107 protein-coding genes, 2 tRNA genes, 1 pseudogene and 1 riboswitch (1 of these 111 running past the window's edge) are annotated in these 115,343 nt (G+C 40.2%); of the genes and pseudogenes, 88 read left to right on the top strand and 22 right to left on the bottom strand.

The annotated features are described in order from the left end of the window. Positions 1–74, top strand: partial view of a metal ABC transporter substrate-binding protein gene (locus DF216_RS00550; protein ID WP_129325604.1) — the 3' portion only. 844 nt of this gene lie to the left of the window's left edge; only the last 74 of its 918 coding nucleotides appear in the window; the start codon falls outside the window, past its left edge; its stop codon occupies positions 72–74. 13 nt (positions 75–87) lie between these two features. Continuing rightward, the gene (locus tag DF216_RS00545) at positions 88–3,135 is read left to right on the top strand and encodes a pneumococcal-type histidine triad protein (protein WP_129325603.1); all 3,048 of its coding nucleotides are present in this window, start codon (positions 88–90) and stop codon (positions 3,133–3,135) included. A gap of 36 nt (positions 3,136–3,171) precedes the next feature. On the opposite strand, the gene pepT is transcribed toward DF216_RS00545, so the two are convergent. After that, positions 3,172–4,395 (bottom strand): peptidase T, encoded by a 1,224-nt coding sequence (gene pepT / locus DF216_RS00540; protein ID WP_129325602.1) that lies wholly within the window; start codon positions 4,393–4,395, stop codon positions 3,172–3,174. A 154-nt stretch (positions 4,396–4,549) separates the two neighbouring features. On the opposite strand from pepT, the gene hemH reads away from it, so the two are divergent. Next, on the top strand, positions 4,550–5,644 hold the full coding sequence (hemH, locus tag DF216_RS00535; protein ID WP_129325601.1) for a ferrochelatase: 1,095 nt from the start codon (positions 4,550–4,552) through the stop codon (positions 5,642–5,644). A gap of 40 nt (positions 5,645–5,684) precedes the next feature. On the opposite strand, the gene mscL is transcribed toward hemH, so the two are convergent. After that, the gene (mscL, locus tag DF216_RS00530; RefSeq protein ID WP_129325858.1) at positions 5,685–6,065 is read right to left on the bottom strand and encodes a large conductance mechanosensitive channel protein MscL; all 381 of its coding nucleotides are present in this window, start codon (positions 6,063–6,065) and stop codon (positions 5,685–5,687) included. 79 nt (positions 6,066–6,144) lie between these two features. Continuing rightward, positions 6,145–6,582: a GtrA family protein gene (locus DF216_RS00525; RefSeq protein WP_129325857.1), complete on the bottom strand. Its 438-nt coding sequence runs from the start codon at positions 6,580–6,582 to the stop codon at positions 6,145–6,147. Positions 6,583–6,610: 28 nt separating this feature from the next. Beyond that, a riboswitch (PreQ1 riboswitch) is annotated at positions 6,611–6,707 on the top strand. Between DF216_RS00525 and DF216_RS00520 the strand changes: the two genes are divergently transcribed. The 4 genes from DF216_RS00520 to dapA all read left to right on the top strand — a co-directional run bounded on the left by DF216_RS00520 (position 6,705) and on the right by dapA (position 9,815). Beyond that, a complete protein-coding gene (locus tag DF216_RS00520; protein ID WP_129325600.1) occupies positions 6,705–7,214 on the top strand; it encodes a QueT transporter family protein in 510 nt (169 codons plus the stop codon). (Overlaps the previous riboswitch by 3 nt.) 105 nt (positions 7,215–7,319) lie before the next feature. Next, positions 7,320–7,392, top strand: a tRNA-Thr gene (locus tag DF216_RS00515). Positions 7,393–7,751: 359 nt separating this feature from the next. After that, positions 7,752–8,828, top strand: coding sequence for an aspartate-semialdehyde dehydrogenase (locus tag DF216_RS00510; protein ID WP_129325599.1), 1,077 nt, complete (start codon positions 7,752–7,754; stop codon positions 8,826–8,828). Between the two features lie 51 nt (positions 8,829–8,879). Further along, positions 8,880–9,815, top strand: a complete 936-nt coding sequence (dapA, locus tag DF216_RS00505) for a 4-hydroxy-tetrahydrodipicolinate synthase (protein WP_129325598.1) — start codon at positions 8,880–8,882, stop codon at positions 9,813–9,815. A 46-nt stretch (positions 9,816–9,861) separates the two neighbouring features. On the opposite strand, the gene mnmE is transcribed toward dapA, so the two are convergent. Both mnmE and DF216_RS00495 read right to left on the bottom strand, forming a co-directional pair. Beyond that, positions 9,862–11,235 (bottom strand): tRNA uridine-5-carboxymethylaminomethyl(34) synthesis GTPase MnmE, encoded by a 1,374-nt coding sequence (gene mnmE / locus DF216_RS00500; RefSeq protein WP_129325597.1) that lies wholly within the window; start codon positions 11,233–11,235, stop codon positions 9,862–9,864. 132 nt (positions 11,236–11,367) lie between these two features. After that, on the bottom strand, positions 11,368–11,550 hold the full coding sequence (locus DF216_RS00495; protein ID WP_001117401.1) for a 4-oxalocrotonate tautomerase: 183 nt from the start codon (positions 11,548–11,550) through the stop codon (positions 11,368–11,370). A gap of 122 nt (positions 11,551–11,672) precedes the next feature. Here DF216_RS00495 and DF216_RS00490 point away from each other — a divergent pair, with 122 nt between their 5' ends. The 16 genes from DF216_RS00490 to DF216_RS00415 all read left to right on the top strand — a co-directional run bounded on the left by DF216_RS00490 (position 11,673) and on the right by DF216_RS00415 (position 28,234). Further along, positions 11,673–12,263, top strand: a complete 591-nt coding sequence (locus DF216_RS00490; RefSeq protein WP_129325596.1) for a thymidine kinase — start codon at positions 11,673–11,675, stop codon at positions 12,261–12,263. Beyond that, positions 12,260–13,339 (top strand): peptide chain release factor 1, encoded by a 1,080-nt coding sequence (gene prfA, locus DF216_RS00485; RefSeq protein WP_001028815.1) that lies wholly within the window; start codon positions 12,260–12,262, stop codon positions 13,337–13,339. Before DF216_RS00490 ends, prfA begins: the two co-directional genes overlap by 4 nt. Beyond that, on the top strand, positions 13,339–14,175 hold the full coding sequence (gene prmC, locus DF216_RS00480; RefSeq protein WP_129325595.1) for a peptide chain release factor N(5)-glutamine methyltransferase: 837 nt from the start codon (positions 13,339–13,341) through the stop codon (positions 14,173–14,175). Before prfA ends, prmC begins: the two co-directional genes overlap by 1 nt. Continuing rightward, a complete protein-coding gene (locus tag DF216_RS00475) occupies positions 14,159–14,761 on the top strand; it encodes an L-threonylcarbamoyladenylate synthase (RefSeq protein WP_206280066.1) in 603 nt (200 codons plus the stop codon). Before prmC ends, DF216_RS00475 begins: the two co-directional genes overlap by 17 nt. A gap of 1 nt (position 14,762) precedes the next feature. Continuing rightward, entirely contained in the window at positions 14,763–15,194 is a 432-nt protein-coding gene (locus tag DF216_RS00470) for a GNAT family N-acetyltransferase (protein WP_129325594.1), read from the top strand. 60 nt (positions 15,195–15,254) lie between these two features. Continuing rightward, on the top strand, positions 15,255–16,511 hold the full coding sequence (gene glyA / locus DF216_RS00465) for a serine hydroxymethyltransferase (RefSeq protein ID WP_129325593.1): 1,257 nt from the start codon (positions 15,255–15,257) through the stop codon (positions 16,509–16,511). Positions 16,512–16,518: 7 nt separating this feature from the next. Next, complete coding sequence (locus DF216_RS00460) at positions 16,519–17,493, top strand: nucleoid-associated protein (RefSeq protein WP_164978975.1); 975 nt, start codon at positions 16,519–16,521, stop codon at positions 17,491–17,493. Further along, entirely contained in the window at positions 17,493–18,095 is a 603-nt protein-coding gene (locus DF216_RS00455; RefSeq protein ID WP_129325591.1) for a lysozyme family protein, read from the top strand. Before DF216_RS00460 ends, DF216_RS00455 begins: the two co-directional genes overlap by 1 nt. 86 nt (positions 18,096–18,181) lie before the next feature. Beyond that, positions 18,182–19,156: a DUF1002 domain-containing protein gene (locus DF216_RS00450; protein WP_049477734.1), complete on the top strand. Its 975-nt coding sequence runs from the start codon at positions 18,182–18,184 to the stop codon at positions 19,154–19,156. A gap of 74 nt (positions 19,157–19,230) precedes the next feature. Next, positions 19,231–20,862 (top strand): 23S rRNA (uracil(1939)-C(5))-methyltransferase RlmD, encoded by a 1,632-nt coding sequence (gene rlmD / locus DF216_RS00445; RefSeq protein ID WP_129325590.1) that lies wholly within the window; start codon positions 19,231–19,233, stop codon positions 20,860–20,862. 29 nt (positions 20,863–20,891) lie between these two features. Then, positions 20,892–24,626 (top strand): ATP-binding protein, encoded by a 3,735-nt coding sequence (locus DF216_RS00440; RefSeq protein WP_129325589.1) that lies wholly within the window; start codon positions 20,892–20,894, stop codon positions 24,624–24,626. A 330-nt stretch (positions 24,627–24,956) separates the two neighbouring features. Further along, positions 24,957–25,763, top strand: a complete 807-nt coding sequence (locus DF216_RS00435) for an alpha/beta fold hydrolase (protein WP_125844129.1) — start codon at positions 24,957–24,959, stop codon at positions 25,761–25,763. 11 nt (positions 25,764–25,774) lie between these two features. Beyond that, positions 25,775–25,903: an ADP-ribosylglycohydrolase gene (locus DF216_RS00430; RefSeq protein ID WP_096407254.1), complete on the top strand. Its 129-nt coding sequence runs from the start codon at positions 25,775–25,777 to the stop codon at positions 25,901–25,903. Positions 25,904–26,007: 104 nt separating this feature from the next. Then, entirely contained in the window at positions 26,008–26,634 is a 627-nt protein-coding gene (locus DF216_RS00425; protein ID WP_129325588.1) for an SAP domain-containing protein, read from the top strand. A 163-nt stretch (positions 26,635–26,797) separates the two neighbouring features. Continuing rightward, on the top strand, positions 26,798–27,679 hold the full coding sequence (locus tag DF216_RS00420; protein ID WP_129325587.1) for a diacylglycerol/lipid kinase family protein: 882 nt from the start codon (positions 26,798–26,800) through the stop codon (positions 27,677–27,679). A gap of 63 nt (positions 27,680–27,742) precedes the next feature. Then, positions 27,743–28,234, top strand: a complete 492-nt coding sequence (locus DF216_RS00415; RefSeq protein WP_129325586.1) for a phosphoribosylanthranilate isomerase — start codon at positions 27,743–27,745, stop codon at positions 28,232–28,234. Positions 28,235–28,448: 214 nt separating this feature from the next. Here the strand turns inward: DF216_RS00415 and DF216_RS00410 are convergent, their stop codons facing one another. Next, positions 28,449–29,435 carry an L-lactate dehydrogenase gene (locus DF216_RS00410; protein WP_070800159.1) on the bottom strand — a complete coding sequence of 329 codons (987 nt, stop codon included), beginning with the start codon at positions 29,433–29,435 and terminating at the stop codon, positions 28,449–28,451. A 193-nt stretch (positions 29,436–29,628) separates the two neighbouring features. On the opposite strand from DF216_RS00410, the gene gyrA reads away from it, so the two are divergent. The 48 genes from gyrA (at position 29,629) to DF216_RS00170 (ending at position 82,857) form a co-directional block, all read left to right on the top strand. Then, positions 29,629–32,097, top strand: a complete 2,469-nt coding sequence (gene gyrA / locus DF216_RS00405) for a DNA gyrase subunit A (RefSeq protein ID WP_129325585.1) — start codon at positions 29,629–29,631, stop codon at positions 32,095–32,097. Further along, positions 32,097–32,843, top strand: coding sequence for a class A sortase (locus DF216_RS00400; RefSeq protein WP_084972356.1), 747 nt, complete (start codon positions 32,097–32,099; stop codon positions 32,841–32,843). The genes gyrA and DF216_RS00400 overlap by 1 nt, the downstream gene beginning before the upstream one ends. A 199-nt stretch (positions 32,844–33,042) precedes the next feature. After that, positions 33,043–33,840: a formate/nitrite transporter family protein gene (locus tag DF216_RS00395; RefSeq protein ID WP_129325584.1), complete on the top strand. Its 798-nt coding sequence runs from the start codon at positions 33,043–33,045 to the stop codon at positions 33,838–33,840. 150 nt (positions 33,841–33,990) lie between these two features. Further along, positions 33,991–35,271, top strand: a complete 1,281-nt coding sequence (locus DF216_RS00390) for an O-acetylhomoserine aminocarboxypropyltransferase/cysteine synthase family protein (RefSeq protein ID WP_129325583.1) — start codon at positions 33,991–33,993, stop codon at positions 35,269–35,271. 94 nt (positions 35,272–35,365) lie between these two features. Then, the gene (locus DF216_RS00385; RefSeq protein WP_129325582.1) at positions 35,366–36,640 is read left to right on the top strand and encodes a DUF2130 domain-containing protein; all 1,275 of its coding nucleotides are present in this window, start codon (positions 35,366–35,368) and stop codon (positions 36,638–36,640) included. A gap of 10 nt (positions 36,641–36,650) precedes the next feature. Further along, a complete protein-coding gene (truB, locus tag DF216_RS00380; RefSeq protein WP_129325581.1) occupies positions 36,651–37,529 on the top strand; it encodes a tRNA pseudouridine(55) synthase TruB in 879 nt (292 codons plus the stop codon). 113 nt (positions 37,530–37,642) lie between these two features. Further along, positions 37,643–38,281 (top strand): uridine kinase, encoded by a 639-nt coding sequence (gene udk, locus DF216_RS00375; protein WP_033688753.1) that lies wholly within the window; start codon positions 37,643–37,645, stop codon positions 38,279–38,281. Positions 38,282–38,409: 128 nt separating this feature from the next. After that, the gene (xseA, locus tag DF216_RS00370) at positions 38,410–39,750 is read left to right on the top strand and encodes an exodeoxyribonuclease VII large subunit (RefSeq protein WP_129325580.1); all 1,341 of its coding nucleotides are present in this window, start codon (positions 38,410–38,412) and stop codon (positions 39,748–39,750) included. After that, positions 39,728–39,940: an exodeoxyribonuclease VII small subunit gene (locus tag DF216_RS00365; protein WP_000043226.1), complete on the top strand. Its 213-nt coding sequence runs from the start codon at positions 39,728–39,730 to the stop codon at positions 39,938–39,940. The genes xseA and DF216_RS00365 overlap by 23 nt, the downstream gene beginning before the upstream one ends. After that, a complete protein-coding gene (locus DF216_RS00360) occupies positions 39,937–40,812 on the top strand; it encodes a polyprenyl synthetase family protein (RefSeq protein ID WP_129325579.1) in 876 nt (291 codons plus the stop codon). Before DF216_RS00365 ends, DF216_RS00360 begins: the two co-directional genes overlap by 4 nt. Continuing rightward, entirely contained in the window at positions 40,805–41,620 is an 816-nt protein-coding gene (locus DF216_RS00355; protein ID WP_129325578.1) for a TlyA family RNA methyltransferase, read from the top strand. The genes DF216_RS00360 and DF216_RS00355 overlap by 8 nt, the downstream gene beginning before the upstream one ends. Next, positions 41,613–42,044 carry an arginine repressor gene (locus tag DF216_RS00350; protein WP_129325577.1) on the top strand — a complete coding sequence of 144 codons (432 nt, stop codon included), beginning with the start codon at positions 41,613–41,615 and terminating at the stop codon, positions 42,042–42,044. The genes DF216_RS00355 and DF216_RS00350 overlap by 8 nt, the downstream gene beginning before the upstream one ends. A gap of 6 nt (positions 42,045–42,050) precedes the next feature. After that, positions 42,051–43,718, top strand: coding sequence for a DNA repair protein RecN (recN, locus tag DF216_RS00345; protein WP_129325576.1), 1,668 nt, complete (start codon positions 42,051–42,053; stop codon positions 43,716–43,718). Next, positions 43,719–44,447 carry a metallophosphoesterase family protein gene (locus DF216_RS00340; protein WP_129325575.1) on the top strand — a complete coding sequence of 243 codons (729 nt, stop codon included), beginning with the start codon at positions 43,719–43,721 and terminating at the stop codon, positions 44,445–44,447. A gap of 78 nt (positions 44,448–44,525) precedes the next feature. Further along, positions 44,526–46,349: a translation elongation factor 4 gene (lepA, locus tag DF216_RS00335; RefSeq protein WP_129325574.1), complete on the top strand. Its 1,824-nt coding sequence runs from the start codon at positions 44,526–44,528 to the stop codon at positions 46,347–46,349. Positions 46,350–46,493: 144 nt separating this feature from the next. Next, positions 46,494–47,117, top strand: coding sequence for a hypothetical protein (locus DF216_RS00330; protein ID WP_129325573.1), 624 nt, complete (start codon positions 46,494–46,496; stop codon positions 47,115–47,117). 81 nt (positions 47,118–47,198) lie between these two features. Beyond that, a complete protein-coding gene (dprA, locus tag DF216_RS00325; RefSeq protein ID WP_129325572.1) occupies positions 47,199–48,047 on the top strand; it encodes a DNA-processing protein DprA in 849 nt (282 codons plus the stop codon). Positions 48,048–48,164: 117 nt separating this feature from the next. Beyond that, positions 48,165–50,252 (top strand): type I DNA topoisomerase, encoded by a 2,088-nt coding sequence (gene topA, locus DF216_RS00320; protein ID WP_129325571.1) that lies wholly within the window; start codon positions 48,165–48,167, stop codon positions 50,250–50,252. Positions 50,253–50,360: 108 nt separating this feature from the next. Then, positions 50,361–50,720, top strand: a complete 360-nt coding sequence (locus DF216_RS00315; RefSeq protein WP_061453612.1) for a YbaN family protein — start codon at positions 50,361–50,363, stop codon at positions 50,718–50,720. 91 nt (positions 50,721–50,811) lie between these two features. Continuing rightward, entirely contained in the window at positions 50,812–51,444 is a 633-nt protein-coding gene (locus DF216_RS00310; protein WP_129325570.1) for a copper homeostasis protein CutC, read from the top strand. A gap of 43 nt (positions 51,445–51,487) precedes the next feature. Continuing rightward, positions 51,488–52,144 (top strand): MmcQ/YjbR family DNA-binding protein, encoded by a 657-nt coding sequence (locus tag DF216_RS00305; RefSeq protein WP_129325569.1) that lies wholly within the window; start codon positions 51,488–51,490, stop codon positions 52,142–52,144. Positions 52,145–52,458: 314 nt separating this feature from the next. Continuing rightward, positions 52,459–54,021, top strand: a complete 1,563-nt coding sequence (locus tag DF216_RS00300) for a 2-isopropylmalate synthase (protein ID WP_129325568.1) — start codon at positions 52,459–52,461, stop codon at positions 54,019–54,021. A gap of 11 nt (positions 54,022–54,032) precedes the next feature. Continuing rightward, entirely contained in the window at positions 54,033–55,070 is a 1,038-nt protein-coding gene (leuB, locus tag DF216_RS00295; RefSeq protein ID WP_129325567.1) for a 3-isopropylmalate dehydrogenase, read from the top strand. Beyond that, positions 55,067–55,336, top strand: coding sequence for a DUF1294 domain-containing protein (locus DF216_RS00290; protein WP_129325566.1), 270 nt, complete (start codon positions 55,067–55,069; stop codon positions 55,334–55,336). The genes leuB and DF216_RS00290 overlap by 4 nt, the downstream gene beginning before the upstream one ends. A 3-nt stretch (positions 55,337–55,339) precedes the next feature. Continuing rightward, a complete protein-coding gene (gene leuC / locus DF216_RS00285) occupies positions 55,340–56,722 on the top strand; it encodes a 3-isopropylmalate dehydratase large subunit (RefSeq protein WP_129325565.1) in 1,383 nt (460 codons plus the stop codon). A 9-nt stretch (positions 56,723–56,731) separates the two neighbouring features. After that, positions 56,732–57,325: a 3-isopropylmalate dehydratase small subunit gene (gene leuD, locus DF216_RS00280; RefSeq protein ID WP_000410640.1), complete on the top strand. Its 594-nt coding sequence runs from the start codon at positions 56,732–56,734 to the stop codon at positions 57,323–57,325. A 26-nt stretch (positions 57,326–57,351) separates the two neighbouring features. After that, positions 57,352–58,131 (top strand): L-threonylcarbamoyladenylate synthase, encoded by a 780-nt coding sequence (locus DF216_RS00275; protein ID WP_129325564.1) that lies wholly within the window; start codon positions 57,352–57,354, stop codon positions 58,129–58,131. Positions 58,132–58,345: 214 nt separating this feature from the next. After that, the gene (locus tag DF216_RS00270) at positions 58,346–60,313 is read left to right on the top strand and encodes an McrB family protein (RefSeq protein WP_129325563.1); all 1,968 of its coding nucleotides are present in this window, start codon (positions 58,346–58,348) and stop codon (positions 60,311–60,313) included. Beyond that, positions 60,297–61,601, top strand: coding sequence for an McrC family protein (locus DF216_RS00265; protein ID WP_129325855.1), 1,305 nt, complete (start codon positions 60,297–60,299; stop codon positions 61,599–61,601). Before DF216_RS00270 ends, DF216_RS00265 begins: the two co-directional genes overlap by 17 nt. Positions 61,602–61,770: 169 nt before the next feature. Continuing rightward, positions 61,771–62,757, top strand: a complete 987-nt coding sequence (locus tag DF216_RS00260; RefSeq protein WP_129325562.1) for a GMP reductase — start codon at positions 61,771–61,773, stop codon at positions 62,755–62,757. Between the two features lie 67 nt (positions 62,758–62,824). Then, positions 62,825–62,896, top strand: a tRNA-Arg gene (locus tag DF216_RS00255). A 171-nt stretch (positions 62,897–63,067) separates the two neighbouring features. Next, positions 63,068–63,766, top strand: a complete 699-nt coding sequence (gene rnc, locus DF216_RS00250) for a ribonuclease III (protein WP_129325561.1) — start codon at positions 63,068–63,070, stop codon at positions 63,764–63,766. Continuing rightward, positions 63,757–67,296, top strand: coding sequence for a chromosome segregation protein SMC (gene smc / locus DF216_RS00245; RefSeq protein ID WP_129325560.1), 3,540 nt, complete (start codon positions 63,757–63,759; stop codon positions 67,294–67,296). Before rnc ends, smc begins: the two co-directional genes overlap by 10 nt. Positions 67,297–67,439: 143 nt before the next feature. Then, positions 67,440–68,390, top strand: a complete 951-nt coding sequence (locus tag DF216_RS00240) for a bifunctional riboflavin kinase/FAD synthetase (RefSeq protein WP_129325559.1) — start codon at positions 67,440–67,442, stop codon at positions 68,388–68,390. 136 nt (positions 68,391–68,526) lie between these two features. Then, entirely contained in the window at positions 68,527–69,297 is a 771-nt protein-coding gene (locus tag DF216_RS00235) for a nucleotidyltransferase domain-containing protein (RefSeq protein ID WP_129325558.1), read from the top strand. Positions 69,298–69,621: 324 nt separating this feature from the next. Continuing rightward, positions 69,622–70,497 (top strand): DUF4300 family protein, encoded by an 876-nt coding sequence (locus tag DF216_RS00230; RefSeq protein ID WP_129325557.1) that lies wholly within the window; start codon positions 69,622–69,624, stop codon positions 70,495–70,497. Between the two features lie 20 nt (positions 70,498–70,517). Beyond that, positions 70,518–70,733, top strand: a complete 216-nt coding sequence (locus tag DF216_RS00225; RefSeq protein WP_129325556.1) for a hypothetical protein — start codon at positions 70,518–70,520, stop codon at positions 70,731–70,733. Between the two features lie 92 nt (positions 70,734–70,825). Next, entirely contained in the window at positions 70,826–72,619 is a 1,794-nt protein-coding gene (locus DF216_RS00220; protein WP_129325555.1) for a KAP family P-loop NTPase fold protein, read from the top strand. A 143-nt stretch (positions 72,620–72,762) separates the two neighbouring features. After that, positions 72,763–73,074: a hypothetical protein gene (locus tag DF216_RS00215; protein ID WP_129325554.1), complete on the top strand. Its 312-nt coding sequence runs from the start codon at positions 72,763–72,765 to the stop codon at positions 73,072–73,074. Between the two features lie 546 nt (positions 73,075–73,620). Then, positions 73,621–75,081: an aminotransferase class I/II-fold pyridoxal phosphate-dependent enzyme gene (locus DF216_RS00210; RefSeq protein ID WP_129325553.1), complete on the top strand. Its 1,461-nt coding sequence runs from the start codon at positions 73,621–73,623 to the stop codon at positions 75,079–75,081. Further along, positions 75,082–75,942 (top strand): polyamine aminopropyltransferase, encoded by an 861-nt coding sequence (gene speE, locus DF216_RS00205; RefSeq protein WP_129325552.1) that lies wholly within the window; start codon positions 75,082–75,084, stop codon positions 75,940–75,942. It begins immediately after the preceding gene. Then, positions 75,939–77,198, top strand: coding sequence for a saccharopine dehydrogenase family protein (locus DF216_RS00200; protein ID WP_129325551.1), 1,260 nt, complete (start codon positions 75,939–75,941; stop codon positions 77,196–77,198). The genes speE and DF216_RS00200 overlap by 4 nt, the downstream gene beginning before the upstream one ends. Continuing rightward, the gene (gene nspC / locus DF216_RS00195) at positions 77,198–78,325 is read left to right on the top strand and encodes a carboxynorspermidine decarboxylase (protein ID WP_129325550.1); all 1,128 of its coding nucleotides are present in this window, start codon (positions 77,198–77,200) and stop codon (positions 78,323–78,325) included. Before DF216_RS00200 ends, nspC begins: the two co-directional genes overlap by 1 nt. Further along, positions 78,322–79,407, top strand: coding sequence for an agmatine deiminase (aguA, locus tag DF216_RS00190; protein WP_129325549.1), 1,086 nt, complete (start codon positions 78,322–78,324; stop codon positions 79,405–79,407). Before nspC ends, aguA begins: the two co-directional genes overlap by 4 nt. A 9-nt stretch (positions 79,408–79,416) precedes the next feature. Then, a complete protein-coding gene (gene aguB, locus DF216_RS00185; RefSeq protein WP_129325548.1) occupies positions 79,417–80,292 on the top strand; it encodes an N-carbamoylputrescine amidase in 876 nt (291 codons plus the stop codon). A gap of 144 nt (positions 80,293–80,436) precedes the next feature. Continuing rightward, positions 80,437–81,174 (top strand): TraX family protein, encoded by a 738-nt coding sequence (locus DF216_RS00180; protein WP_129325547.1) that lies wholly within the window; start codon positions 80,437–80,439, stop codon positions 81,172–81,174. A gap of 106 nt (positions 81,175–81,280) precedes the next feature. After that, the gene (locus DF216_RS00175) at positions 81,281–81,979 is read left to right on the top strand and encodes a response regulator transcription factor (protein ID WP_129325546.1); all 699 of its coding nucleotides are present in this window, start codon (positions 81,281–81,283) and stop codon (positions 81,977–81,979) included. Then, positions 81,979–82,857, top strand: coding sequence for a sensor histidine kinase (locus DF216_RS00170; protein WP_129325545.1), 879 nt, complete (start codon positions 81,979–81,981; stop codon positions 82,855–82,857). The genes DF216_RS00175 and DF216_RS00170 overlap by 1 nt, the downstream gene beginning before the upstream one ends. Before the next feature lie 39 nt (positions 82,858–82,896). Here the strand turns inward: DF216_RS00170 and DF216_RS00165 are convergent, their stop codons facing one another. From DF216_RS00165 to DF216_RS00155, 3 genes are all read right to left on the bottom strand, one after another. Next, on the bottom strand, positions 82,897–83,649 hold the full coding sequence (locus tag DF216_RS00165; RefSeq protein ID WP_129325544.1) for an ABC transporter permease: 753 nt from the start codon (positions 83,647–83,649) through the stop codon (positions 82,897–82,899). 10 nt (positions 83,650–83,659) lie between these two features. Continuing rightward, a complete protein-coding gene (locus DF216_RS00160) occupies positions 83,660–84,568 on the bottom strand; it encodes an ATP-binding cassette domain-containing protein (RefSeq protein ID WP_129325543.1) in 909 nt (302 codons plus the stop codon). Between the two features lie 144 nt (positions 84,569–84,712). Continuing rightward, positions 84,713–85,522, bottom strand: a complete 810-nt coding sequence (locus tag DF216_RS00155) for a Cof-type HAD-IIB family hydrolase (RefSeq protein ID WP_129325542.1) — start codon at positions 85,520–85,522, stop codon at positions 84,713–84,715. A gap of 146 nt (positions 85,523–85,668) precedes the next feature. On the opposite strand from DF216_RS00155, the gene DF216_RS00150 reads away from it, so the two are divergent. From DF216_RS00150 to DF216_RS00130, 5 genes are all read left to right on the top strand, one after another. After that, the gene (locus tag DF216_RS00150; protein ID WP_038805262.1) at positions 85,669–86,130 is read left to right on the top strand and encodes a MarR family winged helix-turn-helix transcriptional regulator; all 462 of its coding nucleotides are present in this window, start codon (positions 85,669–85,671) and stop codon (positions 86,128–86,130) included. Continuing rightward, positions 86,123–86,542, top strand: coding sequence for an EVE domain-containing protein (locus DF216_RS00145; protein WP_129325541.1), 420 nt, complete (start codon positions 86,123–86,125; stop codon positions 86,540–86,542). Before DF216_RS00150 ends, DF216_RS00145 begins: the two co-directional genes overlap by 8 nt. A 106-nt stretch (positions 86,543–86,648) precedes the next feature. After that, on the top strand, positions 86,649–89,924 hold the full coding sequence (rexB, locus tag DF216_RS00140; protein ID WP_129325540.1) for an ATP-dependent nuclease subunit B: 3,276 nt from the start codon (positions 86,649–86,651) through the stop codon (positions 89,922–89,924). Then, positions 89,921–93,574 carry a helicase-exonuclease AddAB subunit AddA gene (gene addA / locus DF216_RS00135; protein ID WP_129325539.1) on the top strand — a complete coding sequence of 1,218 codons (3,654 nt, stop codon included), beginning with the start codon at positions 89,921–89,923 and terminating at the stop codon, positions 93,572–93,574. The genes rexB and addA overlap by 4 nt, the downstream gene beginning before the upstream one ends. A 17-nt stretch (positions 93,575–93,591) precedes the next feature. Further along, positions 93,592–94,770 carry a hypothetical protein gene (locus DF216_RS00130; protein WP_129325538.1) on the top strand — a complete coding sequence of 393 codons (1,179 nt, stop codon included), beginning with the start codon at positions 93,592–93,594 and terminating at the stop codon, positions 94,768–94,770. 32 nt (positions 94,771–94,802) lie between these two features. Here the strand turns inward: DF216_RS00130 and DF216_RS00125 are convergent, their stop codons facing one another. Together DF216_RS00125 and mazE are read right to left on the bottom strand one after the other, a co-directional pair. Then, entirely contained in the window at positions 94,803–95,159 is a 357-nt protein-coding gene (locus DF216_RS00125) for a type II toxin-antitoxin system PemK/MazF family toxin (protein ID WP_084972400.1), read from the bottom strand. Next, the gene (gene mazE, locus DF216_RS00120) at positions 95,143–95,358 is read right to left on the bottom strand and encodes a type II toxin-antitoxin system PemI/MazE family antitoxin (RefSeq protein ID WP_084972401.1); all 216 of its coding nucleotides are present in this window, start codon (positions 95,356–95,358) and stop codon (positions 95,143–95,145) included. Before mazE ends, DF216_RS00125 begins: the two co-directional genes overlap by 17 nt. A 209-nt stretch (positions 95,359–95,567) precedes the next feature. On the opposite strand from mazE, the gene ylqF reads away from it, so the two are divergent. The 12 genes from ylqF (at position 95,568) to xerS (ending at position 104,352) form a co-directional block, all read left to right on the top strand. Then, the gene (ylqF, locus tag DF216_RS00115; RefSeq protein WP_129325537.1) at positions 95,568–96,419 is read left to right on the top strand and encodes a ribosome biogenesis GTPase YlqF; all 852 of its coding nucleotides are present in this window, start codon (positions 95,568–95,570) and stop codon (positions 96,417–96,419) included. Next, positions 96,406–97,185, top strand: coding sequence for a ribonuclease HII (locus tag DF216_RS00110; RefSeq protein WP_129325536.1), 780 nt, complete (start codon positions 96,406–96,408; stop codon positions 97,183–97,185). Before ylqF ends, DF216_RS00110 begins: the two co-directional genes overlap by 14 nt. A 16-nt stretch (positions 97,186–97,201) precedes the next feature. Next, positions 97,202–98,752, top strand: a complete 1,551-nt coding sequence (locus DF216_RS00105; RefSeq protein WP_129325535.1) for a ClC family H(+)/Cl(-) exchange transporter — start codon at positions 97,202–97,204, stop codon at positions 98,750–98,752. Positions 98,753–98,836: 84 nt separating this feature from the next. Beyond that, positions 98,837–99,280: a MepB family protein gene (locus DF216_RS00100; RefSeq protein ID WP_129325534.1), complete on the top strand. Its 444-nt coding sequence runs from the start codon at positions 98,837–98,839 to the stop codon at positions 99,278–99,280. A gap of 182 nt (positions 99,281–99,462) precedes the next feature. Next, complete coding sequence (locus DF216_RS00095) at positions 99,463–99,885, top strand: hypothetical protein (RefSeq protein ID WP_061453640.1); 423 nt, start codon at positions 99,463–99,465, stop codon at positions 99,883–99,885. A gap of 104 nt (positions 99,886–99,989) precedes the next feature. Continuing rightward, positions 99,990–100,433, top strand: a complete 444-nt coding sequence (locus DF216_RS00090; RefSeq protein WP_129325533.1) for a hypothetical protein — start codon at positions 99,990–99,992, stop codon at positions 100,431–100,433. Continuing rightward, positions 100,433–100,798, top strand: coding sequence for a hypothetical protein (locus DF216_RS00085; protein WP_129325532.1), 366 nt, complete (start codon positions 100,433–100,435; stop codon positions 100,796–100,798). Before DF216_RS00090 ends, DF216_RS00085 begins: the two co-directional genes overlap by 1 nt. A 23-nt stretch (positions 100,799–100,821) precedes the next feature. Next, positions 100,822–101,253 (top strand): hypothetical protein, encoded by a 432-nt coding sequence (locus DF216_RS00080; RefSeq protein WP_164978974.1) that lies wholly within the window; start codon positions 100,822–100,824, stop codon positions 101,251–101,253. Beyond that, a complete protein-coding gene (locus DF216_RS00075; RefSeq protein WP_129325531.1) occupies positions 101,253–102,497 on the top strand; it encodes a hypothetical protein in 1,245 nt (414 codons plus the stop codon). Before DF216_RS00080 ends, DF216_RS00075 begins: the two co-directional genes overlap by 1 nt. Beyond that, positions 102,479–102,871, top strand: a complete 393-nt coding sequence (locus DF216_RS00070; protein WP_129325530.1) for a hypothetical protein — start codon at positions 102,479–102,481, stop codon at positions 102,869–102,871. Before DF216_RS00075 ends, DF216_RS00070 begins: the two co-directional genes overlap by 19 nt. Beyond that, entirely contained in the window at positions 102,852–103,142 is a 291-nt protein-coding gene (locus DF216_RS00065; protein WP_001148767.1) for a hypothetical protein, read from the top strand. The genes DF216_RS00070 and DF216_RS00065 overlap by 20 nt, the downstream gene beginning before the upstream one ends. A 139-nt stretch (positions 103,143–103,281) precedes the next feature. Then, a complete protein-coding gene (gene xerS / locus DF216_RS00060; RefSeq protein WP_125828125.1) occupies positions 103,282–104,352 on the top strand; it encodes a tyrosine recombinase XerS in 1,071 nt (356 codons plus the stop codon). Positions 104,353–104,429: 77 nt separating this feature from the next. On the opposite strand, the gene DF216_RS00055 is transcribed toward xerS, so the two are convergent. From DF216_RS00055 to DF216_RS00005, 11 genes and pseudogenes are all read right to left on the bottom strand, one after another. After that, a complete protein-coding gene (locus DF216_RS00055; protein ID WP_129325529.1) occupies positions 104,430–105,419 on the bottom strand; it encodes a lipoate--protein ligase in 990 nt (329 codons plus the stop codon). A gap of 59 nt (positions 105,420–105,478) precedes the next feature. Beyond that, positions 105,479–107,182, bottom strand: coding sequence for a dihydrolipoyl dehydrogenase (gene lpdA, locus DF216_RS00050; RefSeq protein WP_084878281.1), 1,704 nt, complete (start codon positions 107,180–107,182; stop codon positions 105,479–105,481). A 41-nt stretch (positions 107,183–107,223) separates the two neighbouring features. Further along, positions 107,224–108,267, bottom strand: a complete 1,044-nt coding sequence (locus DF216_RS00045) for a dihydrolipoamide acetyltransferase (RefSeq protein ID WP_000752714.1) — start codon at positions 108,265–108,267, stop codon at positions 107,224–107,226. A 108-nt stretch (positions 108,268–108,375) separates the two neighbouring features. After that, the gene (locus DF216_RS00040; protein WP_008808674.1) at positions 108,376–109,368 is read right to left on the bottom strand and encodes an alpha-ketoacid dehydrogenase subunit beta; all 993 of its coding nucleotides are present in this window, start codon (positions 109,366–109,368) and stop codon (positions 108,376–108,378) included. A gap of 16 nt (positions 109,369–109,384) precedes the next feature. Beyond that, a complete protein-coding gene (locus DF216_RS00035) occupies positions 109,385–110,353 on the bottom strand; it encodes a thiamine pyrophosphate-dependent dehydrogenase E1 component subunit alpha (RefSeq protein ID WP_000105373.1) in 969 nt (322 codons plus the stop codon). 178 nt (positions 110,354–110,531) lie between these two features. Beyond that, positions 110,532–111,872: an MATE family efflux transporter gene (locus DF216_RS00030; protein ID WP_129325528.1), complete on the bottom strand. Its 1,341-nt coding sequence runs from the start codon at positions 111,870–111,872 to the stop codon at positions 110,532–110,534. A gap of 41 nt (positions 111,873–111,913) precedes the next feature. Continuing rightward, complete coding sequence (locus tag DF216_RS00025) at positions 111,914–113,182, bottom strand: dihydroorotase (protein ID WP_049505821.1); 1,269 nt, start codon at positions 113,180–113,182, stop codon at positions 111,914–111,916. Between the two features lie 12 nt (positions 113,183–113,194). Continuing rightward, complete coding sequence (locus tag DF216_RS00020; RefSeq protein ID WP_001135768.1) at positions 113,195–113,659, bottom strand: NUDIX hydrolase; 465 nt, start codon at positions 113,657–113,659, stop codon at positions 113,195–113,197. Between the two features lie 9 nt (positions 113,660–113,668). Next, positions 113,669–114,322: a uracil-DNA glycosylase gene (locus DF216_RS00015; RefSeq protein ID WP_001164853.1), complete on the bottom strand. Its 654-nt coding sequence runs from the start codon at positions 114,320–114,322 to the stop codon at positions 113,669–113,671. A gap of 61 nt (positions 114,323–114,383) precedes the next feature. Then, positions 114,384–115,076 carry a YjjG family noncanonical pyrimidine nucleotidase gene (locus DF216_RS00010; protein ID WP_001146400.1) on the bottom strand — a complete coding sequence of 231 codons (693 nt, stop codon included), beginning with the start codon at positions 115,074–115,076 and terminating at the stop codon, positions 114,384–114,386. A 131-nt stretch (positions 115,077–115,207) separates the two neighbouring features. After that, positions 115,208–115,343: pseudogene (locus DF216_RS00005) on the bottom strand (AI-2E family transporter); the annotation flags it as partial.

Genomic DNA, 115,343 nt, shown 5'->3' with positions numbered 1-115,343 from the left:
ACCCTGAAAATGACAAAACTTACTTAGAAAATCTAGAAGAAAATATGAATGTTCTTGCAGAAGAATTAAAATGAGGAGATTATGAAAATGAAGAAAAAGTATCTTGCGGCGGGCTCGGCTTTAGTCCTTTCCCTGAGTCTTTCCATCTATGCATTGAACCAACACCAGGTAGAAGGAAACAAAGATGATAACCGTGTGTCTTATGTCGACGGGAAGCAAGACTCTCAAAAAACAGAGACTCAGACACCAGATCAAGTTAGCAAAAAAGAAGATATTCAGGCAGAACAAATTGTTGTGAAAATTACCGATCAAGGTTATGTGACATCACACGGTAATCATTTCCATTATTACAATGGGAAAGTTCCTTTCGATGCGATTTTCAGTGAAGAACTTTTGATGAAAGATACCAATTATCAACTCAAAGACGCTGATATTGTTAATGAAATCAAAGGTGGCTACATTATCAAGGTTGATGGCAAGTATTATGTTTACCTTAAGGATGCGGCGCATGCAGATAACGTTCGTACGAAGGACGAAATTGAACGCCAAAAACAAGGTCATACGCACGATGCACCAACTTCTAACAGTGCAGTGACACTTGCACGATCACAAGGACGCTATACTACCGATGATGGATACATCTTTAATCCATCTGATATTATAGAGGATACTGGTGATGCTTATATTGTCCCTCATGGTGGACATTACCACTACATTCCAAAGAGTTCCTTGTCTGCCAGCGAATTGGCAGCTGCTCAAGCCTACCTCTCTGGAACTAGAAAACAACCGAGTGTAACTAACTATCGTCCAAGTCAAAATGGAACTAGTCAAACCACTAATCCTAGTCAACAAACTGAAAAACCAAGTAATTCAGACGAGAGCCTTCAAAATCTATTAAAACAGCTCTATGCACTTCCAAGTAATCAACGTTATGCAGAATCAGATGGCTTGATTTTTGACCCTGCTAAGATTTCAAGCAGAACACCAAGTGGCGTAGCGATTCCTCATGGAAATCACTATCATTTCATCCCATATACAAAGCTTTCTGCTTTGGAAGAAAAGATTGCGCGTATGATTCCTTTATCTAGCGACAGTGGGAAACCAACACCTTTGGAAAATCCAAGCAAACCAGCAGAGCATCCAGCTCAATCGGATCATCCTCATAACCAAGACGGTGACCATGGAAGTCAGGGGACCAAGCATAAAGATCATGACCACGATGGAGAGAACCATAATCACCATCATGACGAAGAGCATGATCACGACTTTGCAGCTGAACGCGTTGTCAGTGAAGATGAGCAAGGGTTTGTAGTTTCTCATGGAGATCACGCTCATTATTTCTTTAAGAAGGACTTGACTGCAGCACAAATCAAAGCTGCCCAAGATCACTTGAAAGAAAATCATCAGTCTGAGCACGTTCAACCACTTGCAAAGACTGTGGAAAGTTTCTCAAGAGATGCTAGCGATGAAGAAAAAATCAAGTATATCTCACAGACCTACGGAGTTCCGCTCGAAGCGATTCGCATTTCAAATGGATTCTTTGTCTTTGGAAATCCGGATCAAGCCTATGATCCAACCCATATCCATCCCTATGCTGTTCGAAAAGAACATGTTCGTATTCCTCTCCAAACTGGGAATCCAGAACTTGATTTCCTAAATGAACTTTATACAACTGCCCTACGTGATGGGGTGTCTCCTTATAGTTTACAGGTAGAAAGTGGTAGTTTTGTGATTCCTCACGGAGACCACAATCATTATATCAAGGTCCAAACTAAGGGCTATGAAGTGGCTTTGAAAAACAAGATTCCAGCCCTACAATCAAGCTATCAGCCTGGAGCTTTTGACGAGCAAACTGTTCTTTCTAAAGTGGATCAACTATTAGCAGATAGCAGAAGTCTCTACAAAGACAAACCTATCATGCAGAGACGGGTTGAACTTGCTTTGGGTCAATTTACCGAGAACATGAAAAAACTTGCGACAAACTCAACTGCTGGATACCTAGCAGCCTTGGATCTCTTTGATAAGCAATATATCCATGTGGATCACAGTGTGTCTCCAGTTGAAACATCACCTTTGGACAAGAAATACCAAGCCCTTGTAGATAAGATCAATACACTGGATACAGATACTTATGGTTTGCCTAAGAAGGATCTCTTGCTACATTTGCAGGATGCGAAGCTAGCACAAGATGAGACAGAGTTGGATGCGATTGAAGCGAAACTTCAAGCCTTGCAAGATTTCCGTGATCGGACAGGGGTTACGACAGTAGAGTACATTAAGTATTTCTACGAACATGTATCTGATGGCCGACTCAGAGAAGAACTACGTAACCGTGTTGCCAAGTTGACTTGGGAACTTTACCAGTCGCAATCTTTCCTCAAAGCGACCGACTTGAACAAGTTATTCCCAACTATTTACCAAACTAAACTAGAGGTGGAAGAAGCTCTAAAAGACGAACCCGTTTCTACAAAAGCTGGTAAGACTATTCTAGATACGGAAAAAGTAGATAGTCAAACCGCTAAGACAGCCATCTATGAATTCCTAAAAGAACTCTACGGTGATTTTATGCCAGAAGAGCGGGTTAGCCATGTTAAAAAGGAAGAAGTGGATGCTCTTCTAACAAAAGCTGCCCAACTCCTAGCACGTGTCAAAGAAGACGGTGTCAAACAATCCCTAGCTGAAGAAGCAGCCAATATCAAAGCAGCCACAGAAAAAGAAAATGCAGACTTTGATGAAGCCAAGACACAGCTTGAGGAACTTTTGAACCGTATTGCAGCAACTATCCAACGAGAGGAAAAACAGGCAGAACAAGATCCGCAAACGGTGATCATCTATCAAAAACTTTATAATGTCTTGCTCTCTCTTCACAAGTACCTTGAGGATAATAAGGGATTAGATGCAGACTTTGAGCGTGTTGATGCCCTATTTGATCAACTCGCAGCCAAAAGTAGTGATAAAGAAGGCCTCCTTACTCTAGCTAAAGAGATTATTAGCTTGAACCAAGAACTCCGTTCAAAATCAAGTGAAACTGCTAACCAATCTAAGTCTGAGAAAGATAGTGAAACAGCGACATCTCAAGCAAGCGAAAAGCAAGAGCAAAGTGAGTCTGACTCAAGTGCTCAACCAAACGAATAAAAAGAAAGGCGAAGTAGCTGAGCTACCTCGTCTTTTTTAGTCTTTATAGGATACAATACCAATGATGGTATCTACTGCGCGCTCCATGGTCTGAAGACTAACGTATTCAAAACGGCCGTGCATGTTTTCACCACCAGCAAAGATATTCGGAGTTGGAATACCCATAAAGGAAATCTTAGAACCGTCTGTCCCACCACGAATCGGTTCAATGATTGGCGTGATTCCAAGATCTTCCATAACGGCTTTGGCAATGGTAACGGGTGTCATGTCTTTCTCGATGACTTCTTTCATATTGTAGTACTGGTCTGTCAGACTCAAGGTTACTCTATTATTCCCAAGCTTTTGATTCATCTTATCAGCAATGTCCCGCATGGTTTCCTTACGAGCTTCAAAGGCATCTTTTTCAAAGTCTCGAATGATATAGCTTGCACGCGCCTCCTCGACACTACCTGACACATCCATAAGATGATAGAAACCTTGGTAACCATCTGTCAGCTCTGGTCGGTCATTCTCAGAAAGTTGATTATGAAAATCAATCGCCAGCTGAAGGGCATTGACCATCTGTCCTTTGGCAGTACCAGGGTGGACATTACGCCCTTGGAAATGGAGCTCAGCGCCAGCTGCTGAGAAAGTCTCGTACTGGAGTTCCCCTAGTGGTCCTCCGTCAACAGTGTAGGCGAAATCAACATCAAAATCTTTAGCATCGAATTTGTTAGCACCAACGCCAATTTCTTCATCTGGACCAAAACCAACTCGAATTTCACAATGCTTGATTTCGGGATGAGCAGTCAGGTATTCGATAGCAGTCATAATTTCAGCAATCCCAGACTTGTCATCAGCACCTAGCAAGGTCGTACCATCAGTTGTGATAAGCGTTTGGCCATGATATTTTTCAAGACTCTTGAAGTCAACAGGATCTAGTTTAAAGCCAGAAGTACCTAAGTCGATGGCTCCACCATCATAGTTTTCGATAACTTGCGGCTTCACACCTTCAGCATTAAAGTCAGCAGTATCCATGTGGGAGATGAAGCCAATTTTGCGAGTGAGATTTGGATCGTTAGCTGGTAAGGTACCAATAGCAAAACCATTTGGCAGATAGTAGACGTTTTGTAGACCAACACGTTTCATTTCAGGAATAAGAACGTTGATCGCAAAATCTACCTGACTTTGCGTACTTGGAGTAGTAGTAGAGTGTTCATCAGAACGTGTATTGACCTTAACGTAGCTCAAAAAACGTTCTAAAAGATTGGGATAAGTCATAAAAACTCCTTTATTATCATTTTTTTCATTGTATCATAGAATGGAGGGAAAGACAAAGAGGAGTAAATAAAAAAACAAAATTAATGAAAACGTTTATTTATTATATCTTTCATGGTACAATGGTAATTGAAAAAAACATCACAAGGATATATCAATGAAAAAAGCAATTTTAATGATGACATTCGGTTCACCAGAAGAGATTACCTTTGAGAGTGTAGCGGATTTTTTTACCAATATTCGTCGTGGGGTTAGACCCCAGGATCACGAGATTCAGACCCTCTATGATAACTATGTCCGTATAGGTGGAACACCGCTTCAGAAGATTACCCGTGAGGAAGTTGCTTTAGTAAGAGAGCGATTAGGAGAAGAGTATGGCATCTACTTTGCTAACAAATTTTCTCGCCCCTTTATCCCTGATGTGATCAAGCAGATGGAAGCTGATGGTGTTGAAGAATGTATCTGCTTGATTTTGGAACCTCATTATTCCTTTTACTCAGTTATGGGGTATGAGAAGTTTCTGGAAAGCAAGCAAATACGCTTTTTAGTCATTAAAGAGTGGTATCAGCAACAGTCTTTGCTAGACTTCTGGACAGGTGAGGTTGGTAAAATCTTGAGAGACGAAGTGGGAGAAGAGTCCTTCAAGGTGATCTTCTCAGCTCACAGTGTTCCAATATTTGCTCTGGACTATGGAGATCCATATATCGATCAGATTTTTGATAATAGCAAACTAATTGCCAAACAACTTGGCCTAACAGCAGATCAGTATACCAATACTTGGCAGAGCGAGAGTGACATTGGAATCCCTTGGATTAAGCCAGATGTACTCGAGTATTTGAGAGAACAGAAACAACATCCAGAGCATTATATTTTTGTCCCGATTAGTTTTATTAGTGAGCACATCGAAGTCTTGTTCGATAATGATGTAGAATGTTATGAGTTATGTCAAGAATTAGGGGTAAATTATCATCGCCCACCAATGCCAAATACAGATTCCCGTTTAATTGATGCTTTAGTTGATACTGTGAGGGACAATGAACAAAAAGAATTTAAGGAATTTCTCCCAGAAGAAGAAACCTTTGACGAATTAGCTCCCTCAGCAACCACTAAGGATATTATGGAGGAAACAGGCGATCTTCAAATGCCAGAATTTGTGAAAAAACTGATTGAGAAAAAAGGCCGTGAAAATGTGAAGATGCCTTACTTAATTAAAAAAATGCTAGAAAAGGCAGGTAAGTTGCCGAAAAACTAAAGAAAAAAGGATTTAGCATGAAGCTAGATCCTTTTTTGTCTTATTTTTTCTCAAGAAGGGCTTTGATTTCTTGAAGAACTTCTAGTTCAGTTGGAGTAGCAGGTGCTTCCTCAACCACTTCCTCTTTCTTACGAAGGTTTTGAGCTTTTTCAATACCTTTAATAACGAAGAAGAGAACAGTACCTACAACAAGGAAGTTGATAATAGCGCTCAAGAATTTACCATATGTAACACCATTCCATGCAAGCTCAGCGATGTTTTGTACTTGCGCAGCTTCCAAGGCTGGGTTCAATAGGAGTGGAGTGATGATATCATTAACAAATGAAGTAACGATAGCACCAAAAGCAGAGGCAATGATCACACCGACAGCAAGGTCAACAACATTACCACGAAGCAAAAATTCTTTAAGATCTTTTAACATTTTCATAAATTCCTTTCCTAATTTTCTAATTTATTATATCCTAAATTGTGACAAAAAGCAACTTGAACGCTTAAAGCGGTCAGTTGCCCCTTTTAAAAATATAGATTTTACTGGAAATATAGTTTAAAATGATGATCAAAATTTGTGCTAGGATAGTTTCAACCGTATTAACCCTATCTATATTCTGTTCAACAAACTGACCAATAATATTGGGATAAGATGTAACGAAAATATAAGTTAAAAGAACGTCCAAACCAAGAGTAGAGAACCGTGCTAAGAAAAATTTAGCCAGACGGATTGCCCAATTTTTTCTCTCTTGTTTAAAAACAAATGCATCATTAGTGATAAAGGTAAAAAGAATACCAATAATATTTGCGAGTATGGTTGCTAGGATTTCTTGATGGCTGATACGGTAGATAGCTAAACGTGATAAAATTGAGACCAGAGTAGTAGCACCACCAAAAAATAAGTAAGAGAGAATCTCGTTATCAAAGAAAGCTTTTATTTGATTTTTCATGATTTTAGTATAGCATAAAGTCATATATTGTGCTATACTGGTAAGGTTGATTCACTCAACCCTTGGTGCTTAGCTTCTTTCACCAAGCATATTTTACGCGGGAAACCGCCAAAGGAGAGAACATGAAAAATTTAACTGTTCGTGACATGGCAGATATTGCTATTGTTGCTGCTATCTATGTGGTTTTGACCATTACCCCACCACTAAATGCTATTAGCTACGGTGCTTACCAGTTCCGTATTTCTGAGATGATGAATTTTCTAGCCTTTTACAATCCTAAATATATCATCGGTGTGACGATTGGTTGTATGATTGCTAATTTCTTTAGCTTTGGTCTAATAGATGTCTTTGTCGGAGGAGGTTCTACTCTAGTTTTCCTTAGTCTGGGTGTTTGGCTCTTTAGCAAGTACAAGAAAGACTATTTGTTCAATGGTTTGATTCGAAAAGATCATTTTTTCTTTTCAATCCTCTTCTCTATTTCAATGATTACCATTGCAGCAGAACTTCATATCGTTGCTGAAGCTCCATTCTTCTTCACTTGGTTCTCTACAGGAGTTGGAGAGTTTGCATCACTTATCGTAGGTGCAATCCTAATCGGAAAACTGGGACAGCGAATCGACCTCACAAAATAAGAAGTTTATAAGCTAGATTCTTACTAAATCTAGCTTTTTTCATTCCATAAAATTAAAAGAGAGCACTTGACAAGAACATAGAACTATAGTATACTTTTTAGGTAAGCTGATTTAGCTCAGTTGGCAGAGCGCATCCATGGTAAGGATGAGGTCGCCGGTTCAATCCCGGCAATTAGCATTAAATAGACAGAAAAAACCTTGGGAAACCAAGGTTTTTCTTATAGACCTATGTAAATGAAACCAAGGAGTTTTGGCTGTTGACAAAAGTGACTCTCTTTAGTAGAATAGTAGGTGCGATGAGTCGATAGGTAGTCTTCGGACTACTATTGAGCATAAGGAGGTCAAAACGCAGGAGCGGACCTTGATGAGTTGTGTGAACCTGCTCATCACATGAAGATGCCTCTTAGTCCCTAGTCAATGGCTAGGGATTTTTTTATTTTCAGAAATTAGAACTCAAAAATACTTTTCAATTTTTAGAAAAAGTAGTATAATACTTCTATTATAGAAATTTTTAGAAAATTCCGAAAGAGGTTATTTATGGGATATACAGTTGCTGTAGTCGGCGCGACAGGTGCTGTCGGAGCTCAGATGATAAAAATGTTGGAAGAATCAACACTTCCTATCGATAAAATCCGTTACCTTGCTTCAGCACGTTCAGCAGGTAAGACTTTGAAATTTAAAGATCAAGATATTACGATTGAGGAAACGACTGAGACAGCTTTTGAAGGTGTTGATATTGCTCTCTTTTCAGCAGGTGGTTCTACATCAGCTAAGTATGCACCATACGCCGTTAAAGCTGGAGCGGTAGTGGTGGATAATACATCTTATTTCCGTCAAAATCCAGATGTTCCTTTGGTTGTTCCAGAAGTCAATGCTCATGCACTTGATGCCCACAACGGCATCATTGCCTGTCCTAACTGTTCAACTATCCAAATGATGGTAGCTCTTGAGCCCGTTCGTCAGAAATGGGGCTTAGACCGTATCATTGTTTCAACTTACCAAGCTGTTTCAGGTGCTGGTATGGGAGCGATTCTTGAAACACAACGTGAACTTCGTGAAGTTTTAAATGATGGGGTGAATCCACGTGATTTGCATGCGGAAATCTTGCCTTCAGGTGGTGACAAAAAACACTATCCTATCGCCTTCAATGCACTTCCACAAATCGATGTCTTCACTGACAATGATTACACTTACGAAGAGATGAAGATGACTAAGGAAACTAAGAAAATCATGGAAGATGACAGCATTGCAGTATCTGCAACCTGTGTGCGTATTCCAGTCTTGTCAGCTCACTCTGAGTCTGTTTATATCGAAACAAAAGAAATGGCTCCAATCGAAGAAGTGAAAGCAGCCATTGCAGCCTTTCCAGGTGCTGTTCTTGAGGATGATGTGGCTCATCAAATCTATCCTCAAGCCATCAATGCTGTTGGCTCACGTGATACCTTTGTTGGTCGTATCCGTAAGGACTTGGATGCCGAAAAAGGAATTCACATGTGGGTTGTTTCAGATAACCTCCTCAAAGGTGCTGCTTGGAACTCTGTACAGATCGCAGAAACGCTTCATGAGCGTGGTTTGGTCCGTCCAACAGCTGAGCTGAAATTTGAATTGAAATAATGGTTTAGGAGTTCGAATGAACTCCTTCTTTGAAATAGAGAGGTGTAACTCATGTCTTATAAAGATTTAAAAGAGTGTAAAATTATCACTGCCTTTATTACCCCCTTCCATGAAGATGGTTCCATCAACTTTGATGCCATTCCAGCCCTTATAGAGCATTTGTTGGCCCACCATACGGATGGTATTTTGCTAGCTGGAACTACAGCTGAAAGTCCAACCTTGACACACGATGAAGAGTTGGAACTCTTTGCGGCAGTTCAAAAGGTTGTTAATGGACGTGTTCCTTTGATTGCAGGTGTAGGTACCAATGATACACGTGACTCGATTGAATTTGTCAAAGAAGTCGCAGACTTTGGTGGCTTCGCTGCTGGACTTGCTATCGTACCGTACTACAACAAACCTTCTCAAGAAGGGATGTACCAGCACTTTAAAGCTATTGCGGATGCATCAGATTTACCTATTATCATTTATAACATTCCAGGACGTGTGGTTGTCGAATTAACTCCAGAAACCATGCTTCGTTTGGCTGACCATCCAAATATCATTGGTGTCAAAGAATGTACCAGCTTGGCTAATATGGCTTACTTGATTGAGCACAAGCCAGAAGAGTTCTTGATTTATACAGGTGAAGATGGAGATGCCTTCCATGCCATGAACCTTGGTGCAGATGGGGTTATTTCTGTTGCCTCTCATACAAATGGGGACGAAATGCACGAAATGTTTACTGCCATTGCAGAAAGCGACATGAAGAAAGCTGCAGCTATTCAGCGTAAATTCATTCCTAAGGTCAATGCTCTCTTCTCTTATCCAAGTCCTGCACCTGTTAAGGCAGTTTTGAACTACATGGGATTTGAAGCTGGTCCAACTCGATTACCTCTAGTTCCAGCACCAGAAGAAGATGCCAAACGCATTATCAAAGTTGTTGTAGATGGCGACTACGAAGCAACTAAGGCAACTGTAACTGGTGTTTTAAGACCAGATTACTAATAACTATAATAAAATCCATGACCGCAAGAACGATCATGGATTTTTCTTATTTTCCTAAACAGAATTGGCTAAAGAGTTGGGTAATGAGTTCATCTGGAGCAGCATCTCCAGTGATTTCTCCGAGGATTTCCCAAGTACGGGTCAAGTCAACTTGCAACAAATCAACTGGCATACCCAGCTCAAGACCTTCATTAACTGCTTGTAGGCTTTCAACGGCCTTCTCAATCAAGGAAATGTGACGGGCATTTGACAAGTAAGTAGCATCTTGCTCAACCAAACCAGCATTTTCAAAGAAGAGGTCGTTGATGCGTTCTTCGATTTTATCAATGTTTTGATTTTTAAGGACGGAAATACGGATGACATCTTCAGGAAGTTCCTCGGTTTCGATGGCCTCAGGTAGGTCTGTTTTGTTAAGTAGAATAATGCGGTTGGTTTCTTGACTAATTTCAAGCAGTTGTCTGTCTTGAGCAGTCAGTGGTTCGCTGGCATTTAGCACTAGTAGAACTAAGTCGGCTTCCTTGAGGGCTTTTTTGGAACGCTCAACACCGATTTGTTCGACGATGTCATCCGTGTCACGGATTCCAGCTGTGTCAATCAATTTAAGAGGAACACCGTTGATGTTGACGTATTCTTCGATGACATCTCGTGTAGTACCAGCGATGTCAGTCACAATTGCCTTGTCTTCACGCAAGAGGTTGTTGAGAAGGCTAGATTTTCCAACGTTGGGACGGCCGATGATGGCTGTGGATATTCCTTCGCGAAGGATTTTACCGCGACGGGCTGTTCTAAGGAGATTGGTTAGTAATTGTTCAAACTCCATTGTCTTCTCTCGGACAACTGCAGTAGTAGCTTCCTCAACATCGTCATACTCAGGATAGTCGATATTGACCTCAACTTGGGCAAGTGTATTGAGGATTCCTTGGCGAGTATTATTGATAAGATCAGAGAGGGAACCATCTAGTTGTTTGACTGCAATGTTCATGGCTTTATCTGTCTTGGCACGGATGATGTCCATCACCGCCTCAGCCTGCGTCAAGTCCACACGTCCATTTAGGAAGGCACGTTTGGTAAATTCACCAGGCTCAGCCAACCGAGCTCCTTCACGGATAGCTAGCTGGAGAATTTCATTGGTGACGGCAATCCCACCGTGGGTGTTAATCTCGATAATGTCCTCGCGAGTGAAGGTCTTTGGAGACTTCATGGCACCAACCATAACCTCGTCCATAACCTTACCAGTTTGAGGGTCAACGATATGTCCGTAGTTGAGAGTATGGCTTGCAACCTTGCTCAAGTCTTTTCCTTTGAAAATTTTTTTAGCAATGGCAAAACTGTCAGTTCCACTCAGGCGGACAATCCCGATTGCCCCTTCTCCGAGAGGTGTGGAGATAGCAGCAATGGTATCAAATTCACGTGTAATCATATTTCTTCCTTTAAAACACTTTTCTTGGAAATATCTCCAAGGCTCTTTTCAAATTGTAACAAATTTAAACTATTTCTTCAATGGAGGCTACTTGGAGATTGAAAAAGCCTAAGCAATTCTGCTTAAGCTAGCTTATTTGGTGCGCATTTCACCCTGAGGGAAGTAAGTTCCTTCTGGCATGTCGTTGATAATGACATGAACGGCTGATTGAGGTGCTCCAGTATTACGAACAACAGCTTCCGTTACTTCCTTAGCAAGAGCTTTCTTTTGCTCGAGCGTGCGTCCTTCAAATAAATCGATGCGTACAAATGGCATAATAGCTTCCTCCACTAGTTTTGTATTTCTTCTATTTTACCACATTTTGCCGTTTAAAGCTTCAGAAAATTATGATATACTAGAATGTAGCAAAAATTTAGAAATGGACGTGAAATAGAAGCATGGCACAGTTGTATTATCGTTATGGGACTATGAATTCAGGTAAAACGATTGAGATTCTCAAGGTAGCCTATAACTATGAAGAGCAAGGAAAAGGTGTTGTCATCATGACCTCTGCTCTGGATACGCGTGACGGTGTTGGCTATATATCTAGTCGGATTGGCATGAAACGCCCAGCCGTTGTGATTGAAGAGACGACGGATATCTTTGGCTATATCCGAGACCTACCTGAAAAACCTTACTGTGTTCTGGTTGATGAGGCCCAGTTTCTCAAACGTCATCATGTTTACGACCTAGCTCGTGTTGTTGATGAGTTAGACATCCCTGTCATGGCATTCGGTTTGAAAAATGACTTTCGCAATGAACTGTTCGAAGGTTCCAAATATCTCTTGCTCTTAGCAGATAAGATTGACGAAATCAAGACCATTTGCCAGTATTGTAAGAAAAAGGCGACTATGGTACTCAGAACCCTAGATGGGAAGCCTACCTATGAGGGAGAACAAATTCAGATTGGTGGCAATGAAACCTATATCTCAGTTTGCCGTAAACATTATTTTGCGCCTGAAATCAATAAGGAGAATGAAGAAAAATGAACATCTATGATCAACTACAAGCTGTAGAAGACCGTTATGAAGAGTTAGGAGAGTTGCTGAGTGACCCTGATGTCGTTTCTGACACCAAGCGTTTCATGGAGCTCTCAAAAGAAGAGGCTTCTACTCGTGATACAGTAACAGCCTACCGTGAATACAAACAAGTCCTTCAAAACATCGTTGATGCCGAAGAGATGATTAAAGAATCAGGCGGAGATGCGGACTTGGAAGAAATGGCCAAGCAGGAACTCAAAGATGCCAAGGCTGAAAAAGAAGAATACGAAGAAAAACTGAAAATCTTGCTCCTTCCAAAAGATCCAAACGATGACAAAAATATTATCCTTGAAATCCGTGGAGCAGCAGGAGGTGACGAAGCAGCGCTTTTCGCTGGAGACCTTCTAACCATGTACCAAAAGTATGCGGAAGCCCAAGGCTGGCGCTTTGAAGTCATGGAAGCTTCTATGAACGGTGTTGGTGGTTTCAAAGAAGTGGTTGCCATGGTTTCTGGTCAATCCGTTTACTCTAAACTTAAGTATGAATCAGGTGCCCATCGTGTGCAACGTGTCCCTGTGACAGAAAGCCAAGGTCGTGTTCATACATCGACTGCAACTGTCCTTGTCATGCCTGAAGTAGAAGAAGTGGAATACGATATTGATCCAAAAGACCTTCGTGTTGATATCTATCACGCATCTGGTGCTGGTGGACAGAACGTCAACAAGGTTGCGACAGCCGTTCGTATCGTTCACTTGCCAACCAATATCAAGGTTGAGATGCAGGAAGAACGTACCCAGCAGAAGAACCGTGAGAAGGCCATGAAAATCATCCGTGCGCGTGTTGCTGACCACTTTGCTCAGATTGCACAAGACGAACAAGACGCTGAGCGTAAGTCAACAATTGGTACTGGTGACCGTTCAGAACGGATCCGTACATATAACTTCCCACAAAACCGTGTCACAGACCACCGTATTGGCTTGACTCTCCAAAAACTAGATACCATTTTGTCTGGTAAATTGGATGAAGTTGTAGATGCTTTGGTGCTCTATGATCAAACACAAAAATTAGAAGAATTAAACAAATAATGAAATTAGCTCAATTATTCTCAGATTTTGAAGAAGAGTTGATAAGACAAGGAGAGGAAGCTGAAAGCCTCTCTTTTGTCTATCGTAGCCTGAAAAATCAATCCTTTACAGACTTCGTCTTTGCCCTCCAGCAAGAGGTAGACGAGGAAGAAAAACAATTTGTAGAAGAGATTTACCAGCAGTTAGCAACTCATAAACCAGCCCAGTATATCATTGGCTATGCAGATTTCTTTGGTATGCAGTTAACAGTTGATGAGCGAGTTTTGATTCCTCGTCCAGAGACAGAGGAGTTGGTGCAACTTATCCTAGCTGAAAATCCTAAGGAAAATCTCAAGATCTTGGACATCGGTACGGGAAGTGGTGCCATAGCCCTTGCACTAGCAAAAAACAGACCAAATTGGTTAGTGACAGCAACAGATATTTCTCAAGAGGCACTTGATCTTGCATCAGAGAATGCCAAAAATCAAAATCTTAATATATTTTTTAAAAAATCGGATTGTTTTGCAGAAATTTCTGAAAAATATGATATAATTGTATCCAATCCACCCTATATCTCTCGTGAAGATGAGTCAGAAGTCGGTTTGAATGTTTTGCATTCGGAACCTCATCTAGCCCTCTTTGCAGATGAGGATGGCCTAGCTATTTACCGTAGGATTGCGGAAGATGCAAAAGACTATCTTAAAGATGGTGGTAAGATTTACCTTGAAATTGGATACAAGCAAGGTCAAAGTGTTCCCGAACTTTTTAGGAAACACCTTCCTGAAAAAAGAGTTCGAACACTCAAGGACCAGTTTGGTCAAGATAGGATGGTTGTAGTTGATGATGGACAGGATTAGACAAGAGTTGGAAAAGGGTGGGGCAGTTGTTCTGCCTACCGAGACAGTTTATGGTCTCTTTGCCAAAGCTCTGGACGAAAAAGCAGTGGACCATGTTTATCAACTCAAACGTCGTCCCAGAGACAAGGCGCTTAACCTCAATGTTGCCTCTTTAGAAGACATCTTGCACTTTTCAAAGAATCAGCCAGCTTATCTACAAAAACTTGTAGAGATCTTTTTACCAGGTCCCTTGACCCTTATCCTAGAAGCCAATGACAGAGTTCCCTATTGGGTTAACTCTGGTCTTGCAACTGTTGGATTTCGGATGCCGAGTCACCCCATTACCCTTGATTTGATTCGAGAGACAGGTCCCTTGATTGGACCGTCTGCCAATATCTCAGGTCAGGCAAGTGGAGAGACCTTTCAGGAAATTCTGAAAGATTTTGACCAAGAGGTTCTGGGTCTAGAAGATGATGCTTTTCTAACTGGACAGGATTCAACTATTTTGGATTTGTCTGGAGCCAAGGTGAAAATCTTACGACAAGGAGCTATCAAGCGAGAAGATATTCTCGCTCAGGTTCCAGAGATTTCTTTTGAGGAGGAATGAGATGCTAAGAGATTTGCAAGAAACAGATGTAAAAGCTATATGTGACATCAATCAAGAGACCTTGGGCTATTCTTTTAGTCTAGAGGCTACAGCTAGTCAATTAGCTAGACTATCTCAAGATTCCCATCATTTCCTACTTGGTTATGAGGACGCAGTCAGCCATGTCTTGCTGGGATATGTTCACGCTGAAGTCTATGAGTCCCTTTATTCCAAAGCAGGATTCAATATCTTAGGCTTAGCAGTTTCACCTCAGGTACAAGGGCAAGGTATCGGTAAATGCTTACTGCAAGGGTTGGAAAATGAAGCAAAAAGACGAGGTTATGGTTTTATCCGCTTAAACTCTGCCGATCATCGTCTGGGTGCTCATGCATTTTATGAAAAAGTTGGTTATACTTGTGATAAAGTGCAAAAACGGTTTATTCGCATCTTTTAGTTTATTTTCTTATTGTAGAACCAAACTAAATGACCAGTCACACTATAAAGGAGAAGACCTATGATTTTTGACAAAGATGATTTTAAAGCATATGATGCTGATCTCTGGAATGCTATTGCCAAAGAAGAAGAACGCCAACAAAACAACATTGAGTTGATTGCTTCGGAAAACGTGGTTTCCAAGGCTGTTATGGCGGCTCAAGGGTCTATCTTGACCAACAAATATGCCGAGGGTTACCCAGGACGCCGTTATTACGGTGGTACAGATGTGGTGGATGTTGTAGAGACTCTGGCTATTGAACGCGCGAAAGAAATTTTCGGGGCTAAATTTGCCAATGTTCAACCCCACTCAGGAAGCCAAGCCAACTGTGCGGCTTACATGGCCTTGATTGAGCCAGGTGATACGGTTATGGGGATGGATTTGGCAGCAGGTGGACACTTGACCCACGGAGCTTTTGTCAGCTTCTCTGGTCAAACCTACAACTTTGTTTCTTATAGTGTAGATCCTGAAACTGAGCTCTTGGACTTTGACGCTATCTTGAAACAAGCCCAAGAAGTAAAACCAAAACTAATCGTAGCAGGTGCTTCAGCCTATTCTCAAATTATCGACTTCTCAAAATTCCGTGAAATTGCTGATGCTGTTGGGGCTAAGCTCATGGTAGATATGGCCCATATCGCTGGTTTGGTGGCCGCTGGTCTTCATCCAAGTCCAGTTCCATATGCACATATCACAACGACAACGACCCACAAAACACTTCGAGGACCACGTGGTGGCTTGATATTGACTAACGATGAAGAACTTGCTAAGAAAATTAACTCAGCTATTTTCCCTGGTATTCAAGGTGGACCATTAGAGCATGTTATCGCAGCAAAAGCTGTTTCATTCAAAGAAGTATTGGATCCTGCTTTTAAAGAATATGCTGCTAATGTCATCAAGAACAGCAAGGCTATGGCAGCTGTCTTCTTGCAAGACCCTGATTTCCGTATCATTTCTGGTGGGACTGAAAACCACCTTTTCTTAGTTGATGTGACTAAGGTTGTTGAAAACGGAAAAGTTGCTCAAAACTTGCTGGATGAAGTCAATATTACCCTAAATAAAAACTCAATCCCATACGAAACCTTGTCACCATTTAAAACAAGTGGGATTCGTATCGGAGCAGCAGCCATCACTGCGCGTGGATTTGGTGAAGAAGAAAGCCGTAAAGTGGCTGAACTCATCATTAAAACCCTTAAGAATGCAGAAAATGAGGCTGTCTTAGAAGAAGTGAGAAGCGCAGTCAAAGAATTGACAGATGCCTTCCCATTATACGAGGACTAATACTTTTATGGATATTTATATTAAGAAAGCCATTATCCATCAGTTCAGCCCAGATGATACTGAGTTGTTCCTAGCGGATAAGTTTCTCAATATCACTCCAAAAATCGAAGAATACCTACGCAAAAAAATCGAACGTGTGTATTCAGATGAAGCTAAGACTGGGATTTTCGAGGAAGAAAATCCCTTCTTCAATCATATCACATACGATTTGTTGGAGACATCAGTAACCCTGGCTAATCTCTGGAAAGAGGAATTCAGTATTTCTGAAAATCTCAAGACCAATGACCTGGTTTTTGTTCAGTTTTCCAAAGAAGGTGTAGAGCATTTCGCTTTCTTACGAATTGCCCTGCGGGAAACCTTGACCCACCTTGGTGGAGAAGTTGATAATCCAATCAAGCTAACTCAGAATAACTTGCCTGGTTTTGGAACAGGAGCTGATGAGGCCTTGGTCGTCAATCTTCAAAGTCGCAAGTACCACCTGATCGAGAAACGAATCAAGTACAATGGAACTTTTTTGAATTATTTTTCAGAAAATCTCCTTGCTGTCTCTCCTAAGATTTCTCCCAAGAAATCCATCAAGGAACTGGAAAAAACAGCCCAGAGAATTGCAGAGTCCTTTAACACAGATGACTTTCAATTTCAATCTAAGGTAAAATCAGCGATTTTCAATAATTTAGAAGAAAGCAATGAATTGTCTCCTGAAAAATTGGCGAATGACCTTTTTGATAATAATCTGACGGCTCGATTAAGCTTTATTGATCAAGTCAAAGAAGCCGTACCCGAACCAGTCCAGTTTGATGAAATTGATGCCAGTCGTCAACTCAAGAAATTTGAAAATCAAAAACTTTCCTTGTCAAACGGAATCGAACTCATCGTTCCAAATAATGTTTACCAGGACGCGGAGTCTGTTGAGTTTATCCAAAATGACAATGGAACCTATTCTATCTTAATTAAAAATATCGAGGATATTCAAAGTAAATAATGTTTAAATTTATAAGAAGAATGCTAGTGCTAGCAGTCCTCCTTTTTGCTGGATATAAAGCCTATCACATTCGTCAGGATGTAAAGCAAGTCATGACCTACCAAACTATGGTTCGGGAAATCCTCAGCGAAAGAGATACCCCAGCCAATGAAGAGTTGGTGCTCGCCATGATTTATACCGAAACGAAGGGAAAAGAGCGAGATGTCATGCAGTCTAGTGAGTCTGCTAGTGGCGCTACCAATACCATCAATGACGATGCCTCTAGTATTCGTCAAGGGATACAGACATTAACAGATAACCTCTATTTGGCACAGAGCAAAGGAGTAGATGTCTGGACCGCTGTTCAAGCCTATAATTTTGGACCTGCCTATATCGACTTTATTGCTCAGAACGGTAAGGAAAATACTTTGGCCCTAGCCAAGCGTTACTCCCGAGAAACGGTCGCTCCTATCCTTGGTAATACTACAGGGAAGACCTACACCTATATCAACCCTATTTCTATCTTTCACGGAGCCGAACTCTATGAGAATGGTGGAAATTATTACTACTCGAGACAGGTTCGCTTTAATCTCTATATCATGAAATTCTTTAATTTCTTTTAAACATCTGGTTTGACCAGGTGTTTTTCACTATAAGCTTTCTTTAAGATTGTTTTATTACCCTAGAAAGGTAAAGGAGGGAATACCCTATGAGAAAGAAATTCTTTCTAACAAGTGCTGCAGTATTGTGGGCCGCAACAGCTATGACGAGTGTCCACGCAGCAACCGATGTTCAAAAAGTAATCGATGAAACCTATGTACAACCAGAATACGTCCTAGGTTCTTCTCTATCTGAAGACCAGAAGAATCAAACTCTTAGCAAACTTGGCTATGATGCATCAAAAGACACTAAAGATATCAAAACTATGACACCCGATATCTATTCGAAAATTATGAATGTGGCTAATGATGCTAGTTTACAGCTCTATTCGTCGGCTAAGATTCAAAAGCTGGGTGACAAATCACCTCTAGAAGTCAAGATTGAAACGCCTGAAAATATCACCAAGGTGACGCAGGATATGTACCGTAACGCAGCAGTGACGCTGGGAGTCGAGCATGCCAAAATCACAGTTGCAGCTCCTATTCCAGTTACAGGAGAAAGCGCCCTAGCAGGGATTTACTACTCGTTAGAGGCCAATGGTGCTAAAGTACCGCAAGCCAATAAAGACTTGGCCCAAGAAGAACTAAAAGCCTTGTCCGATATCAATGCTGAAAACAAGGACAAGTCAGGCTACGATGCCAATAAGCTCAATGTGGCTTTGGCAGATATCAAGGCAGGAATCGCAAAGGCGAAAGAAGCCAAAGGAAATCTGACAGAGGAAGATGTCCGCAAAATCGTTGAAGACACCCTAAAAAACTACAAACTTGATCAGGTTATAACAGGAAACCAGGTCAATATCATCATCAATTTTGCCCTCAACCTCTCAAAGAGTGACATTTTGAACAATGCTGATTTTACTAAAACCCTAAATGACCTCAAGGAAAGCATCGTTTCCCAAGCTGGAGATAGTTTTAAAAATATCAATCTCAACTTTGATGCCAATAAAGCGCTAGAAGAGGGGGGCAACTTCTTTAGCTCCCTTTGGCAAGCCATTGTCAACTTCTTCAAGAGTTTTGGTGCTTAGGTCATTTCATGATATAATAGATGGTAACAGAAATGTTGCCGTCTTTTTTTGTCGGCCGATAGAAAGTGAAAAATATGTTAAAGAAAAATGATATTGTAGAAGTTGAAATTGTTGATTTGACCCATGAAGGTGCAGGGATCGCCAAGATAGAAGGTTTGGTTTTCTTTGTAGAAAATGCTCTACCAACTGAGAAAATCCTCATGCGAGTCCTTAAGGTCAATAAAAAGATCGGATATGGAAAAGTTGAAGAATGCCTTACACTTTCTCCGCATCGTAACCAAGACCTTGACCTAGCTTATCTACGTTCAGGTATCGCTGACTTGGGGCATCTTGCCTATCCAGAACAGCTTAAGTTTAAAGCCAAGCAAGTCAAGGATAGTCTCTACAAGATTGCTGGTATTAGAGATGTAGAGGTTGCTGAAACACTAGGTATGGAGAATCCTGTCCAGTATCGCAATAAGGCGCAGGTGCCCGTTCGTCGTGTCAATGGTGTCTTGGAAACAGGATTTTTCCGTAAGAATTCGCACGACCTCATGCCCCTTGAAGATTTCTTTATTCAGGATCCTGTCATTGACCAAGTCGTAGTAGCTCTTCGAGATCTCCTCCGTCGTTATGATTTGAAACCTTATGATGAAAAGGAACAGTCCGGCTTGATTCGCAACCTCGTTGTGCGTCGCGGGCACTATTCAGGACAAATCATGGTCATTTTGGTAACCACTCGTCCGAAAGTTTTCCGTGTTGACCAATTGATTGAACAAGTTATCAAGCAGTTCCCAGAGATTGTCTCTGTCATGCAAAATATCAACGACCAGAATACCAATGCGATTTTTGGTAAGGAATGGAAGACTCTTTATGGTCAAGACTATATTACGGATCAGATGTTGGGAAATAACTTCCAAATCGCTGGTCCAGCCTTTTACCAGGTCAATACTCAAATGGCTGAGAAACTCTATCAAACAACCATTGACTTTGCGGAGTTAAAAGCAGATGATGTGGTTATCGATGCTTATTCGGGTATTGGAACCATTGGTTTATCAGTCGCCAAGCATGTCAAGGAAGTCTACGGTGTTGAAGTGATTCCAGAAGCAGTAGAGAATAGCCAGAAGAATGCTAGCTTGAATGGCATTACCAATGCCTACTATGTCTGTGACACAGCTGAAAATGCAATGAAGAATTGGCTCAAGGAAGGTATTCAACCAACCGTTATCTTGGTCGACCCACCACGCAAGGGCTTGACCGAGAGCTTTATCAAAGCAAGCAGTCAAACAGGAGCTGACCGCATCGCTTATATTTCATGTAATGTTGCAACTATGGCGCGTGATATCAAACTCTACCAAGAATTGGGATATGAGTTGAGGAAAGTCCAGCCGGTGGACTTGTTTCCACAAACGCATCATGTCGAGACAATTGTGTTGCTTTCCAAAATAGATTCTAAGAAATATATTAGTGTGGAACTTCCGATGGATGATATGGATTTAACGAGTGCTGAAAGTAAGGCAACATATAAACAAATTCAAAACTATGTTTTTGAAACTTTTGGGTTTAAAGTATCGACACTTTATATTGCACAAGTGAAGAAAAAGCATGGTTTAGAGGTTAGGGAACACTATAATATTTCAAAAAATGAGAATCAGAAAGTTCCACTGTGTCAAATTGAAAAGGAAGAAGCTATTTTGGATGCGTTGAAGCATTTTAAGATGTTGTAATATTAAAACAATAGGGGGGATTATAGACAGTGGCTAATATTGAAAGTATTAAACAAAAAATACTACAACTGGATGCAGGTTCATTTCAAAATCTTTGTGATTCTTATTTATATAAAACGGGCTATCCGAGTATAGTATCTCTTGGTGGAGAAGCAGGTACACGAAAGACCACTTTAGGTACACCTGATACATATTTTATTGCATCAAATGAAAAGTATGTTTTTGTTGAATACACAACTCAAAGGACAAACTTATTTGCAAAAATTAGGGATGACCTTGAAAAATGTCTTGATACAGCAAAGACAGGTGTTCCATATGACAAAATCTCTGAAATTATTTATTGTCATACTTCATCAAACCTTACACCCTTTCAAGATAGTGAAGTAAAAAAACTGTGTGAAGATGTTGGAGTTAAGCTTGTAATTATTGGAATTGATAAGCTTGCAGAAGATATATATCTTTTCCATCATAATCTTTCACGTGATTTTTTGGGAATATCAATAAGTACAGATCAAATTCAATCATATGATGAATTTATTAATAGTTACAATGCAAATAGAATGGCTGCTCCAATTGACACTAAATTTCTATTCAGAGAAAAAGAATTTCAAGATATCATCAATGCTTATCTTAAAGTGGATGTTGTTATACTTAGTGGTTCATCAGGTACGGGGAAAACACGTTTAGCTTTGCATTATGTAAAAAATCATGCAGATGCTAAGAATGAAAAGACTTACTGTATTCATAGTAATGCATTACCAATATACGAGGATTTAAAACTTTTTTTAGATAAACCAGGAGATTATTTTCTTTTTATTGATGATGCTAATCAATTGTCAGGACTGCAGCATATTATCCGATACGTTAGTATGAAACCAGAGGGATATAATGTAAAAATACTTATTACAGTAAGGGATTATGCACTTCAAAAAGTGATAAACGATGTTCGAGCAATCACTTCTTATGAAATTGTGAATGTAAATGTATTTTCAGAGAATGAGATTAAGGAATTACTTGAAATTTCATTGGGCATTTTGAATTCAGACTATCAAGAACGAATTATAAGAATTGCAGAAGGAAATGCTCGTATTGCTATACTTGCTGGGAAAGTAGCATGCAGTTCAAATCGTTTGGAGTCTATTGATGATGTGTCACAATTATATGAAGATTATTATGGTTCTAATTTAGAAAATAATCAATTTTTTATAGACAAAAATCTGTGTATAACTTCTGGTATAATTGCTTTTCTTGAAGCAATTCATTTAGATTATATTGATGCACTTTTACCAATTTTACAGGAAAAAGGGTTAAATCGAGATAGTTTCATTGAAAATATCCGTATGCTTCACGAGCGGGAGATTGTCGATATTTGTAATGATAAAGCTGTTCGTTTTTCTGATCAATGTTTGTCTAATTATTTGTTAAAATATATTTTCTTTGACAAAAAATTACTTAGTTTGTCGAAAATGATTAAAGCTTGCTTTTCAAGTTACAGAGAGAGAACTGTATCTTCTGTTAATACGTTACTTAATATTTTTAAAAATAAGGCACTTTTAAATTTTGCTGAGAAAGAAATAAAGTTATTATGGGATGAATTATCAACAGAAAAATCGCCAATCTTCTTTGAATTTGTAAAAGTCTTTTTTCGCATTAATCCTACGGAAACACTTTTGCTTTTGCAAAATGAAATTGAATCTGAAGAAAGAGTGATTTGTGAATGGATCGATATAGATACTGAAAAAAGAAAAAATTATCAACATGTGGAAAATGATATCATTAAAATTCTTGGTGGATTTGCAGATATGACTGATTTGCCAACCGCTTGTGATTTGTTTTTTCAATATTATCTAAAGCGACCAGATTTATTTATGGAATTTTACCATGCAGTTAATATATATTTTGGTATTCAGAGGGCTTCTTTTCGTAATAGTTTTTATACTCAAATAACTTTTTTTGAAAAAATAATAGAATATTCAAATGATTGGAAACAAGAATTTATTGTAATAATTTTTTTGCAGATAGCAGAAGAATTTCTGAAGTTAAATTTTTCTCCAGCGGAGGAAGGACGAAAGAATGCAATGACCATATATCAGATTCCACTAACTATATCTAAAGGTGTTGAAAAATATCGTGAGTTCATTTGGGAATCGTTAACTTCTTTGAGTAAAATTGAAAAGTATAGAGAAAAAGTTAGGGGAATTCTTAGTTCTTATGGTGACATTATTGACGATATAAGCATTCCTGTTTTACAATTTGATTTAAAATATATTGAATTAATTTTGAAGTTAAATTTTCCACCAGATAAATTGGCAAATTGCCTTTTAGCAGACAAAATAGTGCAAGTTTTTAGCAGAATGAATTATTCTTGTGAATCCTTGTTTTCTGAATATTTTGAAGGAGAGGGCTTTCAATTATATTGTCTTCTTAAAGGACCAGATTATAAAGAAACTGGTTATGAAGAAAATAGAAAACAAAAGCAGCAATCAATTAATCATTACACTTTGAATTGTGATTTACAGATATTTAAGAAGTTAATTGATGTTTGCAACGGTATTTCTGAGCTAGATAACCATTCATATTGGGAGGTCGGTGAAGGATTAGACATTGCCTTTGATGCTATTTCCGATAAAGCAGATTGGTATGTTGATGCAATTAAATATTATATCAAAAACGATACACCAAACAATTTACATCCATACCATCTAGTAGACAATTTATTTTCATTATTATCCGATTCAGAAGTGTATGAAATTATTCTTAGTGAAGAATATAGTCAGAAAAATGCTTGGACATATGCATATTATCATGAATTACCGCCGGGATTAATTACAGAAAAACATTTACAAGGGCTTTATGATTTTTTGAAAGATACTTCTGACAGATATATTACCTCATCATCAATGCGTGATGTAGATTTTCTGGATAAGTATAATACAATAGATGAATTAGCATTAATAGAAGGTTGCAAAATTATTTTGGATAAAAAAGAGTATTCCTCTTTTATCGTGGATATTTATTTTGGCTTGTTATTTAATTATCATCATAATACACCAAGGGAAGTGATTCAAAAATTTAATTGCAATTTAGAATTGCTTGAAGAAATATACTATGCTATGTTGTCATATGATAAACATCATGATTATGACGGACAATTTTTGAAGGAAATATATTCGGTTAGACCTTCTATACTGGACAAGTATATAGATTATTTAATAAATAGTGACTCCTTTAGCGACCATCAAGAAAAGCATTGTTGCTTTTTTGATTTGGACGATTTTGTAGAAATATATAATAAAATCTTTGAGCAGTTGATAAGAAACCGTCAATATTCTAGGTTGTCAGTACCGTATTTTTTAGAATCTTTATTATTGCCAAAGCAAAATGAGAAAAAGCTGTTAGAAAGACAAGATATGTGGATTCGACAATGTATTCAACGATTCTGCAATGATAAAGCAAAAATGTATTGCCTATTTTCAGTTGTGTCAAAATTAGAGATCAAAAGAAAAAAAGAGTATATCTTGCTCTTTCTTGAGAATAATCCGTTGTTTGAAGACTTTGAAAAAATACCATTAACACCTACTTCTTGGAGTTGGTCAGGTAGTGTAGTACCTATGTATTCAGCTTGGATTGAATTTCTCGAATCATTGTTACCAAATTTTATAGGTTTAAAGTGGATAAAACATAAAAACTATATTGAAACAAAAATTGATGATTTACAAAAACAAATCGAAGCGGAGCAGATAGACGAGATTTTAAGAGGATGATTTATAAATACAAAAAGATTGTATAAATATATAAGTAAAACTATCTGTGAATTGACATTTCATGATGGTTTAACCTACAAATAAATTTATCTAAATCTTATTTAAGGTTTAAAAAATATTATGGATGTTGGAGATGTTATTAAGACTGGTTTGGACAATGATGAGCAAGTTGAGTGTGTAAGTTTGTTAGTGAAACGTGGCTAATCCTCAAAAGGTTCACTGAACCTTTTGAGTCCCGCAGACGCATCATGCGGAGACGGTATCACTGCTTGTACAAGCTGATTAAACATGGGTGTAGCTAGTGAAAGTCCTACAGTGAGGAGTTTAAACATGAAATTCCATGAATTTGGTGATAAGAATTTGCCTCCTATTTTACTGATACATGGTGGTGGCAGTTCTTGGTGGAATTATCTTCGTCAAGCACGAATCTTGTCAAAAGAATACCGTATTATTCTACCCACTTTGAATGGCCACGGCGAGGAATATCAACTTGATTATGTTTCTACTGAAGATTCTGCTTTGGAGATTCTAGACTATATCAAAGCAAACTGTGGTGGGAAATTGTTTGCAATCGGTGGTGTTTCACTTGGTGGTCAAATTGCCATGGAGCTTTTGTCTTTAGACAGTGAAATTGCTGAGAAGGCCATCATAGATGGAAGCCTCTGTATTCCTCAACCAAGTTTAGCTAAAATCAGCATCTTTCTAGTGTCTCTATTTGGTAAACTGATGTTCAATAAATTCTCTTGCAAACTTCAGTTAAGCATGATGAACAAACTCTATCCTAAACTGGCTTATCCAGAGGAAATAAAAGCTTATTATTTGGAAGATTTGCCAAGGACGCCTGTCAAAACATTGGTGACAATTTACAAAAACTATATGGGATGTTACAAGCTGAAAGATATGATTTCTGCTAGCAAGGCCCAGGTTCTGTATATCTATGGTGAAAAAGAATTGAACTGTGTGAAAGAATCAGCGAAATTATTTCATCAGCTACATTCAAATACAATTTTGTATGAAGCAAAGGGGTATAACCATGGTTATTTATCAGCTTACCTGCCTTATGAGTGGATTGATTTGGTGGTGCCATTTTTAAAGAGTGATTCATTAGAAATGTGTAACGAATCTGATATGCTATAAAGAGGAAACTTATGCTAGGAGCAATTATTGGTGATATTGTAGGTTCAGTTTACGAATGGAACAATATCAAAACGAAGGATTTTCCTTTATTTCGTGAGGATTGTTTTTTCACAGATGATACGGTAAGTCCGAACCGCTGAGTGTATGAGCTTGTTAGAGAAACGGAACTATTCCTCAAAATAAAGAAACTAAAACTCCATTATTTCGAGATGACAGCCTAAATTGGTTTTAAGGAGGTAAAATATTGATAGAAAGCAGACCTGAGTTTGAAAAAATCTCATCTTTTGATGAGTTTAATAAATACTATTGGTATCGTGATGAACTTTCACAGATATGCAAGTCATTAGGTCTTGAAAATAGAGGTACAAAACAAGAACTAAATGATATTATTGAGCAGTACTTTAAGGGCAATTTGATTAAAAAATCATCAATAAAAAGGAAAAAGAAACAAGTAGAAGTCGTTACCTTGGACACACCCTTGCTTGAATGTGGATTCTCCTTTAATGCACACTTTAGAGAATATTTCTCAACTTTAACAGATGTTTCGCCATTTAAATTTACTGCTGATATGGCTACAGCTTGGAGAAAAGTAAAAAGAGAAAATGATTTGAGTTTTACAATCCAAGATATGCTAAAAGTTTATTATGGAAATTCAGATTATGCTAAGTATGATCATTCGGTTTGTCAATGGAACCAATTTCTAAAGAATTTCTGTGCAGACGAAAATAGTCGAAATTACTCGAATAAACTAAAAGTAGCTTCTATTCTTTGGAAAGAGGTTAGAAATTCAAGTAATGAAAAAATTTATTCAAAGAATCTTTTGACTGAATATGCTGATAAAATAAAAGAGTGTGGCGAGATAGTTAAATAGAAGTGACTTGCTTTTGATAATCTGAATTTTAAACTAGCTATTATACATTAATGCCCAGTACGTCAAAGTTCTTTTTTCTGAGTTTTCATTATATAATAGAATTATATGTAATGATAAATGTAGCTATGCTAATATTTCTATTTAAAATTCAAGGAGAAAATCAATGAAAAAAGCAATGTTAATTATCAACCCTACCTCTGGTGGGGAAAAGGCTTTGGATTATAAGGACAAGCTGGAGAATAAAGCCAAAGATTATTTTGAGCACGTGGAAACGAAGATTACTGAAAAAGCTCTAGATGCGACCATCTTTGCAGAAGAAGCTTCACAAGAAGGATATGATGCAGTGGTTGTTTTTGGTGGAGACGGGACAGTCAATGAAGTCATTTCGGGTATTGCTGAGAGAGACTACATTCCTAAGTTAGGGATTATCCCAGGCGGTACGGGTAACCTCATTACGAAACTTTTGGAAATCAATCAAGACATCGATGGTGCAATTGATGAGCTCGATTTTAACTTAACCAACAAGATTGATATCGGTAAAGCGAATGACAACTATTTTGGTTATATCTTTAGTATCGGTTCTCTGCCTGAGGCGATTCACAATGTTGAAATTGAAGATAAGACAAAATTTGGTATCCTTGCCTATGCTGTAAATACTATGAAGTCCGTCATGACAGATCAGGTCTTTAACATTAATGTCGAGACAGAAAATGGAAATTATCTTGGTGAGGCTAGTCATGTTTTGGTTCTCTTGACAAATTACTTCGCTGATAAAAAGATTTTTGAAGAGAATAAAGATGGCTATGCCAATATTTTGATTCTAAAAGATGCTTCAATATTCTCTAAATTATCTGTCATTCCAGATTTACTAAAAGGGGATGTTGTCGGCAATGATAATATTGAGTATATCAGAGCGCGTAATATTAAAATCTCTTCAGATAGTGAATTGGAGTCAGATGTTGACGGCGATAAGTCGGATAATCTACCTGTAGAAATCAAAGTCCTAGCACAGCGAGTAGAAGTATTTTCGAAACCGAAAGAGTAGAAGGTAAAAATTAGTTTATCCTTCACTGCGAAATCGAGTTTTATATCAACGATTGGGGGAGGAATGAATTCTCTATTTGATGAATTTCGAACAATTTGTTCTCATTTAAACCAAGTCGGGATCACTCCGACTCTCATGGGCTCTTTGGGGTTTGAATACCGTTCAAATGAAGAATGGGGGCCGTCAGACATTGACATTCATGTGCCTGGTGACCCTAGAGGTTGGGAAGCACCTGATCATCTCAGAATTTATGACTGGGACAAGATAATGAAAGTGATGAATCACTTAGGTTACGCCTTAATAGATATTCATGAACATGAATTCCAAAAGGATGGTCTGAGTGTTGAGTTTGGAAGTATCGATTCTTTACCTGATTTTGCAGAAGTTTCGGAATCAGATATAGAGTTGATTCATCGCGAGGACATCACGTTTCGTGTTCCAAGTTTAGAACAGTATTTAAGCATTTACAAAGCTTCTTCCCAAGATTCCTATCGAAATGACCACAATAACAATAAGGATTTTAAGAAGATAGAGTGGTTGGAAAGACATTTGTAAAATCATATGTAGAAAATAGTGAAGCAAATCGATTTGCTATTTTTTGTATTGATTGAACGTGAGGCAATTTGTGATGGAGCTATGTGAATACAAAGGGTACATGGATACATACAGAGACTCATTAGTTTTTTTGTCAATTTGCTCGATAGTTAGATAAGAGTTAGACAATACAAAAACAGTTCCTTGTAGTCAGAAGGAACTGTTTTTATATGGATTAGTTTTTAGAAGCTGCTTGGAATTCAGGGTTTTTCCATGCTTCATCAATAATTGCTTGCAATTCTTTTGCAGAAGCTTGCATTTTTTGAGTTTCAGCGTCGTTCAATGGGATGTTTACTGGACGAACGATACCGTGTGCACCAACAACAGCTGGTTGACCGATAAAGACGTTTTTAACACCGTATTGCCCTTCTTGGAAGACTGAAAGTGGAAGTACTGCATTTTCGTCATCAAGGATTGCTTTTGTGATACGAGCAAGTGCTACGGCGATACCATAGTATGTAGCTCCTTTTTTGTTGATGATTGTGTAGGCTGCATCACGAACACCTTCGAACAATTCAATCAATTCAGCTTCTTGAACGTTTTGAGTATCTTTAAGGAATTCTTCAAGGTTTACACCAGCGATATTGGCATGTGACCAAACCGCAAATTCAGAATCTCCGTGTTCACCCATGATGTAGGCGTGAACTGAACGAGCATCAACATCCAATTTTTCAGCAAGTGCTTGACGGAAACGAGCTGAGTCAAGTGAAGTACCTGAACCGATAACACGTTCTTTAGGGAATCCAGAGAATTTCCAAGTTGAGTAAGTCAAAACGTCAACTGGGTTAGCCGCAACAAGGAAGATACCATCAAAACCTGATTCAACAACTTGTGTCACAATTGATTTGTTGATAGCCAAGTTTTTACCTACAAGGTCAAGACGAGTTTCACCTGGTTTTTGAGGAGCACCTGCAGTGATAACAACAAGGTCAGCGTCTGCACAGTCAGCGTATTGAGCAGCGTAGATTTTTTTAGGTGAAGTGAAGGCAAGGGCGTGGCTAAGGTCAAGCGCATCACCTACAGCTTTTTCGTGTAATTGAGGAATTTCGATAATTCCAAGCTCTTGTGCAATTCCTTGGTTAACAAGTGCGAAAGCGTAAGATGAACCTACGGCACCGTCACCAACAAGGATCACTTTTTTGTGTTGTTTAGTTGAAGTCATTATCTAAACATCTCCTTCATTTTTTTTAGGGGAATCCCCAGACACTTTCATTCTATCACTTTTAAAAAACTTTGTCACGAATATGCCCTCTTGTTCTTGATGTAAACGTTTTAGTGATTTCCAAAGCCTGAAATAAAGGACATTTTATGGTATAATATATCTAGTTACTAATAGTGAAATGAGGCATTTATGAATGCAGGATAGAAATTTAGTGAATGTCAATCTGACAAAGGAGATGAAGACTAGCTTTATCGACTACGCCATGAGTGTTATCGTAGCGCGTGCTCTTCCTGATGTTCGAGATGGCTTAAAACCAGTTCACCGTCGTATTCTTTACGGAATGAATGAATTGGGGGTCACTCCAGATAAACCCCATAAAAAGTCAGCCCGTATCACAGGGGATGTTATGGGTAAATACCACCCACACGGAGATTCCTCTATTTATGAAGCTATGGTCCGCATGGCCCAGTGGTGGAGCTACCGTTACATGCTCGTTGATGGGCATGGAAACTTTGGTTCCATGGATGGGGACGGTGCTGCCGCGCAACGTTACACCGAGGCACGTATGAGCAAGATTGCTCTTGAAATGCTTCGTGATATCAATAAAAATACAGTTGATTTTGTAGACAACTACGATGCCAATGAACGTGAACCCTTGGTTTTGCCAGCTCGTTTTCCAAACCTTTTGGTCAACGGGGCAACTGGGATTGCCGTAGGGATGGCTACCAACATTCCTCCTCACAACCTTGGTGAAACCATTGATGCCGTGAAGCTGGTCATGGACAATCCAGATGTGACTACTAAGGACTTGATGGAAGTCTTGCCTGGTCCAGACTTTCCAACTGGTGCCCTTGTTATGGGGAAATCAGGTATTCATAAGGCCTACGAGACTGGTAAAGGTTCGATTGTTCTTCGTTCTCGTACAGAGATTGAAACTACTAAGACAGGTCGTGAGCGTATCGTTGTAACGGAATTTCCTTACATGGTCAATAAAACCAAGGTCCATGAGCATATTGTTCGCTTGGTTCAGGAAAAACGCCTTGAGGGCATTACGGCAGTACGTGATGAATCCAATCGAGAAGGGGTTCGTTTTGTGATCGAGGTCAAACGGGATGCATCCGCAAATGTTATCCTCAACAATCTCTTCAAGATGACCCAGATGCAAACCAATTTTGGTTTCAATATGCTGGCGATCCAGAATGGCGTACCAAAGATCTTGTCTCTTCGTCAAATTTTGGATGCTTATATTGAGCACCAAAAAGAAGTAGTTGTTCGTCGTACACGTTTTGACAAGGAAAAAGCAGAAGCGCGTGCACATATCTTAGAAGGTCTTTTAATCGCGCTAGACCACATCGACGAGGTAATCCGTATCATCCGTGCTAGTGAAACGGATGCGGAAGCACAAGTTGAATTGATGAGCAAGTTTAAGCTTTCAGAGCGTCAAAGTCAGGCTATCCTTGATATGCGTCTTCGTCGTTTGACAGGATTGGAACGTGATAAGATTCAGTCTGAGTATGATGAATTGATTGCCTTGATTGCAGATTTAGCCGATATTCTTGCCAAACCTGAGCGTGTGGCCCAAATCATCAAAGAGGAATTGGACGAAGTCAAACGCAAGTTTGGTGACAAACGTCGTACTGAGTTGATGGTAGGAGAAGTCTTGACACTTGAGGACGAAGATTTGATTGAAGAGACGGATGTCTTGATTACTCTCTCTAACAAGGGCTACATCAAACGTTTGGACCAGGGTGAGTTCACAGCTCAAAAACGTGGTGGTCGTGGTGTTCAAGGTACTGGTGTCAAGGACGATGATTTTGTGCGTGAGTTGGTTTCAACCAGCACTCATGATCACTTACTCTTCTTTACCAATAAAGGGCGTGTCTATCGCCTTAAAGGCTATGAAATTCCTGAATATGGTCGTACAGCCAAGGGATTGCCTGTTGTCAATCTTTTGAAGTTAGACGAAGGCGAAAGCATTCAGACCATCATCAACGTTGAGTCTGAACGTAGTGATGATGCTTATCTCTTCTTTACAACTCGTCACGGAATCGTGAAGAGAACCAGTGTCAAAGAATTTGCAAATATTCGTCAAAATGGACTTAAGGCCTTGAATCTCAAGGATGAGGATGAGTTGATCAATGTCTTGCTGACAGAAGAAGATACCGATATTATCATTGGTACCAAGTTTGGTTATTCTGTTCGCTTTAATCAGTCAGCTGTTCGTGGAATGAGCCGTATCGCGACAGGTGTCCGAGGAGTCAATCTTCGTGAAGGTGATACAGTAGTTGGCGCAAGTGTTATTACTGACCAGGATGAGGTTCTTATCATCACTGAAAAAGGTTATGGTAAACGTACTCTTGCTACTGAATATCCAACTAAAGGCCGTGGTGGTAAAGGGATGAAGACAGCCAATGTTGCTGAGAAAAATGGTCCTCTTGCAGGCCTACTCACTGTTAAAGGTGATGAAGATCTGATGATTATCACGGATACAGGGGTCATGATTCGAACAAACGTTGCCAATATTTCACAAACAGGACGCTCAACGATGGGAGTTAAGGTGATGCGTCTAGACCAAGATGCCAAGATTGTGACCTTTACAACGGTTGCCGCAGCAGAAAAAGAAGAAGTTGGGACTGAAATTGAAACAGAGAGTGAAGTATAATGTCTGAAAAAGATAATAAAAAGAAAAAAAAGAAACGCAGAAACCTGCTGACCAATATCCTAGCAGTCTTTCTCATCCTCTTGTCCTTGGTCTTGATTTTTAATTCAAAGATCCGAAACATGTTTATGGTTTGGAATACCAATAAATATCAAGTCAGTCAGGTGACTAAAGAAAAGATTGAAGAGAATAAAGAGGCAGAAGGAAATTTCGATTTTGATTCTGTCAAATCGATCTCATCAGAAGCGGTGTTAGCTGCCCAGTGGGATGCTCAACAACTTCCAGTCATAGGAGGTATTGCCATTCCTGAAGTAGAGATCAACCTACCTATTTTTAAAGGTTTAGATAATGTAAACTTGTTCTACGGGGCAGGGACCATGAAAGCAAATCAGAAAATGGGGGAAGGCAACTATTCACTAGCCAGCCACCATATCTTTACTGCTGAAAATGCAAGCCAAATGCTCTTTTCACCTTTGGTCAATGCCAAGGCAGGGATGAAAATCTATCTGACTGATAAAGATAAAGTATACACCTATGAGATTCGTGAGGTGAAGCACGTGACGCCTGATCGCGTAGACGAAATTGAAGACCGTGATGGTATCAAAGAAATCACATTGGTAACCTGTGTCGACTATGACGCGACAGAGCGAATTATTGTTAAAGGTGATTTTAAAGAAGTTAAAGCATATTCAGAAACATCTGATGATGTCCTTAGTGCCTTTAATAAACCATATAAACAGCGTTATTAAACTCTAATGAACCAGTGAAATAGTCATTTCGCTGGTTTTTGTGTGAACAAAGAGAACTAAAAAAACTTTTAAAGAAAAATATGAGAAGTATTACAAGTGAAATTTTTTGAACAAAATTTTCATATTTCACGGAAAACGCTTTCTTGAAAACAAGAATTATGTTATAATTATCACAAATAAAAGTTTTAGGAGTTTTTTTATGGTCTCTTCAGAATTTATCTCAAAGATTGAATTTGCTTGCAAGAAGAAAGAAAGTCTTTATAGTCAAAGCAAATTCAAATATGCGATTCGTTCTATGTTTGCAGGTGCCTTTCTAACATTTAGTACGGCTGCGGGTGCAGTTGGAGCTGACTTGATTAATAAAATAGCGCCAGGTAGCGGACGTTTCCTTTTCCCATTTGTTTTTGCTTGGGGATTGGCCTACATTGTTTTCTTGAATGCTGAGTTGGTAACTTCAAACATGATGTTCTTGACTGCTGGCAGTTTCTTGAAAAAAATCTCTTGGAGAAAAACAGCAGAGATTTTACTATACTGTACCTTGTTCAACCTCATCGGAGCTTTGATAGCAGGTTGGGGCTTTGCCCACTCAGCAGCCTATGCAAATCTGACTCATGATAGTTTTATCTCCGGGGTTGTAGAGATGAAGTTAGGCCGTTCCAATGAGCTAGTCTTACTTGAAGGTATTTTAGCCAATATCTTTGTAAACATTGCCATTCTTTCCTTTGTTTTGGTGAAAGATGGTGGGGCCAAACTTTGGCTTGTCTTATCAGCGATTTACATGTTTGTATTCTTAACAAACGAACACATCGCAACCAACTTTGCTTCTTTTGCGATTGTTAAGTTCAGTGTTGCAGCTGATTCTATTGCTAACTTTGACATACCTAATATTCTTCGTCACTGGGGTGTAACCTTTATTGGGAACTTCATTGGGGGCGGTCTCTTGATGGGCTTACCATACGCCTTCCTCAATAAAAACGAAGATACTTATGTAGATTAAAGAATTGAGCACGAATCAATCGTGCTTTTTTGTTTGATGTGTATGACTAGTCATAGTTGTTCCTTATATCAAAATATAGAAAAACGGTATTGGAAAAGACTAGCACAAGATGATACAATATCCCTAATGAAGCTATTTGGAGGTCGTCTTATGACTCGTGATTTTAAATTTGAAACTCTACAATTACATGCTGGGCAAGTAGTTGATCCAGCAACTAAGTCTCGTGCAGTACCGATTTATCAAACAACATCCTTCGTTTTTGATGATACGCAGGAAGGTGCGGATTTGTTTGCCTTGAGAAAACCAGGCAATATCTATACCCGTATCACAAATCCTACAACAGCAGCCTTTGAAGAACGTATCGCTGCCCTTGAAGGTGGTGTCGGAGCGCTAGCAACAGCATCTGGTATGGCTGCTGTAACCTACACTATTTTGGCGCTTGCTCACGCAGGTGACCACGTAGTAGCAGCTTCAACCATTTACGGTGGAACCTTCAATCTCTTGAAAGAAACCCTTCCTCGTTATGGAATCACAACTACCTTTGTAGATGTGGATAATTTGGAGGAAGTTGAAGCAGCTATAGGTGACAATACCAAGCTTGTCTTGATTGAAACCTTAGGGAATCCCTTGATTAACATTCCTGACTTGGAAAAATTGGCTGAGATTGCGCATAAACACCAGATTCCTCTCGTTTCGGACAATACTTTTGCCACACCATATTTGATTAACGTTTTCTCTCACGGTGTAGATATTGCCATTCACTCAGCAACTAAGTTTATCGGTGGGCATGGTACGACTATTGGCGGTGTCATCGTGGACAGTGGTCGTTTTGACTGGGAAGCTTCGGGGAAATTCCCTCAATTTGTTGAGGAAGATCCTAGCTACCATAACTTGAGCTATACTCGTGATGTTGGGGCAGCAGCCTTTATTATCGCTGTTCGAGTTCAATTACTTCGTGATACAGGAGCAGCCTTATCACCATTTAATGCCTTCCTCTTGCTCCAAGGACTTGAAACTCTCTCTCTTCGTGTTGAACGTCATGTGCAAAATGCAGAGAAAATTGTTGATTTCCTTGTCAACCATCCTAAGGTTGAAAAAGTCAACTATCCAAAACTAGCAGACAGTCCTTACCATGCCTTGGCTGAGAAATATTTGCCAAAAGGTGTTGGTTCAATCTTTACCTTCCATGTTAAAGGTGGAGAGACAGAGGCTCGTAAGGTGATTGATAATTTGGAAATCTTCTCTGACCTTGCAAACGTAGCAGATGCCAAATCGCTTGTTGTCCATCCAGCGACAACTACTCACGGTCAGTTGTCAGAAAAAGATCTAGAAGCAGCAGGTGTCACACCAAACCAAATCCGCTTGTCTATCGGTCTTGAAAATGTAGATGATTTGATTGAAGATTTGCGCTTGGCCTTGGAAAAAATTTAAAGTAAAAGATATAAACAGTGGGTTTCGACTCACTGTTTTTGATTTTCCCTCAGGCATGATATAATGGTTACAGAAGTCTAGAAAGAGGAAAGTTATGAACGAAATCAAATGTCCTAACTGTGGGGAAGTCTTTACAGTAAATGAGAGCCAGTATGCCGAACTTTTATCCCAAGTGAGAACAGCTGAGTTTGACAAGGAATTACACGATCGCATAAAGCAGGAGCTGGCCTTGGCTGAGCAAAAGGCCATGAATGAGCAACAGTCTAAACTGGCTCAGAAGGACCAAGAAATTGCGCAATTGCAGAGTCAAATCCAAAACTTTGATACAGAGAAAGAGTTAGCTAAGAAAGAAGTTGAGCAGACAAGTCACCAGGCCTTATTAGCAAAGGACAAGGAAGTACAGGCCTTGGAAAACCAATTGGCTACCTTGCGTTTGGAGCATGAAAATCAACTGCAAAAGACCCTCTCTGACCTAGAAAAAGAGCGCGATCAGGTCAAAAATCAGCTTCTCTTGCAAGAAAAGGAGAACGAGCTTTCTCTTGCTTCTGTTAAGCAAAATTACGAAGCTCAACTTAAGGCAGCCAGTGAGCAGGTCGAATTTTACAAGAATTTCAAAGCTCAACAATCTACAAAAGCCATCGGAGAAAGTTTGGAACAGTATGCAGAGAGTGAGTTTAACAAGGTTCGTAGTTTTGCCTTTCCAAATGCTTACTTTGAGAAGGATAACAAGGTTTCTGCGCGTGGGTCTAAAGGCGACTTTATCTTTCGTGAATGTGATGAAAATGGAGTGGAAATCATTTCTATCATGTTTGAGATGAAAAATGAAGCGGACGGAACAGAGAAGAAGCATAAGAATGCAGATTTTTACAAGGAATTGGACAAGGATCGTCGGGAGAAGAACTGTGAGTATGCGGTTTTGGTGACCATGCTTGAGGCCGATAATGACTATTTCAACACGGGTATCGTGGATGTCAGTCATGAGTATGAAAAGATGTATGTGGTTCGTCCCCAGTTCTTTATCCAGTTGATTGGGCTTTTGCGAAATGCTGCGCTCAATTCCCTAAAATACAAGCAGGAGTTAGCACTTGTTCGTGAGCAGAATATCGATATTACACATTTTGAGGAAGACCTGGATGCCTTTAAAGTAGCATTTGCTAAAAACTATAATTCAGCTTCGACCAACTTCGGCAAAGCCATCGATGAAATTGACAAGGCTATCAAACGGATGGAAGAGGTTAAGAAATTCCTGACAACATCCGAAAACCAACTCCGCCTCGCAAACAACAAGCTGGAAGATGTTTCCGTTAAAAAATTGACCCGAAAAAATCCAACCATGAAAGCGAAGTTTGAAGCGCTGAAGGGGGAGTGAGAAAAAACACATGAACGGTATTATCAATTTAAAAAAAGAAGCGGGGATGACCTCGCATGACGCTGTTTTTAAGCTGCGTAAGATTTTGGGAACCAAGAAAATTGGTCATGGTGGGACCTTGGATCCAGATGTGTTGGGTGTTTTGCCCATTGCGGTGGGCAAGGCGACCCGCATGGTCGAGTTCATGCAGGATGAGGGTAAGGTCTATGAGGGGGAGATCACTCTTGGTTATTCAACGACGACTGAGGATGCCAGTGGAGAAGTGGTCGCAGAGACACCTGTTTTGTCGCCCTTGGATGAAACCACTGTCGATGAAGCGATTGCGAGTCTGACTGGGCCTATTACTCAGATTCCGCCTATGTACTCGGCTGTCAAGGTCAATGGTCGCAAGCTTTATGAGTATGCGCGTGCTGGTCAGGAAGTGGAGCGTCCAGAACGTCAGGTGACTATTTATCAATTTGAACGGACAAGTCCGATTTCTTATGAGAGCGAACTTGCGCGTTTTACCTTTCGTGTGAAATGCAGTAAGGGGACTTATATCCGTACCTTATCGGTTGATTTAGGTAAGAAGCTGGGTTATGCGGCCCATATGTCCCACCTAACACGTACTAGTGCAGCTGGTTTGCAGTTAGAAGATGCCTTGACTTTGAAAGAAATTGCTGAAAAAGTAGAGGCAGGGCAACTGGACTTTCTCCACCCTCTTGAAATTGGAACAGGGGACCTTGTTAAAGTTATCCTAACTCCAGAAGAGGCTACAGAAGTGCGCTTTGGTCGTTTTATCGAGCTAGACCAAATAGACCAAGAACTGGCTGCCTTTGAGGGAGATACATTGCTAGCCATTCTAGAAAAAAGGGATAAATTATATAAACCAAGGAAGGTTTTTAGCTAGTTTAACTGGAGTGTGGGGATAGATTTGTGTTTCCCCTAGACTATCCAAATCAGACTATAAATTTTACAAAAAATGTGATAGAATAGACGACGGATAAAAAAACGGAGGATAGCATGCAAAATAGACCAATCATTATCGGAGTGACAGGTGGTTCTGGTGGTGGTAAGACCAGTGTTTCGAGAGCCATTTTATCGCATTTCCCTTATGAAAAGATTTCCATGATTGAGCATGATTCATACTACAAGGATCAGTCTCACTTGACTTTTGAAGAGCGTGTCAAAACTAACTATGACCATCCATTTGCCTTTGATACAGACTTGATGATCGAGCAGATTAAGGAATTGTTGGCAGGGCGCCCAGTGGACATTCCAACTTATGACTATACAGAGCATACGCGGAGTAGCAAGACCTATCGTCAGGAGCCTCAGGATGTCTTTATCGTTGAGGGGATTCTGGTCTTGGAGGACAAGCGTCTGCGCGATTTGATGGATATCAAGATTTTTGTGGATACAGATGATGATGTGCGCATTATTCGTCGTATCAAGCGTGATATGGAGGAGCGTGGCCGTAGCTTGGATAGCGTGATTGACCAATATCTAGGTGTGGTAAAACCTATGTACCACCAGTTTATTGAGCCGACCAAGCGTTATGCTGATATCGTCATTCCAGAAGGGGTCAGCAATACAGTTGCTATCGACCTTTTGACGACCAAGATTGCAAAGATTTTGGAAGAAGCGCGAAACAGTAAATAATCAGATGAGGAGGTCTAGCCTCCTTTTTCTATTTTTCCTTTAGTTTCAGTAGGAAAAAGGTGATTTTTAAGCATGTTTTTGGTATAATAATACCCATGGAAAAGCAAGAAAATGAATAGTAGGTGGAGATGGAAAAGTATTTATCGGTAACAACTTTGACCAAGTATCTGAAAATGAAATTCGATAAAGACCCTTACTTGGAACGGGTCTATTTAACTGGTCAAGTTTCCAACTTTCGTAAACGACCTACTCACCAATATTTCTCCCTAAAAGATGACCATGCAGTCATTCAAGCGACCATCTGGTCTGGGATTTATCAAAAATTAGGTTTCGACTTGGAAGAGGGAATGAAAATCAATGTGATTGGGCGTGTGCAGGTCTATGAACCCAGCGGGAGCTACTCCATCATCATTGAAAAGGCTGAGCCTGATGGAGTCGGGGCGCTTGCGATTCAGTTTGAACAACTCAAGAAAAAACTAACGGAGGAAGGTCTTTTTCAAGAACGGTTCAAGCAACCTCTTCCCCAGTTTGCTAAGAGAATAGGGGTAGTAACCAGTCGCAGTGGCGCAGTTATTCAGGATATTATCACAACCGTAAGCAGACGTTTTCCTGGTGTCGATATCCTTCTCTATCCGACCAAGGTTCAAGGAGATGGAGCAGCAGAGGAAATTGCTCGAAATATTGCGCGTGCCAATCAACGTGAGGACCTAGATGTTCTCATCATTGGTCGTGGTGGGGGTTCCATAGAGGATCTCTGGGCTTTTAACGAAGAGATCGTGGTACGGGCTATTTTTGAATCCCGTTTACCCATCATCTCTAGTGTTGGTCATGAGACGGATGTGACCTTGGCGGATTTTGTGGCAGATAGACGGGCTGCAACGCCAACAGCTGCGGCTGAATTGGCAACGCCTGTGACCAAGTTGGATCTATTGACGCATTTGCAAAATCAAGAAAAGCGGATGGCGACAGCAGTTCAGAATGTCCTGTCAAGAAAAAAAGAAGCTCTGAAAAAATGCAGTCAGTCGGTCATCTTTAGACAGCCAGAGCGCTTGTATGACGGCTATTTGCAACGGTTGGATCAGCTGCAACTGCGATTAAAACAAAGTTTGCGAACACGGATTTCTGATAACAGACAACTAGTCCAAGCAAGGACGCATCGACTAGTCCAGTTATCACCTGTTACCAAAATCCAGCGTTATCAAGACCGTCTAGGTCAGTTGGACAAGCTCCTACGCAGCCAAATGGCGCTGGTTTATGATGCCAAGGTTGCTGAAGTCAAGCGACTTTCAGAAGCTTTGATGATGCTGGATACCAGTCGAATCGTGGCTCGTGGTTATGCAATTGTCAAAAAAGAAGAGTCCGTAGTCGATTCTGTTGAGATGTTGAATAAAAAAGATCAAGTGACGCTTTTGATGCGAGATGGTCAAGTAGAATTAGAGGTTAAAGATGTCAAAACAAAAGAAATTTGAGGAAAATCTAGCAGAACTGGAGACCATTGTCCAAAGTTTAGAAAATGGTGAAATTGCTTTAGAAGATGCGATTGCTGCCTTTCAAAAGGGAATGGTCTTGTCAAAAGAGCTCCAAGCGACGCTGGACAAGGCTGAAAAGACCTTGGTTAAGGTCATGCAAGAAGACGGGACAGAAAGTGATTTTGAATGAAGAAGCAAGAAAAATTAGCTCTTGTTGAATCGGCTTTGGAAGATTTTTATGGAGACCAGCAGTTTGCCTCTAGTTTGCGAGAGTCTGTTCTCTATTCCATTCATGCTGGTGGCAAGCGTATTCGCCCTTTTCTTTTGCTAGAAGTTTTGGAATCCCTGAGAGTGGTTATCCAACCAGCTCACGCGCAGGTGGCTGCGGCTTTGGAAATGATTCATACAGGAAGCTTGATTCATGATGATCTTCCTGCCATGGATGATGACGATTATCGTCGGGGGCGTTTAACCAATCATAAGAAATTTGGCGAAGCTATGGCAATATTGGCAGGAGACGCCTTGTTCCTAGATCCCTATGCCTTGATAGCGCAGGCAGATTTACCAAGTCAGATCAAGGTGGATTTGATTGCCAATTTATCCCTTGCTTCAGGGAGTCTAGGTATGGTGGCAGGGCAGGTTTTAGATATGGAAGGCGAACACCAGCATTTATCCTTGGAAGAACTTCAGACCATTCATGCCAATAAGACTGGAAAATTACTAGCTTATCCTTTCCAAGCAGCTGCTATCATTGCGGAATTGGAACCAGAAATCCAAGCAAAATTGAAAACTGTGGGTGAATTGATTGGGCTGGCCTTTCAAGTCAGAGATGATGTGCTGGATATAACAGCTAGTTTTGAGGAAATCGGCAAGACTCCACAAAAGGATTTGCAGGCTGAAAAATCAACCTATCCAGCCTTGCTGGGTTTGGAGGAGGCCATTGCCTTTTGTAACCAAACCTTGGATCAAGCTAATGCCAAGTTAGAAGAAATTGCCCAGCAAGTCAGCTTTGAAACAGAGCCGATTGTGAAAGTAGTAGAAAGTTTGAGAATCAATGGCTAAGGAAAGAGTGGATGTACTAGCTTATAAACAGGGCTTGTTTGAAACGCGAGAACAGGCCAAGCGCGGTGTAATGGCAGGTCTAGTCGTAGCTGTCCTCAATGGGGAGCGCTTTGACAAACCAGGAGAGAAAATCCCAGATGACACTGAGCTAAAACTCAAGGGTGAAAAACTCAAGTATGTCAGTCGTGGTGGTCTAAAACTGGAGAAGGCCTTGCAGGTCTTTGATTTGTCAGTCGAGGGAGCGACAACGATTGATATTGGAGCTTCCACTGGAGGATTTACTGACGTCATGTTGCAAAATGGTGTTGAGTTGATCTTTGCAGTCGATGTTGGCACCAATCAGTTGGCTTGGAAATTACGTCAAGACCCGCGGGTTGTCAGCATGGAGCAGTTTAATTTTCGTTATGCTGAAAAGACTGATTTTGAGCAGGAACCAAGCTTTGCCAGTATTGATGTGAGTTTCATTTCCCTCAGTCTGATTTTGCCTGCTTTGCATCGTGTCTTGGCTGATCAAGGTCAGGTGGTGGCACTTGTCAAACCCCAGTTTGAAGCAGGTCGTGAGCAGATTGGGAAGAATGGAATTATTCGCGACGCTAAGGTTCATCAACATGTCCTTGAATCAGTCACTGCTATGGCAGTTGAGCAAGGCTTTTCAGTCCTTGGATTAGACTATTCACCAATCCAAGGAGGACATGGAAATATTGAGTTTTTAGTTTATTTGAAAAAGGAAGAGGGAGCAAGTAACCAAGTTGCCCTAGAAATAGAAAAAGTTGTAGAGAGAGCACATAGAGAATTTAAAGATGAATAAAAAAGAGAGACTTGAAAAAATTAGAAGATTTGTTACGGATTATCAAATCGGGACTCAGGAAGAAATCGTTGAGCATTTGAAGGAAGCAGGTATTTCTGCTACTCAAGCCACTGTCTCAAGGGACATCAAGGAGCTTGGGATTGTTAAAATTCCTTTGAAGAACAACACCTATATCTATGAGTTGCCAAAATCAATCGTCAAAAGTTTGCAGTTGGCTGAGGACAATATTGTGAGTTCCGAGCTGATGGGAAATATGATCAACCTTACTGTCATTCCTGGAAATACCATTTTTGTGAAAAGTCAGTTGATTGAAGCATTTTCTGAACAGATTTTTAGCTGCCTAGCTGATGATGATTCTATCTTAATTGTAGCTAGAACAGCTGAGGCTGCTGAGGAAATTGTTGAACAAGTCAAAAAATGGTAGGTCAGTATGTTACTTGAAATTTCGATAAAAAACTTTGCCATTATTGAGGCCATTTCGCTCAATTTTGAAAAGGGTATGACTGTTTTGACCGGGGAAACGGGTGCCGGAAAATCTATCATTATCGATGCTATGAATCTCATGTTGGGGGCTCGAGCAACGACTGATGTTATTCGTCACGGTGCTCCTAAGGCAGAGATTGAGGGACTTTTCTCGGTTGAAAACAGTCGCCTTTTGCAGGAACTTTTTGATGAGCAAGGTTTGGAATTGGGCGATGAAATCATCATTCGCCGTGAGATTCTCCAAAATGGACGAAGTGTTAGTCGCGTGAATGGCCAGATGGTCAATCTGTCTGTCTTGCGTGCCATTGGGCAACACCTTGTGGATATTCATGGGCAGCATGACCAAGAAGAGTTAATGCGTCCTCAACTGCACATCCAGATGTTGGATGAGTTTGGTGATGCTACTTTCTTGGAGCTGAAGGAGACCTATCAGACGAGCTTTGATGCTTATCGAAAAATGCGCAAGCAGGTTCTGGAAGTCAAGAAAAACCAGCAGGAACATAAGGCTCGTATTGAGATGTTGGAATTTCAAATGGCAGAGATTGAGGCAGCAAACTTGCAGGCTGGTGAAGACTTGGCTCTCAACCAAGAGCGAGATAAACTCCTCAATCATAAAAATATTGCGGATACGCTAACCAATGCCTACAGTATGTTGGACAATGAGGAATTCTCCAGTCTTGCCAATGTCCGTTCGGCCATGAATGACATGGAAAGTGTCGAAGAATACGACCCTGAATACCGTGAAATTTCAAGTTCTCTATCAGAGACTTACTATGTTTTAGAAGATATTACCAAGCGTTTGGAAGATATCATTGAAGATCTAGATTTTGATGGTAATCGCCTCATGCAGGTTGAAAATCGCTTAGATCTTCTAAATACTATTACCCGCAAGTACGGTGGGACTGTGGACGATGTTTTGCTTTATTTTGCTAAGATTACGGATGAGTACAATCTCTTGACTGGAAATAACCTTTCTTCCGAAGACATGGAAGCAGAGCTCAAGAAATTGGAAGTTAATCTTGTTGATTTGGCAGGTCAGCTTGCATCTGCTCGTCATGATTTGGCTCAGCAGCTCGAAGCTGAGATTAAGCAAGAATTGCAAGACCTCTATATGGAGAAAGCACAGTTCCAGGTTCGCTTTAGTAAGGGTAAATTCAGTCGTGAAGGAAATGAAACAGTTGAGTTTTACATTTCAACCAACCCTGGCGAGGACCTTAAACCCTTGGTCAAGGTTGCATCTGGTGGGGAATTGTCTCGTCTCATGCTAGCTATTAAGTCTGCCTTTTCTCGTAAGGAAGGTAAGACCAGTATTGTCTTTGATGAGGTGGATACGGGAGTTTCAGGTCGTGTGGCCCAAGCTATTGCGCAGAAGATTCATAAGATTGGCCAGCATGGTCAGGTTTTAGCTATTTCTCATCTACCACAAGTGATTGCCATTGCGGACTACCAGTTCTTTATTGAAAAGATTAGTGACGAACATTCAACTGTTTCTACGGTTCGTCTCTTAACTTTAGAAGAGCGAGTAGAGGAAGTTGCTAAGATGTTGGCCGGGGAGAATGTAACAGAAGCGGCCCTTAGCCAAGCCAGAGAATTATTGCAAAAGAGGGAGAAATAAATGACAGATTATTATGTAATTGGAGATGTCCATGGAAAAGCAGGTATGTTGGAAGACCTTCTCAAAACATGGGATGGTCACACCCAGTTGCTCTTTCTAGGGGATCTGATTGACCGAGGTGAAGATAGTCGCCGTGTTCTAGAAATGGTCAAGGACTTGGTGTACAATCATGGAGCTATCTGTCTATCAGGCAACCACGAGTATATGTTTTTGACTTGGTTGGACAATCCTGAAGAAAGTTATGACCACTATCGTCGAAATGGTGGTGATACAACCATTAACTCTATCCTAGGTCGTCCCTTGGATGCACCAGTTGATGGCGTAGGAGATGCCAAACGGGTTGCGACAGAAGCAGCAGACTTGGTCGAATTTATTCGTAAAATGCCATTTGTAGTAGAGACAGACAAGTATATCTTTGTTCACGCTGGTATTGATTTGACCTTGGATGATTGGCATGAAACCACTGATTACAAGAAAGTCTGGCTCAGAAAACCATTCCACGAAGCTGAAAATAATACCGGGAAAACCATTGTCTTTGGGCATACACCGGTTTATGGTTTGCTCAAGCAAGACCGAGGTACAGCTGAGCTTTGGATAACAGATGATGGCAAGATTGGCATGGATGGAGGAGCTGTCTATGGTGGTGTCCTTCATGGGATTGTCTTTACTGACCAAGGCATGACTGAGCACTATTTCATTGAAAATGACGGCTTTGTCGCCGAAGATTAGTACTCCTAGCAGGGTATGGTCTTGTCAAAATGTTAAAAACAATTTATAATTAATAGATACCCTGAAAGGAAGAGCATCATGAATTTAGAAGAATTGAAAAAACGACAGGAGAAGATCCGTAACTTCTCTATTATCGCCCATATTGACCACGGGAAGTCAACGCTGGCGGACCGCATTTTGGAAAAGACTGAGACGGTTTCTAGTCGTGAAATGCAAGCCCAGCTTCTGGATAGTATGGACCTAGAACGGGAACGTGGGATTACCATTAAGCTTAATGCCATCGAGCTGAATTACACTGCTAAAGATGGGGAAACCTATATTTTCCACTTGATTGACACGCCTGGACACGTGGACTTTACCTATGAAGTGTCGCGTTCTCTAGCTGCCTGTGAGGGAGCTATTTTGGTAGTCGATGCCGCACAAGGGATTGAGGCTCAAACTCTTGCCAATGTTTATCTGGCCTTGGACAATGATTTGGAAATTCTTCCTGTTATTAACAAGATTGACTTACCAGCAGCCGATCCTGAGCGTGTGCGTACGGAGATTGAGGATGTCATTGGACTGGATGCCAGTGAAGCAGTCTTAGCTTCTGCCAAAGCTGGTATTGGTATCGAAGAGATTCTTGAGCAAATCGTAGAAAAAGTGCCAGCACCAACGGGTGATGTGACGGCGCCCCTCAAGGCCTTGATTTTCGACTCAGTTTATGATGCCTATCGTGGGGTTATCCTCCAAGTTCGTGTCATGGACGGAGTTGTCAAACCTGGCGATAAGATTCAGCTCATGAGCAATGGCAAGACCTTTGATGTGACTGAGGTCGGAATTTTCACACCCAAAGCAGTAGGGCGTGATTTTCTAGCGACTGGTGATGTTGGTTATATTGCGGCTTCTATCAAAACGGTTCAAGATACGCGTGTCGGAGATACAGTGACTCTAGCAAACAATCCTGCAACTGAACCGCTGGATGGCTACAAGCAGATGAACCCTATGGTCTTTGCGGGTCTTTATCCAATCGAATCGAACAAGTACAATGACCTTCGCGAAGCCCTTGAAAAATTGCAGCTCAACGATGCGAGTCTTCAATTTGAACCAGAAACATCTCAGGCGCTGGGATTTGGTTTCCGTTGTGGTTTCCTTGGACTTCTCCATATGGATGTTATCCAAGAGCGTTTAGAGCGTGAGTTTAACATCGACCTCATCATGACAGCTCCGTCTGTTATCTATAAGGTTAACCAAACTGACGGTGAGTCTATGGATGTGTCAAATCCATCAGAATTCCCAGACCCAACTAAGATTGCGACTATTGAAGAACCGTATGTCAAGGCGCAAATCATGGTACCGCAGGAGTTCGTAGGAGCAGTGATGGAACTGGCTCAACGCAAACGTGGGGACTTTGTAACCATGGACTATATTGATGACAATCGTGTCAATGTCATCTATCAAATTCCACTTGCCGAAATTGTCTTTGACTTTTTTGATAAACTCAAGTCTTCGACACGTGGTTATGCAAGCTTTGACTATGAATTGTCAGAGTATCGCCCATCTAAGCTGGTCAAAATGGATATCCTTCTCAATGGTGATAAGGTGGATGCCCTTAGCTTTATAGTTCACAAGGACTTTGCCTATGAACGTGGAAAACTCATCGTTGATAAGCTCAAGAAAATCATCCCTCGTCAACAATTTGAAGTGCCGATTCAAGCAGCTATTGGACACAAGATTGTGGCTCGTACGGATATCAAGGCCCTTCGTAAGAACGTACTTGCCAAATGTTACGGTGGTGACGTTTCTCGTAAACGCAAACTCCTTGAAAAACAAAAAGCTGGTAAGAAACGCATGAAAGCTATCGGATCAGTAGAAGTCCCACAAGAAGCCTTCCTTAGCGTCTTAAGCATGGATGAAGAATAGAAATATAAAATAAAACTCTTGAGAAATATTCAAGAGTTTTTGCTTTAAATGTGAGCTATTAAATCGTAAACTAACAGAATAGGTTAGGTTAGAATTTGACAGAAGTCCTTATTTTTCTTATAATGCAGATGGAAAGGTGGTAGGATGAAAAAATTATTAATTTTAGGAACTGTTGTTACTGCTAGTGTTTTTTTAGCTTCATGCTCTAATAAATCACAAACAGCAACCGGAGAAAGTTCGACTACGGTAGTTAGTTCTTCTAGCAGTCAGGAAACGAGTAGCTCTAGCTCTGCTGTTTCTGAAGCGAAAAAGGAAGAGATGCAAATCATCGGCTCGAATGAGTATGGTTTTGTCAAGGTACCCAAATCATGGGTTCGATTCCATGAAGTAGAAGGTGGAAATGATATACAGTATAGTGATGGAACAGATATCAACATTGTTACGCTGAATACCTTCAAGGCTGAGCAGTTCAATATCAGCGAAGAAGAATATGCTAAACTGGATGTTGTGACTGTCTCATCTAGTATTTTAACTTCCAAAGAACAAAGCTCTGATTTCAGTAAGGTTTGGGGCTCCAAATCGACCATTGGAGGCTATGAAGCCTATGTTGTCAATGCAATTGCTAAATCAGGGAAATACCTCGTTACTTGGGTTTTCCGATCAAATGATGGTAAAATCCGCTATGTTTCACTTGAAGGGGATGGGGAAACTTTAAAAACAATCTTACCGATGATTGAAAGTAGCTGGTCAACTACTAAAGCTGAATAAATGAAAAAAAGAAGATCAACTGATCTTCTTTTTATTTTTTTACGAATAGATAAGAGAGTAGTAAAAGAAATGGAGTTTCTTATGAAAATTGATAACTATGAAATCTATAAATTTCGCAAAGCTGGGCTAACCAATCAACAGATCTTAACTGTTCTTGAATATGACGAGACCGTAGATCAGGAGCTCTTGCTAGGTGATATTGCTGAAATCTCTGGTTGCCGCAATCCTGCTGTCTTTATGGAACGCTATTTCCAGATAGATGATGCACAGTTGGAGAAGGAGTTTCAAAAATTTCCATCCTTTTCTATTCTTGATGACTGTTATCCTTGGGATCTGAGTGAGATTTATGACCCTCCAGCTCTCTTATTTTATAAAGGAAATCTGGACTTGTTGAAATTTCCAAAGGTTGCTCTTGTAGGGAGTCGTTCATGTTCGAGTCAGGGAGCAAAGTCGGTTCAGAAAATTATCCAAGGCTTGGAAAACGAGTTAATCGTGGTCAGCGGCTTGGCCAAAGGAATTGATACCGCTGCCCATATGGCTGCGCTCCAGAATGGAGGGAGAACGATTGCTGTGATTGGAACAGGATTAGATGTTTTTTATCCACGTGCCAATAAACGCCTGCAAGAGTACATTGGCAATCATCATCTAGTGCTAAGTGAATACGGACCAGGTGAAGAACCCTTGAAATTTCACTTTCCAGCTCGTAATCGCATCATTGCTGGTCTTTGCCGTGGTGTGATCGTTGCAGAGGCAAGGATGCGTTCTGGTAGTCTTATTACCTGTGAGCGAGCTATGGAAGAAGGACGCGATGTTTTTGCCATTCCAGGAAACATTTTAGATGGCCATTCAGATGGCTGTCACCACCTGATCCAAGAGGGAGCAAAACTGATTTCCAGCGGTCAAGATGTGCTAGCTGAGTTTGAATTTTAAGGAGAAATTGTTCACTCAGATAAACTTTTCTTCTATACTATAGGAGTTAAGTCTTGACAGGTCTTTAAAAATGGTTTACACTTTATAAAGTTTATTACTTTGAAAAGGTGTGATAGTGTGGCTACGGCAACAAAGAAGAAAAAATCAACAGTTAAAAAAAATCTAGTCATCGTGGAGTCGCCTGCCAAGGCGAAAACGATTGAGAAATATCTAGGACGCAATTACAAGGTTCTAGCCAGTGTCGGACATATCCGAGATTTGAAAAAATCCAGTATGTCAGTTGACATCGAAAACAACTATGAACCGCAATATATCAATATCCGAGGAAAAGGTCCTCTCATCAATGACCTGAAAAAGGAAGCCAAAAAGGCCAATAAAGTCTTTCTGGCAAGTGACCCGGACCGTGAAGGAGAAGCGATTTCCTGGCATTTGGCTCATATTCTCGATTTGGATGAAAATGATGCCAACCGTGTGGTCTTTAATGAGATCACCAAGGACGCAGTGAAAAATGCTTTTAAAGAACCTCGCAAGATTGATATGGACTTGGTCGATGCCCAACAAGCACGTCGTGTTTTGGACCGCTTGGTAGGCTATTCGATTTCACCAATTCTCTGGAAGAAGGTCAAGAAGGGCTTATCAGCTGGACGCGTACAGTCTGTTGCACTCAAGTTAATCATTGACCGTGAAAATGAGATTAATGCCTTCCAACCCGAAGAATATTGGACGATTGATGGAGTCTTCAAAAAGGGAACCAAGCAGTTCCAAGCTTCTTTCTATGGTATGAATGGGAAGAAGATGAAGCTCGCTACGAATGAAAAGGTAAAAGAAGTTTTATCTCATCTTACTAGTAAAGACTTCACAGTGGAACAGGTAGATAAAAAAGAACGTAAGCGTAACGCTCCGCTACCTTATACAACATCAACCATGCAGATGGATGCGGCAAATAAGATCAACTTCCGTACTCGGAAGACTATGATGGTTGCCCAACAGCTCTATGAAGGAATCAATATCGGTACAGGCGTACAAGGTTTGATTACATACATGCGTACAGACTCGACTCGTATTAGTCCAGTGGCGCAAAACGAAGCGGCAAGCTTTATCAACGAACGTTTTGGCAGTAAGTACTCTAAACATGGAAGCAAGGTCAAGAATGCTTCAGGTGCCCAAGATGCCCATGAGGCTATCCGCCCATCAAGTGTTTTCAATACACCTGAAAAAATTGCTAAGTACTTGGATAAAGACCAACTCAAACTCTATACGCTTATCTGGAATCGTTTTGTAGCTAGCCAGATGACGGGAGCTATCTTTGATACCATGGCTGTCAAGCTCTCTCAAAATGGAGTCCAGTTTGCAGCAAATGGTAGCCAAGTTAAGTTTGATGGGTATCTTGCCATCTACAATGACTCTGACAAAAACAAGATGTTGCCAGATATGGCTGTTGGAGATGTAGTCAAGCAGGTGAATAGCAAGCCAGAACAACATTTCACCCAACCCCCTGCTCGCTATTCGGAAGCGACCCTTATCAAGACTTTGGAAGAAAATGGAGTTGGTCGTCCATCAACCTACGCACCAACTATTGAAACCATTCAGAAACGCTATTATGTTCGTCTGGCAGCCAAACGCTTTGAACCAACTGAGTTGGGAGAAATTGTCAATAAACTCATTGTTGAATACTTCCCAGACATCGTAAACGTGACTTTCACAGCTGAAATGGAAGGAAAACTGGATGATGTCGAAGTTGGAAAAGAACAGTGGCAACGTGTTATTGATGAATTTTATAAACCATTCTCCAAAGAAGTAGCCAAGGCTGAAGCTGAAATGGAAAAAATTCAGATTAAGGATGAGCCAGCTGGGTTTGACTGTGAGGTCTGTGGTAGTCCAATGGTGATTAAATTAGGACGTTTTGGTAAATTCTATGCTTGTAGCAATTTCCCAGACTGTCGCCATACGCAAGCGATTGTTAAGGAGATTGGTGTTGAGTGCCCAAGCTGCCATCAAGGACAAATCATTGAGCGCAAAACCAAACGCAATCGTATCTTCTATGGTTGCAATCGCTATCCAGAATGTGAATTTACTTCGTGGGACAAACCAATTGGACGGGATTGTCCAAAATGTGGTCACTTCCTTGTGGAGAAGAAAGTCCGTGGTGGTGGCAAACAGATTGTGTGTAGTAATGGCGACTACGAAGAGGAAAAAATCAAATAAAATACAGAGTCCTGAAAATAAATTTCAGGCTCTTTTTTTGTTGAGGCTTGACAAATTTCCCCCTTGTATGCGAAACTAGAGGAAGAGATAATTTATCTAGGAGAAATCATGCGTATCATTTACCTAAGCATTGGCTTTATTTCACTGGCCTTAGCTGTCATTGGAGTTGTCTTGCCACTTTTACCAACAACTCCCTTTCTTTTGTTAGCCATCGCTTGCTTTTCCAAGTCTTCAAAGAGATTTGAAGACTGGCTTTATCACACCAAGCTCTATCAGACCTATGTAGCTGACTTTCGTGAGACCAAGTCAATCGCCAGAGAACGCAAGAAAAAGATCATCGTATCTATCTATATCTTGATGGGAATTTCCATTTATTTTGCACCTCTCTTACCAGTCAAAATCGGCCTGGGAGCCCTGACAATCTTTATCACCTACTATCTCTTTAAAGTAATTCCTGATAAGGATTAGTTTTTGAAATTTGATATTTCCTTGATAAAAATGAAAACATATTTAAATAATATGATATAATAAATTAAAAGTAATTTTCAAGGAGAATCAAATGATTTACGAATTTTGTGCTGAAAATGTGACCTTGCTTGAAAAAGCGATGCAGGCTGGAGCTCGTCGAATCGAACTTTGTGATAATCTAGCAGTTGGTGGAACAACACCTAGCTATGGAGTAACAAAGGCAGCGGTTGAACTGGCAGCTAACTATGATAGCACCATTATGACCATGATTCGTCCACGTGGTGGCGACTTTGTCTATCATGATCTGGAAATTGCCATCATGCTAGAAGACATTCGTTTGACTGCTCAAGCTGGAAGTCAAGGAGTCGTCTTTGGTGCTTTAACTGCTGATAAGAAGTTGGACAAGACTAATCTTGAGAAGTTGATTGCCGCATCGAAAGGAATGGAAATTGTCTTTCACATGGCCTTTGATGAATTGAGCGAAGAAGATCAGTTGGAAGCTATTGACTGGCTCAGCCAAGCTGGTGTCACTCGTATCCTGACTCGTGCTGGCGTATCTGGAGACTCGCTAGAGAAACGTTTTGCTCACTATCACAGAATTTTGGAGCATGCTAAAGGTAAAATTGAAATTCTGCCAGGTGGAGGGATTGACTTGGACAACCGTCAAACCTTTATCGACCAGCTGGGTGTGACACAATTGCATGGAACCAAGGTTGTCTTTTAAAAAATAGAAAGGAACTGCTAGCTTTGGGTAGCAGTTTTCACTTATGTTTGAAATTTTTAAATCCTATCAGTTTAATCAAGAAAAAGCTCGTGCCTATGGTTTTGTAGAAAATGAGGGAGTCTGGACCTACAGTTTCCAGATTTTGGATGGAGATTTTGTCATGACTGTGTCCATCATAACGGATAATGTGAGCTTTCAAGTTTTTGATCAGGAGACTGGTGACCTCTATCCTCAAGTCCATATGGAAAGCATGAGAGGGACTTTTGTCGGAAGTATCCGTCAAGCTTGTTTGGAGATTCTCTACCAGATTCGGAAGGCTTGTTTTGATATGCAGGATTTTATCTGTCCTCAGACTAAGCGTATCATGTCTCAAGTTCAGAAAAAGTATGGAAATCAGTTGGAATATCTGTGGGAGAAATCTCCTGATACGGCAGTATTACGTCATGAAGGCAGTAAAAAGTGGTATGCTGTTTTAATGAGAATACCTTGGGATAAGCTAGATAAGAACAGAGAAGGGCTAGTGGAAGCAATCAACCTCAAACATGATCAAGTTGCTGACTTGCTTTCACAAAAAGGCATTTATCCAGCCTTTCATATGAACAAACGCTACTGGATTAGTCTGGCTCTTGATGATAGTTTGCTAGATGAAGAGGTGTTAGAACTAATCGAAAGAAGTTGGAACTTGACTGTGAAAAAGTAAGGAAATTCCCTTGCCTTTTTAAATACTTTCAATTAGCAAAATATTCTTTACTGAAGAAATTTTCAGAAAATATTGGATTTTTTCTTGACAAGAGACTTTTCCTATGCTAAAATACTAAACAAGATATCAAACGAAGGAGAAAGTCAAACATGAAAACAGCTAAGTTTAATCAATTTGCTTTGTTGTTGAGGTACTCGGGCTAGTGCAAAAGCATTAGTCCTGTTTGGCTTACCAAGCGGGAGTAAATCAACATCTCGCTTGGGTTTCTGAGCGAGATGTTTTTTTAAAACCATATTTGGAAAAGGGGAATTCTTATGCGTAAAGTTGAATTTTTTGATACAAGTCTTCGTGATGGGGAACAAACACCTGGTGTTAACTTCTCAATCAAGGAAAAAGTCTCCATTGCAAGACAGCTGGAGAAATGGGGAATTTCTGTAATTGAAGCTGGTTTTCCGGCTGCTAGTCCAGATTCATTTGTAGCCGTTCAAAAAATTGCTAGAGCCATGAAAAAAACAGCAGTGACAGGATTAGCTCGTTCTGTAAAATCTGATATTGATGCTTGTTATGAGGCTCTTAAGGATGCCAAGTATCCACAAATTCATGTCTTTATCGCTACCAGTCCGATTCACCGCAAGTATAAACTCAATAAGAGTAAGGAAGAGATTTTAGAAGCTATCAAGGAGCATGTTTCTTATGCACGTTCTAAGTTTGAGGTTGTCGAGTTCTCGCCTGAAGATGCGACTAGAACAGAGTTGGATTTCCTCTTACAAGTTGTTCAAACAGCGGTCGATGCAGGTGCATCTTATATAAATATCCCTGACACAGTTGGCTTTACGACTCCAGAAGAGTTTGCACGCATCTTTGACCACTTGACTGAAAATATTAAATCAGATCATAAAGTTGTCTTTGGTGTCCACTGTCACGATGATCTCGGTATGGCAACTGCAAATACTTTGACAGCGATTAAACACGGTGCTGGACGTGTCCAGGGAACTATTAATGGCATTGGTGAACGCGCAGGTAATGTTGCTCTTGAAGAAGTAGCTGTTGCTTTGAAGATTCGTGAGGATTTCTTCCAAGCAACTAGTGATATTGTTTTGGATGAAACAATGAATACGTCAGAAATGGTTTCTCGCTTCTCTGGTATTCCAGTTCCTAAAAACAAGGCTGTCGTTGGTGGTAATGCCTTCTCTCACGAGTCTGGTATTCACCAAGATGGAGTCCTTAAAAATCCTCTCACTTATGAGATCATCACCCCTGAATTGGTTGGTGTCAAGAGTAATAGTCTTCCGCTTGGGAAATTGTCTGGTCGCCATGCCTTTGTTGAAAAACTGAGAGAACTGGCCCTTGATTTTACAGAAGAGGACATCAAACCACTCTTTGCTAAGTTCAAGGCGCTGGCTGATAAGAAACAAGAAATCACAGATGCAGATATTCGTGCTCTGGTAGCTGGAACCATGGTTGAAAATCCAGAAGGCTTCCACTTTGATGATTTACAACTGCAAACTCATGCAGATAATGACATCGAAGCACTCGTTAGCCTAGCCAATATGGATGGTGAGAAGCTTGAGTTTAATGCGACAGGACAAGGTTCTGTTGAAGCAATCTTCAACGCCATTGACAAGTTCTTCAATCAATCTGTTCGCTTGGTATCCTACACTATCGATGCGGTGACAGATGGGATTGATGCCCAGGCTCGGGTATTGGTGACTGTTGAAAACAGAGATACAGAGACCATCTTTAATGCAGCAGGGATTGATTTCGATGTACTGAAGGCTTCAGCTATTGCCTACATCAATGCCAATACCTTTGTTCAAAAGGAGAATGCTGGTGAGATGGGACGAAGCGTTTCCTATCGCGATATGCCTAACGTGTAAAGGAGAATGCTATGACAAAGAAAATCGTAACTCTAGCAGGGGATGGAATCGGTCCAGAAATTATGGAAGCTGGTTTGGAAGTTCTGGAGGCCCTAGCTGAAAAAACAGGATTTGTCTATGAAATAGACAGACGCCCTTTTGGAGGTGCAGGTATTGATGCGGCAGGACATCCCTTACCTGATGAAACCCTCAAGGCAAGTAGGGAAGCAGATGCAATTCTCCTAGCAGCTATTGGTAGTCCTCAGTATGATGGGGCAGCGGTTCGGCCCGAACAAGGCTTGCTGGGTCTCCGTAAAGAACTCAATCTCTACGCCAATATTCGTCCGGTTAAAATCTTTGAGAGTCTCAAGCACTTATCACCTCTCAAACCAGAACGAATTGCTGGTGTAGACTTTGTCGTGGTGCGTGAGTTGACAGGAGGGATTTACTTTGGAGATCATATTCTTGAAGAGCGAAAAGCGCGTGATATCAACGATTACAGCTATGAGGAAGTGGAGCGAATTCTTCGCAAGGCCTTTGAAATCGCAAGAAGTCGGAGAAAAATCGTTACCAGCATCGATAAGCAAAATGTTCTAGCGACATCAAAACTCTGGCGCAGAGTAGCTGAGGAAGTCGCACAGGACTTCCCAGATGTAATCTTAGAGCATCAGCTAGTAGACTCAGCTGCTATGCTCATGATTACCAATCCTGCTAAGTTTGACGTTGTGGTAACGGAAAATCTTTTTGGGGATATTCTTTCAGACGAGTCCAGTGTCCTGTCAGGGACGCTGGGAGTTATGCCATCGGCCAGTCATTCTGAAAATGGCCCAAGTCTCTATGAGCCCATTCACGGTTCGGCACCTGATATTGCAGGTCAAGGAATTGCCAATCCTATTTCCATGATTTTATCAGTGGCCATGATGCTGAGAGATAGCTTTGGACGTTATGAGGATGCGGAGCGTATCGAACATGCAGTAGAAGCCAGTTTGGCAGCAGGCATTTTAACAAGAGATATAGGAGGTCAGGCTTCGACCAAGGAAATGACGGAAGCCATTATTGCAAGGTTATGAAGTTAGATGAAAAAATTACTCTAGTCCTTTTACTTTGGAATGTCATGGTTTTCTTGATTTATGGCATTGACAAATCAAAGGCAAGGAGAGGTGCTTGGCGCATCCCAGAGAAAATTCTCTTGACTATGGCTCTTGTATGTGGTGGATTTGGTGCTTGGTTAGCAGGAATCGCCTTTCACCACAAAACTAGAAAATGGTATTTTAAAACGATTTGGTTTCTTGGGATGGTGACCACACTAGTAGCCTTATATTTCATTTGGAGGTAATGGATGGCAGGAAAATCGATTTTTGATAAATTATGGGAGCGTCATGTCATCACAGGAGAAGAGGGGCAGCCCCAACTCATGTATGTGGATCAACACTATATTCACGAGGTGACCAGTCCCCAAGCCTTTCAAGGATTACGAGACGCAGGTCGCAGATTGAGACGACCAGATTTGACATTTGGAACCTTTGACCACAATGTTCCGACGGTCAATATCTATGATATTCGAGATGTCATTTCGAAAGCGCAAATTGATAAGTTAGCTGAAAATGTTGAGGAGTTTGGGATCGAACATGCGGCCCACGGTTCTGAGAAGCAAGGGATTGTTCACATGGTTGGTCCAGAAACAGGACGAACCCAACCAGGGAAGTTCATCGTCTGTGGAGACAGCCATACAGCAACTCACGGAGCCTTCGGAGCAATTGCCTTTGGGATTGGGACTAGTGAGGTCGAGCATGTCTTTGCTACTCAGACCCTCTGGCAAGTTAAACCCAAGAAAATGTTGGTGGAATTCACTGGTGTTCCTCAAAAAGGAGTTTATTCCAAGGATTATATTCTCGCCTTGATTGCCAAGTACGGCGTTGCCTGTGGTGTTGGCTATGTGGTAGAATATCGTGGGGAAGCGATTGATGCTTTGACCATGGAAGAGCGAATGACCATCTGCAATATGTCCATCGAGTTTGGCTCTAAGATGGGAATTATGAATCCTGATCAGACCACCTATGACTATCTCAAGGGACGGGAATGTGTTCCCGAGGATTTCGAGGAGGCTGTGGCGGATTGGAAAACCCTAGTTAGCGATGATGATGCTGTTTATAATAAGGTTATCCGGATGGATGTCTCTGACTTAGCTCCTATGGTGACTTGGGGAACCAATCCTGCCATGGGGGTTGACTTTGACAGTAGCTTCCCAGAAATTAAGGATATGAATGATGAGCGAGCCTACAATTACATGGACTTGGAGCCTGGTCAAAAGCCAGCAGATATTGAACTAGGTTATATCTTTATCGGCTCTTGTACCAATGCTCGTCTCAGCGATTTACAACTAGCTGCGCGATTTGTCAAAGGAAAGAAAATTGCTCCCAATCTAACAGCAATTGTAGTTCCAGGCTCTCGTCCTGTGAAACGAGCCGCTGAGAAGTTGGGCTTGGACAAGGTCTTTTTGGATGCTGGTTTTGAGTGGAGAGACCCAGGTTGCTCCATGTGCCTAGGGATGAATCCCGACAAGGTCCCTGATGGCGTCCACTGTGCTTCAACCAGTAACCGTAACTTTGAAGATAGGCAGGGATTTGGCGCTAAGACCCATCTCTGTAGCCCGGCCATGGCAGCTGCGGCAGCTATCGCAGGGCGCTTCGTAGATGTTCGACAAATGCCAGAAGCCCAGTAAGGAGAGGATATGGAGAAATTTACAGTTTATACGGGAACGACCGTTCCTCTCATGAATGATAACATTGACACCGACCAAATCCTTCCCAAGCAGTTTCTCAAGTTAATTGATAAGAAAGGCTTTGGTAAGTACCTTATGTATGCTTGGCGTTATCTGGACGATAACTACACAGAGGATCCAGATTTTGTCTTTAACCGACCTGAATACCGTAAAGCCAGTATTCTTATCTCAGGGGATAACTTTGGCGCAGGTTCTTCCAGAGAACACGCAGCTTGGGCTCTAGCCGACTATGGTTTTAAGGTCGTGATTGCAGGATCTTTTGGGGACATTCATTACAATAATGAACTCAATAATGGCATGTTGCCTATTGTTCAGCCTAGGGAGGTTAGAGAAAAGCTAGCCCAACTCAAACCGACCGACCAGGTAACTGTAGACTTGGAACAACAAAAAATCATCTCACCAGTTGGAGAATTCACTTTCGAAATTGATAGTGAATGGAAACACAAGCTCTTAAATGGTTTGGATGATATCGGAATTACTTTGCAGTATGAAGATTTGATTGCTGCTTATGAAAAACAACGACCGGCCTACTGGCAGGATTAGAAAAATAGAAAAGGAAATATAGAACTATGACAAAACACATTCAATGGAACGGAACACTTTCTCAAGAAGGCTATGACATTTTAAAAGGTGAGGGCGGATGTATCGTTTGCCCCACAAAAGTTGGTTACATTATCATGACGAGCGATAAGGCAGGTCTTGAACGCAAATTTGAAGCCAAAGAGCGTAACCGTAACAAACCAGGTGTTGTACTTTGTGGTAGCATGGACGAGCTTCGCGCTTTAGCACAACTCAATCCAGAAATTGAAGCCTTCTACCAAAAACATTGGGATGAAGATATTCTTCTTGGTTGTATCCTTCCTTGGAAACCAGAGGCCTTTGAAAAACTCAAAGCTTACGGTGATGGCCGTGAAGAACTCATGACAGACGTTCGTGGTACTAGCTGTTTTGTCATCAAGTTTGGGAAAGCTGGTGAACAATTGGCTACCAAACTTTGGGAAGAGGGTAAGATGGTATACGCCTCATCAGCTAACCCATCTGGAAAAGGAAATCGCGGTAAGGTGGAAGGAATCGGAGAACGTATCGAAGGAGCAGTGGACCTTGTCATCGAAGCAGACGATTATGTGGCATCCATCCAGCCTGACAAAACGATTGAAACTCGCTACGAGCAAGGCGTGATGGTATCAATGGTAGATAAAGACGGAAAACTTATCCCAGAACAAGGAGGAGCACGTTCAACTTCACCAGCGCCAGTTGTGATCCGCAAAGGGCTTGACATTGATAAAATCATGATGCACTTAGCAGATACCTTTAACTCATGGGACTACCGACAGGGAGAGTATTATTAGGATTGAAAAGAAGTCTAGAGTCATGAGATATTGAAGCTCCTGACACTGGGCTTTTTCTTTAGAAATTCTTTTCTTTTTTTAATAGATATGATATGCTAGATGCAGAATATATATTAATAGAATGTTGTTTAGTTCAAAGTAAAATATTTTACTTTGAACTAAACAAAAATAATTTACGTCTAACAATAAATTTTTAATAAGCAAGGAAAACACAATGGTTTCAAAACAAACTTTCATTGACAAGATAAAAAAAGAATTCCCAGATGCAATTGAAAATCAAACAAAAAGTTATATTTCTTTTCAGGTTAAAAATATGAAAGGAAAGTTACAAAACTTTATAGAGATTAACTTTCAGAATAAAGGAATAAAGATTGCTGTTCTCTCCAAAAGCCTTCGTGATTCAGATTTTTTGATATTTAATAAGAAGCCTGATTCATTTGGTTGGACACTTGATGCTGAGTATTTTATTAAGGACGAAAATTCACTAAATGAGATTTTCACTTTTATAAATAAATCTTATGAGTTTGTAAAAGGTGGAAATAACTCAGAGTGTTATAAAGTCTTCAGAGAATTTTTGGCTAAATTTGTGAATCAAGCAAATATCTATAATTCGAAAGATATAAAAATTAAACGTTCTCAAAAATTAGATGGAGCTAAACTTATTTATCCTGCTGTTACAATTGAGGATATTCCATACAAAGTTGAAATGCTTAACACAGGTCAGTGTGGTCCAAAAAATGGTGAAGGATATAGAAAACTACCTTACTTTGGTTATCAATTAAATAAAATTGATAATTCATGGATAAATATAAGGTGTGGTTTTGAGAGATTTAAACTCACAGAATTTAAAATTGTAAAATGGTATAGTAATAATCTAGATGAAGATTTAGGGTATAAATACCTTGTCAAGGACTTAGAGTTGGAATCAACTGCTGAACCCAATGAAATTTTAAAAGACTTTTATGACAATTTTACTAGTTTTTATAGAGAAGCAGAAAAGGAAGATATAAACATGTTAGAAAATATCAACGAGTATAAAAATATCTTATTAAAATCCAAAAACCTCATCCTCCGAGGTGCACCTGGTACAGGAAAAACTTATCTTGCTAAAGAAATAGCGGCAGAATTAACTGATGGCAACGAAGACCAAATCGGCTTTGTACAGTTTCACCCATCTTATGATTATACGGATTTTGTTGAGGGTTTAAGACCGGTATCAAATGGGGATGGAGCTATTGAGTTTAAATTACAGGATGGTATTTTTAAGAAGTTCTGTCAGAGAGCGAAAGAAGCTCAGAAAACTGGAGGACAAGATAATTTTGAGGAAGCGTGGGGTAAGCTAACGGATGCTATTAATGAAAAGCAAGGACAATACTTCTTCCCTCGTAGTTCGGTTCCAGCCAGTTTAAATAGTCAAGGGAATGTGAAGTTTGATTCTCCCGTTGCTACCAAAGAAAAAGTGTATCTTTTGTACAAGGGTGAAGATACTAATTTAAAGTACGAAACTTATCAAAAAATTGTTTTGGATCACATGAAAGAAAGTTATGGTTTATGTGATTATGTATCCCCAATGATTAACACAGACAAGAAATTCGTCTTCATCATCGATGAGATTAATCGTGGTGAGATTTCTAAGATTTTTGGGGAACTCTTTTTCTCTATTGACCCTGGCTACCGTGGTGAAAAGGGAAGTGTTTCTACCCAATATGCAAATCTACACGAAACTGATGAAAAGTTTTATATCCCCGAAAATGTTTACATCATCGGAACTATGAATGATATTGATCGTTCAGTGGATACCTTTGATTTTGCTATGCGTCGTCGTTTCCGTTTTGTTGAAGTTATGGCTGACAGTCAACTTTATATTCTAGATCAAGAACTAGGTGAAGATGCTGAAGAAGCTAAAATCCGACTAAGGAACTTGAATACTGCTATCGAAAATATTCAGGAATTAAACAGTCATTACCATATCGGACCAAGTTATTTCCTTAAATTGAAGGATGTAGATTTTAACTATGAATTACTCTGGTCTGATTATCTCAAACCACTTTTGGAAGATTATTTACGTGGTTCTTATGAGGAATCTGAAACTCTGGAAACATTGAAAAAAGCATTTGAGCTGACAAATAACGAGCGAACAGATCAGCAAGATACTGGTGATAATGATGCGGATAACCGATAATCAGCATAAAATTGCTAAAGAAGACTTTGTCGCAGAATATCCTAACCTTAGTCAAGCCCTTCTTGATAGAACTTTATCAAATCTTTCCCAAGAAGAGAGTATGTTCATTTTTCCAAATGACCTACAATATTCTCCTGACTTAGAAAGAGACCAAAAAATCTTTGAAACAGTCAATCAGAAAATCAAGACAGGTAATGTGATTGGTTTTCTGGGATGTGGTCAGGAAAGATTGACGATTTCCTCTCGTTTTTCTGATGAAAGTAACGACCATTTTTTGCATTATCTCTTACAAAAAGTTCTCAATATCAATCTGACTAGTTTAGATGTTGGCCTATCTCAAGAGGATAGACTTTATCAGTTCTTGATTTACCTATTTCCAAAGTATCTGCAAGTTGCTCTTCGAAAAGGTCTTTATAAGGAATACCAGAGATTTTCTCATAACGACAGTCATGTAAAGGGAGTGATAGATGTAGGAAATCATCTGAAAAGAAATGTTCCTTTTATAGGAAATATTGCCTACACAACGAGAGAGTTCACCTATGATAATCCACTCATGCAATTGATTCGGCATACGATTGAGTACATAAAGACTCAAAAAAGTTTCGGAGCTTCGCTTGATAATAATCGTGAAAGTATAGCTGAAATTATCCGTGTAACTCCGTCTTATAAATTAGCTGATTTTGCCAAGATTATCAGAATGAATAAAACGAAATCCATCCGACACGCCTATTTCAGAGAGTACAGAAAGTTACAAGAACTTTGTCTGATGATCCTAAACCAAGAAAAACACGGTTTAGGATATCAAGAACAAAAAATCCATGGTATTCTTTTTGATGTTTCCTGGCTCTGGGAAGAGTATGTTTATACCTTGTTGCCAAAAGATTTCATCCATCCACGAAATAAGGATAAGACGGACGGAATTTCAGTATTTTCTGACCGTGAAAGAAAAGTATTTCCAGATTTTTATCATAAAGAGTTAAAAATAGTTTTAGATGCTAAATATAAAAAACTTGAAGATACTGAAAAAGGAATAAACCGTGAGGACTTATTCCAGCTGATTTCCTATTCTTATATTTTAAAAGTTGAGAAAGCTGGTCTTGTTTTTCCGAGCAAGCAAAAGGTTGTTGATAATGAGATAGGAAAGCTAGCAGGTTATGGAGCTTTGTTGAAGAAATTGTCTATACAAATTCCTCAAAAGGCTTCATCTTATAATGAATTTTGTGAAATGATGGAATGCTCCGAAGAAATTTTTAAAAGGAATATTACTAAAGAAGTGGGGAGAAACTAATCTCCTCACTTTTTATCTTAAAACCATAAAAACCGAACTTTATTATTTTATAATTGAAATTATTTGACAAAATCTGTACTTTGGTGTAGAATTAGTTAAGGAAACGTCGGAAAAGACGTAGTGATGCGAAGGCATAGGTAGGTCATTACAAAAGAAACGAGACATCGATATGTTAAATGAATTTCCAATTTTTGATTACGAAGATATTCAGTTGATCCCTAATAAATGCGTCATTAAAAGCCGTGCAGAAGCGGATACAAGTGTCACACTTGGAAATCACACTTTCAAACTACCTGTTGTACCAGCCAATATGCAGACGATTTTGGATGAGAATGTTGCAGAGCAATTGGCTAAAGGCGGATACTTCTACATTATGCACCGTTTTGATGAAGCGGGGCGCATTCCTTTTATCAAACGCATGCACGATCAAGGGCTGATTGCTTCCATTTCTGTCGGTGTCAAGGATTATGAGTATGACTTTGTTAGCCAACTCAAGGTTGATGCTCCTGAGTATATCACGATTGATATTGCTCATGGTCATGCAGATAGTGTGATTTCAATGATTCAGCACATCAAGAAAGAATTGCCAGATACTTTTGTCATTGCTGGAAATGTGGGAACACCAGAAGCTGTACGTGAATTGGAAAATGCTGGTGCGGATGCTACCAAGGTTGGAATTGGTCCTGGTAAGGTTTGTATCACCAAGGTCAAGACTGGTTTTGGTACAGGCGGTTGGCAGTTGGCAGCACTTCGCTGGTGTGCTAAAGCTGCGCGTAAACCGATTATTGCTGATGGTGGGATTCGTACTCATGGTGATATTGCTAAGTCAATCCGTTTCGGTGCTAGCATGGTCATGATTGGTTCCCTATTCGCAGGACATATCGAAAGCCCAGGGAAAACGATTGAAGTTGATGGCGAACAGTTCAAAGAATACTATGGTTCAGCTTCACAATATCAAAAGGGTGCTTATAAAAACGTGGAAGGCAAACGCATCTTACTTCCTGCAAAAGGGCATTTGCAAGATACCCTTACTGAGATGGAGCAGGATCTGCAAAGTGCCATTTCCTACGCAGGTGGACGCAAGGTTGCCGACCTCAAACACGTTGATTATGTTATCGTGAAAAACTCTATCTGGAACGGGGATGCATCTCACTAATGGACGCTTAGTCCACCCATAAAAAACTTGTTATTAGAGCAAATTTCTGTTATAATAAGACAAGTTTCCACCCTTAGTGTAATGGATATCACGTAAGATTCCGGTTCTTGAGATGGGGGTTCGATTCCCTCAGGGTGGATGTAAATAGCCTAAGAAAGCCTTTAAATAAGGCTTTTTTCTTTAAATTTTTCCTAAAATTGAAAATTTTCTTCTAAAAAAGCTAAATTTTCTTTAGTCTCGTTTTAAAGTGACTCAGGAGGCTTTTTTTGATATAATAAGAAAGACTGTAATCAGTTAGAAAGAGGTTGGTATGAAAGAATTACAAACTGTACTGAAGAAGCGTTTTGCAATCGAATTTGCGGATAAAAAGCTACTGGAAACTGCCTTTACTCATACGAGTTATGCCAATGAGCATCGCCTCTTAAAAATTTCACACAATGAGCGCTTGGAATTTTTAGGAGACGCTGTTCTGCAATTATTGATTTCAGAATACCTGTATAAAAAATATCCTAAGAAACCAGAGGGTGATTTGTCCAAGCTCCGTGCCATGATTGTCCGTGAGGAAAGTTTGGCTGGTTTTGCGCGTGATTGCCAGTTTGATCAGTTTATCAAGCTGGGAAAAGGGGAAGAAAAGTCTGGTGGGCGCAATCGTGACACCATTCTTGGTGATGCCTTTGAAGCCTTTCTAGGTGCTTTGCTTTTAGACAAGGATGTGGCTAAGGTAAAAGAGTTTATCTATCAGGTCATGATTCCCAAGGTCGAAGCAGGTGACTTTGAAATGATTAAGGATTACAAGACTCATCTGCAAGAGTTACTTCAGGTCAATGGGGATGTGGACATTCACTACCAGGTTATCTCTGAGACAGGACCTGCTCATGATAAGGTTTTTGATGTAGAAGTTCTAGTTGAAGGAAAGAGCATCGGAAAAGGTCAAGGCCGTTCTAAAAAATTAGCAGAGCAAGAGGCTGCAAAAAGTGCCGTTGAGAAGGGGCTGGATTCATGTATTTAAAGGAAATTGAGATTCAGGGATTCAAGTCCTTTGCTGACAAGACCAAGGTAGTCTTTGACCAAGGTGTGACAGCTGTTGTTGGGCCAAATGGATCTGGAAAATCAAATATCACAGAAAGTCTGCGATGGGCCTTGGGAGAGTCCAGTGTTAAGAGCCTTCGTGGTGGTAAGATGCCGGATGTCATCTTTGCTGGAACTGAAAGTCGCAAACCACTCAATTATGCCTCTGTTGTAGTGACCTTGGATAATGAAGATGGTTTTATCAAGGATGCGGGGCAAGAAATCAAGGTAGAACGCCATATTTATCGTAGTGGAGATAGTGAGTATCGAATTGATGGCAAAAAGGTTCGTCTCCGTGATGTACATGACCTTTTCTTAGATACAGGTCTGGGACGTGATTCCTTCTCTATTATTTCCCAAGGAAAGGTTGAGGAGATTTTTAATTCCAAGCCTGAAGAACGCCGAGCTATTTTTGAAGAAGCTACAGGAGTTTTGAAATACAAAACTCGAAGAAAAGAAACAGAGAGCAAACTGCAACAAACTCAGGACAATCTAGACCGTTTAGAGGACATTATCTATGAGTTGGAAAATCAAATCAAGCCCCTTGCAAAACAAGCCGAGAATGCTCGTAAGTTTCTCGACTTGGATGGTCAACGTAAGGCCATTTACTTGGATGTTTTGGTCGCTCAGATCAAGGAAAACAAGGCAGAACTAGAGCTAACAGAAGAAGAACTAACTCAGGTTCAAGAACTTTTGACGAGCTACTACCAAAAGCGTGAAGAGTTGGAAGAAGAAAATCAAAGTCTTAAAAAGAAACGCCAAGATCTCCAAGCTCAAATGTCCAAAGACCAAGGGATCTTGATGGATCTGACGAATCTGATAAGTGACTTAGAGCGAAAATTAGCCCTATCTAAACTGGAGTCAGAGCAGGTAGCCCTCAATCAACAAGAAGCACAAGCCCGTTTGGCATCTTTAGAAGATAAGAGAAAGACTCTAAGTAAAGAGAAGGCAGAAAAAGAAGCGAATTTGGCACAGTTAGAGGAAAGTCTAACTGAAAACAACAAAGAACTCAATCGTTTAGAGGCAGAATTGCTAGCTTTTTCAGATGATCCTGACCAGATGATCGAGCTCTTGCGTGAACGCTTTGTTGCGCTTTTGCAAGAAGAAGCGGATGTCTCAAACCAACTGACCCGCATCGAGAATGAACTAGAGAACAGCCGTCAGCTATCTCAAAAACAAGCAGATCAAGTTGAGAAACTGAAAGAACAACTGGCTACAGCTAAAGAAAAGGCCAGTCAGCAAAAGGATGAGCTTGAAACTGCCAAGGTGCAGGTTCAGAAATTATTGGCTGACTACCAAGCTAGTGCCAAGGAGCAAGAGGAACAGAAAGTTTCTTACCAAGCCCAGCAGAGCCAACTCTTTGACCGTCTGGATAGTCTCAAAAACAAGCAGGCTAGAGCCCAAAGTTTAGAGAATATCCTTAGAAATCATAGCAACTTTTACGCGGGTGTTAAGAGTGTTCTTCAAGAAAAAGACCGTCTTGGTGGGATCATTGGTGCAGTCAGTGAGCATCTGACTTTTGATGTGCATTATCAAACTGCCCTAGAAATTGCGCTTGGAGCAAGCAGTCAGCACATCATCGTAGAAGATGAGAACGCAGCGACTAAGGCGATTGATTTCCTCAAGCGCAACAGATCCGGTCGTGCAACCTTCCTTCCGTTGACGACGATCAAGGCTCGTGCGATTTCTAGTCAGAACCAAGATGCTATCGCAGCAAGTCCAGGCTTCCTTGGAATGGCTGATGAGTTGGTTACTTTTGATACTAGACTAGAAGCCATTTTCAAGAACTTGCTAGCTACGACGGCTATCTTTGATACTGTAGAACATGCGCGTACGGCAGCTCGCCAAGTTCGTTACCAGGTTCGTATGGTGACACTGGATGGGACAGAGTTGCGCACAGGTGGTTCCTACGCGGGTGGTGCCAATCGCCAGAATAACAGTATCTTCATCAAGCCAGAGCTGGAGCAATTACAAAAAGAAATTGCTGAAGAAGAAGCTAGTCTGCGTTCAGAAGAAGCGACTTTGAAGACCTTGCAAGATGAGATGGCAGTATTAACAGAAAGATTAGAGGCCATCAAATCTCAGGGTGAGCAAGCTCGTATCCAGGAGCAAGGCTTGTCTCTCGCTTATCAGCAAACTAGTCAGCAGGTCGAAGAACTAGAAACTCTTTGGAAACTTCAAGAAGAGGAACTAAATCGTCTTTCTGAAGGAGATTGGCAAGTGGATAAGGAAAAATGCCAAGAGCGCCTTTCTACTATCGCGAGTGAAAAGCAAAATCTAGAAGCTGAGATTGAAGAGATTAAGTCGAATAAAAACGCCATTCAAGAACGCTATCAAAACTTGCAGGAACAAGTAGCGCAAGCACGCTTGCTTAAGTCAGAACTGCAAGGACAAAAGCGGTACGAAGTGACTGATATTGAACGCCTAGGTAAGGAACTGGATAATCTGGATATCGAACAAGAGGAAATCCAGCGTCTCCTCCAAGAAAGGGTTGATAATCTTGAGAAGGTTGATACGGATTTGCTAAGTCAGCAGGCGGAAGAGGCCAAAACTCAGAAAACAAACCTCCAACAAGGTTTGATTCGCAAGCAGTTTGAGTTGGATGATATTGAAGGTCAGCTGGATGATATTGCCAGCCATTTGGACCAGGCTCGTCAGCAGAATGAGGAGTGGATTCGCAAACAAACACGTGCTGAAGCCAAGAAAGAAAAGGTCAGCGAACGCTTGCGCTATCTACAAGCTCAATTAACTGACCAGTACCAGATCAGCTATACTGAGGCTCTAGAAAAAGCGCATGAGTTGGAAAATCTCAATCTGGCAGAGCAAGAGGTTAAAGATCTTGAGAAGGCTATTCGCTCACTGGGTCCAGTCAATTTGGAAGCTATTGACCAGTACGAAGAAGTCCACAATCGTTTGGATTTCTTAAATAGCCAACGAGATGATATTTTATCTGCTAAAAACCTACTCCTTGAGACCATCACGGAGATGAATGATGAGGTTAAGGAACGCTTTAAATCAACCTTTGAGGCTATTCGTGAGTCCTTTAAAGTGACCTTTAGACAGATGTTTGGTGGAGGTCAGGCAGACTTGATATTAACTGAGGGCGATCTTTTAACAGCTGGTGTGGAGATTTCTGTTCAACCACCAGGTAAGAAAATCCAATCACTCAACCTCATGAGTGGTGGTGAAAAAGCCCTATCGGCTCTGGCCTTGTTGTTCTCTATCATTCGAGTCAAGACTATTCCTTTTGTTATCTTGGACGAGGTAGAGGCGGCGCTAGACGAAGCCAATGTTAAACGTTTCGGGGATTACCTCAACCGCTTTGACAAGGATAGTCAGTTTATCGTTGTGACCCATCGTAAGGGGACCATGGCGGCAGCGGATTCTATCTATGGGGTTACCATGCAAGAATCAGGTGTGTCAAAGATTGTTTCGGTTAAGTTAAAAGACTTGGAAGAAACTGTAAACTAGTTACCAAACGATAGCATCTCTTAGGAGTTGCTATTTTTAAAAACTCATAGCTTGAATTGTCTATCAAGGTCAGTTCAGGCGCAAAAAACGACATTTGGGATTTCCTCTTAGCGAAAAGACAGGCTCTATGATATAATAGTTTCATGATTACAACAGTACCTATTAAGAACGAAAAAGACATTGCAGTACCGGGTAAAACGGTCCTTGTACTAGGTTATTTTGATGGCATCCACAAGGGACATCAGAAACTTTTTGAAGTGGCCAGCAAGGCTTCGATGAAGGACTATCTGCCAGTTGTTGTGATGACCTTTACAGAGTCGCCAAAACTTGCCTTACAACCTTACCAACCCGAGCTCATGCTTCACATCGTCAATCACGAGGAACGGGAGCACAAGATGAAGTGGCACGGTGTAGAGGCTCTCTTCTTACTGGACTTTAGTAGCAAATTTGCTAGTTTAACGGGTCAAGAATTTTTTGATACTTATGTTAGAGCTTTAAAACCAGCGATTATCGTAGCAGGATTTGATTATACGTTTGGTTCAGATAAGAAAACTGCGGATGACCTGAAGGATTATTTTGATGGAGAGATTATCATTGTTCCTCCGGTCGAAGACGAAAAGGGCAAGATTAGTTCTACACGGATTCGCCAAGCTATCCTTTATGGTGATGTGAGGGAGGCAGGTCACTTGCTCGGAACACCTCTCCCTTCTCGTGGGATGGTCGTTCACGGAAATGCTCGTGGACGGACTATCGGTTACCCAACAGCCAATCTAGTCCTAAGAGATCGAACTTATATGCCAGCAGACGGTGTTTACGTAGTTGATGTGGAAGTACAACGTCAGAGATATCGTGGTATGGCAAGCGTTGGGAAAAATGTTACTTTCGATGGAGAAGAGCCACGTTTTGAAGTCAATATTTTTGACTTTTCAGATGATATTTATGGTGAGACAGTCATGGTCTACTGGTTAGACCGTGTCCGCGATATGGTCAAATTTGACACCGTCGAAGAGCTCGTAGACCAACTCCAGAAAGACGAAGAGATTGCTCGGAACTGGAAGGATGGAGATTATGTCATTCAAGAGTCTCAGGTATAGAAAACGTCTAAAAAAGCTACTAGAAGGATTAGTTCTTTTGGTAGTAGTTTTGAAAGTTTGATATAATGCACTTTCAGTCCCCCTAGTTTCCTATTTTAGCAACTATTTATGTTCAAATTATAGACGAGGCTTTATTATGCAAACGCAAGAAGAAATGAATGTTTTGGTGCCGGAAAAATTAGCAGAAATTGAGCGTGATTTCGATGTCAAAGTTTTGTGGGCTATTGAGTCTGGTAGTCGTGCTTGGGGATTTGAGTCTCCTGATAGTGACTTTGATGTGCGATTTATCTACAAACATAAGCAAGATTTTTATCTCCGTTTGAATGAACAGCGTGACGTTATCGAGCTACCGATTGACGATACTTGGGATGTGAGTGGCTGGGATTTAGACAAGACTTTAAAACTCCTTTATAAGTCTAATCCTACACTATTTGAATGGTTACAGTCACCAATTGTTTATCAACAAACGGATTTTATTGAGCGCATACGTCCACTTGCCAACCAGTATTTTTCTGAGAAAAAAATGCTCCACCATTACTTGAACACTGCAAGAACTCAAATGAATAAGTATCTTTCAGGAGACAAGGTCAAACCTAAAAAGTATTTCTATGCGCTTCGTCCCATTTTGGCTTGCCGTTGGATTGAAAAATACCATTCTATTCCGCCGATTTTATTTGATGATTTGGTCAAAGAATTGCTGACGTCCCAAATGCAGGAGCATGTGTCAAGATTGCTTGATATTAAGATAAACGGTCCTGAAGGTATGGAAATTGATCCGATTAAGTCAATTCAAGATTATATTTTAGAGAATATCCAAGAGCTTGGTGCCTATGTTCAAAGTGTTAGTGAGGAAAAGAAAGACTGGAAAGCTCCAAATCAATTTTTCCTTGAGGAATTGAGAAAATGATGCATTGGTATAATCAAGTAATAAAGGTCAATCCATTATTAATCGAACAAAAATTTTAGAAGTATTATCATTTTCAAATTTTTGGTATTAATTTTGGGCTGGATGTAATTTCAGAAAAACTTCCACTTGTTATAAAAAAATAACTGTAAGAATTTTTTGATTCTTACAGTCTTTTTCTTGCTAATATAGTATAATATAGTTAATAGGTTTAGATCCTTATTCTACAAATTACTCATATTTCTAGTAGAGAATGAATTATTCTTCTTAGCTGTATGTAGTTCAAGTTATAAATTACTAGTTATAAAATTCAAAAAGGAGAATCGCATGAAACGAACGAGAAAAGTAGTAGCCATGGGACTGTGTTTGCCATTTTTACTTGGATTGGCTGCTTGTCACCAAAATAATACGAGGACTGAAGCTACAAATCAGTCACAGACCAGTTCAGATAAAGTTCCTTGGACGGCTTCATATACCAATCTTAACAATCAGGTCAGTACTGAAGAGGTCAAAGCACTCTTATCAGCCCACTTGGATCCAAATAGTGTTGACGCATTTTTCAATCTTGTTACGGACTATAATGCGACTGTCGGCTCCACTGGCTTAAGTGGTGATTTTACTTCCTTTACAAAGACGGAATACGATGTAGAGAAAATCGGCAATCTCTGGAATCAAAAAAAGGGTGACTTTGTCGGAACCAACTGCCGTATCAATAGCTATGCCCTCTTAAAAAATTCAGTCACAATTCCAAAACTTGAAAAGAATGATCAGCTTCTTTTCGTTGATAACGATGCTATCGATAAGGGAAAGGTTTTTGATGCGAAAGATAAGGAAGAGTTTGATATTCTATTTTCTAGGGTGAAGACGGAAGCAACGACGGATGTAAAAATTCACGCGCAGAAGATGGAGAAATTCTTCTCCCAGTTTCAATTTAATGACAAGGCTCGAATGTTGTCTGTTGTTTTGCATGACAATTTGGATGGAGAGTTTCTTTTTGTCGGTCACGTAGGTGTTTTAGTGCCAGCTGAGGAGGGTTTCTTATTTGTAGAGAAACTGACTTTTGAAGAGCCCTATCAAGCTATTAAATTTGCGACCAAGGAAGATTGTTACAAATATCTATTGACCAAATATGAGGATTACACTGGCGAAGGACTGGCTAAGCCTTTCATCATGGATAATGAAAAGTGGGTTGAAGGTTATTAAGATAGGCAAAGGAGAATCGGATGAAAATAGTAATAGCACTTTTAGTTCTCATTCTTATCGGAGTCTGGGCAGTAAACATTCTCAAGCCTCGTAACTCAAATAAAAAAGAACGATTTTTAGGTTATATGCAGCACTATGATATAGATGATGAGGGTTATCGATCAGAAGTTTGGGAGGTGATTGAAGATGAGAATAGAATCTTTTGTGACATATCTACAACAACAATTACTTTTTAAAACCGTAATATTAAATGCCACTAACATAATATAAATTGAGTGTTATTCTTAATTTAGTATACTCTAGATGAAACATTTTGAAAGGAAATTATATGTACAATTCATTTTCTGATATTCCAACTGTAAAAGACGAATTTATGATTGACAAATACATTCTTGGGTTATCAAATTTTATTACTGGATGCGAAACTCCTTTAACACTAGCTATTCAAGGCGATTGGGGAACCGGAAAAACCAGCATCATGTATCAAGTTGAAGAAAAACTTAAAGAAAAATCGTCAAGTAATTCAAAAAGAAAAATTAAAACAATATTTTTTAATACTTGGCAATATTCACAATTTGATATGGATAAGGATTTAGCAGTCACGTTAATTACAGATTTAATTGATGAATTAGAAGTAACTGATGTAGATAAAAGAGAGAACTTTAAAAAATCTTTGGCAGTTATTACAAAAAGTATGGAATATCTAAAACTAGATTTTGGTCTCTTAAACATTGAAAAAATTAATAATCAACTTCTAAAATTAATAAGCAATGAGGAAAAAGCTAATAATTTAAAAAATCTGAAACAAAATCTACAAAGTATCATTGATGACTTTGTTAAAGAAAATAATTATGAAAAGATAGTAATTTTCATTGATGACCTTGACAGATTGGTTCCAAAAAAAGCGATTGAATTCCTAGAAATTTTAAAACTTTTCTTAGATTGCAGAAATTGTGTCTTTGTTTTAGCTATTGATTATAATGTTGTTTTAAGAGGAACAAAAAGTAAGTATGGTGATGATTTGGACAACGAAAAAGGAAAAGCTTTTTTTGAGAAAATAATTCAAGTGCCTTTTACTGTACCTGTTGCAAATTATCATATGGAGAACTTTGTTAAAGTCTCTTTGAAAAAAATTAATTTTTATTTTAATGATGACGTTACACAGAATGTAACTCAATTAATTAGAGACTCAATCGGAAATAATCCTCGCAGTGTTAACAGATTATTCAATTCTGTTAGCCTTTTAATGCATATTATAAATTCAAATAATGAGTTAGAAAATGATGACAAATTACTAATCATAGCTACAGTATGTTTTCAATTACGATTTGATGAAGCTTATGACTATTTATTGACTTCATATAACAATAGTCCAGAAGATTCTGAAGAAACCAAATATTTTCTCATTGATTTACTTGAAAATTCATTTGAAATACCTGACGATGCTGATTATAATTCCCTCGTGTCTCGCTATGGTATCTTTAGTTTTAAAAATCAAAAAGAGTTAGAATCTTTCAGAAAATTTTTTAATACTTTAAAATTATTGCTTAAATATAATGTTGATAAATTAGAAGTTGAAGAGTTAGAAAATTTGATGAAAAGAATGAGCTTTTCAAATACAATTTCAACCGGAAACTTCGATATAGATATAAATAAAACCTCAACTCAAAATCATTCACCGAATGAAGATGTTCAATTCGTTATTCGCAAATTATTTAATACACTGGTTAATACTAATCATTTCGACCTTTCGAAACCAGAGTATTTTGGAAAAGAGAGGAAGGAAGAACGCGAAAAGCCAATTTCATTAGATTTTATAAAGATAGCTAATGAATATAATATAGTTCGATTAACACAAGGAAAAGGACAAGGATTAAATATTTACTCTCAAAATAATAAATCGAACTCAATTTATATATCAGGTGATACTTATGGAAATATAAATAATGATGGTATACAAATCTATGTTAATAAGAAACTAGTAGGAAAGATTAATAGAAACACCTATAAACATTTTAAAGCTAAAACGTTACGACAGAATCTCCAAAAATATGACGAATTTGAAAAAATTTTTTTAAGTGATTTTTCAAGGCTCTTAGAGGATGCCAAAAAATATTTTTAGCTTTTTAGTGCTTTTTGATTTCACTAGTTGACTAAACGATGAAATCTCATTATTGAGCATATCTTACAAAATTTATTCTGTGTAGTTTTTCTCTTATTGGTATATAATTTACCATAGAAATATTTTTAGATAGGAGAAGGCTAATGAAATTAAAAGACTTTACTGAAAAAGAACAAGAGATGATTGAGCAAGGACTAACAACTTCTGAGATTAGTGATAAGGAAACAGCGGCTAAAATACTAGATTTGGTTCCCCAAGAGTGGATCAAGCGCATCCCCTTTTTCGTGCGAAAACATGCAACAACTCGGACAATAAAGCGTATTTCTGTCGAACATCCAGAGCTCTATGCAGTAGCCAAAAGAAGTGGTGAGATTCCTGAAAAGGAACGAGAAGAATTGCGCAAAATCATTACAGAAATTTTCCAGGAAAAAATGGATAAGCATAAGATTAAATAATCTTGAAAGGAACTAAAAAAATTAGTTCCTTTTATAATCGTTTTCAGTTCGTTAAACATGAACTTTTTGGTAGCGATTTAACTATTCACGAACAAAATTTAAGAAAATTCAAAAAAGGTACTTTACAAGTTCTTGTAAACATGATATAGTTATAAGGCTTAGAAAATGAGAAGATGTTTTCTAGCAAATATAAACCCGAGTAAAAAATGCCTACGGACAGGCAGGGTTGAATGCCGAAGCGTGGTTGAAAAGCCACATTATTGATAGGGTTAAAAGCCTACTTTTATAAGTTGATGTTAGGAAACTTGTCCTAATTCATAAATTTTAGTGTGGTGAAAGCACACGTCATCTTGTGAAACGATCAATAAAGTACGTAATATTTGCTACTAGAGAGTTAGGAAACATCGGGAACAGACATACTCAACAGAAACCAAAATACACACGTCAGAAGATTGCAGAGCAGGTGAAAACCTGCTCTTTTTTCATAAGTCAACCTTTGGTCGCACTCATTTTTGAGGCGCTACAAATACGGTAAAGGAGTATGTTTTGAAAGAGTTAGATCAGAATCAAGCCCCTATTTATGAAGGTCTGATTAAGCTACGAAAAAAAAGGATCGTTCCCTTTGATGTACCTGGTCACAAACGAGGAAGGGGAAATCCAGAACTTGTTGAATTGTTGGGAGAAAAATGTGTTGGCATTGATGTCAATTCGATGAAATCCTTGGATAATCTAGGACATCCTATTTCGATTATTCGGGATGCAGAGGAGCTTACTGCGGATGCTTTTGGAGCCAGCCATGCTTTTCTAATGATTGGTGGAACCACTTCATCTGTTCAAACTATGATTCTTTCCACCTGCAAGGCGGGAGATAAGATTATTCTGCCACGTAATGTCCACAAATCTGCTATCAATGCGCTGGTTCTATGTGGCGCCATTCCCATCTATATCGAGATGAGCGTAGATCCTAAAATCGGCATCGCCTTAGGTCTTGAAAATGACCGTGTAGCACAAGCTATAAAGGAACATCCTGAGGCCAAGGCAATTTTGATTAACAATCCTACTTACTACGGAATCTGTTCAGACCTAAAGGGGTTGACAGAAATGGCTCATGAAGCTGGCATGCTTGTTTTAGTGGACGAAGCCCATGGGGCTCATCTGCATTTCACTGATAAACTTCCAATTTCTGCTATGGACGCAGGAGCTGATATGGCAGCAGTTTCCATGCATAAGTCTGGAGGGAGTTTGACCCAAAGCTCAGTTCTTTTAATCGGAGAGCAGATGAATCCTGAGTACGTTCGTCAAATCATCAACCTGACCCAGTCAACATCCGCCTCGTACTTGTTGATGGCTAGTTTGGATATTTCACGTCGCAATCTAGCCCTTCGTGGTAAAGAGTCTTTTGAGAAGGTCATTGAGCTATCCGAGTATGCTCGTCGTGAAATCAATGCTATCGGTGGTTACTATGCCTACTCAAAAGAGTTAATAGACGGAGTGTCCGTTTGTGATTTTGACGTGACAAAGCTTTCAGTCTACACTCAGGGTATTGGTTTAACAGGTATCGAGGTTTATGACCTCCTAAGAGATGAATATGATATTCAGATCGAGTTTGGTGATATTGGCAATATCTTGGCCTATATTTCAATCGGTGATCGCATCCAAGACATTGAGCGTTTGGTTGGTGCTTTGGCTGATATCAAGAGACTTTATTCACGAGATGGGAAGGACTTGATAGCTGGAGAATATATCCAGCCCGAGTTGGTATTATCTCCTCAGGAAGCCTTCTATTCAGAGAGAAAAAGTTTGACCTTGGATGAGTCTGTTGGACAGGTCTGTGGAGAATTTGTCATGTGCTATCCTCCTGGGATTCCTATCCTGGCTCCTGGTGAACGTATTACACGAGAAATTGTAGACTATATCCAATTTGCAAAGGAACGTGGTTGCTCCCTCCAAGGGACGGAAGATCCAGAGGTCAATCACATCAACGTCATTAAGAGAAAGGAGAACTAGATGGATTTATGGTTTTCTGAAGTTCATACTCCAGATGTGAAATTGTCCTTGAGAACTGCCAAGCAACTCTATGCTGGAAAAAGTGAATGGCAGGATATAGAAGTATTAGATACTCCCGCTTTTGGGAAAATACTAATCTTAAATGGGCATGTCTTGTTTTCAGATGCGGATGATTTTGTCTACAACGAAATGACGGTCCACGTTCCCATGGCTGTCCACCCAAATCCAAAGAAAGTCTTGGTTATTGGGGGTGGTGACGGTGGTGTTGCCCAAGTATTAACCCACTATCCTGAACTGGAGCAAATCGATATTGTGGAACCAGATGAGATGTTGGTTGAGGTTTGTCGTGAGTATTTCCCAGACTTTGCTGCGGGTCTAGATGATCCTCGTGTTACCATTTACTACCAAAATGGGCTACGCTTTTTACGAAACTGTGAAGATGACTACGATATTATCATCAACGATGCGACAGATCCATTTGGCCATACGGAAGGACTCTTTACCAAGGAATTTTACGGCAATAGCTACAGAGCTCTCAAAGAAGATGGCATCATGATTTACCAGCATGGGAGTCCATTCTTTGACGAAGATGAGTCAGCTTGCCGAAGCATGCACCGCAAGGTCAATCAAGCCTTTCCAATCAGCCGAGTTTATCAGGCCCATATTCCAACTAGCCCAGCTGGCTATTGGTTGTTTGGATTTGCATCGAAAAAATACCACCCTGTCAAAGATTTTGACAAGGAAGGCTGGAAAAAACGCCAGCTTTTCACAGAATACTACACTGCAAACTTACATGTGGGAGCCTTTATGTTGCCCAAGTATGTTGAGGACATTTTAGAAGAAGAGGAAGGAAAAAAATGAGTCGTTTACTAGTTATTGGATGTGGGGGCGTTGCCCAAGTTGCTATTTCAAAGATTTGCCAAGATAGCGAAACCTTTACAGAGATTATGATTGCTAGCCGTACCAAGTCAAAATGCGATGATTTGAAGGCTAAACTGGAAGGTAAAACAAATACAAAGATTGAAACAGCTGCTGTTGATGCTGACAAGGTAGAAGAAGTGATTGCCCTGATCAAAAGCTACAAGCCAGAAGCTGTTTTGAATGTAGCTTTACCATACCAAGACTTGACCATTATGGATGCTTGTTTGGAAACAGGTGTGCATTATATCGATACTGCCAACTATGAGGCTGAGGATACAGAAGACCCTGAATGGCGCGCCATTTATGAAAAACGTTGCAAGGAACTAGGTTTTACAGCTTACTTTGACTACTCATGGCAGTGGGCTTATCAGGAGAAATTCAAAGAAGCAGGCTTGACAGCTCTTCTTGGTTCTGGTTTTGACCCAGGTGTGACCAGTGTCTTTTCAGCTTATGCTCTCAAACACTATTTTGATGAGATCCACTATATCGATATTTTAGACTGTAATGGTGGTGACCACGGTTATCCGTTTGCGACTAACTTCAACCCAGAAATAAATCTACGCGAGGTTTCTGCACCAGGTTCTTACTGGGAAGATGGAAAATGGGTCGAAGTCGAAGCTATGTCTATCAAGCGTGAGTATGATTTCCCTCAGGTTGGACAAAAAGACATGTATCTCCTTCACCACGAAGAAATTGAATCATTGGCCAAAAACATTCCTGGAGTCAAACGGATTCGTTTCTTTATGACTTTTGGCCAATCTTATCTAACGCATATGAAATGCTTGGAAAACGTAGGGCTCCTTCGTACGGATACCATTAACTTTAACGGACAAGAAATTGTACCAATCCAGTTCTTGAAAGCCTTGCTTCCAGATCCTGCAAGCCTTGGCCCACGTACTGTTGGAAAAACAAATATCGGATGTATCTTTACAGGTGTCAAAGATGGCGTTGAAAAGACCATCTACATTTACAATGTTTGCGACCATCAGGAGTGCTATGCAGAGGTTGGTTCACAAGCTATTTCTTACACAACAGGAGTTCCAGCTATGATTGGGACAAAATTAGTTATGAACGGAACTTGGAAACAACCTGGAGTTTACAACCTTGAAGAGTTGGATCCAGATCCATTCATGGAAGCATTGAATGGGTATGGTTTGCCTTGGGTTGTGGTTGAGAATCCACAAATGGTGGACTAATGAAATTAGAACAAGTACCAACACCAGCTTATGTCATAGACTTGGCAAAGTTAGAAGCCAACTGTCGTATTTTACAATATGTACAAGAAGAAGCCGGTTGCAAGGTTTTGCTTGCCCAGAAGGCGTATTCTCTCTATAAAACCTATCCCTTAATTAGCCAGTACCTATCTGGTACAACTGCTAGTGGACTCTATGAAGCGAAGCTGGCAAGAGAAGAATTCCCGGGGGAAGTCCATGTCTTTGCGCCAGCTTTCAAGGATGCGGACTTGGAGGAATTGCTTGAGATAACAGACCATATCGTTTTTAACTCTGAGAGACAATTGCGTAAACATGGGCCTCGTTGTCGTGAGGCTGGTATTAGTGTAGGTCTACGTCTCAATCCTCAATGTTCAACACAGGGTGACCACGCGCTCTATGACCCTTGTGCACCAGGTTCTCGTTTTGGTGTGACACTTGATAAAATTCCTAGTGATTTGTTGGATTTGGTGGATGGCCTCCATTTTCATACCCTTTGCGAGCAAGGTTCAGATGATTTAGAGACAACTTTGAAAGCAGTAGAAGCGCAGTTTGATCCTTATTTACATGAGGTAAAATGGCTCAATATGGGTGGGGGACACCACATCACAAGAGAAGACTATGATGTAGATTTGCTGATTTCTGAAATTAAGCGTATCCGAGAAACTTACAATCTTGAGGTCTATATCGAGCCAGGTGAAGCTATTGCGCTCAATGCGGGTTATCTAGCTACTGAAGTATTGGATATTGTCGAAAACGGTATGGATATCTTAGTTTTAGATGCCTCTGCGACCTGCCATATGCCTGATGTACTTGAGATGCCCTATCGCCCACCTTTGAGAAATGGATTTGAGGCACAGGAAAAAGCCCATACCTATAGACTTTCTTCCAATACCTGTCTGACGGGTGATGTGATTGGTGATTATAGTTTTGAAAATCCAGTCCAAATCGGTGATAGACTTTACTTTGAAGACATGGCAATCTACTCCTTTGTCAAAAATAATACCTTTAATGGTATTGGCTTGCCAAGTCTCTATCTTATGGACGAGCAGGGAGACTGCAGCTTAGTCAAAGCCTTTGGCTATCAAGACTTTAAAAGGAGATTATCATGATAGAAACTCCGAAAAAAGCAGGTTATCGTATGCCAGCAGAGTACGAACCCCATCATGGCACCCTCATGATATGGCCGACTCGACCAGGTTCATGGCCTTTTCAAGGAAAGGTTGCAAAAAAAGCATTTAGCCAGATTATCAAGACCATAGCAGAAGGGGAAACTGTTTATCTTTTGGTGGAGCAGGATTATCTATCTGAAGCCCAATCCTATCTAGGAGACAAGGTTGTTTATTTAGATATTCCTACTAATGATGCCTGGGCGCGTGATACTGGGCCGACTATTCTCGTCAATGATAAAAGAGAAAAGTTGGCAGTCGATTGGTCTTTTAATGCCTGGGGTGGTGCTGTCGATGGCCTCTACCAAGATTATGAAGAGGATGACCAAGTAGCCAGTCGTTTTGCTGAGGCATTGCAAATGCCTGTTTACGATGCCAAACCTTTTGTACTGGAAGGCGGGGCAATCCATAGCGATGGTCAAGGGACTATTCTTGTGACTGAAAGTTGCTTACTCAGTCCTGGACGCAATCCTCACCTGACTAAAGAGGAGATTGAAGAGACCTTACTAGAGAGTCTTGGCGCTGAAAAAGTTATTTGGCTACCTTATGGTATTTATCAGGACGAAACCAATGAACACGTTGACAATGTTGCCGCTTTCGTTGGTCCTGCGGAACTTGTCTTGGCTTGGACAGATGATCAAAACGATCCCCAGTATGCCATGTCTGCAGCTGACCTTGCCCTTTTAGAGAAGGAAACGGATGCAAAAGGGCGTCCCTTCACTATTCATAAATTGCCAATCCCAGCGCTTCATCAAGTTGTAACCGAAGAAGATTTGCCAGGCTACATCTACGAAGAAGGGGAAGAAGAGCGTTATGCAGGTGAACGTCTTGCAGCTTCCTATGTCAATTTTTATATTGCCAACAAGTCTGTCTTAGTGCCCCAGTTTGAGGATGTAAACGACCAAGTGGCCCTAGATATCCTCAGCAAGTGTTTTCCAGACCGTAAGGTCGTAGGAATACCAGCAAGAGACATTCTTTTAGGTGGTGGCAATATCCACTGTATCACCCAACAAATTCCAGAATAGGAGAAAAAGATGAGAAATGTTAGAGTTGCAGCGATCCAGATGCAATGTGCCAAGGATGTGGCAACAAATATTCAAACAGCGGAACGTCTAGTACGTCAGGCTGCAGAACAAGGCGCACAAATCATTCTCTTACCCGAGTTGTTTGAACGTCCCTATTTCTGCCAGGAACGCCAGTATGACTATTATCAGTATGCCCAGTCGGTGACAGAAAATACAGCCATTCAGCATTTTAAAGTAATTGCTAAGGAACTACAGGTTGTTCTGCCGATTAGTTTCTACGAAAAAGATGGCAATGTCTTGTATAACTCAATCGCCGTCATTGATGCAGATGGAGAAGTGCTGGGTGTTTATCGGAAGACCCACATACCAGATGATCATTATTATCAAGAAAAGTTTTATTTTACGCCAGGTAACTCTGGTTTCAAGGTCTGGGATACTCGCTATGCTAAGATTGGGATTGGTATCTGTTGGGATCAATGGTTCCCTGAAACAGCCCGTTGTCTTGCATTGAATGGGGCAGAATTACTCTTTTACCCAACAGCTATTGGTTCAGAGCCAATTTTGGATACAGACAGTTGTGGGCACTGGCAACGTACCATGCAAGGCCACGCAGCAGCAAATATTGTTCCAGTTGTTGCAGCCAATCGCTATGGCTGGGAAGAAGTCACTCCTAGTGAGGAAAATGGCGGACAGAGTTCCAGTCTTGACTTCTACGGTTCCTCCTTTATGACGGATGAAACAGGAGCTATTCTAGAGAGAGCCGAAAGACAAGGGGAAGCTGTTCTGTTAGCAACTTATGACCTTGATAAGGGAGCAAGTGAACGCCTCAACTGGGGACTGTTTCGAGATAGAAGACCAGAAATGTACCAACGAATTACGGACTAGAAGGTAACTTTCATAATAAACTTTTAATATTCACGCCTGTCTTACAAAAATGTAAGATAGGCTTTTTAAATGTAAGATAGGTGTACGATTATACGTAGAAATGTATGCTATACTCTATGTAGATCAAAAAGAAAGAGGTTTATTATGAAAAAATGGAATGCGACGCAGTTGAAGTATCTGATGGCGGCAGTAATGGTTCTGGACCATATCCCTCATATCACCGGAATCGTTTCTCCTCTGTGGGAAGGTATTTTCCACGCCTTGACCCGTTGTGTGGGAGTTTGGTTTGCCTATATGGCTATGGAAGGCTTCATCCATACTCGAAATTTGAAAAACTACCTCATCCGCCTTTGGAGTTGTGCGCTTATCATGTTTGCTGGAAATAGCCTCCTCAATGCCCTATTTGCCTCTAAGGGAGTAATGGTCACTAATAATATTTTCTTGACGTTGGCCATCGGTGTCACCATGCTTTGGATTGGTTTTCCCAGAAAAGAGTTGGATAAAAAAGAGAAGTTGTGGCGTCGGATTGGAGTTGCTGGTCTCTTGGTTTTCGGGTGTCTTTTTACTGAGGGTGGCATCACCATGCTACCATTTCTCTTGATTAGTTACTCTTGTCGAAATCGCAAGGGATTGCGAAATCTCCTATATGCCTTTCTGTGGGCCTTCTTGTTAGTGACTTCCATCCAAATTTACGACACTTGGCACCAAACACTGGAAATGATGCTTTACAATTCTGACTGGCTCTTTGTCACCGTATTTCCTTTTATGGCACTTTATAATGGACAGCGAGGAAAAGAAACTAGTTGGAGTAAATATTTCTTTTATATTTTCTACCCAGCTCATCTATGGATTATAACCTTGATTGCTTATTTGGTTAAGTAGATTCAATATTCATTAGCTCCTTCTTGCTTAAAATGTGAGAGGAGCTTTTCTGTATCTGGAATTCCTAACAAAACATGTTATAATAGTTTTAGAAAGGACGAGGTTTATGGCGAGCATTCTTGTAATTGAAGATAATAATGAAATCCAGGAAATTTTAAGAACCCTTCTTACAGAGGAACACGAGGTGATCCAAGCATTTTCTGGCACAGAAGGTATCATGCAATTTGACAAAGGTGGCATTGATCTCGTTTTACTAGATATCATGCTCCCTGGGAAAAATGGTGACCAAGTCTTGCAAGCTATTCGACAAACGAATCAGACTCCGGTCATCATGCTTACTGCTTTAGGTGATAAAAAGCTCATCAGCCAATATCTACTAGACGGGGCCAATGATTATGTAGTAAAACCTTTTGATTTGGACGAAGTCTTTGCCAGAGTCACCGTGCAATTACGCCAAAGTGGTGAACATCAGTCAGAAGATCGAAGAGAAATTGATAACCTCGTACAAAACTTTAAAAATATCCAGTTCGATGCGGATAGTTTTGAAATAAGTAACGCAACTGAAATCATTCGCCTTGCAAAGAAAGAGTGCCAGATTCTCCAAATGTTGCTCCAGCATCCTAAAAAGATCTTCACCAAGGAAGAACTTTATGAATTGATTTGGGAAGAAAGTTACCTGCCTGGAGACAATACGCTCAACACCCATCTAAGCAATCTCCGTAAGAAACTACATCAACTGGATCCGAATCACGAGTACATTGAAACCATTTGGGGAGTTGGTGTTCGATTAAAAGGAGACAAATAATGAATTACATTTTGATATCAATATTACTCCTTACTAACATTATTTTGGCGATTTCTTTGATTCGCTATCATATAGCAATTAGAGATTTAAGCAGACAAATCGAAGAAAAGATTCGATCTGGTAGCATGAAGAGGATTGGGGTAAATTTCTTTTCAAAGACCATTTTGCGTCTACATAACCAAATTGAGAATCTATTTCAAGAAGTGGAACAGAATCAGCTCATCATGAAGCGTGAAAAACGCACCCTGGATATGGCAATCAGTAACATCGCTCATGATATTCGGACACCTTTGACAATCGCTTCAGGATATACTCAGCAACTAATAAAACACCCCGATAATAGTCAGGAAACTTTAAGCAAAATATCCCATCATCAGGAGTTGGTTTCCAAACGTTTGGAAGCTCTTCTTGAATATCGTCATTTGATGGAAGGAGCAGTCAAACCGAAACTGGAAGAGCTTGATTTATCAACCTTTATAACGAAGAAGACTTTAGCCTATTACGATGTTTTCCAATCTTCACAGATTGTTCTTGATTTTAACGTTGAACCAGGATTAAAAACGACGACTGATGAGGACTTGCTTGATCGAATTATACAAAACCTCCTTGGAAATGTTCTCAAGCACGGTAAGGAGAAGGCTCGACTTTCTTTGAAAAAGGAAGAAAATAGGCTTGTTTTGGAAATTGATAATCTTGTCAAAAAATCTATCAAGAATATAGACAATCTCAGCAATCGTTTTTATTCTGAAAATATGTCAGATACCGAAGAATCCTCTGGTTTAGGTCTCTATATTACTGAGGAATTAGTTCATCTTCTTGGAGCGGAAATGAAGCTAGCCACTGATGGAGAATGGTTTTCAGTCTTTATTTATTTTTAACAGAAGAAACCTCCTCTATAAGTTTAGAGGAGGTCCTTTTTATAAGCTTTTCTTCTTGAAAACAGTCAGTCCACTGAAAGAGAAGAAAAGTATGACCGTTACGCAAATCGTGATGGTATAGAGAATAGCTTGGCTATTACTAGTCATAGCATAGGCAAAATCTAGAATTAAATATCGTAGAATTTCAATGTCTGGGAAAAGAAGCATTGGCATAGAAAGTATGATAGAGCTAATCAGATAACCAATAAATACGGCAAGATAAGAATGAGTTAGGTAGAGAATAAAGGAAACAATCGAAAGCCAAGCGAGAAGGCAGAGAAATTGAAGGGAAATCGTCAAGAGGAGATTAGTAACAAAACCATCAGGCATTGTACCAAGTCCGTTTAGTAGGGTTGAGGGAACAAAAGCAATCACAAGGCTGGCGATGAGTTGCAAGAGAGCGATGCTTGCTAGTACAAAGGATTTAGCAAGGAAAAACTCTGTACGAGAAACACCAACAGTCAAACTATTTTTATAAAGCTTGCCGATTAGATCAACCCCAAGAACTAAACATACTAGAATAATACAGAGGAAAACGAGGTTTGAGCCGTTATTTGACACGTTGATTAGAGCTTCTATCCCATTCCAACCATGGGTAGGAGTCTCAGGTGGTGCTGTTTGAACGGACATTAGATGTCCTGTAGCGCCAATAGTAGCACCCAGTAACATAAGTACAAAGAGAATGAATTCTGTAATCCAGAATCCTTTGGAGCGGAAAAGACGGTAAAAATCTGCTTGAATGGTATGTATCATGATTTTTCTCCTATTCTACCAATTGTGTGAAGTATTCTTCTAGGTTTTGACGGGCAAAGTATATCTCATCAATAGCAACATCGGCCAAAGTTAGTTGCTTAAGAATCTGTTTGACATCTTGTTCATTTCCAAAGATATGGATTTCATTTTCAGGATTGACAACCTTAAACTGGAGCTGGATTTGTTCTTTCAATACCTGACAAGCTCTTTCTTTGTCGCTTGTTTTAAGCACAATATAATCCTCACTCAGTGTTTCAAATTCAGTTTTACTGATTTCACGGATAATCTTACCTTGATCCAGAATTCCAAAACGATTAGCTAGAAGATAGAGTTCCGACAAGATATGGCTAGAGATGAGAATGGTTATGCCTTTTTCTTGATTGAGCCGTTGAATCATCAGACGAAATTCTTTGATACCAATAGGATCTAGACCGTTAATGGGTTCATCTAAGATAAGGAAGTCTGGTTTGGATAGGAGGGCAATGGCAATGCCAAGTCTTTGTTTCATTCCTAGCGAGAAATCACGAAAGACTTTCTTACCTGTATCAGACAAACCTACATAGTCCAGTGTTTCTTGAATGACTTTATCAGCATTTGGAATATGGCGAATCATACAATAATATTTCAGATTTTGATAAGCTGTTAAATGATTATGGGCTACAGGTGATTCGATAACAGAACCAACTCGAGATAAAGCCTTGGTCCACTCATTTTCTTCTTGGCTAGAAAAGAGGGAAATAGTTCCTTTATCCGCAAACAGTAGTTGTGTAATTATTTTGATAAGAGTAGTTTTACCTGCTCCGTTTTTTCCAATTAAACCATAAATATCTCCCTCTTTTATGGTTAGACTAAGATCTTGAAGAATAGCTTGTTTACCAAATTGTTTGGTCAGTCCATGAATTTCGAGTACTGTTTTCATGATTTTCTCCTTTAGATTTATTTTTCTAACTTTAGTATAAGCTATAGAAATCAAAGAAAGCTCAAGTATTTCTAAAGAGTTTCTAAAGTTTTCTGATTTTTAAAATGTCAAAAACCCAGTTAAGGATTTAACTGGGGATTTTCTCTATAAAATATACTTCTCAATGGCACGCGCGACGCCGTCTTCTTCATTGCTGGCTGTAACGTCATTGGCAAGGGATTTGACATGCTCACTAGCATTTCCCATAGCAATACCAAGGCCTGCAAACTGGAGCATTTCGATATCGTTATTGGCATCGCCCATGGCCATAATTTCTGAGGGCTCGATCTTCAAAATCGCTGCTAGTCGAGAAAGAGCAGTAGCCTTTGTTGTTCCAAGTGGCATTGCTTCGTAAATGACAGGCTGCGAACGAACGCCGCTAAATCGTTGGCAGAGTTCCTCAGCGAATCGCTGCTCAAAATCGTCTGTTTGCTCTTTGGTGCCTAAAAACATACCCTGAAACATACGGTACTTACCACTGGTGGCTTCCTCAAGGGAAATTTCAGTCAGGTCTGAAAAGACTAGCTTGGCATCATTTTGAACGATTTGATTAGGCTTGCCACCGAGGACAAAATAATGTTCCTCATCAAAAAGAGTTAACTGGACGTCGCTTTTTTCAGCTAGGTCATAGAGGTATTCGATGTCAGCTGGACTGAGTTCTTGCCAGTCCACTAGCCCCCAGTCACTGGTCTGGTGAGTTGAACAACCATTATTGACAATGACGTACTCATTCTGGAGGTCCAGTCCCAATTTTTTATAGTAAGGAAGGACACCGAAAAGCGGGCGACCTGTACAGAGAACCAGTTTGACACCTTTTTCAATGGCTTGGTGAATGGCAGTGATGTGGGCTTGCGGGATTTCTTTGGCTTCATTAAGGAGGGTTCCGTCCATATCCAAGGCTAGTAGTTTAATCATAAGACTTCCTTTTCTAGGTGTTTTGCTTTTATTATAGCATATAGACTATAAAATGTCTGACAGAATTGTAACATTCGGCTTTCCTTTTCTTGAAAAACAAAATAAATTCTTATATAATATGTATACTTAATATTCAAGGAGAAATAATGACAAAGTATCAATTTAATTCAATTTACAAAAATGATGAAACAGAGTCTACAGGTCTTCTGTTCATCAAAGTCTACAACAAATGGGAAAGCAACTTAAAAAGAGTTTTGAAATCGGTTGGCCTCACTTTGCCTCAATTTATCGTTTTGACTTCTCTTTTGTTTCTGTCTAATAGAGAGGAATATGTAACGCAAGTTGATATTGCTCGGTTCACTGGTATGGATGTCATGACGGTTTCCCAGATTGTTAGGTTACTGGAGAAGAAAGACTACATTAGACGTGATCAACACCCAAAGGATAGTCGGGCAAAACTGGTTTCAGTGACGAATTCTGGCGCGGAGAAGGTCAATCAAGCTTTACCTTTAGTAGAAGGGGTTGATGAAGAATTTTTTGATAAACTTTCTGAAGATAGAGAAAGTTTTAATCGCATGTTAGTAGAGTTGGAGGATAAAAATGCCTAGATATTGGGTTGGAGTTGTTTCAAAGAACCATGTTTTAAGAGGAGTTGAAGGGAATTTTTGTCAGGTCTGTCATGGAAAGGGCGGCCCCTTAAATCGTATGAAAAAAGGTGACTATCTTTTATACTATAGCCCAAAATACGATATGAATGGTCAAGATAAGTTACAGGCTTTTGTGGCCGTAGGTAAAATTTCAGATGACAAAGCCTATCAAGTAGAGCAATTTGAAGGCTTCTTCCCCTTTAGACGAAATGTCGAGTATTATCAACCAGTCAAAGATTGCTCCATAGAAATAGCCAGACAACATCCTGAATGGAGAGACTATACTTCTCGACTTCGTTATGGACATTTTGAAGTTTCCAAAGACTTTTTCCTCTATATCTTTCAGCATATGAAAGTGGATGATGAAGCATGATTGATTTGCTAGTTAAATGATTGTCAACTAGAATTTTGGATTTGGAGTGTGAAGCGAACTTTGCTATAATAGAGTAAGAAACTTTGATAAACCAAACGAGGCTGAGATGAAATTATTTTATACTGATATTCGGACTTCTTTGACAGAAATTCTAACCAGAGAGGCGGAAGAGCTGGTTGCTGCAGGCAAGCGAGTCTTCTACATCGCACCCAACTCTCTTTCATTCGAAAAAGAACGCGCCGTGCTGGAATGCTTGTCCCAGCAGGCTTCTTTTGCGATTACCGTCACGCGCTTTGCTCAAATGGCTCGTTACCTGGTTTTGAATGACTTGCCTACAAAGACCAGTCTTGATGATATCGGTCTTGGGATGGCCTTTTATAAATGTCTTGCGGAACTGGACTCCAAAGAGTTACGAGTTTATGGTGCGATTAAACAGGACCCTCAATTTATCCAGCAGCTGATTGAACTTTATCATGAGATGACGACTGCTCAGATGAACTTTTTAAACTTGGAAAGTTTGACGGATGAGGACAAGCGAGCAGATTTACTCTTGATTTTTGAGAAAGTGACTGGCTATCTCAATCAGAGTCAGTTGGCTCAGGGAAGTCAGTTGTCCCATTTGATTGAGGCAATTGAGAATGATAAGGTAAGTAGTGATTTTAGTCAGATTGCCTTAGTCATTGACGGATTTACCCGTTTTTCTGCTGAGGAAGAACATGTGGTGGATCTGCTCCAGCGTAAAGGTGTTGAGATTGTCATTGGTGCTTATGCAAGCAAGAAGGCCTATACCAGTCCGTTCACTGAAGGAAATCTCTACCAAGCCAGTGTGGAATTTCTTCATCATTTAGGTGCTAAATACCAAACGGTTGCTCAAGACCGTTCTCAGACTCATGCGTACATGGATAGTTTTGACAAGGCCTCTCGTTTGCTAGAGTCTTCTTATGACTTTTCAGAACTCACTTTGGATGTAGATGAGAAGGACCGTGAAAATCTGCAAATCTGGTCTTGCTTGACACAAAAAGAAGAGTTGGAGTTGGTAGCCCGCAGCATCCGTCAGAAATTACATGACCATCCAGAACTGAGTTACAAGAATTTCCGTATTTTGCTGGGAGATGTAGCTTCTTATCAGTTATCACTAAAAACTATTTTTGACCAGTACCAGATTCCTTTCTATCTAGGTAGAAGTGAATCTATGGCCCATCATCCCTTAACACAGTATGTGGAGTCTATTTTACGTTTGAAACGCTACCGTTTTCGTCAGGAGGATTTGATTAATCTCCTCAGAACTGGTCTGTATACTGCCCTTAGCCAAGCGGATATTGATGCTTTTGAGCAATATCTACGCTATCTTGGCATCAATGGCTTGCCAGCTTTTCAGCAGACCTTTACCAAATCCCACCACGGAAAATTCGATTTGGAACGTTTGAACGCCATTCGTCTGCGTGTTTTGACGCCACTTGAAACCTTATTAGCCAGTCGAAAACAAAGGGCTGAACATCTCGTGCAAAAGTGGAGTATTTTTCTAAAAAATGCTGCTTTAAGCAAGCAGATGCAAGGTTTGACATCCACTATGGAAGCCCTAGAACAGGAAAGACAAGCCGAAGTTTGGAAAGCTTTCTGTCATGTTTTAGAACAATTTGCGACCGTTTTTGATGGTTCACAAGTAAGTCTGGAGGACTTCTTAGCCTTACTCCATTCAGGGATGACTTTATCTCAGTATCGCACTATTCCAGCGACTGTGGACACTGTTCTGGTGCAGAGTTATGATTTGATTGCACCACTGACTGCTGACTTTGTCTATGCCATTGGACTAACGCAGGATCATTTACCAAAAATTGCACAAAATACCAGCCTTTTGACAGACGAAGAAAGACAAAGTCTAAACCAAGCGACAGAAGAGGGAACACAATTGCTGATTGCAAGCAGTGAAAACCTCAAGAAAAATCGCTATACCATGCTTTCTTTAGTCAACGCTGCCCGTAAACAGTTGGTGTTGTCAGCACCCAGTCTTCTCAATGAAAATGAGAGCAAGGAATCTGCCTATCTTCATGAACTGGTGAGTTTTGGATTTAGCCGAATAGAAAAGAGAATGAACCATAAAAAACTTAGCAAAGAAGATATGGGTTCTTATCACAGTCTCTTGTCTAGTTTAGTTGCCTATCACCAGCAGGCAGGTTCTAGTGAAAATGAACAAGATGTGACCTTTGTCAAGGTTCTGGCGCGTGTGATGGGTAAAAAACTAGATCAAAAAGGCCTTACAAATCCAGCTATCCCAACTAGTCCAAGCAGTAAGCCATTAGAGAAAGAGACCTTGCAGGCTCTCTACCCTGCTGACAAAGAGTTTTACCTGTCTACCTCTGGTTTGACGGAGTTTTACCGTAACCAATACAGTTATTTCCTCCGTTATGTCTTAGGTTTGCAGGAAGAATTGCGCCTTCGTCCAGATGCTCGTAGTCACGGAAATTTCTTACACCGTATTTTTGAACGTGCCTTGAAACTGCCTGCTGAAAATCCGTTTGACCAGCGTTTGGAACAAGCTATTCAAGAAACCAGCCAAGAACGCGAATTTGAAGCCATTTATCAAGAAAGTTTGGAAGCTCAGTTTACCAAGGAAGTTCTGCTTGATGTCGCTCGGACCACTGGCCACATCCTACGTCATAATCCAGCCATTGAAAGCATCCAAGAGGAGGCAACATTTGGTGGTAAGGACCAGGCCTTTATTCAATTGGATAATGGTCGCAGTGTCCATGTTAGAGGCAAGGTTGACCGTATTGACCGCCTGAAAGCTGATGGAGCGCTAGGAGTGGTGGACTACAAGTCTAGTTTGACCCAGTTCCAGTTTCCTCATTTCTTTAATGGGCTCAATTCCCAGTTGCCAACCTATCTTGCTGCCCTTAAAAAGGAAGGGGAGCAGAACTTTTTCGGTGCCATGTACTTGGAAATGGCTGAGCCTGTCCAATCTTTATTAGCTGTTAAAAGTCTAGCAGGAGCAGTAGTAGAAGCCAGCAAATCAATGAAATACCAAGGACTCTTTTTAGAAAAAGAAAGCAGTCACTTGGGAGAGTTTTATAACAAAAACAAGGCTAATCAGCTGACAGACGAGGAATTCCAGCTCTTATTGGACTACAATGCCCATCTTTACAAGAAGGCAGCTGAGAAGATTTTACAAGGCCAGTTTGCCATTAATCCCTATACCGAAAATGGCAGAAGCATTGCCCCATACGTCCAGCAACACCAAGCCATCACAGGTTTTGAAGCAAATTACCACTTGGGACAAGCCCGTTTCCTAGAGAGGTTAGACTTAGCTGACGGAAAGCGTCTGGTCGGAGAAAAGCTCAAGCAAGCTTGGTTTGAAAAAATGAGAGAGGAGTTGAATCGATGAAGCCCATTCCCTTTTTAACTGAGGAAGAAATTCAAAAACTGCAAAAAGCAGAAGCAAGTTCGAGCAAGGAACAGAAAAGAACTGCCGAGCAAATCGAAGCCATTTATACCGCAGGGCAAAATATCCTAGTTTCAGCGTCTGCTGGTTCAGGGAAGACCTTTGTTATGGCCGAGCGCATTCTGGATCAGTTAGCGCGTGGTGTAGAAATCAGCCAACTCTTTATCTCGACTTTTACTGTCAAGGCTGCTACTGAACTCAAAGAGCGCTTGGAGAAAAAAATCAGCCAACAAATCCAAGAAACCGATGATGTCGATCTTAAACAGCACTTGGGACGACAGTTAGCAGACCTCCCCAACGCTGCCATCGGAACCATGGACTCCTTCACACAAAAGTTCCTCGGCAAACATGGCTATCTGATTGATATTGCACCCAATTTTCGTATTCTACAAAATGAAAGTGAACAGTTAATCTTAAAAAACGAAGTTTTTCATCAGGTGTTTGAAGACCATTCCCAAGGTGAAAACAAAGAGAACTTTAGTCGTTTGGTGAAGAATTTTGCTGGTCGAGGCAAGGATGAACGTGGTCTGCGTCAGCAAGTCTACAAAATTTATGACTTTTTACAATCTACTAGCAGCCCTCAGAAATGGCTGAGTGAATCTTTCCTCAAAGGATTTGAAGAAGCCGATTTTATTAGTGAAAAAGGAAAACTGACTGAGCAAATCAAGCGGGCGCTTTGGGATTTGGAAAGCTTTTTCCGTTATCATCTAGATAATGATGCCAAAGAGTTCCCCAAAGCTGCCTATTTAGAAGCTATTCAAGATGTTTTGGATGAAATTAGCTCCTTAAATCACGAGTCTGATAGTCAGGCTTATCAAGAAGTGCTTGTTCGTGTTGTCGCCATCTCAAAGGAGAAAAATGGTCGGGCTCTAGCTAACTCTAGTCGAAAGGCTGATTTGAAGCCACTTGCAGATGCTTATAACGAGGAGAGAAAATCCCAGTTTGCAAAACTTGGACAGCTAGCTGATCAGGTAACGATTCTTGACTATCAAGAGCGTTATCATGGAGACATTTGGGAGCTAGCTAAAACTTTCCAAAACTTTATTAGTGATTTTGTGGAGGCTTATCGTGAGCGTAAACGCCAGGAAAATGCCTTTGAATTTGCTGATATCAGCCATTACACCATTGAAATTTTAGAGAAGTTTCCACAAGTTCGTGAAGCATATCAGGAGCGATTCCATGAAGTCATGGTCGATGAGTATCAGGATACCAACCACATTCAAGAACGGATGCTGGAATTGCTGTCAAATGGTCATAATCGCTTTATGGTAGGAGATATCAAGCAGTCCATCTACCGTTTCCGTCAGGCAGATCCACAGATTTTTAATGAGAAGTTCCAACGCTATGCGAAAAATCCCCAAGAAGGCAAGTTGATTCTTCTTAAAGAAAATTTCCGTAGTAGTTCAGAAGTGTTATCCGCAACCAACCATGTCTTTGAACGGCTCATGGACCAAGAAGTCGGCGAAATCAATTATGACAGCATGCACCAGCTTGTTTTTGCCAATACCAAACTAACTCCCAATCCTGAGAACAAGGCAGAATTTCTTCTCTACGATAAGGACGACAGTGGGCAAGAGGACGAAGAGAACCAAGTTGAAACAAAACTAACAGGTGAAATGCGCTTAGTCATCAAGGAAATCCTGAAACTCCATCAAGAGAAAGGTGTAGCCTTTAAGGAAATTGCTCTTTTGACTTCCAGTCGCAGTCGTAATGACCAGATACTCCTCGCTCTGTCTGAGTACGGAATTCCTGTTAGAACAGACGGAGAACAGAATAATTACCTCCAATCCCTAGAAGTACAAGTCATGCTAGACACTCTTCGTGTCATCCACAATCCCCTGCAAGACTATGCCTTGGTTGCGCTTATGAAGTCTCCAATGTTTAGCTTTGATGAGGACGAGTTAGCACGCTTGTCTCTTCAGAAAGCAGCTGATAAAGTCCAGGAGAATCTTTATGAGAAACTGCTTCATGCTCAAAAACAGGAAACTGAACTGAAGGACTTAATTCACACAGCTTTAGCGGAAAAACTAAGCCAATTCATGAATATTTTGGATTCTTGGCGCTTATATGCCAAAACCCACTCCCTTTATGACTTGATTTGGAAGATTTATAACGATCGTTTTTACTATGATTATGTTGGAGCCTTGCCTAACGGTCCTGCCAGACAAGCCAATCTCTATGCCTTAGCTTTGAGAGCAGACCAGTTTGAAAAAAGTAATTTCAAGGGCTTGTCTCGTTTTATTCGAATGATTGATCAGGTTTTGGAAGCACAGCATGATCTTGCAAGTGTAGCCGTCGCACCGCCTAAAGACGCAGTGGAACTCATGACCATTCACAAGAGTAAAGGTCTGGAGTTTCCTTATGTCTTTATCCTCAACATGGATCAAGATTTTAATAAGCAAGACTCAATGTCTGATGTTATTCTCAGTCGGCAGAATGGGCTTGGTGTCAAATACATTGCCAAGGTGGAAACAGGATCAGTAGAAGCACACTATCCTAAAACCATTAAACTCTCCATTCCTAGCCTTACTTATACGCAGAATGAAGAAGAACTGAAACTGGCTAGCTATTCAGAGCAGATGCGTCTGCTGTATGTTGCCATGACACGGGCTGAGAAAAAGTTTTATCTTGTCGGTAAGGGCTCTCGTGAAAAGCTGGAAGCCAAGGAATATCCAGCATCTGAAAACGGAAAACTAGATAAAAATACCAGACTTCAAGCAAGGAATTTCCAAGATTGGATCTGGGCTATCACTAAAGTATTTGCCAAGGAAAATCTCAACTTTAGCTATCGTTTTGTTGGTGAAGACCAGCTGACCAGAGAATCTATTGGTAAATTGGAAAACAAGAGTCCTCTACAAGATAGCTCTCAAGCAGACAATCGTCAGTCAGAAATCATCAAAGAAGCCCTTGAAATGCTAAAAGAAGTAGAAGTCTATAATACTCTGCACCATGCGGCTATTGAACTCCCTAGTGTCCAAACTCCTAGCCAAATCAAGAAATTCTATGAACCGGTTATGGATATGGAAGGTGTTCAAATTGCTAACCAAACCAAATCACCAGAGAAACATATCAGCTTCGATTTACCAGATTTTTCAACTAAAGAAAAGGTAACGGGAGCGGAGATTGGTAGTGCAACCCACGAACTCATGCAGCGAATTGACCTCAGTCAGCGACCAACGCTTGCTAGTCTGACAGAAACTCTCAAACAAGTTCAAACGAGTCCAGCCGTTAGAGACAAGATTAATCTTTCTAAAATCCTAGCTTTCTTTGATACGCCACTCGGTCAAGAAATTCTCGCTAATACCAACCACCTCTATCGCGAGCAACCCTTCTCCATGCTCAAACGAGACCAAAAGAGTCAGGAAGACTTTGTTGTCCGTGGAATCTTGGACGGATATCTGATTTTCGGAGATCGTATCGTTCTTTTTGACTATAAGACTGATCGTTATGATGAAGCAAGTCAACTCATAGACCGCTATCGTAGTCAGTTATCCCTCTACGGAGAAGCTTTATCACGAGCCTATTCGATTGACAATATTGAAAAATACTTGATCTTACTCGGCAAAGACGAGGTTCAAGTTGTAAAAGTATAATCTAGAAAGGAGACCTCATGCCACTTCCAGTTAGAAAATCCCTGCATGACGCAGTTTTACAAGCTTCGCAAGCAAATACTTGGGATCAAGCTACCAAGGAATGGAATGAAGTTTCCTTGATTTTTAATGGCATTGGCCGTAGCAATTGTATCTGTGGAAATGCCATTAAGTACGCTTATGAACTCTTTAACAATGTCACAGGACAACGCCTCTTTCCTATCGGCAGTGACTGTGTTCGCCATTTTCATCGTATTAGCCTCGATCAGCAACTAGAAGAGGAAGAAAAACTGCTCAGAAAGCTAGAAAATCTGACTAGAAAGGTCAAGAAAAAGGAAAAAATTAAGGTCAATAAAAACGATTTTGACGAACGACTTCTAAATTGGTTTTGGGAAAAAGGTGTCTTCAAAGCCAATCGTGGCAATCAGTTTGCACCTGAGAAAGATTACCAGCTGTTTCTAGAAGTCTTTCAAGGAAGAAGTTGGACCAAGGCTGAGCCAAAAAAGAAGGCGCGTCTGGAAGAAGTCCTTGAAAAGTGTATCAAACCTTTTCTACTTGGTAAGACCGATGATCAACTCTACCTTGTTAAGCTAGGTAAGGAGAAAATAGACTACGAGCAGCATTTACGGATTCAGGCAGAGAAAGAACGTAAGAAAAGAGATAAAATCGCCAAGCAATACGCAGATAATCTCATCCTAGCCATGGGGCCCGCTGAACGAGCTTATCAAGATTACTTCGGCTTTACAGAAACTCTCACACAAGAAGAACGAAAGTGGGAAAAAATTCTTTTTGGAAAGAATAGAGAAGAACGTACTCTCAAGGCAAAGCAAGATCAGAAAGAGTTGGAAAAAGACCAACGAATTGCAACTCAGGATCCAATTGAAAGAAAGCAGAAGCAGATCTGGATCCTCAATTCCTATTTTCGTGAGCTTCCTGAAGAAAAATCCCGCTTTGATCGGCTCTTATTAGAATATCGAAAAAGTGGAGAAGTGACCTTTTCAACTGAATACCTGTCAGATCAACTCATCGACTTTTTCTATAAAATGAAAGCTTTTGAGTTTGAAATCGCACCAGAACAAGTTCGAGATTTTCTAAAAGAAAGCCTTCAGGCAGAACATCTCTCCTCAGCACAGGAAAGCTGGATAGAAGGCATTCTCCTCAACTGCCTCAAACCATTTTTAGAAAGATTAGTCATATAGAAAAATCCTACCTTGTTTATGCATGGTAGGATTTATGTATCTCCAAAGATGTACTGGTAAAGTTGGACGACTTTCTGAAAACACTGTGTGTCCATTCTTGTTATTTTTTGAGCATTGCGCATCCGAAAATCAAAGGTATACAGTTGAAATGGGTTGACAGCACCATCTACCTTATCCGACGAGACAGGAACGAGCAGGCCTTTTTCTGCTAAATGCTGCTGACCATGGGTGATAGGACAGACAGCCACAAAACCAGTTTGCAAAGCATATTCTCTCCTAGACACAACCAAGGCAGGCCGCCGTTTTTGAATTTCCCGACCAACTGATGGATCAAAGTCTAGCCAAATGATATCCTGTTTTTCAGGAATATAATCACATTTCGCTATCAAGTGACCTTACTCCTTCAAAATCATTTGTCATTCTTAAATCAGTAATCCCATCAAAAGGATCATTTAGTTTCGGAGCCAGGACAATGACACCGTCAATCCCTTTGTAGACAACCATTTCTTGACCTTCTGCCATACCCAAATTTTTAGGAATGGTCACTGTGAGAGAATTTCCCACCTTCCGAGTCTTTACCGTATTCATCACTCTACCTCCACTAAACTGTATATACAAAGTATATACCAAATAGCACATTAAGTCAAGTAAATACTAAAATACATAACTTAATTTATGTATTTTAGTATGATTTTATTTTAGTCAAAGCCTGTGCAAAAGTACCTAATTTATGATAGAATAGATGGTGAGAAAGAAAACGTTTTATTACGTTTTTTTAGTCGGAAGGGGAAAATATTATGGCGACTATTCAATGGTTTCCGGGCCACATGTCTAAGGCTCGACGACAAGTTCAGGAGAATTTAAAATTTGTTGATTTTGTGACGATTTTGGTAGATGCGCGTCTACCTTTATCTAGTCAAAATCCTATGTTAAACAAGATTGTGGGTGATAAACCCAAATTATTGATTTTGAACAAGGCAGACCTAGCTGATCCAGCGATGACAAAAGAATGGCGTCAGTACTTTGAATCACAAGGAATTCAAACACTGGCCATCAATTCCAAAGAGCAAGTTACTGTAAAAGTTGTGACTGATGCAGCGAAAAAGCTCATGGCTGATAAGATTGCACGCCAGAAAGAACGCGGTATCAAGATTGAAACCTTGCGGACTATGATTATCGGAATTCCAAACGCTGGTAAATCAACCCTGATGAATCGTTTGGCTGGAAAAAAAATTGCGGTTGTCGGCAATAAACCAGGTGTTACCAAGGGGCAACAATGGCTCAAAACCAATAAAGACCTTGAAATCTTAGACACACCAGGGATTCTCTGGCCTAAGTTTGAAGATGATACTGTCGCACTGAAACTAGCCTTAACTGGAGCAATTAAGGACCAGTTGCTTCCTATGGATGAAGTGACCATTTTTGGTCTCAATTATTTCAAAGAACATTATCCAGAAAAACTAGCTGAACGCTTTAAACAAATGAAAATTGAAGAAGAAGCTCCTGTAATCATCATGGATATGACACGTGCTCTTGGTTTCCGAGACGACTACGACCGCTTTTACAGTCTCTTCGTGAAGGAAGTTCGCGATGGAAAGCTCGGTAACTATACCTTAGATACATTGGAAGACATCGATGACGACGATTAAAGAAATCAGAGAACTTCTTGCTACGGTCAAAGACCTAGACAATCCCCTTTTTCTTGAACTGGAAAAAGATAGCCGAACTGGAGTTCAAAAGGAAATCAGCAAGCGGAAAAAAGCCATTCAGGCAGAACTGGATGAAGACCTTCGCTTAGAATCTATGCTCTCCTATGAAAAAGAGTTTTATAAACAAGGATTAAGCTTAATAGCAGGTGTTGATGAGGTTGGTCGTGGTCCTCTTGCTGGACCTGTAGTCGCTGCAGCGGTAATCTTACCTAAAAATTGTAAAATCAGAGGCCTCAACGATAGTAAAAAAATCCCCAAAAAGAAACATTTGGAAATTTATCAAGCCGTTCAGGACCAAGCTTTATCAATCGGCATTGGAATCATGGATAATCAAGTCATTGACCAAGTCAATATCTATGAAGCAACCAAGCTCGCCATGAAAGAAGCAATCTCTCAGCTCAGTCCACAACCTGAGCACCTATTGATTGATGCCATGCAGCTTGATTTACCAATTTCACAAACAGCCATCATCAAGGGAGATGCTAACTCACTTTCTATCGCGGCTGCATCTATAGTTGCCAAAGTGACACGGGATAGTTTAATGAAGGATTATGACAACCAGTTTCCTGGATATGATTTCGCTGCAAATGCTGGATATGGAACGGCAAAACACTTAGAAGGTCTTGATAAACTAGGAGTTACTCCCATTCATCGGACCAGTTTTGAACCGATAAAATCACTGGTTTCAGCAAATAAAGAAAGTTAAGTTGGAGGAAATGATTATGGAGGAACAGTCAGAAATACTCCGGTCCAAGAAAGAATTTGACTTTGCCTCAAGTACCATATTATCCCAAGTTGGGCGAGGAATTATCGTCGGGCTAGTTGTCGGGCTCATTGTCGGATCTTTTCGTTTCTTAATTGAAAAGGGCTTCCACCTGATACAAGGCCTCTATCAAGATCAAGCGCACCTAGTGCGCAATCTTTTTGTCCTTGTTTTATTTTACATACTCATCTGCTGGCTCAGTGCTAAATTAACTCGCTCAGAGAAAGATATCAAAGGCTCAGGAATCCCACAAGTTGAGGCCGAATTAAAAGGACTCATGTCGCTTAATTGGTGGGGTGTTCTCTGGAAGAAATATATTCTAGGTATTCTTGCTATTGCCAGTGGCCTTATGCTAGGTCGGGAAGGGCCAAGTATTCAACTTGGAGCAGTTGGTGGTAAAGGTATAGCCAAGTGGCTCAAATCCAGTCCAGTAGAGGAACGATCCTTGATTGCTAGTGGTGCTGCAGCAGGATTAGCAGCTGCCTTTAATGCACCAATTGCAGGTCTCCTCTTTGTTATTGAAGAAGTCTATCATCACTTTTCAAGATTTTTCTGGGTCTCCACTCTAGCAGCCAGCATTGTAGCAAACTTTGTCTCTCTACTCATATTTGGCCTAACGCCCGTACTTGATATGCCTGACAATATCCCTCTCATGACTCTAGATCAGTACTGGATTTATCTTTTCATGGGTATTTTTCTCGGATTATCAGGTTTTCTTTATGAGAAAGCTGTGCTAAATGTCAGCAAAGTTTATGACTGGCTTGGTCAAAAAATCCATTTAGATAGAGCTTATTATCCAATCTTAGCTTTTATCCTTATCATACCAGTAGGAATTTTTCTGCCACAAATTCTCGGTGGTGGAAATCAACTAGTTCTTTCCCTAACTGAGCAAAACTTTAGTTTTCAAGTCTTACTTGCCTACTTCCTTATTCGCTTTGTTTGGAGCATGATAAGTTACGGAAGTGGATTACCTGGTGGAATTTTCCTACCTATTCTGGCTCTTGGTTCCTTACTTGGTGCCCTAGTTGGCGTCATTTGTGTGAATCTTGGTCTGGTCAGTCAAGAACAATTTCCAATATTTATCATTTTAGGAATGAGTGGCTACTTTGGAGCAATCTCTAAGGCTCCCCTAACAGCCATGATCCTTGTAACCGAAATGGTAGGAGACATCCGAAATCTTATGCCCCTCGGACTTGTGACCTTAGTAGCCTACATTATCATGGATTTACTAAAGGGTGCTCCAGTATACGAAGCCATGTTGGAGAAAATGTTGCCAGAAGAAGCGACAGACGAAGGAGAAGTAACTCTTATCGAAATCCCTGTTTCAGATAAAATTGCAGGAAAACAAGTCCATGAACTCAACTTACCACACAATGTTCTCATCACTACCCAAGTCCATAATGGGAAAAGCCAAACCGTTAATGGCTCAACCAGAATGTATCTGGGCGATATGATTCATTTAGTCATTCCAAAAAGTGAAATTGGAAAAATAAAAGATTTGTTATTGTAGTGTTTTATTACATAATATAAATTATGTAATAAAATCATGTCGTGGGAATTTTGTTGATTTTGATAAGGAAGGATATGCATCATAATGAAAATACTCGATGTGTTATATAAATTTTATGGTGATTTTGATTTTATTAAAGAAAAATGGAATGAAAAATACGAAGGCATTCTTATCAAGATAAAGAAAGAGCAAGGATATAAAAGATGCCGCTTAGCAAAGAAAACACCGAAAAAAGAAGGATATTTTACCGTTTTCTGGAAAAAAGACCAAGATAACAAGAACGTTCCTTATACTAATGAAGATCTTGGGACTGAGCTGATTATCGTTGTCATCGATAAAGATAAGCTGGGACTATTTATTATTCCAAAAGAGGTGGCTATTCATAAAAAAATTCTCTCAACAACAAATTGCAAAGGAAAAATGTCTATGAGATTTTATCCTCCTTGGTGCACAAATTTAAATAAAACAGCTCGGGCAACACAAAAATGGCAATTGGATTATTTTCAAAAAATCGAATTAGAAGAATAAGTTTTTGGTAAAACAAGATAGGGTTTAGTTTCCAATCTTAATTTATATTATGTCTCTTACGTTCTCAATTCCTTAATAAATTACATTAAAAAACCGATTCTCGCGCAGAGATCGGTTTTTGCTTCTTATATCGTTAAAATTAATTAAAATATTGTATAATAAGAAAAAGGAGGAAAGCTTAAATGAGTAATTCTGGCATCAAAAAAAGTCATAAAAGGTTATTAATCGTTTTGTCAATCGCAATTATCACAGCAGTTGGTATTTTTATGTTTAGTATGTTAGAGAAATCCCAAGAAGAATGTCGGAATAGAGAGTATGAAGTTAGTTTGGTGAATTCCTTAAAGAATTCTTATGAAGGGATTGAAGAGATTGAAATTTCCAATCCAACATATACGAACCCTCCTGGTGACTGGTCTTGTAAGGTTGATATTTTGTTTGAAGATGGGAAAAAAATTTTCTATGGAATTCTACATAACTTAGATGAGATAGAAAATTACAATGGTCGTATGACTTATGGACAGCGAGATTTTCTTAACCGAAGAAAAGGAATAACAACTAATACAGTTACGGTTACATACTCTAACAAAGAAAGAGGGGAACAGTAATGGTATTTAATTATACTGATATTCAATTGAATAATTTAAACCAAGATTTTGCTATTTATATTGTAAATGGAGAGTTTTCAAGTAGAAAAAGGAGAAAAGCTTAAATGAACAATTCCAGCAATAAAAAAAGATATACAAGACTATTAATCGTTTTGTCAATCGCAATCATCACAGCAGGAGGTGTTTTTATTTTTAGCATGTTAGGGAAATCTCAAGAAGAGCGTCGGAATAGAGAGTATGAAGTTAGTTTGGTGAATGCTTTAAAAAATTCCTATGAAGGGATTGAAGAGATTAAGATTACGGAACCTTATTATAGTGAGAAGCCAGGATCATGGTCTTGTGATATTGAAATAAAGTTCAGTGATAATCAAATGATAACTTATGGAATTAATCACAGATTAACTTATAAAGAAAACCACGATGGCCTTATGAAAGGAAATACTGATGAAGAAATTAATCAACAATGGTTAAAACTAAAAAAACACATTGGTAAAACAGAATCTACTGTATTAGTGCAATATTCAAATGGTGAAACAGGAGAACAATAATGACATTTAATTATACTGATAATCAATTGAATAATTTAAATCAAGATTTTGCTGTTTATAGTGTTAATAAAGAATTTTCAGATAGAAATAAAAAGAAATTTGTGACAGATATTCCAAAAAATGAAAATGAAACCAACACTATAACCACCTCCGATGGTCAAGAATTCCGTGTTGTTGCGACCAAGTCTCACCGAGGAACAGGTTTTGATGGTTTGGCGGTAGCTCCTATAGTGAACGGAGAACCGGATTATAAAAGTATAGCTGTGATTGCTGCAGGAACGGATCCAGAGAGTTCTACTAAGACTGACAGATGTAAAACAACTTTTTCTTATTATAGTGTAATATATTCTAATTTTATAGTATAATAAGAAAAAGGAGAAAAGCCCAAATGAATAATTCCAGCATCAAAAAAAGTCATAAAAAGCTACTAATCGTTTTGTCACTCGCAATTATCACAGCAGGAGGGATTTTTATGTTTAGCATGTTAGGGAAATCCCAAGAAGAGCGTCGAAATAGAGAATATGAAGTTAGTCTGGTTGAAACCTTAAAAGATAGTTATGAGGGTATTGAAAAAATTAGTTTTTCTAATGCTAACTACACAAACCCACCAGGAAGTTGGACTTGCGTAGTTGAACTATTTTTTAATGAGAAAAGTATAAAATATAAAATTAATTATTCGAAAAAAGATAAACGTATTTCTGACATATCTTTAGAGAGAGAGAACAGAAAAGAGGATCGAGATTTTTTGAATAGTCACTTGGGAAAGACAAATAAACTCACAAAAGTTGTTTATTCAGACGGTTCAGAAGGAGAATATTAATGGTGTATAGTTATACTGATAAACAACTTAATGAATTAAATCAAGGGAAAAATGTTTATAGCGTAAATTCTGAGTATGCTGAAAGGGAAGTTGAAAAGAAGGTTGTATCCAAAACAGATGATAAGTTATTTTCGGATGAAACCAATACTATAACCACCTCCGATGGTCAAGAATTCCGTGTTGTTGCGACTAAGTCTCACCGAGGAACAGGTTTTGATGGCTTAGCGGTAGCTCCTATAGTAAACGGTGAACCGGATTATAAAAGTATAGCTGTGATTGCTGCAGGAACGGATCCAGGGAGTCCTACTAAGATTGATGTTGGAACTGCAATTGCAGAAAGGGAGACATCTACATCACCTCAGTATTATGTAGCGGACCGATTTGTAAAAGAAATTATGGATGACCCTAGATATGAAGTCAGTCAACTTTCTGGTTATTCACAAGGGGCTTATATGCTAAAGGTAGGAGCTAAATACCACATCCCTACAACCACCTTTAATGCTTGGTTCTTTTATCTTTCACTTTCTAATGAAGAAAAAGCATTTATTGATAAAAATCCAGCTATGTTTATAGATTATCGTAAAAAGTCTGATAATGTTGTGGTTATCAATGATTTCAATCACCCCGAATGGTTTAATAAATCCTTCTTAAAAATGCCTGATACAATATACTGGCTTGATGGTGCTAGCCATAAAATTGAGGACTGGGAGTTTGATCCTGTAACTGGTCAACTTGTAGATGGTAAAGGAGGGAAACCCTTAATCAGTGGTGTTTATCGAGCATATGCCAACAGTCTCCGAGGAATGGCTCATTACAAGGACTTGAAATCAAAATGGTCATCAGGTGGCATTAGTAGTTCTGAAGAAATATACTTAGATGCAGCTCAAGGTTCTATCTTATCATCATCTATGGCTACAGCAGCCAGAACTGGAGCTGATGAAGTGAGCGCCCTAGCCAAAAAAGCCAATCAAGAATTACAAGAAATTTGGTCAAAAATCGACTTTACGAGCTACACAGCATTAGCTCCCTATGAGGTTGAGGCCCTTTTTGCTAGCCAAGGTATCACTCAAGCACAGTTTATCGATACTTTTCAGGCAGAAACGGATCAAACAGTCACTAAGATGAATGCTTCCGCCCAAGCATTTGAAAATTTGGATAAACAATTACAGGAAGTCATCGAAAAAACGGTAGCAACAGACAAACAATTGGCCAAGGAGTTTCGACAATGGAAAGAAAAGATGTAAAATGGGAGGAAATTAGAGAGAAAGAGAGAGAACTGTTTAATCTAGAAGAACAATATTATCAACAAAAGAAAGAACTCGATAACAAAGCATTCGACTTAAACGAACGAAATGCAAACTTAGAAAAGTTGATGTCCGAAGAAGTTGATAAAATGTATCAAGTCTTGAGGAAATTTGATTCAACTGCTGATGATGTTAGAGAGTACTTTACAGAAATAGAAAATCTGAGACACTTTTCAGATCAAGTATACCGAGAACATAGAATTAAACTCGAAGATGAGATAGAAAAAAACGATAAGGAATTTCGCAAAAAAAGAAATGAATTAGACGAAGAATTTCACAAACTAAGGAGAGATTATGCAAGCACCAATGAATGAATACTACACAGATGAAGAATATCAATATGCCCTAAAACAAATGTATCGAATGATGGAACGAAACCGAATTATTACGGAAGCAAAGTTAGCAATAACAGCAAAAAATAAATTAAAAGAAAACTTTAATAAGGCAGCTAAAAAAATTGCTACAGAAACCAAATCAACCATCACAAGCATAAACAGCCAAATGGACACTGCAATTCAAGGTAAAGTTCGCAAGAGTCTTGAAGAAAAGATTCCTAATATGTTGCTCAAGTATGATGAAATTTAATAAAGGGTTCAGGATAACTGGGGGAAAGTTAGACTTTAGTTTTAAGTTTCTTGTTTCATCTTTCCGAAAAACTATAATTTTCTTGAAAAATATATAAGTTTATGCTATACTACTAGTAGACTTATTTATGGAGAAAATCATGAAACGTGAGATTTTACTAGAACGAATCGATAAACTAAAACAAATCATGCCCTGGTATGTTCTGGAATACTACCAATCTAAGCTTGCTGTCCCTTATAGTTTTACAACCTTGTACGAATACCTCAAGGAATACGATCGATTTTTTAACTGGGTTTTAGAGTCTGGAATTTCAAACGCTGATAAAATAGCTGATATTCCTTTATCGGTCTTGGAAAACATGTCAAAGAAAGATATGGAATCCTTTATCCTTTATCTACGAGAACGGCCTTTGCTGAATGCTAATACAACCAAGCAAGGTGTTTCTCAGACAACCATCAATCGGACCTTGTCAGCATTGTCCAGTCTTTACAAGTATCTAACTGAGGAAGTTGAAAACGACCAAGGAGAGCCCTATTTCTATCGTAATGTAATGAAGAAAGTTTCAACTAAGAAAAAGAAAGAAACCCTTGCTGCCAGAGCTGAAAACATCAAGCAAAAACTCTTTTTAGGTGATGAAACAGAAGGTTTTCTAACCTATATCGACCAGGAGTACCCACAACAGCTCTCAAATCGCGCTCTCTCATCATTTAATAAGAATAAAGAACGTGATTTGGCTATTATTGCCCTTCTCTTGGCGTCTGGTGTTCGCTTATCTGAAGCGGTTAATCTGGATCTAAGAGACCTTAATCTCAGAATGATGGTTATTGATGTCACTCGGAAAGGGGGTAAACGAGACTCAGTTAATGTCGCTGCCTTTGCCAAGCCTTACCTAGAGAATTATCTCGCCATTAGAAATCAACGCTATAAGACGGAAAAGACTGATACAGCACTCTTTCTGACCTTATATCGTGGCGTTCCCAATCGTATCGATGCTTCTAGTGTTGAAAAGATGGTTGCTAAGTACTCTGAGGACTTCAAAGTCCGTGTAACTCCACACAAACTACGCCATACCCTGGCAACTAGGCTCTATGATGCTACTAAATCGCAAGTTTTGGTTAGCCATCAGCTAGGACATGCCAGCACACAAGTCACTGACCTCTATACCCATATCGTCAATGATGAACAAAAGAATGCTTTGGATAGTTTATGAAATAATACATAATTATAATTACGTGTACTACGCCACAAAAAAAGAAGTTGTATATTTTAGCAACTTCTTTTTTCTTTTTATCCTACTACTGCTTCAGCGATTTCTTCTCGGCTGATACCCGCGAAGTAGCGTGTAATATCAATAGTTTCTAGTGCCTTAAGGACATCTTTTCGTTCGTATTTCACTCCACGAAGGACATCTTCTACAGCTGCAACGTCTTCGATACCAAAGAAGTCACCATAAATCTTGATATCTTGGATTTTTGATTCGAGAACATTGGCAAAGACTTCCACTTTACCACTAGTGAATTTTGTTCCACGACGAATATTAAATTCAGGTGATTTGCCGTAGTTCCAGTCCCAAGTTCCAAACTTGGTATCCTTGATGCGATTGATTTCAGCCAATTCTTCCTCAGAAAAAACGTATTCTGTCATCTCTGGGTACTCTTTTTTCATGTATTCCAATAGCAAATCACGGAATTCTTCAACTGTGATTTTTTCTGGTAATTCATTGATAATATTGGTTACACGGGCACGGACGGATTTCACACCTTTTGACTCAAATTTATCTTTTGAAACTTTCAGAGCATTGGCAAGGACTGACAAATCAACATCGAAGAGCAAGCAACCATGGTGCATGATACGTCCATTGATATAGGCTTGGGCATTTCCACAGAATTTCTTTCCGTCAATCTCAAGGTCATTGCGGCCTGTAAACTCTGCTTTAACACCAAGTTGAGCCAAGGTATTGATTACTGGAGTTGAAAAACTCTTAAAGTCAAAAGCCTTGTTTTCATCTTCTTTTGAGATGATTGTGTAGTTGAGGTTGTTTAAATCGTGATAAACAGCTCCACCACCACTGATACGGCGGACTACCTCAATACCATTTTCGCGAACATAATCACGGTTGATTTCTTCGATAGTATTCTGGTGACGCCCAACAATGATAGATGGTTTGTTAATCCAAAGTAGGAAGATTTGATCCTCATCCAAAAGGTGTTTAAAGGCATATTCTTCCAAGGCAATATTAAAGGCAGTGTCGTTTGAATGATTGATAATGTATTTCATGATATCCCTTTATACGATAGAGACTGGAAAACATCTTTCCAGCCTAGTCTATCTTCGTTTTATTTTTTCTTTGGTGAATGGATGGCCATTCCTAGAACATCTGCAAATGCTTCGTACATCACTTCAGAGTAGGTTGGGTGTCCGTGGATGGTCTTCAGCATTTCCTCAACAGTGATTTCCATTTCGATGATGCTTGATGCCTCGTTGATCAATTCTGCAGCTGCAGGACCAATGATGTGCACACCAAGGATTTCTCCGTATTTCTTATCAGCAATAACTTTTACGAAACCTTGAGCCGCATCTGATGCAATTGCACGTCCGTTGGCAGCAAAGTTGAATTTACCGATGGCTACATCGTATTTCTCACGGGCTTGTTCTTCAGTCAGACCTACTGCTGCTACTTCAGGAAGAGTGTAAATGGCTGCAGGAGTCAAGTTGAGTTTCGCAACAGCATGATTTCCTTTGAGGGCATTTTCAGCGGCAACTTCACCCATGCGGAAGGCTGCGTGCGCCAACATCTTAGTACCGTTGATGTCACCTGGTGCGTAGATTCCAGGAACAGAAGTTTCCATGTATTCGTTGACCTTGATACGTCCACGATCCAATTCAAACTCAACATCACCAATTCCTTCAAGGTCTGGCACACGACCGATTGAAAGAAGAGCTTTGCTAGCGATGATATCGTCTTTTCCTTCAACCTTGATACGAAGTTGACCATTTTCTTCGATGATTTCTTGCAATTTTGTACCTGTCAAGATAGTCATACCTTTACGCTCAAGAATCAAGCGAAGATTCTTAGACACTTCCGCATCCATAGCTGGAACGATACGGTCCATCATTTCGATAACAGTTACTTTTGAACCAAATGTCATGAATGCTTGGCCGAGTTCGATACCGACAACCCCACCACCGATGATTACGAGGCTTTCTGGAACTTCGTTCATTTCAAGAATATCATCGCTGGTCATCACAAGTGGAGATTCCATACCAGGGACGTTAATCTTGCTGACTTTTGAACCACCAGCAAGGATAATTTTCTTGGTTTCAAGCAATTCAGAACCATTTACCAAGACATTCTTATCTTTAGTGATAGTACCAACACCCTTATGAACTGTAACTCCGTAGCTGCGAAGAAGACCCGCAACGCCACCAACCAAAGTATTGACAACCTTAGATTTTGTCTCTAAAAGTTTATCCATATCTACAGTGAAGTTTGGATTTTCGATGACGATACCTCGGTTTGCTGCATGACCGATATTTTCGATGATTTCAGCATTGTGAAGGTAGGTCTTCGTTGGGATACAGCCACGGTTCAAACACGTTCCACCGAGTTCAGATTTCTCAACAAGGGCAACCTTCCCACCGAGTTGGGCAGCTTTAATGGCTGCAACATAACCAGCAGGACCTCCACCAATCACAACGATATCAAAGGCATCATCGCTCTTACCATCGTCGTTTGAGGCACTAGCTGCAGGTGCAGGTTTTGATTCTGGCGCAGCTGCGCCAGCTGTTGGGATGTTTTCCCCTTCTTCTCCAAGGTAACCGATAACTTCAGTTACTGGAACAGTTTCACCATCTCCTTTAAGGATGGCAATCAAGTATCCATCTTCTTCGGCTTCCAATTCCATGCTGACTTTGTCAGTCATGATTTCCAAAAGGATTTCTCCTTCTTTTACAAATTCACCGACTTTTTTATTCCATTGGACAATTTGTCCTTCTGTCATATCTACGCCGGCTTTTGGCATAATTACTTCTAAGGCCATGTCTTACTTCCTTCTAAATCTCTAAAATAACAATAGCTGACTTAAACCAACATTGAGATCGGATTCTCAATCAAGGCTTTCAAGTCTTTCATAAACTTAGCACCAGCCATACCATCTACGACACGGTGGTCAATAGTTAACCCCAGGCTCATGATAGGACGAATAACAATCTCACCATTGACAACTACAGGTTTCTCAACTGTTGAGCTAACCCCGAGGATAGCTGAGTTTGGTTGGTTAATAATCGGACCGAAGGACTGAACGCCAAACATTCCCAAGTTACTGATTGTGAAGGTTGAATTTTGCAGTTCGCTTGGAGCCAATTTACCGTCCAAGGTACGACCAATCACATCCTTAAAGGCTACGACCAACTCTGACAAGCTCATTTTTTCAGCATTATAGACAACAGGTGTCATCAATCCATTATCCATACCAACTGCCATCGCAAGGTTGACATAGTTATGAGTGATAATGGTCTTGCCGTCTTCTGTCAATGAAGCGTTGATGTATGGGTGTTTCATCAATGTTTTCACAACAGCGAGTGAAAGAAGGTCTGTTACAGTAGTCTTCTTACCAGTCGCTTCCATAATCGGATCAAGAACCTTCTTACGAAGGGCCAGCATTTCAGTCATATCAACTTCATAGTTGAGTGTGAAAGTTGGCGCAGTTAGGTAAGATTCAACCATACGTTGCGCGATAACCTTACGCATTGGTGTCATTGGAATACGCTCAATCTCACCATAAGGAGTGATATTGTCTGGAACTTCTTCCACTTTTTCGATTTGAGCAGGAGACTTGATGGTGTCGTTTTCGATATTTTCAGGAAGCAAGGCCAAAACGTCCTTCTTCATGATCTTACCACGGTGACCTGTTCCTTGGATTTCCTGCCAAGCAATGTTATGTTCAAGGGCAATTCGTTTTGCAAGTGGCGAAATGCGAACCACGTTTGTGTCTTTATAAGTTTCCACGTCTTCTTTGTGGACACGACCGTTTGCACCTGAGCCAGAAACGTCGTAGAGGTTGATTCCTAGATCATCCGCTAACTTTCTAGCCGCAGGAGTCGCTCTTAGCTTGTCATCAGCCATGACCTCTCCAATTCTATACTAAGATATTAAGGACGAAAAGAGTTCTGCACCTAAAAGATACAAAGTTTCTCGTCTTTTTTATTTTATTTACATAACTTATATTATGTATTATTCTTTGTTATATGTCTTACGGATTGTATCTTTGATGCTTTCAACTGTTGGAATCATTGCATTTTCAAGGTTTTGCGCGTAAGGCATTGGCACATCTTCTCCGGCGCAACGGCGGATTGGTGCGTCTAGATAATCAAATGCTTCTGATTCTGAAATAATAGCTGAAATCTCTCCGATATAGCCACTTGTTTTGTGGGCGTCGTTGACCAGAACGACCTTACCAGTCTTCTTCACTGAGTTAATGATGATATCCTTATCAAGTGGAACGAGGGTACGTGGGTCCACAATTTCAACTGAAATTCCCTCTTCTGCTAATTCTTCAGCAGCTTGAACCACACGGCGAAGCATTTTTCCATAAGTAACGACTGTTACATCTGTACCTTCGCGTTTGATTTCCCCAACCCCAAGTGGGATTGTATAGTCTGGATCAACTGGCACTTCCCCTTTTTGGTTAAATTCTGACTTGTATTCAAGGATGATAACAGGGTTGTTATCACGGATAGAAGACTTGAGAAGTCCTTTCATGTCAGCAGGTGTACCTGGAGCTACAACCTTAAGACCTGGGATGTGTGTGAACCAAGACTCTAGAGACTGAGAGTGCTGAGCTGCAGAACCAACTCCGTTACCAGCTGCACATCGGACAGTCATTGGAACCTGACCTTTCCCACCAAACATGTAACGTGTTTTAGCAGCTTGGTTGACGATATTGTCCATGGCAATGACCGAGAAGTCCATGAAGGTCATATCGACGATTGGACGAAGTCCTGTCATGGCTGCTCCTGCTGCTGCACCTGAGATAGCAGCTTCAGAAATCGGACAGTCACGAACACGTTCTGGACCAAATTCTTCGAGCATTCCAACAGAAGTTCCGAAGTCTCCTCCAAAGACACCGACGTCTTCTCCCATCAAGAATACATTTTCATCGCGACGCATTTCCTCAGACATAGCAAGGATAATGGTGTCACGGAACGACATTGTTTTTGTTTCCATTTTTATCTCTTTCTCCTTAGTCTGCGTAAATATCTTCAAATGCTGATTCTAGTGGTGGGAATGGGCTTTCTTCAGCAAATTTAACAGAAGCTTCTACTGCTTCCTTGACTTGTGCTTGAATTTCTTCCAATTCTTCTGCACTTGCAATATTGTTTTCAATGAGGTATTTGCGAAGGTTTTCGATTGGGTCTTTTTGTTTCCACAATTCCACTTCTTCACGAGTACGATATTTACCAGGGTCAGATGATGAGTGGCCAAGCCAGCGATAGGTTACACTTTCGATCAAGACTGGGCCATTGCCACCACGAACATGATCTACAGCTTTCTTAAATCCTTCATAGACATCGATGACGTTGTTCCCATCTTCGATAAACATTCCAGGAATTCCATATGCCGCACTACGTTGATGGATATGCTCTACATTGGTCATTTTCTTGATATCCGCAGAGATCCCATAACCGTTGTTAATGCAGTAGAAAACAACTGGCAAGTTCCAAATAGAAGCCATGTTGACTGCTTCGTGGAAGACACCTTCGTTGGTCGCACCATCTCCAAAGAAGCAAACGACGATTTTTCCAGTGTTTTGCATTTGTTGACTGAGGGCTGCACCGACAGCGATTCCCATACCACCACCAACGATACCATTGGCACCGAGGTTCCCAGCATCCAGGTCAGCGATGTGCATAGAACCACCTTTTCCTTTACAGGTTCCAGTGTATTTCCCGAGGATTTCAGCCATCATTCCGTTGAGGTCAATCCCCTTAGCAATAGCTTGCCCGTGTCCACGGTGATTTGAGGTAATCAGATCATCTGGATTAAGAGCCAGCATCGCTCCGACGTTAGCAGCTTCCTCTCCGACAGAAAAGTGAGTCATACCGGGAACTTTCCCCTTTTTCACTAACTGAGCGATTTTTAAGTCCATGCGACGGATTTCTTCCATCTTACGGAACATCTCTAGCAAAAGATTCTTATCTAAAGTTGACATAATCTTGCCTTTCTAACTTTGTACTTACCTTACTATTTTACCTTTTTTAGTATACGCTGTCAAAGTATATGGCTAATAAAAATTCACAATATAAAAAAATAAACCCCTGTTAAAACAGGGATTCTCTCTAGTTAGAGTATTTTTTCACAAAGTGCTTTTTCAGGATATTTTCCAAAAATTAGCTCAATCTTTTCATTACGTTTTTCAGACGCCATTGATACAAACAACCAGAAACAATCAAGCTGGCAATTAACCCAATCCAGTAGGCAAATGCCCCTAAGTCAGTTACTTGATCTAGTAGATATCCTAGTGGTATCGCTACTCCCCAATATCCGATTAAGCCAAGATAGAAAGGAACGATAGTGTCCTTATACCCTCTTAAAATTCCTTGGAGCGGAGCCGCAAAGGTATCAGCTAGCTGGAAAAAGAGACTGTAGGTTAGAAATACAGCAGTTGTTTCAATGAACTGAGAGTCATTCCCATATAGACTTGCTACACGATCTCTAAAAATGTAGAGAAAAGATAGGGTAAGACCTGCAAAAATAAGGGCGGTTACTCTCCCCAGACGAGCATAGATTTTTGCATCCTCAAAACGTTTGGCCCCCACCTCGTAAGACACAACAATCGCCATAGCAGAGGAAATACTCATAGGAAAAGCATACATGAGACTCGAAAAATTCATAGCTGACTGGTGACTGGCAATGATGAGCGATGAAAACTTAGCCATGATTAGTCCAACCACGGAGAAAATGGCTACTTCAGCAAATACGGTTCCCCCGATTGGTAGACCTAATCGAACACCTTCCTTGATTTTATCTATATTTAGTGGAATGCGTTTTTCAAGATGTAACGCTTTTAACCTTTCTTGTTTGAATAAAACAAGAATAGAAATCCCCAATAAAACCCAATAGGCTAGTGAAGTTCCTAGTCCTGCTCCTGCGCCACCAAGCTCAGGGAAACCGAAAGCTCCATATATCAAGAGATAGTTAAAACCACTATTGAGCGGAAGTAATAGGAGCATGAGGTACATAGATAGCTTGGTCAATCCAAGAGAATCCAACAAAGAGCGAATGACACTGAACAGCAACAAGGGAATAATTCCAATAGACAGGTACCAAAGATAGGAAACTGCAACTGCCGCCACTTGAGCTTCTAGTCCGATGTTGGTTAAGACAGGTGGCGCTAAGAATACTACCATTCCAAGCAAGACCAAAGACAGTCCGAAAGCCAAGTAGATAAATTGGTAAAAATCAGATGCTACTTCTTCCTTTTTGCCCCGTCCCAGATGATGGCCTATGATGGGAACCATGGCCGAAACAATCCCTGTTAAAAAAGTAAAGAAAGGATTCCATAGACTCGTTGCGGTTGACACCCCCGCCAAGTCCATGGTATTGTACTGCCCAGTCATGGTTGTATCAACAAAAGAGGCAGAATAATTGGCAAATTGATAGATCAGAATAGGGAAAAATATCTTAAGAAATAAGACAAACTTGTCTTTAAATTGATGGGTTGGATACATATACGCTCTCTATTCTTATAGTTTCTAGAGCAGAATCCCATCTAGTTTTGGTAGACAATTTGTCCCTTGCAGATGGTATATTTAACCTGCCCTTTTAAAGTTTCACCGATAAATGGGGAATTAGCTGCTTTTGACGCAAAATGGGAGTCCACAAGGCGGTCAGCCTTAGCGTCAAAGATAGTGATATCCGCTGGACCATTCTCAGCCAAGTAACCTGCTTCAAAGTTGTAAAGCTTGGCTGGATTGACAGTCATTTTTTCTAGCAATTCCATCAAGCTCAACTCACCAGCTTCCACCAAATAAGTCAAACCAAGAGAAAGAGAGGTTTCCAAACCTGTCATACCAGATGGTGCTTTGGTGATATCTTCAACATTTTTCTCATCTGCATGGTGAGGCGCGTGGTCCGTTGCGATAACTGTGATAACACCTGACTTGAGACCTTCGATAACGGCACGACGGTCTGACTCCAAACGAAGTGGAGGATTCATTTTGGCATTGCTTCCTTGAGTTAAAAGAAGAGCTTCTGTCTTAGAGAAATGCTGTGGCGCTACTTCTGCTGTGACCTGCGCACCTAGTCCTTGAGCAAACTCCACCACCTTGACACTTTCTTCCTTAGACAAATGCTGGATGTGAACATGGGCCTTGGTTGCATAGGCAATCATAACATCGCGCGCAATCATAGCGTACTCAGCCACTCCTGTCGCTCCACAGATATGGAAATGTTCTTTAGCGATGTTTTCGTTAAAGCCAAGAATTCCATTCAAACCTGGATCTTCCTCATGAAGGCAGATAAAGGTATTGAGTTTTTTGGCTTCTACCATTGCTTCCTTAACCACTTTACTACTTTCAAGCGGAATTCCATCATCTGAAAAACCAACGGCTCCAGCTTCTAAAAGAGCCTTAAAGTCTGTCAAGTCTTGGCCATTAAAGTTCTTGGTAATAGTCGCAACTGTCTTGACGTTAATCTTTTCCTTGGCAGCAGACTGGAGAACTTCTTTCAAAGTCTCTACGTCCGAAATGGTTGGACTAGTATTAGCCATCATGACAACCGTTGTAAAACCACCTGCAGCAGCCGCTAGTGCCCCAGTATGGATGTCCTCCTTGTGGGTTTGACCAGGTTCACGGAAATGAACATGAATATCCACTAGTCCAGGCGCAACTACAAGACCAGTAGCATCAATTAGCTCTGCTCCTTCTTCCTTGATTTCGGCATCTATTTTGACAATTTTCCCATCTTGCACTAAAACATCACACACTTGATCCAAACCAGACTTGGGATCCATTACACGACCATTTTTGATTAGTAGCATTTGCTTTCTCCTTTATTCATAGAAATCAACTTGGGTATCCAATAATTTATCCCCATCATAAACAAACTTGGCTGAAAAGAAGGGTTTATCTTCTAAAAGCCACTCAACAAAAGTGTGATCACCCTCCCAAGTTGGCTTGCTCAAAACTTCATCATAGGGAACCCATTCTAAAGTTCCCTCGTTGCAGTCAATCAAGTCACCCTCAAACTCCGTCACCTTAAAAACATAGGTGTACCAGTCTAAATCTGGTGTGAATTCTGGAAAAGTGATAACACCTTTTAGAACCGGCTTGGCTTTGAGCCCTGTTTCTTCGAGGATTTCACGCGCTGCACATTCCTGTGGAGTCTCACCTCGCTCTAGCTTTCCACCCACACCAATCCATTTGCCTTCATGGACATCGTTGGGCTTCTTATTGCGATGGAGCATGAGCAGTTCTTTTCCGTTATCAATGTAGCAAATCGTCGCTAACTGAGGCATATTCTCTCCTTATCTAAACCAATCGATTGGCACTTGTCCTGTCTCTTTTAAGAATGCATTGGCCTTGGAAAAAGGCTTGGAACCCCAAAATCCTCTATAAACCGATAAAGGACTAGGATGGGCTGATTCGATAACCAAGTGGTGAGGATTGGTAACCAAGGCCTTCTTCTTGCGTGCATAAGCACCCCAGAGTACAAAGACTACAGGTCTGTCTAGATTATTGACAACCCGAATCACAGCATCTGTAAATGGCTCCCATATCTGCCCAGCATGACCATTGGCCTGCCCAGCAGGAACCGTCAAGCAAGCATTGAGAAGCAAGACTCCCTGCTCAGCCCAAGACGTCAAATCATGAGATTTCTTAACGCCGATATCATCTGACAATTCTTTTAAAATGTTTTGCAAGGACGGCGGAGCTGGGATTGAGTCAGGTACAGAAAAACTCAAACCCTGCGCTTGACCTGGCCCGTGATAGGGGTCTTGCCCTAGAATCACCACCTTCACTTCTTCAAGCGGTGTAGTCAAGAGAGCCTGAAAAACTTTTTCCTTAGGTGGATAAACAGTTCCCTGAGCATAGACCTGTTCCATAAATTGATTGATTTTCCCAAAATAACCTTCAGGTAATTGCTCCTTAATCAAAGCATGCCATGATGAGTGTTGCATCGCCAACTCCTTCATTTTTACTGCCTCTATTATAGCAAAAAGTGGCTATCTAAACCACTTTTTACAGTTTATCTAAACAATCCAGCAAGTCTTGGTAAGAATGGACTTCATAAGTTGGCTGGACTTGTGTGTGATTTTCAAGGCGATGAGGGTTGTACCAGATAGTATCAATTCCAGCATTATTGCCACCTTGAATGTCGGCGGTTAGAGAATCTCCAATCATCAGGGCCTTTTCTTTATAAAATCCAGTAATCTGTTGACCAATTTTTTCATAGAATAGTGCATCAGGTTTTTGCGTTTGCAACTGCTCAGAGATAAAGACTTGGTTGAAATAGGGAGCCAGACCTGATTGAGCCAGACGACCCGTCTGGATGGCAGTAATCCCATTTGTCGCAGCATACAAATCATAATCACGTTCGATGAGGCTGTCCAAGAGTTCATGAGCACCCGAAAGAGTTTGTCCCTGTTGGGCTAAGTAAAATTGGTAACGCTGAGCAAGTAACCTACCGTCTTTTTCCTGTCCAAAATGCGCAAATAGACGAGAAAAGCGCGTGTTAACCAGCTCTTGTTTACTGATTTTCTTTTGCTCCAACTCCTTCCAGAGAGCCTTGTTCATAGGAACATAATAGTCTTTATAGGCTTGAATGTCCGCAACTCCTTCTTCCTTTAGAAGTTGCGTCAAAGCCACATCCTCAGCAGCATCAAAATCAAGCAAGGTGTGGTCAAGGTCGAAGAGTAGAAATTTGTAGGGCAATTTGAAGTTTTCCTTTCTAAGGAGATAAAATAGTCTCATGAACCTTCAAAACAGGAAAAGAGACAAAGTCCAAGTAATTATTTTATTTTCTTCTTTCACACAGATAATTTATTTAACAAGTCTCATTAAATTTATTTTTTATCTAGCTGATTTTCCTTTGCAACGACAAATTCCTTAACCAATCGATAGATAACAGCAAATATCGGTGTAAAGAATATCATCCCAAGTAAGCCAAAGAGATTGCCTCCAATACTAGCAGCCGCAAGC

The sequence above is a fragment of the Streptococcus oralis genome (assembly GCF_004127215.1).
Classification (GTDB): domain Bacteria; phylum Bacillota; class Bacilli; order Lactobacillales; family Streptococcaceae; genus Streptococcus; species Streptococcus oralis_BD.
Note: the sequence above shows the minus strand (reverse complement) of the source record. Positions and strands in the feature narration are given on the sequence as shown.

What these genes read in the sequence shown, in the direction of transcription:
- DF216_RS00085 (WP_129325532.1), top strand. Translation starts at nt 100,433, where the DNA reads ATGACATTTAATTATACTGATAATCAATTGAATAATTTAAATCAAGAT.
- DF216_RS00420 (WP_129325587.1), top strand. Translation starts at nt 26,798, where the DNA reads ATGAAAAAAGCAATGTTAATTATCAACCCTACCTCTGGTGGGGAAAAG.
- DF216_RS00065 (WP_001148767.1), top strand. Translation starts at nt 102,852, where the DNA reads ATGCAAGCACCAATGAATGAATACTACACAGATGAAGAATATCAATAT.
- aguA (WP_129325549.1), top strand. Translation starts at nt 78,322, where the DNA reads ATGATAGAAACTCCGAAAAAAGCAGGTTATCGTATGCCAGCAGAGTAC.
- DF216_RS00040 (WP_008808674.1), bottom strand. Translation starts at nt 109,368, where the DNA reads ATGGAAACAAAAACAATGTCGTTCCGTGACACCATTATCCTTGCTATG.
- DF216_RS00095 (WP_061453640.1), top strand. Translation starts at nt 99,463, where the DNA reads ATGAGTAATTCTGGCATCAAAAAAAGTCATAAAAGGTTATTAATCGTT.
- gyrA (WP_129325585.1), top strand. Translation starts at nt 29,629, where the DNA reads ATGCAGGATAGAAATTTAGTGAATGTCAATCTGACAAAGGAGATGAAG.
- xerS (WP_125828125.1), top strand. Translation starts at nt 103,282, where the DNA reads ATGAAACGTGAGATTTTACTAGAACGAATCGATAAACTAAAACAAATC.
- DF216_RS00225 (WP_129325556.1), top strand. Translation starts at nt 70,518, where the DNA reads ATGAAAATAGTAATAGCACTTTTAGTTCTCATTCTTATCGGAGTCTGG.
- DF216_RS00495 (WP_001117401.1), bottom strand. Translation starts at nt 11,550, where the DNA reads ATGCCATTTGTACGCATCGATTTATTTGAAGGACGCACGCTCGAGCAA.
- DF216_RS00160 (WP_129325543.1), bottom strand. Translation starts at nt 84,568, where the DNA reads ATGAAAACAGTACTCGAAATTCATGGACTGACCAAACAATTTGGTAAA.
- aguB (WP_129325548.1), top strand. Translation starts at nt 79,417, where the DNA reads ATGAGAAATGTTAGAGTTGCAGCGATCCAGATGCAATGTGCCAAGGAT.
- nspC (WP_129325550.1), top strand. Translation starts at nt 77,198, where the DNA reads ATGAAATTAGAACAAGTACCAACACCAGCTTATGTCATAGACTTGGCA.
- DF216_RS00215 (WP_129325554.1), top strand. Translation starts at nt 72,763, where the DNA reads ATGAAATTAAAAGACTTTACTGAAAAAGAACAAGAGATGATTGAGCAA.
- DF216_RS00545 (WP_129325603.1), top strand. Translation starts at nt 88, where the DNA reads ATGAAGAAAAAGTATCTTGCGGCGGGCTCGGCTTTAGTCCTTTCCCTG.
- DF216_RS00400 (WP_084972356.1), top strand. Translation starts at nt 32,097, where the DNA reads ATGTCTGAAAAAGATAATAAAAAGAAAAAAAAGAAACGCAGAAACCTG.
- DF216_RS00350 (WP_129325577.1), top strand. Translation starts at nt 41,613, where the DNA reads ATGAATAAAAAAGAGAGACTTGAAAAAATTAGAAGATTTGTTACGGAT.
- prmC (WP_129325595.1), top strand. Translation starts at nt 13,339, where the DNA reads ATGAAATTAGCTCAATTATTCTCAGATTTTGAAGAAGAGTTGATAAGA.
- DF216_RS00150 (WP_038805262.1), top strand. Translation starts at nt 85,669, where the DNA reads ATGACAAAGTATCAATTTAATTCAATTTACAAAAATGATGAAACAGAG.
- DF216_RS00230 (WP_129325557.1), top strand. Translation starts at nt 69,622, where the DNA reads ATGAAACGAACGAGAAAAGTAGTAGCCATGGGACTGTGTTTGCCATTT.
- dprA (WP_129325572.1), top strand. Translation starts at nt 47,199, where the DNA reads ATGAAAATTGATAACTATGAAATCTATAAATTTCGCAAAGCTGGGCTA.
- rnc (WP_129325561.1), top strand. Translation starts at nt 63,068, where the DNA reads ATGAAAGAATTACAAACTGTACTGAAGAAGCGTTTTGCAATCGAATTT.
- DF216_RS00475 (WP_206280066.1), top strand. Translation starts at nt 14,159, where the DNA reads ATGATGGACAGGATTAGACAAGAGTTGGAAAAGGGTGGGGCAGTTGTT.
- lepA (WP_129325574.1), top strand. Translation starts at nt 44,526, where the DNA reads ATGAATTTAGAAGAATTGAAAAAACGACAGGAGAAGATCCGTAACTTC.
- prfA (WP_001028815.1), top strand. Translation starts at nt 12,260, where the DNA reads ATGAACATCTATGATCAACTACAAGCTGTAGAAGACCGTTATGAAGAG.
- DF216_RS00430 (WP_096407254.1), top strand. Translation starts at nt 25,775, where the DNA reads ATGCTAGGAGCAATTATTGGTGATATTGTAGGTTCAGTTTACGAATGG.
- leuB (WP_129325567.1), top strand. Translation starts at nt 54,033, where the DNA reads ATGACAAAGAAAATCGTAACTCTAGCAGGGGATGGAATCGGTCCAGAA.
- truB (WP_129325581.1), top strand. Translation starts at nt 36,651, where the DNA reads ATGAACGGTATTATCAATTTAAAAAAAGAAGCGGGGATGACCTCGCAT.
- DF216_RS00070 (WP_129325530.1), top strand. Translation starts at nt 102,479, where the DNA reads ATGGAAAGAAAAGATGTAAAATGGGAGGAAATTAGAGAGAAAGAGAGA.
- smc (WP_129325560.1), top strand. Translation starts at nt 63,757, where the DNA reads ATGTATTTAAAGGAAATTGAGATTCAGGGATTCAAGTCCTTTGCTGAC.
- DF216_RS00385 (WP_129325582.1), top strand. Translation starts at nt 35,366, where the DNA reads ATGAACGAAATCAAATGTCCTAACTGTGGGGAAGTCTTTACAGTAAAT.
- glyA (WP_129325593.1), top strand. Translation starts at nt 15,255, where the DNA reads ATGATTTTTGACAAAGATGATTTTAAAGCATATGATGCTGATCTCTGG.
- DF216_RS00365 (WP_000043226.1), top strand. Translation starts at nt 39,728, where the DNA reads ATGTCAAAACAAAAGAAATTTGAGGAAAATCTAGCAGAACTGGAGACC.
- DF216_RS00520 (WP_129325600.1), top strand. Translation starts at nt 6,705, where the DNA reads ATGAAAAATTTAACTGTTCGTGACATGGCAGATATTGCTATTGTTGCT.
- DF216_RS00525 (WP_129325857.1), bottom strand. Translation starts at nt 6,582, where the DNA reads ATGAAAAATCAAATAAAAGCTTTCTTTGATAACGAGATTCTCTCTTAC.
- DF216_RS00360 (WP_129325579.1), top strand. Translation starts at nt 39,937, where the DNA reads ATGAAGAAGCAAGAAAAATTAGCTCTTGTTGAATCGGCTTTGGAAGAT.
- pepT (WP_129325602.1), bottom strand. Translation starts at nt 4,395, where the DNA reads ATGACTTATCCCAATCTTTTAGAACGTTTTTTGAGCTACGTTAAGGTC.
- rexB (WP_129325540.1), top strand. Translation starts at nt 86,649, where the DNA reads ATGAAATTATTTTATACTGATATTCGGACTTCTTTGACAGAAATTCTA.
- DF216_RS00390 (WP_129325583.1), top strand. Translation starts at nt 33,991, where the DNA reads ATGACTCGTGATTTTAAATTTGAAACTCTACAATTACATGCTGGGCAA.
- DF216_RS00290 (WP_129325566.1), top strand. Translation starts at nt 55,067, where the DNA reads ATGAAGTTAGATGAAAAAATTACTCTAGTCCTTTTACTTTGGAATGTC.
- DF216_RS00105 (WP_129325535.1), top strand. Translation starts at nt 97,202, where the DNA reads ATGGAGGAACAGTCAGAAATACTCCGGTCCAAGAAAGAATTTGACTTT.
- DF216_RS00030 (WP_129325528.1), bottom strand. Translation starts at nt 111,872, where the DNA reads ATGTATCCAACCCATCAATTTAAAGACAAGTTTGTCTTATTTCTTAAG.
- DF216_RS00330 (WP_129325573.1), top strand. Translation starts at nt 46,494, where the DNA reads ATGAAAAAATTATTAATTTTAGGAACTGTTGTTACTGCTAGTGTTTTT.
- DF216_RS00110 (WP_129325536.1), top strand. Translation starts at nt 96,406, where the DNA reads ATGACGACGATTAAAGAAATCAGAGAACTTCTTGCTACGGTCAAAGAC.
- DF216_RS00490 (WP_129325596.1), top strand. Translation starts at nt 11,673, where the DNA reads ATGGCACAGTTGTATTATCGTTATGGGACTATGAATTCAGGTAAAACG.
- DF216_RS00415 (WP_129325586.1), top strand. Translation starts at nt 27,743, where the DNA reads ATGAATTCTCTATTTGATGAATTTCGAACAATTTGTTCTCATTTAAAC.
- DF216_RS00265 (WP_129325855.1), top strand. Translation starts at nt 60,297, where the DNA reads ATGCGGATAACCGATAATCAGCATAAAATTGCTAAAGAAGACTTTGTC.
- DF216_RS00020 (WP_001135768.1), bottom strand. Translation starts at nt 113,659, where the DNA reads ATGCCTCAGTTAGCGACGATTTGCTACATTGATAACGGAAAAGAACTG.
- DF216_RS00075 (WP_129325531.1), top strand. Translation starts at nt 101,253, where the DNA reads ATGGTGTATAGTTATACTGATAAACAACTTAATGAATTAAATCAAGGG.
- ylqF (WP_129325537.1), top strand. Translation starts at nt 95,568, where the DNA reads ATGGCGACTATTCAATGGTTTCCGGGCCACATGTCTAAGGCTCGACGA.
- DF216_RS00240 (WP_129325559.1), top strand. Translation starts at nt 67,440, where the DNA reads ATGATTACAACAGTACCTATTAAGAACGAAAAAGACATTGCAGTACCG.
- DF216_RS00080 (WP_164978974.1), top strand. Translation starts at nt 100,822, where the DNA reads ATGAATAATTCCAGCATCAAAAAAAGTCATAAAAAGCTACTAATCGTT.
- mnmE (WP_129325597.1), bottom strand. Translation starts at nt 11,235, where the DNA reads ATGATTACACGTGAATTTGATACCATTGCTGCTATCTCCACACCTCTC.
- DF216_RS00220 (WP_129325555.1), top strand. Translation starts at nt 70,826, where the DNA reads ATGTACAATTCATTTTCTGATATTCCAACTGTAAAAGACGAATTTATG.
- hemH (WP_129325601.1), top strand. Translation starts at nt 4,550, where the DNA reads ATGAAAAAAGCAATTTTAATGATGACATTCGGTTCACCAGAAGAGATT.
- recN (WP_129325576.1), top strand. Translation starts at nt 42,051, where the DNA reads ATGTTACTTGAAATTTCGATAAAAAACTTTGCCATTATTGAGGCCATT.
- dapA (WP_129325598.1), top strand. Translation starts at nt 8,880, where the DNA reads ATGTCTTATAAAGATTTAAAAGAGTGTAAAATTATCACTGCCTTTATT.
- DF216_RS00355 (WP_129325578.1), top strand. Translation starts at nt 40,805, where the DNA reads ATGGCTAAGGAAAGAGTGGATGTACTAGCTTATAAACAGGGCTTGTTT.
- DF216_RS00305 (WP_129325569.1), top strand. Translation starts at nt 51,488, where the DNA reads ATGTTTGAAATTTTTAAATCCTATCAGTTTAATCAAGAAAAAGCTCGT.
- xseA (WP_129325580.1), top strand. Translation starts at nt 38,410, where the DNA reads ATGGAAAAGTATTTATCGGTAACAACTTTGACCAAGTATCTGAAAATG.
- DF216_RS00145 (WP_129325541.1), top strand. Translation starts at nt 86,123, where the DNA reads ATGCCTAGATATTGGGTTGGAGTTGTTTCAAAGAACCATGTTTTAAGA.
- DF216_RS00435 (WP_125844129.1), top strand. Translation starts at nt 24,957, where the DNA reads ATGAAATTCCATGAATTTGGTGATAAGAATTTGCCTCCTATTTTACTG.
- DF216_RS00275 (WP_129325564.1), top strand. Translation starts at nt 57,352, where the DNA reads ATGACAAAACACATTCAATGGAACGGAACACTTTCTCAAGAAGGCTAT.
- udk (WP_033688753.1), top strand. Translation starts at nt 37,643, where the DNA reads ATGCAAAATAGACCAATCATTATCGGAGTGACAGGTGGTTCTGGTGGT.
- DF216_RS00180 (WP_129325547.1), top strand. Translation starts at nt 80,437, where the DNA reads ATGAAAAAATGGAATGCGACGCAGTTGAAGTATCTGATGGCGGCAGTA.
- speE (WP_129325552.1), top strand. Translation starts at nt 75,082, where the DNA reads ATGGATTTATGGTTTTCTGAAGTTCATACTCCAGATGTGAAATTGTCC.
- lpdA (WP_084878281.1), bottom strand. Translation starts at nt 107,182, where the DNA reads ATGGCCTTAGAAGTAATTATGCCAAAAGCCGGCGTAGATATGACAGAA.
- DF216_RS00270 (WP_129325563.1), top strand. Translation starts at nt 58,346, where the DNA reads ATGGTTTCAAAACAAACTTTCATTGACAAGATAAAAAAAGAATTCCCA.
- DF216_RS00045 (WP_000752714.1), bottom strand. Translation starts at nt 108,267, where the DNA reads ATGGCTGATGACAAGCTAAGAGCGACTCCTGCGGCTAGAAAGTTAGCG.
- rlmD (WP_129325590.1), top strand. Translation starts at nt 19,231, where the DNA reads ATGTTAAAGAAAAATGATATTGTAGAAGTTGAAATTGTTGATTTGACC.
- leuD (WP_000410640.1), top strand. Translation starts at nt 56,732, where the DNA reads ATGGAGAAATTTACAGTTTATACGGGAACGACCGTTCCTCTCATGAAT.
- DF216_RS00130 (WP_129325538.1), top strand. Translation starts at nt 93,592, where the DNA reads ATGCCACTTCCAGTTAGAAAATCCCTGCATGACGCAGTTTTACAAGCT.
- DF216_RS00450 (WP_049477734.1), top strand. Translation starts at nt 18,182, where the DNA reads ATGAGAAAGAAATTCTTTCTAACAAGTGCTGCAGTATTGTGGGCCGCA.
- DF216_RS00055 (WP_129325529.1), bottom strand. Translation starts at nt 105,419, where the DNA reads ATGAAATACATTATCAATCATTCAAACGACACTGCCTTTAATATTGCC.
- DF216_RS00035 (WP_000105373.1), bottom strand. Translation starts at nt 110,353, where the DNA reads ATGTCAACTTTAGATAAGAATCTTTTGCTAGAGATGTTCCGTAAGATG.
- DF216_RS00175 (WP_129325546.1), top strand. Translation starts at nt 81,281, where the DNA reads ATGGCGAGCATTCTTGTAATTGAAGATAATAATGAAATCCAGGAAATT.
- DF216_RS00235 (WP_129325558.1), top strand. Translation starts at nt 68,527, where the DNA reads ATGCAAACGCAAGAAGAAATGAATGTTTTGGTGCCGGAAAAATTAGCA.
- mazE (WP_084972401.1), bottom strand. Translation starts at nt 95,358, where the DNA reads ATGAATACGGTAAAGACTCGGAAGGTGGGAAATTCTCTCACAGTGACC.
- DF216_RS00200 (WP_129325551.1), top strand. Translation starts at nt 75,939, where the DNA reads ATGAGTCGTTTACTAGTTATTGGATGTGGGGGCGTTGCCCAAGTTGCT.
- DF216_RS00300 (WP_129325568.1), top strand. Translation starts at nt 52,459, where the DNA reads ATGCGTAAAGTTGAATTTTTTGATACAAGTCTTCGTGATGGGGAACAA.
- DF216_RS00470 (WP_129325594.1), top strand. Translation starts at nt 14,763, where the DNA reads ATGCTAAGAGATTTGCAAGAAACAGATGTAAAAGCTATATGTGACATC.
- DF216_RS00015 (WP_001164853.1), bottom strand. Translation starts at nt 114,322, where the DNA reads ATGCAACACTCATCATGGCATGCTTTGATTAAGGAGCAATTACCTGAA.
- DF216_RS00170 (WP_129325545.1), top strand. Translation starts at nt 81,979, where the DNA reads ATGAATTACATTTTGATATCAATATTACTCCTTACTAACATTATTTTG.
- DF216_RS00260 (WP_129325562.1), top strand. Translation starts at nt 61,771, where the DNA reads ATGTTAAATGAATTTCCAATTTTTGATTACGAAGATATTCAGTTGATC.
- DF216_RS00455 (WP_129325591.1), top strand. Translation starts at nt 17,493, where the DNA reads ATGTTTAAATTTATAAGAAGAATGCTAGTGCTAGCAGTCCTCCTTTTT.
- mscL (WP_129325858.1), bottom strand. Translation starts at nt 6,065, where the DNA reads ATGTTAAAAGATCTTAAAGAATTTTTGCTTCGTGGTAATGTTGTTGAC.
- DF216_RS00100 (WP_129325534.1), top strand. Translation starts at nt 98,837, where the DNA reads ATGAAAATACTCGATGTGTTATATAAATTTTATGGTGATTTTGATTTT.
- DF216_RS00315 (WP_061453612.1), top strand. Translation starts at nt 50,361, where the DNA reads ATGCGTATCATTTACCTAAGCATTGGCTTTATTTCACTGGCCTTAGCT.
- DF216_RS00025 (WP_049505821.1), bottom strand. Translation starts at nt 113,182, where the DNA reads ATGCTACTAATCAAAAATGGTCGTGTAATGGATCCCAAGTCTGGTTTG.
- DF216_RS00090 (WP_129325533.1), top strand. Translation starts at nt 99,990, where the DNA reads ATGAACAATTCCAGCAATAAAAAAAGATATACAAGACTATTAATCGTT.
- DF216_RS00460 (WP_164978975.1), top strand. Translation starts at nt 16,519, where the DNA reads ATGGATATTTATATTAAGAAAGCCATTATCCATCAGTTCAGCCCAGAT.
- DF216_RS00410 (WP_070800159.1), bottom strand. Translation starts at nt 29,435, where the DNA reads ATGACTTCAACTAAACAACACAAAAAAGTGATCCTTGTTGGTGACGGT.
- leuC (WP_129325565.1), top strand. Translation starts at nt 55,340, where the DNA reads ATGGCAGGAAAATCGATTTTTGATAAATTATGGGAGCGTCATGTCATC.
- DF216_RS00340 (WP_129325575.1), top strand. Translation starts at nt 43,719, where the DNA reads ATGACAGATTATTATGTAATTGGAGATGTCCATGGAAAAGCAGGTATG.
- DF216_RS00165 (WP_129325544.1), bottom strand. Translation starts at nt 83,649, where the DNA reads ATGATACATACCATTCAAGCAGATTTTTACCGTCTTTTCCGCTCCAAA.
- DF216_RS00310 (WP_129325570.1), top strand. Translation starts at nt 50,812, where the DNA reads ATGATTTACGAATTTTGTGCTGAAAATGTGACCTTGCTTGAAAAAGCG.
- addA (WP_129325539.1), top strand. Translation starts at nt 89,921, where the DNA reads ATGAAGCCCATTCCCTTTTTAACTGAGGAAGAAATTCAAAAACTGCAA.
- DF216_RS00155 (WP_129325542.1), bottom strand. Translation starts at nt 85,522, where the DNA reads ATGATTAAACTACTAGCCTTGGATATGGACGGAACCCTCCTTAATGAA.
- DF216_RS00510 (WP_129325599.1), top strand. Translation starts at nt 7,752, where the DNA reads ATGGGATATACAGTTGCTGTAGTCGGCGCGACAGGTGCTGTCGGAGCT.
- DF216_RS00395 (WP_129325584.1), top strand. Translation starts at nt 33,043, where the DNA reads ATGGTCTCTTCAGAATTTATCTCAAAGATTGAATTTGCTTGCAAGAAG.